The sequence below is a fragment of the Mobiluncus sp. genome (assembly GCF_034180645.1).
Classification (GTDB): Bacteria; Actinomycetota; Actinomycetes; order Actinomycetales; family Actinomycetaceae; genus Mobiluncus.
Window position 1 is genome coordinate 1 of record NZ_JAXFNY010000012.1, and the last position, 91,718, is coordinate 91,718.

The window sequence follows — 91,718 nt, forward strand, 5'->3', positions numbered from 1 at the left end:
AAATGCCTGTACCTGACGGTACGTTCCCTCGACCCCACCGGTCGCGGGCAAGTAAAATGAACCATGAAATGGAAACACGCCCTAAACGCGTTCTCCATCACCCTCGCCGACCGCATGCCAGACGCGAAGGAATACTAGAAATAAAACCGCCACTTACACACTAAATGAGATAGTCCCGACTTAAAACCGCGCTGGCGAAAAACGGCGGAAGAGGCTTGTCAGGAAACAGGTCATAACACGCCTGTTGGTGAAGGTGTGGACAGTTTAGAAACCCAGCGACTAGAGTCCAGGCGTAGCTAATATAGACAGCTAGAGTTCTTCGTCCTCTTCAAAATCGTTGCGACTAGTAGGCGTGCTCTTTATCTGGCTCACGTGTAATGGATCTCTTTCGTTTTCTGGTGGCTTTTTAACACAGGTTCGCACTCCATCGACGTGCTCTGAAAGACTGTCTGTAACGTGTGCCCACATTGGGTCGAGCAAGAAATCAATCCCTGCGCGCCGAGCATATTTGGCGGCAGGCACAAAATCGGAATCACCTGAAATCATAATAATCTGGTTAACTATCTTGCCTTGGGCCAAGGAGGGTATATCTAGCCCTATCCGCATATCAACACCCTTTTGTGTGATATCGAAGCCAAAATCAGTCGTGGTCAGATCCCCAACTGTTATACGTCCCGCGCACAACTCTTTCAGAGGTCCAGGCTTCAAGAAATACCCATGCTGTGTTTCCAACTCCTCTGATTTTTTACTTACAGCGCTAATCTGCTTCGTCAATGTCTTACCTTGTTCCGGGAACGAATGAAGCTCCCGTCATCGGCACTCTCCTGATAAGTGGAGGGTCAACGGCAGGAGCTGTTGACACCAATGATACTCCATAGATTGCGATGGTAGTTAGTTTTACGAAACGAGGTAAAACAGAGGTCTGGATGCCGCTGAAGGATACGGTGCACCTACTTTGCAAGCGAGGGTCGGGGGTTTGAGTCCACCTAGCTCCACCGGACAGGTAGGTCCACAGGTCAGGGCGATTTGAGAGTCGCGAAATCGAGTAAACCCCACCCATTTTTTTGGAAACAGCGGTGTTTTCGGGGATTTGTGTTAGAAATTCGCGATTAAATCGAGGTTGCTGGTCTATATAGCCACGAACCCCGATTTAATCACCGATTTAATACATAACCGAACCCCCGCAGCCCATTTTTTACTTTGGTGAGACGAACCCCGCGCCTAACTTGGGGCAGAATCCCGCTATGGATATGAGAGTCAGCGGTACACCTCACTTCGGTGATCCACGTCAACAACCAGAATCACTAACTCACCATCGTCTATATAGCAGATTACCCGGTAATCCCCTACGCGATAACGCCACAATCCAGCCAGATTACCCACTAACGGTTTGCCTACACTTCGAGGATCATCAAGATTGGCGATTTCACGAAGTTTGGAAGTAATCCTTTTCGCAATTTGCTGGTCCAGTTTGGCCAAAGAACGCTCTACACCCTTATCGAACCTAATCAGCCAAGCCAAGATGATCCTCTAGCTCGTCAATCGTCACAGTTTCCAGCCTTCCCCCACGATAGTCCTCAACTTTTTTCAAGATTCCATACTCGTATTCCAGTTGTGCGATGGAAACTTGCAAAGCCTGGGTGACGTAATATGTCCGGGAACGCCCCGTAGCCTTTGCCAGATTGTTGTAACGCTCAATCAACTCAGCGGGTAACCGCACCGCTGTCGGTACCGTAGAAACCTTACTAGCCATAAAACCCTCGCCCCCTGCTCTGTAAACATCGTATTACATATAATACAACGCCGCGCAAAAATCCACCAGATTACGCCACATCTTCGCCCAGACGGATTAGTCGAACACTCGGCACCTAATGCGGAATCGGATCATGAACGGGTTGAAAACGCTCAGTCAGGCTGTAGCAAATCAGATATTGACCAGAGGTCTGTAAGACATTATCATAATAATGTAAGACGTTAATCGCTGGAAGGTGTCAAATGAGTTCAGTTACAATTCGCGTTGATACTGCTACGAAAGAGGCTGCTGCCTCCATCGCAGAGGATTTCGGCTTTGATTTATCTTCTGTCACCCGCGCTTTTTACCGTCAGATGGTGCGGGAACGGCGCATTCCCCTGACCCTGTCCTACCCAGAACCCAACGAGGAATCGGAAAAATCGATTCACGAAGCCGAGGAAATCATCGCCCAAGGCGGCACGGGGCGTTTCAAAAATGCCCAAGAACTGTTTGACGACCTGGGAATTTAATTTATGGCACCACTGATTCCTGATTACACCCCCAGCTTTCAACGCGATATTAAATCTCTAATACGTAAGCATAGAGACACGACTGTGTTGCATGAAGTCATCAGGCTCATTCTCGAAAATACCCCGGCATCTCATGATGAGCTGCGTCGACGCCACAACGCACATACGTTGAAGGGTAGTTGGGCAGGGAGCAACGAATGCCATGTGGCCAATGTTGGTGATTGGCTCTTGGTGTGGCGCACGGGCAACGGCATCGCCGTGTTTCAACGCAAGGCAGCCACGACGACATCTTTCGGCGAATAATTTGTCACTGGTCGGCGGACGTTATCCAAAGTACATCCCCGCCACTGCGGGGGAGTTCCGGGCGGCGAGGTTTTTTGATAGGTTCGAGACATGAGTAAAACACCCGGAACGCCGGACCTGTTGGTGGTTGGTACCGGCTTATTTGGCCTCACTCTCGCGCGGGAAGTCGCCGAATCTGGATATAAGGTTGTCATGATTGACCGTCGGGCACACTTGGGCGGCAACGCCTGGTCCGAGCCCGAAGCCCAGACCGGCATCGAAGTTCACAAGTACGGTGCTCACCTGTTCCACACTTCCAACCAGCGCGTGTGGGACTACGTCAACCGCTTTACAAAGTTCACGCCTTATATTCATAAGGTTTACACGACCGTCCACGGCGAGGTTTTCCCCATGCCTGTGAACCTCGGCACCATCAACCAATTCTTCCACGCCGCCTACACTCCCGACCAGGCCCGCGCACTCATCGCCCGGCAAGCCGAGGAAATCCAAGGTGAGGATGCCAACGAAAACTTCCGCACGAAAGGCATCTCCCTGGTCGGAAAACCACTGTTCGAGGCCTTTTTCGAGGGCTACACCGCGAAACAGTGGCAGACCGACCCCACTGAGCTGCCGGCCTCTATCGTCTCCCGCCTCCCAGTTCGCTACAACTACGACAACCGCTATTTCAACGACACTTACGAGGGTTTACCGGTTGACGGATACGGTGCCTGGCTGACGAACATGGCCACCCACGAAAACATCACTGTCCACCTGGACGTGGACTTTTTCGACGAAAGCCCAGAAAACCCCTGGTCAAAAGCCACTACGGTCGGGCGCGTTCCCGTCGTTTACACCGGGCCGATTGACGAATACTTTGCCTACAGCGAGGGCGAGTTGGGGTGGCGCACCATCGACCTGGAACTGGAAGTGAAACCGACTGGGGACTTCCAAGGCTGCCCGGTCATGAACTACGGCGACCCCTCCGTGCCCTACACGCGCATCCACGAGTTCCGTCACTTCCACCCCGAACGCGCCTCTCGCTACCCCGCGGATCAGACCGTCGTCGCTCGGGAATATTCCCGCTTTGCCCAGCGCGGCGACGAACCGTACTACCCCATCAATAAGGACACCGACCGCCAACGCCTTGTGCAGTATCGCGAACTGGCCGCCTCCGAACCAAACGTGCTGTTCGGCGGACGCTTGGGCACCTACAAATACTTGGATATGCACATGGCTATCGGGTCTGCCCTGGCACGCGCCGAAGCGGTAGTGTTGCCGCATCTGCGCGGGGAACGGCCCTCCATTTCCTTTGTGTCCGGACAGGACGATTAACCGGAGGATTCGCTTTACCCGGTGAAAAACCGGATATTTCGCTACCATTAACTCAGGTAAACTCATGCCACCGATACTGGCACCCGCCAACCGGGTCGGGAATCCGCCATGACATCGGCGCAGCAACCCCGGCAAACCCGCCAACCGTGCAGGTCAGCCTATACCGAGAGGACAGCTTTGGAACACAACATACCCTTAGCCATCGCCCTGCAGGTGGTCGGGTCGTTTTGTTTCGCACTCGCTGCCCGGTATCAAAACAGCGCAATCCGCCACGAGGTCAAACACAACCAAAGCCGGCGGCGCTTGAAGTCCGACCAGCTCCTGGCGAGCCTGAAAAACCGCCGGTGGTGGCAAGGATTATTACTGATGGGAGTGTCTTTGGGGTGTCAGATTACCGCCCTGTTCTTTGCCCCGGTCACGGTGGTGCAGCCCGTGGGACTGCTGGCTTTCCCCTGGTCCATGATTTTGCAGGCGCGGGTCGCTCGCCAGCGAATTCGCAAGCGCGAGGGCGCTTTGGTCGCGATGACAGTGCTGGCCACCGGGGTTTTTACCTTCCTGGTGTCCTACTATTCCGCGCCGGATCAGCCCCTCACGGCCATCAAAGTCTTTATCGGCGCCATCACGATTTATATTCTGGCCGGTACTTTCGGGGCGTTGGGCGCAAAAGGGCCGCGCGTATGGCGCTCGTTTTTTTGGGGCAGCGGTGGGGCTATGTTTTACGGTCTGGAAGCCTCTCTGGTGCGTACTCTCATCATTTTTGTGCGCCAGCATAACTGGGCAGGCAACCCGATGTTTTGGATAGTGCTGGTGGTTTTGGTCATTGGTTCGCTGACCGCCGGGTGGATGGTGCAGCAGGGTTACGCCACCGGACAAGCCGAGCTGGTCGTCGCCTCGATGACCATCACTTCTCCCATCATCGCGGTGTGTTTCGGCATCGCCGTGCTGGGTGAGGGCAAGAACTTCACCGCGGGGGTCGCGTTGGGGATTATCGCCTGTGGGGCGGTCGCCATCGCTGGGATTGTCGGGCTGACCCACTTGAAAGCCCATCAGCCCATCGTTTTGGAGCACACCGCCGGAATCGCTATAGATTCGCCCTCAGCTCACGAGGAAAAGGCTGACCCTGCGAACCGTTCGGACGAGCCCGGCACGCCGGGACCGGACACGCCCATCGCAAGTTAGTTGAACCGATAGAGGTGCTGTGCCAGGCGGTAGGTCTTAACCGCGGCCCACTTCAGCGGCGATTTCTTAACGCTCGAACCCAAAACCAGCGGATGACGCTTTAGATTGCGCGCCATGCGCGGGCTTTTAGCGTAAATGTGTTTCCACATCTCATCGCGCATTCGCAACGCTTCGTGATCGCCGCGCACCAGCGAAAACGCCGAAGATGCCGTGACAATCAGAGCCAGGAAACCTTCCATATACTTTGCCAAGCGCGGGTTGGAAACGTCGTCGGGCAGGGTGTAGGCATCGACCATCGCCCGGGTGACCTGCATCTGTTGATCGAGGCGACCCAGCATGACGGTCTCGTTGACGGACTGGTCCTCACGCCCGATAAAGTAGTGATACAGGTCAACCGGTAAATAGTACAGTTTCTTAACATAAGGGAGGGGAACATAGACAAAAATGTTGTCTACATAGAACGTGTGTTTGGGCATGACCATCCCGGATTCCCGCAGCACCTGGGTTCGGTAAACCGTGGAGTGCATCAGGATGTTTTGCCCCACCCCGAAGTTTCCGACCTGATTCCAGGTGATAACCCGGTTCAGCGGCAGGGCGCGGTTGTAGCGGATGACTTTGCGCGAACCTGTCAACACGTGCTCGTACACATAATTACAGACAACCAGGTCAACCAGCTCATTATGTGCCAGGAACGTTCTCAGCTTGGACATCAGCAGGTTTAACCCGACCCGGTCCAGCCAGTCATCCGAGTCAACCACCTTAAAGTAGTGGCCGCGAGCCGCCTGCAAACCCGCCATCACCGCGCCGCCGTGACCGGCATTTTCCTGATGAATGACCCTGATTTTGTCAGGCATAGCCTGCGCCCACTTATCGGCTTTCTCTCCGGTGTGGTCCCGAGAACCGTCATTAACAATGATGATTTCGGTGTCATCACCCGCTCCAATCATCGAGGAAATACAGGCGTCCATGTAGTCCTCGGAGTTGTAGCACGGAATGACAAAAGTCAGGGTTATCTCGCAATCCGCCGGGTTCTGAGAAGGGTTTGCGGTTTGCGCGGTGTGATTCGTTTCTGCCATCGGGTTCCCTCACTAGATTTCGTTGTTATTTCGTCAGTCCCCGTCAGTCGGGGAGGGGCTCAATCGTCCGTCATTACCACGTGTAGCCCACCCACCATGCGGGCAATCAAGTTGTAAATCACGGCAGCCAGCCAGCTCAGTACAGTTAAAATAATAATCTGGAGTACGCCAAAAATCGCGACCAGAGCAATTGTCCGACTAAATGTCAACGCGTCAACCAGGTTCACCAACGCGGTAGCGGACAGCGCCTGTAAAAACCCTTGCATGGAGGAAAAAACGTGCAGCATGTCCAGTACAATCCACAACACGATAGACGCAACCAGCATGACTATGGACAGCGCGACCGCGACCAGGAATCCAATCTTCATGGCCGAGAGCGGATTGATGCGGGACAAAGTCAGCTTCACGCGGCGCACATCAGGCAAATCGGCGGCTTCTTCGCGTTCCTGCATTCGCTTCGCTGCCTCCATGCGCCGGGCCGCCCGGGCCGCTTCCCGCTCGGCTTTCTTGGCAGCCTTGGCGGCCGCGCGATCGTCGGCATAAGTTTTCGTTGGGGTGGGAGCTGGGGCTTCAGGCTCCGGAGCCTCATCCGGTTGACTGTCAGTCGAGGGTGCATCCGCTGGCGATTCCTGAGGGATTTGACCTGTCAAGCCGGCCGTGTCTGCCGGCGGAGGCGGGGGAACCGGTTTTGTAGCCTGACTATCGGCCTGCAAAGCACCTGAATAGGGGTCGGCGTGGCCCAGCTTGGCCCAGGAGACGCTGGGATCTTCGCTATCCTCAGCCGTATCGGGATTGGGGGCGGGATTATTCCCGTCAGATGTTCCGTTTATCCGCATGTTCCATCCCCTTCAGATGTTTTCTCGATTTTAGAGCCTAGCCACCGGCGGCTCAATTCATGATTCTCGGTTCTCACTGTGACGATTTAGAGGACTTTTGCAATATATCGCACAAAGTGGGAAATCCCGCATCGCTCATTCTCGCTATTCCTCCAGCTGCGAATCATTGTCCACGTTGAGAGTGATAGCAATTACCCCGTCGCCCTCATCAGCTCGGGAGAAAATCACGCCCTGAGTGTTGCGCCCGGTCCGGCTGACTTCATCGACCCGGGAACGCACGATTTTGCCTCCCGCCATGATGACCAGCACTTCCGAGTCCTCCTCGGTGACCAGCGCGCCGACCAGGTCGCCACGAGCCTCAACCAGGTTCGCGACTTTAATCCCCAGGCCGCCGCGGCCCTGCACCCGGTATTCCGACAGCGCCGTGCGTTTCGCAAATCCGCCCTCGGTCACCACGAACAGGTCTGCATCCGGGCGCACCACGTCCATGGTCAACAGCTCATCCTTGGTCCTAAACCGCATCCCCGTCACGCCGGACGTGGCCCGACCCATCGGGCGCAGCTGCTCATCGCTGGCGGTAAACCGCAAAGATTGACCGTGACGAGACACTAAAATCAGGTCGTCTGTCGCGTCCGCCAGGCACGCCGAAACCAGCTGATCCGCCTCCCCGGCATCGTCCTCGCGCAGTTTAATTGCAATCAACCCGCCGGTACGGTTCGTGTCGTAATCGGTCAGTCGAGTCTTTTTCACAAATCCGAGCCGAGTCGCCAACACCAGGTAGGCTTTGTCCTCAAACGAGGAAACCTGCAGGACCTGGGCGATACGTTCCTCGGGTTGGAAAGCCAGCAGGTTCGCCACGTGCTGACCTTTCGAGTCGCGCCCGCCTTCGGGAATCTCGTAGGCTTTCGCGCGATACACCCGCCCGAAGTTCGTAAAGAACAGCAACCAGTCGTGCGAGGAGGTCGTAAAGAAATGCTCGACCTGGTCCTCTTCGCGCAGCGTCGCGCCTTTAATGCCTTTGCCGCCGCGATGTTGGGATCGGTAAGCGTCGACCCGGGTCCGTTTCGCGTAACCGCCACGAGTGATGGTGACCACCACGTCTTCTTCGGGGATGAGGTCCTCCATCGACATTTCCCCATCAAAAGGCACGATGGTGGTCTTGCGTTCGTCGCCCCACTTTTCGGTGATTTCGCCCAGTTCCTCAGACACAATGGCGCGCTGGCGTTCGGGGCGAGCCAATATGTCTTCAAAGTCGGAGACTTTCGCCTCTAATTCGGCGTGTTCGTCCAAAATCTTTTGGCGTTCCAAAGCGGCCAACCGGCGCAGCTGCAAAGCCAGAATCGCGTCAGCTTGAACCTCGTCCACCTTGAGGAAATCCATCAACCCGACCCGGGCGTCTTCTGCGGTCGGAGAGCGGCGAATCAACGCGATAACCTCATCTAGCGCATCCAAAGCCGCCAGGTAGCCTTGCAAGATATGCAGCCGTTCCTGGGCTTTCGCCAACCGGAAAGCGGTGCGGCGTTTGATGACATCGACCTGATGGGCGGTCCAATAGTGGACAAAACCGTCAATAGACAGGGTCCGCGGCACCCCGTCAACCAGCGCCAACATATTGGCGGGGAAGGAATCTTGCAACTGGGTGCGTTTATACAGGTTATTCAGCACAACTTTCGGAACGGCGTCGCGTTTCAGCACCACCACAATCCGGGTTCCGGCGCGATCCGACGTTTCGTCACGAATATCCGCAATGCCCTGCAACTGGCCGTCTTTGACCAGCTGAGCAATCTTAACCTGCAGGTTATCGGGGTTGACCTGGTAGGGCAGCTCGGTCGCCACCAAACAGGTGCGTCCGTTGAGTTCCTCCACGTTGACCACGGCGCGCTGGGTGATGGAACCGCGACCGGTCCGGTAGGTTTCCTCAATCCCGCGCCGACCCAAAATCGTGGCGCCGGTGGGGAAATCCGGGCCTTTAATACGCTGCAGGCAGGCCTCGAGCAACTCTTCGCGGGTGGCTTCAGGGTTTTGCAGATACCATTGGGCTGCGTCAGCGACTTCCCGCAAGTTGTGGGGCGGAATCCTGGTCGCCATGCCCACCGCGATACCCTCCGACCCGTTAATCAGCAGGTTCGGGATACGGCTGGGCAGCACGGTCGGCTCTTGGGAGCGCCCGTCATAGTTGTCCATGAAATCGACGGTGTCCTCGTCGATGTCACGCACCATTTCCATGGCGAGGGCCGCCATCTTGCATTCCGTGTACCGAGGCGCGGCCGGCCCCAGGTTACCGGGGGAACCAAAGTTGCCTTGACCAGCCACCAAAGGGTAACGCAGCGACCAGGGCTGCACCAACCGGGCTAGTGCGTCATAGACCGAAGAATCCCCGTGCGGGTGGAAGTGACCCAAAACGTCGCCCACCACGCGCATACACTTGGAATACCCGCCGTTCGGGCGGTAACCGCCGTCATACATGGTGTAGATGACGCGGCGGTGTACCGGTTTCAGCCCATCGCGCACATCGGGCAGGGCGCGGCCCACGATGACGCTCATGGCGTAGTCCATGTAGGACTTTTTCATCTCTTTTTCCAAATCCACCTGCATGACGCGGGGGGATTCCGCCTCAGTAATCACGGGGGCATCAGGATGAAGGATGTCCTCGACTTCGGAATCGTTGTTGTCTTGGTTATCAGCCATTTCCCTTGTCTTTCAATAGCTTGGTGAGAGTTTCACCGTGGCTTGTGGTTGTCGTTCGCTTAGATATCCAAGAACCGTACGTCTTGGGCGTTGCGTTGGATAAAGGCGCGCCGCGAACTCACGTCCTCGCCCATGAGCAGCGAAAATACTTCGTCAGCGGAGGCGGCCTCGTCCATCGTGACCTGTTTCAACAGTCGCACGCTGGGATCCATCGTGGTTTCCCACAGTTCCTGGGCGCTCATCTCGCCCAAGCCTTTGTAGCGTTGAATCCCGCCTTCCTTGGGCATTCGCGCCCCGGAGTCCAGACCCAAGCTGACCAGCTTGTCCTTTTCCTTGTCGGAATAGACGAACTGGTGAGGTTTGTTAGACCACTTCAGACGGTAGAGCGGCGGGGTGGCCAGGAACACGTGACCGTTTTCGATGAGCGGACGCATATAGCGGAACAGCAGGGTCAGCAGCAGGGTGGTGATGTGTTGTCCGTCCACGTCGGCGTCTGCCATCAGCACAATCTTGTAGTAGCGCAGTTTCGATAGGTCGAAATCTTCGCCAATCCCGGTGCCAAAAGCGGTGATGAGGGACTGGATTTCTTTGTTGTCCAAAGCGCGGTCCAGGCGGGCCTTTTCCACGTTGAGGATTTTGCCGCGCAACGGCAGGATAGCCTGGTGAGCCGGGTCGCGCCCCGCCACCGCCGAACCGCCTGCCGAATCGCCCTCGACCAGGAAAATTTCGCATTCGGAAGCGTCCCGGCTGGAGCAATCCCGCAGCTTACCCGGCATTGAGAAGGAATCCAGAGCGGTCTTGCGCCGGGTCGCGTCCCGGGCTTTCCGCGCCGCGTTACGGGCCTGCTGGGCGGACTGGGCTTTGGAAATAATCGCCTTACATTCCGCCGGGTGGGCATCGAACCAGTCTCCCAGCTGGGAATATACGGTTTGCTGTACGAAAGTGCGGGCCTCGGTGTTGCCGAGTTTCGTTTTCGTCTGGCCCTCAAACTGGGGGTTGCGGATTTTCACGGAAATCACGGCGGTTAAGCCCTCGCGGCAATCGTCGCCGGAGAGGTTTTCGTCTTTGTCCTTAATGAAGCCTTTTTCTCGGCCCACCTTGTTCATCAGCGAAGTTAGCGCCGCGCGGAACCCTTCCTCGTGAGTGCCGCCTTCGGTGGTGTTGATGGTGTTGGCGTAGGTATAGATGGATTCGGAGTAAGCGCTGGTCCACTGCAGGGCGATTTCCAGCGCCATCGCGTTATCGGTGTCCTCCACGCTGGCCTCAAAGTCGATGATTTCCTCGTGAATGACCTCGGATTTTTTGGTGGTGTTGATGAAATGCACGTAGTCGTGCAACCCGTTTTCGTAACAGTAAGACACCGAGCGATGTCCGACCTTGGGAGAATCCGCTTCACCGTCCTGATCTCCGGTTACGAAATCGCCTTCCGCAGTCACGTTGGGGCGTTCATCAGTGAGGGTGATGCGCAGTCCTTTGTTCAGGAAAGCCATCTGTTGGAAACGGGTCCGCAGGGTTTCATAGTCAAACTCGACAGTTTCAAAAATGTCCGGGTCCGGGTAAAACACCTGAACGGTCCCGGTTTCATCGGTGGGTTCGCCGCGGCGCAACGGCTGGATGACTTTGCCCCCGTCACCAAACTCGATATGCCACTGGAAACCGTCTCGTTTCACGGTGGTCAAAATCCTCGTGGATAGGGCGTTTACCACCGAAATGCCGACCCCGTGCAAGCCGCCGGACACCGCGTAGGACGAGCCACCGAACTTGCCTCCCGCGTGCAGAATCGTCATGACGACTTCCACCGTGGGGCGGTGTTCACTGGGGTGTTCCGCGACCGGAATACCGCGGCCGTTATCAGCCACCCTCACCCCACCGTCAGCTTGTAAAGTCACCTCAATATGGTCACAGTACCCAGCCAAAGACTCATCGACCGAGTTGTCTACCACCTCATAAACCAAGTGGTGTAAGCCCCGCTCCCCGGTGGATCCGATGTACATACCGGGTCGGACTCGCACTGCTTCCAGGCCTTCGAGGACCTTAATGTCAGAAGCGTCATAGTGCTCCTCGGGCGTTTCAAAATCGCTCACGTTTGTGTCTCCTTTTTTCGGCTTTTTCGCCACTATAATCCTATCGAATTATTTGACGATTGCCCTTTAGAGACGCGTAAAGACGGATTTAACAGGTTTTATGTAAAATTATGGCAAACCAGGTTTGGGGGGTCTGCGGGCCGTAAATCCTGGCTTTATAGGTTTGGCAAGTTTTGGCACTAGGCCGGTTGGCCCGGTTTTAGCCGTAAGTGTCGCGCGGTCCGCGTCCCGGAACGCTGCGCGGGCCGTGGTTCCAGGACGGCACTTGGGGGCCGCGGATAATGATTTGGTTCACCACTCCTGCCCCAAGTCGCCGGGTCAGTTGTTTGAGCAGTTCGGGAAGCAAAAACTTCAGCTGGGTAGCCCAAGCGGTAGAGTCGGTACGGACGATGAGTTTGCCCCCATCGAAACTCTCTACTGTGGAATGAGCCGCGACCTGGGCGCCGACATATTCTTCCCAATGTTTTTTTACGTCCACGATTTCCAGCGGAGTCTGCCACCCCAGACGCCTAGCCAAATGCCCCAGGAGGAACCCGGCCTGTTGAGGATCGTTACGGGAGGGACGTGACAGGTCGGTAAAACTGGCGGTGGCCGGTCCCGGGGCGGACAGTTGCTCGATGCGCTCCGGGGTAGAACCGAGGCTTTTGGCCAGGTCAGTGTAATATTTTTTCGCGATTTCGCGGTCCAGCCATTCCCGTTCGCTCAAACTGTCCGAGTCGGGCTCGGTGGTGGAAAACCCGCGCACTTTCCCGGTGAGGGGATAAAAGCCCTGACTAAACATGAGTTCCCGGTAGCGTTTTACGGCGCGGCGCGGTAGGGGGGAATGCATGGTGGGATACAGCCCGGAATAGTCGATGCCTTTAGCCACGACTGACCCCCTCCCTGCTGACGGTGACTGCCCTGCCATTATTCTGACATTATTGCAAAAAATCCGGTGCCGCTCCCTGACCGAGGGGCTCTACGCTGCTTTCACGGGTTTGCCGGTCCAAAGTGACGCGATAAAACGCGGCGTGCAGGGCGTCGGGAATTTCGGTTCCGGTAGCGGAAGTAATAAACACCTGGTCGGCCTGGTCAATAGCCCACAGCAGGGCAGCGCGGCGCTGTTCATCGAGTTCGGCAAACACATCATCTAACAGCAACACCGGGGCATCGGCAAAATTCTCGCGCAGCAAGGAAAACTCAGCCAGACGCAGACTCAAAGCATAGGACCAGGACTCGCCGTGCGAGGCAAACCCTTTGACCGGCAAGCCGTGCAAGTGTAACTCCAGTTCGTCACGATGCGGACCGACCAAGTTGACTCCACGCCGGGCCTCATCGGCGCGACGCTGGACCAGGGCTTGGCGAAACGCGGCCGTCAATGAATCCGGGTCTGACCACAGTTGTTTTTGCTCGCTGGCGGGCAGGTCGAGAGTTTTCGTGACACTATCCGCATATGTTAGGCCCACCGGGGCGCTATGTCCGGCAATCCGGGCATACACCTGGGGCAGATACTCGCCCAACAGGCTTACCACCCGCGCCCGTTCACTCATGATTTCCACCGCCGCCGGCACCAGGGCATCATCCCAGATAGACAGCTGGATTTCATCTATCGGCGCCCGACGTTTCGCTAGGTCTTTCAGGTAAGCTCCGCGTTGACGGGCGACTTTCGTGTATTCGCTCAACGTCCCGGCCAAGGTCGGACGCAGCTGGATAGCGATACGGTCCAAGAAAGTGCGGCGCGTAGCGGGATCGCCTTGGACCAGTTGCAAATCTTCGGGGGCAAACAGCACGGTAGACAGGTGTCCCAGCAGGGCGCGTGGGCGCACATTGTGTCGGTTTATCATGGCGCGATTGGCCCGGCCAGCCAACAGTTCCATCTCTAACAGTTCCCCGTTAGCCTCCGGGTCCGCAATGTCACTACCAGGATGAATCCGGGCCCGGATTACTCCCGCGCGCAGCAACGCGGGTGAGCTGGCCGTGTCCCCGGCTTCGCGAAAAATCAAACCCGCATCCGTGCCAATCCGGTGCGAAGCCAGCACGGCCAGGTAGTTTATGGCCTCTATCAGGTTCGTTTTGCCCTGCCCATTGGCGCCGACAAACACGTTGGTTCCCGCCGGAAAGCGCACAATTACCTGACGGTAGGAACGAAACCAGTCCAGAGCCAGGTCGGAAACAAACACGCGACCCCCAGAAACCTCACTTGACCGTATCGAAAACTTCTAAATGCTGGTGCGGATGGGCATAATCAGGTAGCGGAACGTCAGATTATCCTCGCCCGTTTCTTCCTTTTGACCGGTAATGACCACGGGTTTCGCCTCATCCTTGAACGACAAGCGCGCATAGGGCTCATCGATGGCGCCCAGGCCTTCCAGCAGCATTCGCGAGTTGAAAGACACCGCGATGTCCGGGCCGTTCAGCAGGGCGGGAATCGTGTCGCTGGCGCTGTTCTCTCCGCCGTTGCCCGCCAGGAACTCTAGCTGACCGGAGGTAAAGCGCAGGGAAATCTGTTGATTAGAAAGGTTCGAGGACACGATAGCCACGCGCTTAGCCGTTTCAATGAACTGATCGACCTGAACCACGGCCGTAACATTAATCGGTTCAGGGAACAGACGGCGCACGTCAGGATAGTTTCCATCGTTAATCTGGGATGTAAACACCCGACCGTTCGCGGCCAAACCAATCAGGGAAGCGGGACTGTTGGCTGAACCCACCGCGATTTCGACATCGCCTGCGGTAGCAATGTTCTTTGCCGCATCGCTCAAGTTCTTGGCTTTCACCACCAGGTCTTGATTACCGCCCTGACCACCGGCCCACGGCATTTCCTTTAACGCCATCCGGTAACGGTCTGTCGCCAAGAGATAGAGCTTGTCCGGGCGCACCTCCAAGGAAATGCCCGTCAACAGCGGCAACGTTTCATCACGAGAGGCGGCCACCGCGACTTGTGAAATAGAATGAGCAAAAGCAGCGGCATCGACCTTCCCAACACTTTCGGGCAACTGCGGCAACGGCGGGTACTCCTCAGAATGCATCATGATGAGGTTTTGTTTGAAAGAACCGCAGGTGATGTGCAGGTAGTTATCCTCTGTAGCGAAGGTCACCAGGTCGGCGCTGGTCGGCAAGGCTCGTGCCGTTTCGCTGAGCAGTTTGCCGTCCACTACCGCCACACCGGGTTCAGTGACATCTTCGGCTCCGACCGTCACGCGGGAAGAAACTTCGTAATCATAGGAGGAAAACTCGACCCCGTCCTCTCGTGCTTCGATGCGTACCCCGGAGAGCACCGCCACCGCCGGACGAGGTGAAATGGACCGGGAACTCCATGCCACAGCTTCTGCCAAAGTATCGCGTCTCAACACGAGTTCCATGAAATTCCTCCCGAATGCTAAATGTTGTTATACAAACTCTAACCCAAAACCGCATAGTTGAGTACTCCCGTAGTTTGCCGAATTTTCAACCACGGGCGCGAGGTTCATGAGCCCCGACGATTCTTTGATGAAGGCAGAGAGGCGCATAATAATTTAAAAATAATTATCTTCATAACCGGTGTGAATTCTGTGTAAAACCCGATTTTGCTAGGTGGGAGTTCGGAATCACAAATCTGTAGTTCAGTTGATAACTTTCTGGACAAACTTGGGGAGCCTGTGGATGAAATGCTGTCCACAATTTCTTCCACAACCAATCCCCGAAAAATCTTGCTCTCTTCCCCAGCTTTGTCCACATTCGCGAGTGTGTCTTGGATTTTAGGTGCGGGAGCGGTATGACGTGGGGTTTTGCGCCGTTCGGGGTCGCGGAGGTTTTTAAAGTAGCCGATGATTGCCCGTCACCAAATATTGCGGTAACCGGAATGGGAGAGGGGGGAGGAACCCGTACGACGCTGGGGAGGGTGCTCCCTCGATGTCGCTAGGGTCCTCCCCCCGCGACCCTTGAGCGGTACACCGCGACCTCCCCCAAGCACCTCGTGAACTGGAGAATTACTGTCCGCACCGACCTTGTGAACAGAACAAGAGAGGCAGAGGCAGAAAGAAAAAGAGATGAAAAAACTGTTGGAAAGGCAGTGGAACTAGGATTCGCGGGTGGCGCGGCGCACCGCATCGGAAATGTCGGAAACAGACTTGAACGTTTGGGTGTCTTCCTTCATGGAGGCTGCGACCTTTTTATTTGCGTGCATGACGGTCGTGTGATCGCGACCCCCGAAAGCGGCTCCGACCTGGGGAAGTGACAAATCGGTCAGTTCACGGCACAGGTACATAGCGATTTGGCGCGGCCCCACCACGGTGCGTGACCGATTCGCGGAGAGCAAGTCCTCGGACTTTAACGCAAAATATTGGGCGGTGCAGTCAATAATCATCTCGGGAGTGATTTCTTTGGCGCCCTTGCCGGTCATCAAGTCGCGAATGGCCAGTTTCGCGGTTTCTATGGTGGCAGGCACATGGTTTAGCGACCAATACGCCGTAACCCGAATCAACGCGCCCTCCAAAGCGCGAATGTCGGAATCGACGTTAGAGGCGATGAACTCCGCCACATCATCGGGCATCTGTAGGTTTCCGGCCTGGGCTTTTCGACGCAAAATCGCGATGCGCGTCTCTAGGCTGGGGGGCTGAATATCCGCCATCAAACCCCACTCCAAGCGGGAACGGACCCGTTCTTCAAACCCTTTCAGCTCCTTGGGAGCCACGTCAGACGTGATGACGACCTGTTTTTGTGCGGTGTGCAGCGTATTAAAAGTGTGGAAGAACTCCTCGAGCGTTTGTTCTTTACCGGCTAGGAACTGAATATCGTCGATGAGCAGGAAGTCGACCTCCCGGTAGCGAGCCTGGAAATCGGCGAAAGTCTGGGAGGCGATGGCGTTGATGAACTCGTTGGTGAATTCCTCGGAGGAAATGTATTTCACTTTCGATTCGGGGTACAGCTCCAGGGCGTAGTTACCGATGGCGTGCAACAGGTGGGTTTTGCCCAATCCGGGACCGCCGTAGATAAACAGGGGATTGTAGGCTTTTGCAGGTGAAGCCACGACCGATTCCGCGGCCGCGGCGGTAAATGAGTTCGAAGAGCCGATGACGAAAGAGTCAAAAGTGTAGGTTGGGTTTAGTCCCGTGTTCGAGTCGATGTGCAGGACGTGGTGACTTTCCCCAGGTTCCCATACGGGAGCGGTGGGGGCGCTCGGCTGGATGGGCAGGGGTTGGACGGGTTCATAAGTTTGGGGTGCGGGCGCCACGTTGCCCAGGTTTTCGTCCACCGTCACAATCAGGTTGTTAATAGGGCGATTCAAGACCTCACCAAAAGTTGTTTTAAACAGCTCGTAGTACTTCGACTCAATCATGGTTTTGACGTCGTTGCTGGATACCGCCAAGACTGCCGCGTCACCGGATTCCCCCAAACCTTTGGATTGGCGAATGAGCGCCAAATCGAAGTCCCCAATTTTGCCTGAAGCACTGAGGTTTTGTAGTGCTTGGGCCCAAAAATCGGTTGGTCCAAGGTCAGCGTTAGTTCCGCTTTCCCAGGCCGCATTGTTCACGGTAAGTATCTCCTCGGCAGTTGCTTTTATCCAGATAAAACTGAATAAATCTTGCCACTCTTTGGCGGAATCCACAAAGTTATCCACAACCTGTGGACAAAGTTACAACAGTGTAACTCCGTAATGAAGTGCAGTTACATCTATGTTTTCCAATTTTTTCCGGGCCAATCCGCTCAGTCGGACTTTTGCGCTAATTTGCAACGAACCTGTTATCTGGGCTAAATTGTAACTTCGTCTTATGACTTAACTGCGGCTCGGGATTACCCGGGATTATTTTTCAGGAGAAAAAAGTGACTAAGCGGACTTATCAGCCCCATAATCGTCGCCGCGCCCACAAGCACGGCTTCCGTAATCGTATGGCCACCCGTGGGGGACGGGCGGTTATCAGCGCTCGTCGTCGTCGCGGCCGTAAGCGTCTGGCGGTCTAAGCCCAAGCTGATGCTGGCCAAAGCAAACCGGCTGACTCGCGCCCAGGACTTTCGCCTAGCGATGCGCGAGGGGTGCCACGCTCACGGCCCTAACCTGGTGTTCCATCAATATATCGGAACGGGAGATGAACCGGCTCGCATCGGTTTCGTTGTGGCCAAGCGGTTTGTAAAGCACGCTACCGGACGTAATCTCATTAAGCGCCGTTTGCGTCACCTGGTGCGCGATCGCCTGGTGGAGTTTCCGGCGGGTTCTCTAAATGTGTTTTATGCCAAAGCCGGCATCGCTGAGGCGGATTATTCGCAGCTGGACAAGCAAGTCGGGACGGTGTTGCAAAAGATGGCCCGCAAACGCCACCAGGTTTCACCCGGTTCGCCGCAGCCCGGTTCGTCAAGTTTCCCACGCGGTAATGGCCGGTAAAAGTTAGGATAGATGCGGTGTTAACAGGCAAGACATTGTTGCGGTGGGGTTGGAATCTGCCGGCAAACTTGGCACGCTTGCTGATTCACCTCTATCAACACACTTTGTCAAAAGCGTTCGGACCGGTGTGTAAGTACTATCCCAGTTGTTCGCACTATGCGGACCTGGCACTGCAAGTACACGGACTGTGGAAAGGCTCAGCGTTGACCCTGTGGCGGTTGCTACGGTGCAACCCCTACTCTGACGGTGGCGTGGACTACCCTCCGGTCAAAGGTTCCTGGACGAATCCGTGGACTGAACCTGGCAGCGTCAGCGCCCAAACTTATGACCTACTGCCCGGTCAAAACTCACTGTGGAGCGCCGGAGTGAGAGGGGAAACTATGGAAATGAAAGAAGGAATGGTGTCATGCTGCTGAGCCTGCTCCCGGCTGCTGGGGAAGCCAAATTGTCTCTCTATGATCAGATTTTGTACCCCTTTATGTGGGTGGTGGGCTGGATTTTGCGCGGTGTCCACGAGTTGCTGGAATTGTTAGGGGTCAAGCCTGGTGCCGGCATTGGCTGGGTACTGGCCATCATCGGGATGACTATCGTGGTGCGCCTCATCATCGTGCCACTGTTCATCAAGCAGATTAAAGCCTCGCGCGCCATGAGTCTGGCGCAACCCGAATTGACCGCCATCACCAAGAAATATAAGGGCAAGCGCGACCAGCAGTCCATGATGCGTCAGCAGGAGGAAATGAAAGCCGTGCAAAAGAAGTACGGCGCATCCATGTCGGCCTCGTGCCTGCCCCTTTTGGTGCAGATGCCGGTATTGTTCGCTCTGTACCGTTTACTGTTTTATATGGAAGCGGTCGCCAAAGGCACGATGCCTGAACACGATTCCATTGGCGGAATGGGCCAGGTTCAAGCCAAAGCGTTGTGGGATTCCACTTTCTTTGGCGAATCTCTGGGACAAACCATGTTCAGTCCAACTTCCACCATGCAGACCAAGATTGTTATCGGCATTATGGTGGCTTACCTGGTCGTGACCATGTTTGTGCAGACGGCGTTCCTGTCGATGAAGAATATGAGTGACGAACAGCTCCACTCGGATAACCCGATGGTGAAGTCCACGAAGTCCATGATGTACTTCATGCCTCTGGTGTACTTGTTCACTGGCCCGGTCGTGCAGGTGGGATTGCTCATTTACTGGGTCACCTCCAACACGTGGAGCTTGGTGCAGCAGTACTTCATGATTCGGGCCTACCCCACTCGCGGTTCGGCAGCCGCTCGGTGGCGCGCAGACGCTCATGAACACAAATTCGACAAATACCGTGCCGAGCAGGAAAAACAACTCGATGCCGAGTTGAAAAAGATTGAGTTGAACGAGGTGGGACTCAATCAGAAAGGCGTTCAGGTTGCGATGCGGGAAGCCCGGTTGGCCCATATTCGTAAGTTAGAGAAGCGTCGGATGGAGCTGGGGTTGGACGAAATGAACTTCGGTTCGGTTGATACTCAAGGTAAAGGTGGCCGGCAGCAGCGGATGCAGCCGGGTCAGAAGGGTTGGGAGGAATACCGGGCCCAGTTTGATCAAGACAAGGCAGAGGCCGAGGCCGAGTCGGAACCTGATCCGGACGAAGTCGGCAAGGATGGCCTGACTGCCAGCCAACGAGCCACCAAACAAGCTGAAAGACGTGCAGCCGAACGTAAAGCGAAGCAAAAGAAGTCAAAAAAGAAGCAAGGGAACAGATAGACACGATATTTTCGGGGCACCACGACGCACGGCGTCGCCTGGGAATCGAGGAGCATAAACATGAGTGAATCAATGGACGAGTTGGACATTATTGAGGAAGGCACCGAAGTCGTTGCCAATCGCGCCTCCAAAATGGAGCGGCTGGAAAACGAAGGTGATTTGGCAGCTGATTATTTAGAGGAACTGCTGGACATTGTCGATTTGGACGGCGACATTGAGATTGATGTCGAGAACGGACGAGCCTTGGTAGAAATCGTTACCGGGGACGTAGAACCGGATCGTCGTTTGAAGCGGCTCATTGGCCGGCACGGCGAAGTGTTAGAAGCCCTGCAGGAACTGACCCGCTTGGCAGTACAGTCTCAAACCGGGGAACGCTCCCGGCTGATGCTCGACATTGCCGGCTACCGTTCCAATCGCCGCCTCGAGTTGCGCGAACTGGTGGAGCGCTTGGGTGCGCAGGTTCAGGAAACCGGCGAGCCGGTCCAGCTCAATCCCATGAATCCGTTTGAACGCAAGGTGTGCCACGACAAGGCCGCGGAAATGGGTTTGTATTCCGAATCAGAGGGCATGGCCCCCAACCGCTATGTCGTCTTGTCGCTTGACGAAGGCGATGATGAGGACTACGAGGACGAGCCTTTTGACGAATTTGATGATAACGCGGACGACGCTGGCGACGATTTGGCAGATGACGCGCAGACCCTGGACCATGACGCTCTTGATGACGACTCGGACGTCTCGGCTGACGAAGCCTAACCGTTAGAGGCTCGCAGAGAGACTGACCGTGACAGATTCAGCTGAGGACGAGCTGGCCGAGGAAACCCCGGGTGAGATTCAGCTTGAACCGGAGCCGGCGGGCCTGGCCGATGTCTTTGATACCAGCGCCGACCAGATGCGCTACTTTGCGGATCTTCTCAGCCACGAAGGCTTGGAGCAGGGTTTGCTGGGACCACGCGAGGCCGGTCGCATCTGGAGTCGCCACCTTTTGAACTGCTGGGTACTCAGCGAGTTTTTGCCCGAGGGCGTGCAGGTCGCCGATGTCGGTTCGGGAGCTGGGCTGCCCGGTTTGGTGTTGGCTATCGGTAGGCCAGATCTGAGTATGACTTTGATTGAGTCCATGTCTCGCCGCTGTGAGTGGCTGCAGTTTTGCGTGGAGGAACTCGGTCTGGACAACGTGCGGATTCGTAACGCTCGTGCTGAGGACCTTCGGGGGAAACAGGCGTTTTCTTATCTGACGGCTCGGGCGGTCGGCAACCTTTCGACCCTGCTGGGCTGGACGGCGCCGCTAGTGAAAAAGCACGGCACGATGCTGTTCTTAAAAGGCGCTTCGGTCGAAGCGGAGATAGATAAAGCGAAAGCCAACTACGTGTTTGCCAAACAAAAGGTATCCCTGCCCGAGGTGCTCACCGTTTCCACACCCTTGACCGGAGAACCAACCCGCGTGGTGCGGCTGGCTAAGAAATAAGCAATTGTTTCACGTGAAACATTTTGCTCCGGAGTTAGCCTGCTCTGTTTTGGGGCCAATGGGAGGACGAATGTGAGGCATTTTCGTGTCATCGGTTTGTTCAATTTGCTCCGAACATAGCCGGCTGGACTGCGTTGTTGACCTGTGAAAACAATTGTCAACCGGCGCAACCACGCGGAATACCTTGTGGACAAGGTGTGGATAAGTTTTCGGCAATCTTGAATTTTTTCGTGGTCACCCATGAAGTAGACTGGAAAGAAAGAAGGGAGTTTTATGGTGGCAGAAAACGAACGGCCTAAGGTCGTAGTCCCCCATCAAATCGAGCGTCCGGATTCCATTCACCGGACCTTGCGTCCGCGGGTGCCGACCTCCGAGAACGAGACCCCCATCGCTCGTGAACTGCGCAAATCAATGGAGATGCGCCAGGCAATCGCCTTCGAGGATACTCCCCAGTTGCACCACAATCACATCGTGGCGGTTGCTAACCAAAAGGGTGGAGTCGGCAAGACGACCACCCTGGTCAATATGGCGATGAGCTTGGCGCAGCGCGGCGTGCAGGTGCTGGTCATTGACACCGACCCGCAAGGCAACGCTTCGACTGCCCTGGGCATCGACCACCACGTTGGCAACCCCTCACTCTATGACGTTTACACCGGGCACTCTACCCTGGCGGAAGTCGCTCAGCCCTGCCCGCAACAGGAATCCCTCTTGGTCGTACCCGCCACCGTGGATTTGGCCGGGGTGGAAATGGAACTGGCTGATCAGGTGGACCGCAGTTTTTATCTGCGTGAAGCCGTCAAGTCTTACTTGGCGGATAAGTCCGGTTGTTTGGTTTTCATGGACTGTCCCCCTTCGCTGGGGCTGTTGACAGTCAACGCATTTTGCGCCGCGCATTGGGTCTTAATTCCGGTGCAGGCGGAGTACTACGCCCTGGAGGGAATTTCCCTGCTGACTGATACCGTGGGCAAGATTCGCGATGCCTTAAATCCTCACTTGGAAGTGTTGGCCTTCCTCATCACCATGTTTGATAAGCGCACGAATCTGGCTGCCCAAGTCGAAGCCGATGTGCGCTCCCACTATCCCGAGCAGACTTTACCTACCAACATTCCGCGTCAAGTTGCTATCTCCGAAGCTCCCTCCTGGGGTCAGACCGTCATCACTTACGAAAAGAATTCGCCAGGTTCGCTGGCTTATCAGATGGCGGCGTTGGAACTGTTGGGGAAATTAGCAGCGAAGGAAAACTGACACATGGCGAAAAAACGGGCTTTAGGTAGTGGTCTGGGCGCTTTGATTCCCGGTGCGCAGTCGCAGCCGCGGGGTGTGGACGTGCTGGTTCCGCCCAAGCCAGGGACGAACCCGACCAAGAGCAACGACAAGGTTCATGAGTTGTTGAGTCCCGATGCGATGCAGCGCAAATCGGCAAACGCGCCGGACACCTCCCTGGTGCCGGTTCCCGGCATGACTGTGCAGGAACTTCCTATCGCGGCAATTAGCGCCAACCGAGCCCAGCCCCGCGAGGTATTCGATGAGGACGCTTTGGAGGAACTGGCGAATTCGATTCGCAACGTCGGTATCTTGCAACCCGTCACCGTGCGGCAGATTGGCACCCGCAAGAAACCCCAATACGAGCTGGTCATGGGGGAGCGGCGTCTGCGTGCGGCGAAGCTCGCGGGGCGTACCACGATTCCTGCCATCATTCGGGAGACTGCTGATGATGAGATGCGGGTCAACGCCCTGCTGGAAAATATCCAGCGCGTGAACCTCAACCCGCTGGAAGAAGCCGCCGCCTACCAACAGATGATTGAGGAACTCGGGGTCACCCAAGAAATCCTGGCGAAGCGGCTGTCGCGGTCCCGTCCCCAGATTGCCAATACGCTGCGACTGCTGAAGCTGCCCGCGGAGGTACAGGTACAGGTGGCAGCCGGGGTGCTTTCCGCAGGTCACGCCCGCGCCCTGCTGGCTCTGGATGATGCCGCCGCGATGACGCAACTGGCACAGCGCATTGTGGCCGAGGGCTTGTCGGTACGCGCCACCGAGGAAATCGTAGCGGTGGGCGATAATGACTCAGCCAAGACCACCGAGCCGAAAAAGCGCCAGACTACCCCGCTCAGCCCAGACATGATGGAAATGAAAGCTCATTTGGAAGACATCTTGCAAACGCGGGTAAACCTGCAAATCGGGAAAACTAAAGGCAAGGTCACCATTGAGTTTGCCGATGGCGATGATTTAGCGCGGATTGCCAAAATTATTGGCAGCCGCTAAGGCAGTGGATGCCACACCGAGCGGCACAGAGTTCAGGCAGGCCGTGCGCCAGCCGCAGGTTTGACACCGGCCACGGCGGCAGGGACGCAATTGTTTCACGTGAAACATTACCCTGCTGCGGGCCACGGAAACGAAAGCAGTCCCCGAGTGTCCTGGTGAAACAAAGTAGGGGAAACTAATCGAGTAACCAGGCGACCGGGCTTGTGAAAGCTAATCGAGGCGCGAGAATGACGGCTCCCTAGAGAACTCGTGAAGTACAGCTAGGCGGATTTGGCGGTAGAAACTGCAGACACGGCTTCACCGTTAGCAATCAGGGCTTTTTCCTGTTCCACGGTCAGGGCCAGACGCCGGATGCCTTCGCGGATTTGTTCCTCGGGAGGATAGCAGTAGGCGATGCGCAGGTAATCGGAGCCGCGTCCGTCCGCATAGAATGCCGTGCCGGAAACGTAGGCGACCAGGTTTTGCACGGCGCGGGGCAGCATCGCGTTCGTGTTGAGGCCCGAGGGGAAATGCACCCAGGTGTAGAAACCGCCGACCGGATGCGTCCACGTGCAGTCGGGAAGATATTTCTTAAGGGCTTCTAGGGTGGCGCGGGCCCGGCCGCGGTACATGACCCGGAACTTGTCGACTTGACCGTACCAGTCAAAGTCGTGAAGGTATTTCGAGATAGACATTTCGGCGGCCATCGAAGGAGTCAGAATCGCGGTTTCGTTAGCGACCACCAGCTGTTGCGTAATCTGGTCGGGAGCCAGTGCCCAGCCGATACGAAAACCGGGGGCGAACATCTTGGAGAAAGAACCCAGGTAGATGATGCCATCGGGGTTAAGGGGCTGCAGGGCTGGATAGAGATGACCGTCAAAACCGAGCAAGCCGTAGGGGTTGTCCTCCAAAATCAGCAGGTGGTGGCGTTGGCAAATTTCCACGATTTGCGGACGGCGCTGTTCAGTCAGGGTCATGCCGCCGGGGTTGTGGAAATTCGGCACGGTATAGAGGAACTTAGCCGGGCGTCCGGCCTTTTCCAGCTCAGTCGCGGCTTCTTCCAGAGCTTCGGGAATGAGGCCGTCCTGATCCATTAAAACGTGATGGACATCACACTGGTAGGAGTGGAACACCGACAGGGCGCCAACATAGGAAGGGGCTTCAACTAAAATCGGGTCGCCGGGATCCACAAAAAGTTGGGTGACCAGGTCTAATGCGTGTTGAGAACCCGCGGTGATAGTTACGTTGGCGGCAGAGGCGTGGATGCCTTCCAAGCTCATAATGTCAGTGATTTGCTCGCGCAACACTTCCAAACCTTGACCGCCACCGTACTGCATAGCGGTGGCCCCGTCATTTTCGAACATCTGCTGGAAAGAACGCGCAATCTCGTGCAGGGGCAGGTCTTTAAGGTTAGGCATGCCACCGGCCAGAGAGACCACCTCCGGGCGGGAAGCTACGGCGAACAAGGCTCGGGTCTCGCTGATTTTCAGGTTGCTGGCGCGCACCGAGAACCGATCCGACCAGTCGGTTTGGCTCATTACAGAAGCAGAAGTCATAAACACGTTCCTTTGAGTTATTTCCTGCAAGTTTACGCTTGGGTGAAACTGAGCCAAAATTTCGGGACGACACACCGGGACACGAAAGCGGTCCCGCGCTGGGCCCGGGAGAAAGGAGTAAAGCCGGAGATCCCAGCGAAGGACCGCGGAGTAGTGTGTGTCCCTCTATTGTAATGGCTTAAACGCAAACTCGGAGGCGAATTCAGTTACAGTGACGCAAAAACGTCACAACAGGGGCTTATCAGACGGTTCGTCTGAAAAACCTCAGGCGAGGGCGGCTTCAATCTCTGATTTGAACTGAGAGCGGGGCCGGCCCCCGATAATCTGATGAACGACCTTGCCGCCCTTGAAAATGTTGAAGGTCGGAATGGCGGAAACGCCGTACTGAGCCTGGATAGACGGGTTGTTATCAACGTCACACTTGGCGACTTTCAGACGATCGCCAAAGTCAGCGGCAACCTGGTCCACAATCGGTGCCATCTGGCGGCACGGACCGCACCAGACGGCCCAGAAATCCACCAGCACCGGCACGTCAGATTCCAAAACCTCGGCAGTAAAATTGCTTTCGTTGACTTCAATTGCTTCGGACATAGTCATTTCCTTTCTGTTGTGTTTCATTTCCCACCCGGTAGAGCAACCGGCCGGAAAATCTGTGTTGGGCTCAGAGGTTAATCTGAGCGTCTTGGTCGTTAATGTAGCGATTCGCGTCAATGGCGGCGCGGCAACCGGAAGCCGCGGAAGTCACCGCTTGGCGATAAATCGCGTCCGTGACATCACCGGCGGCAAACACGCCCGGCATGGAAGTTCGTGTGGAGGGAGAATCGACCCAAATATTGCCTTGGGCATCCAACTGTAACTGATCGCTCACCAGCTCGGTGCGCGGCAGGTGACCAACTGCAATAAAGATGCCGCCGACCGGTACAGTCTTGGTTTCCCCGGTTTGCACATTTTTGAGAGTGACAGATTCGACCTTGTCCGTGCCGTTGATGGACTCAACAACCGTGTTGAACTCGAAGGAAATCTTATCTTCCTTAAACGCCTTGGCCTGCATAGCTGCGCTGGCCCGCAACTCATCCCGACGGTGCACCACCGTGACCGAGGAGCCGTAGTGGGTCAGGAACACGGCCTCCTCCATCGCGGAGTCCCCGCCGCCAACGACCATAATGGGTTGGTCACGGAAAAAGAACCCGTCACAGGTAGCGCAGTAAGACACCCCGTGACCGGCGTGCTTTTCCTCACCCGGAACATTCAAAGTGCGGTGACCCGACCCAGTCGCGATAATGACCGTGCGGCCCTGGTGAGTACCCTCATCCGTCACGACAGTCTTAATGTCGCCGCGCAAGTCCAGCTTCAGGGCATCCTCATAGATGACTTCAACCCCGAAACGTTCGGTTTGATCCAGCATTTCCTGCATCAAGTCCGGGCCTTGAATCCCGTCTTTAAACCCGGGATAGTTTTCAACCAGGGTCGTGTTCATCAGCATCCCGCCGATATTCATCGACCCTGCCACCAGCAGCGTTTTCAAGGCGGCACGTCCCGCGTAAATCCCGGCGGTGTAACCGGCCGGACCCGAACCGATAATAATGACGTCGTACAAAAGGACTCCCTTTGGTAGAAAACTGTAGTTTAAATTTATTGTAGCTTTGAATCCTTACCAAGGGGATAGGATTCGCTGAGAGCTTAGCGAAAAATGTGCCGAAATACGGCTGACTTGGGCAAAGCCAAATGCCTAACTCTAACCAAGGACCTGTATCTCGGAAATATTCAAACGAAACTCGCCGCCGGCAGCGGTAGGCATCTCGGTACACCACAAAACCAGGCTGTTCGTTTCCACCGGCTGAGCCAGATGATAGATGACTGAGGAGGACAAGGGTTGAGACCCCAAAACGGTAGCCTCGCGGAAATTCTCTGCATTGCCCTGACGCAGCTCCAGATTGCCTCCTGTAGAGGCAGAGCTCACCACAACTTTCTTAACCTGTACCGGAGAGTCTCCGAGGTTTATCACCAGTCCGTAACCGCGTCCCCCAGCCAACACGGCCGAACGCAGCGCGGCACTGCGCCAAGACGTCTCGGGCTTCCCGTCAACAGCTAAGCCAGCCAGTTCCGGATGGTCATAGCCATCGGACAAACCCGAAACGGAAGCGACACCGGCAATGGGTAGCGGGGTCGGCTCGGCTTCAGGAAGCACCTGCAAATCAGGAACGGGAGATAAGTCCAGGGAATTATCGGTCGGTACTGACGCGGAATGCGGCCAGAACCAGACCAGCAGCGCCAAAATCGTGACCACGGCAACCGCCAGCACTGTAATTTTTAGCGTCAGAGCCGATTCAGAGGCGGGAACTTCCTCATGTTTGGGAGTGTAGTCGGTGGCAGCTTGGCGCGCGTCGCTGATGCTGGTGTTCAAAACTTCGGTGGTTTCGGCTTTCAAGCTGACCCAATCTTTGCGCAGGCGTTTGCGGTCAGCTCCCCAAGCCTTGCCGGTGGTTTCGTCAATGACATCCTCACCGGTCAAGGTGTCTTCATCAGGCACGTCAATGACATTTTCCTCGGAGTCAGCCGATTGGGACGGATTATTGAATAGTGGAGTGGGCTGAGGAGGAACACCGGTAGAGACAGAACGAAACACCGGTGTGCCGTTTGACTTGGTGTTATCCACGCCGCCCCCTTAATCTCAGCTGATTTATGTATTTTATCCCGTGTTTGAAATTCGCGGCAAAACAGCGGGGACTTTGCGTAGCTAGCGGCGCAACTTCGCGAGGAAGCCTCGCACCTCGCGTACCCGGAAAATCCACAGCATCCCGAAGTACAGAGGAGCCATGACCAGCGCCACCACCAGGCAACGCCACGCCCCGGAGACAAAAGTGGCACCATAAGCCCAGTCCGCACCGGGAGTCGGGATTACAAAAGACAGCAGCACCCAGGCCGGAATCCCCGCCACTACCGTAGCCACCAGCAATCGCAGATAGTGCCCAAAAATCTCTTGAAAAACGGATTGAGAAAAACCGCGGCGATGCAGCAACACCAGACCCAAAACAGCCGAAGCGGTGAGAGACACCGGCTCGGCCGCGGTCGTGACCGGAACCCAGAAAAATGGGCTGAGCAGGAAATACGCTATCAACCCGAGGATGGCGGTCACGAACGGAAAGAACAACATCAGGTAAAACTGGGCGCGGGTGTCTTCCAGGGAATACAGAGTCCGCGAGGTGGTGGAAAAAATGACTTGTGCCGGAATGCCCAAGCTCAAAATGGTGAGAATGACCGCCAGAGCCTGGGCTTGCTGGGGCGGCAGGGCGGTAGCGGTGACATTGGCCAGGGGCAGGGCTCCCACAATCAACATGCCTGCCAAGAGGAAGTTAAACAGGCTCGATAACCGGGCGGCACGCAAATAGTCCCCGGCCAAAGCCGGGATGTCATCCCTGGTGGCGTGCAGGGCCATGGATGTAAAGACCGCGGTGGTTACGGAAATCGTTACCAGGGATTGGGGCAGCATATACAGTGTGTTGGCGTACTGGTAGATAGCGAAACCGGGATAGAAATTACCGTCCAGCTGACCGGCACCGTTAGCCGCCGAGGCGATACGCGCCACGATTAGGTTCATGCACGTATTGGCTAACAGGCCCGCGAAAGCCCAGGCCGCGACCCGTCCGGTGTGACGAAAACCCAAACCATGCCAGTGAAAGTTGGCGCGCAATCGAAAACCGAGATGCATCAGGGGAAACACCAGAATAATTGCTTGCAGGGCGATACCCAATGTCATGGAACCGGCCAAAAGGGCAATCCGAGGCGCATCCCACCTGGAGACATCAAAGTCGTGGGACGGGGCGGTGCCGTAAAAGTTGATGAATACTCCCAATCCGGCAATCCCCACCAGGTTATTGACCACCGGAGACCACATGTAAGGACCGAAGCTGGACAGGGAGTTCAACACTTGTCCCAGCAGCGCGTAGGTTCCATAAAAGAAAATTTGCGGCAGACACCACAGGGCAAAAATGACGGTCAGGTTAAACAGCTTCGGCTGCATTCCCCCCGCGAACAGCATCACCAGCGGCCAGGCCAGGGCAACCGACAGCACAGTCAAACCCAACAGAGCGATAGAAGCCAGGGTGAGCAGGGCATTTACCCGATCAACCCCCTCTTTACCGTCGTTATTCGCCAGCGCACGTACGATGGTTGGCACCAGAATCGCGTTCAAAATCCCGCCCGCCAGCAGGTTATACAGTGTGTTGGGCAGGATATTCGCGGTGTTGAAAGAGTCGGCGATACCAAACCCGCCAATAGCCACCACCAGCAGCCATTGCCGTACAAAGCCCAGCACTCGGGACACCAAGGTTCCCGCCGCCATAATTGCGCTGGATTTCCCCGTTTTCGTGTTCGCCACCCCATCAGCTACTTTGCGCAGCTGCGTGGGGTCTTTTGGGTTCGGGTTGGAATCCGACACCGGTTCATTCATCGGGTTTTCACTCACGCCTGGTCTCCCGTTTTGAGCTTACGGTTCTTTGGGCCTTTCACAATACGCCGGACTATCCCGAAAACCAACACGGCAGCCAGCAAGCCAGCCACAATATAGGTTCCGGTGGACTCCCATTCGGCTCTGACCCGGACCCGGATAGTTTCCGGGGTGCCGATGCTTTGCCCCTCCGGGTTGGTCAGCTGCACAGTGACCTGCACATCCCCGGAACCGACCGCTTTTACGGGAATGCGGAACTGGCCGGTGGAATGGGGCGCAATCGTGAGGGTTTCGACCGGATCGAACTGCAGACGGGTATCCGTTGGGGTCAGTTTCAGGCGTACGCTCACGGCTTGGTCCCAGCCGTTGGAGACGGAAATCGGCAGTTGGGCGGTCTTATCTATGAGGTTGATGACCGAGGCGGGTTGCGAATTAATCAAGCCGAAAATGGTCGCGGAAATGTCGGGGTCAATAGTATTGGGCACCACGTCGTCGGATTGGGCTGGTTCGGAAGTTGCTGAGGACTCATGGCGCGCCGAGGATTTACCGGCCCAGATGGCGCCATCGGGAGAGCTGGTGCTGCAGGTCGCACAGGCACTGGCGACCTGGAGAGCCGAAAACATGGAGTTAAACCGGCCCGGGTCGGACACGGCAGCACTCAGGGCGCTGCCCGCACGGAGATTATCCGCCGTCGCAAACGTAGGATTGGTAAACCATGTCAATGGCTTTTGCCCGGGAAATAGCGTTTTAGAACCGGTAGAAAACGCGTGAGCATCGTTTTGGCCAGCCAGTGGCGGCGCCGGCACCGTGACAGTTCTGGGGTGATGAGCGGCGTTGTCATCAGGCTGGGGCAGTACCATGTTCCAGGCCGGGAAACTCAGCCAGCGAGCCTGACCGAGCCCTTGCATCACGGCCTTTTGCGCCGGCGTAGCACTGTAATCGCGGTCGGCACCGGCCGCAAACAGGCGCGGGGCAAAGGGTCGCTGCCGGGTCAGCACCGCCGTGGACGCTAGCGCCCACTGCCGAGCCCCCACGGTAGAAAGCCGATAGTCTGAGGGAATCTGTGCCGCATCTAATGCTGGTTTACCGTTCAACAGCCGGGACAAGTCCGAGTCCAGGGTCCAACCGGCCGCGGTGACGTCTCCGGGCTCGGAAAACTTGATGCTTTTACGGCTATCCGCGTCATATGCGGGCGGCTTTGCCGACTCCTTAAATTCTGAGTCCGGGGACAGCAGCAGCGGGCGATTCCCCCAAGTCGCCACCTCTTGCGCGACATCGCCGGCGGGTAAGTACGACACTGTAAAGTCCGGCCACAACACCAGATTTCCTTGATAATCTGGGATTCTTTGGGTGACTTTGGTACCCAGGTCAACCGCGGTGGTGCGCAGTAAATCCTGGGCGGCCGGCGCCAGCCAGCTGGTGTTCGCCGCCCCAAAATCTCCCGGCGGTAGATACGCGGGAGGCTGCTGCCCGCAGTTGCCCGTCGCGAGCAGTTCTCGTAGTGGTGCCACGGTGGGACGCGGCTCAGTGTCGGGTGAGGGTGTCGTGTCGGTCAAATTCAACAGGCGGGAGGCTGCATCCAAACCGTTCAACTCAGTCGCAATCAAAAACGGGTCATAGACGAGAGTCAGCGGGGTGGCGTCTGCCAGGGCGCACACGTCCACGAGTCGCTGGTTCGGGCGACTGCCCAAGTTTGGCAGCGCGCGGTCCGCGGCCAAAACATCGGCGCGCGTGGTGGTGAGAGGCACGAAAGCCAGCAGTTCGCTGGGTTCAAATGCCGCTCCGGAATCCCACAGCAAAAACGAATGATCCTGGGCATCCAGTGGCTCCATTTCGGCTGCGGACTGCGCTTCGTCTGTCCGAGGCGCGTCCTGGTTCGGGGTAAAAGTCAAGTTTAAAGGCCGCGGCCCCCACCCCTCCGAACCCGCCAGCGGCAGGTCGTTGACCGGCACGCGCAACGTCACCTGCTGGGGTTTACCCGCGGTGAGGCGGGTAATTGTCTGGGTCGCAACGGTTTGGAGTTTTCGCCGTAAACGTGTGTCATTATCCCGAGCATCCATCCACTCGTTCAGTTCATCGCGCGTGATGGGGGTTTGGGTCGAGACTGCGAGACTGAGCGTGCCCTGGGACGCGTGGTGATAATCCGCGTTGACCTCCAGAACGGCGCTCAGAGTTAATTCGGTCGTGTCCGGGGTCACGATGGGGGTCATCGCGGTGATTTCCAGGTGAACGCCCTGGTGGTTAAATCCCGATCCGCAAAAGGCGGGGGCGGAGTGTGAGCTGGTCGCAGTCGTACAGGGGCTGGCAGAAGGGGTGGGGGACGGTTTTTCCGTTTGGGCTTGCGCAAGGTCGGGCGTGCCTCCAGCCAGCGACACGACAGACAACGCCGCTAAACCGATAAAGACGCGGGAAATGAACGAAACCGACGGGCGCATCTTCAACTGCGCACCTCCAACATTTTTCGAGCCAAGGCTCCGATGCGCCGTTCGGCCGGAAAAGCCAGGCGTTTGTCCAGCAGGGACAGCGGCACCCACTGCGCGGTGCAAGCCTCGCGGTCAGGATCGTTCTCCACCGTAAGCTGCCCGCCGGTGGCCTCCAGCAAAAAGTGGTGCACGACCTTGTGAACCCGCCGGTCAGTACCCGAAAACCAGTAATCCATCGAAGAAAGGTAACGCACCGGACGGCATTCGATACCAGTTTCCTCCTGGACCTCACGAGCGGCGGCTTGGGGAATCGTCTCGTCCGGTTCCACGTGCCCTTTGGGCAGCAGCCATTCCATACGGCCGGCGCGACCCTGACGCAAAATCAACGCGGCGCACACCTTTCCCTCGACAAGTTTCACCGCCAGCCCCCCCGCGCTGACCTCCTCCACAATCGGTAGCAGCCGCCCTGAACGGGACCGGTAAAAGCCCTCGGGGACGGGCTGGTTCGATTCCGGTGCGGCTGACATACGTCGATTTTATATAAAATAGTGCAGAGGTTTTTCTAACCGGTTGAAAATACGGTAAAAAGTCCCGGTAATGAGCGGAACATTGTGAAGGAAACGTACCCAGAGAGGAGGGCCATGACTGAGACGACCGCGAACATCACGGCCCCGGCACAAACTCCCTCGGCAACGGCCGCGGTAGGGGAAGAGCCCGGCACGAAAGGGAGCCGGCAGGACGCGGTGCGCCAGGCGCTGAAAGCGAAAGTGGTACCCCTCGGGGAGGTTTTTGCCGCTGCCGGTTTTGAGATTGCGCTGGTCGGAGGTCCGGTCCGCGATGCCCTGCTGGGGATTACCCCCCACGACCTAGACCTGACCACTTCAGCGCGTCCCGACGAAACCGAGGCGGTGCTCCGCTCGTGGGCAGACGCGGTGTGGGACGTGGGACGCAACTACGGCACCTTGGGAGCCCGCAAAGGCGACGACGTATTCGAAATCACGACCTATCGCAGCGACGACTACCTGCGTGATTCGCGCAAACCCACCGTCAAGTTCGGCGACACCCTGGAGGGAGACCTGTTCCGCCGCGATTTCACGGTTAATTCCATCGCGCTGCGCCTGCCTACCCTGGAGCTGGTGGATCCTACCGGGGGACTCAACGATTTGGCCGCCGGAGTTTTGCGCACCCCCATCGATCCGGAAGAATCATTTTCCGACGACCCCCTGCGGATTATGCGCGCGGCCCGGTTCGCCGCCCAGCTCGAGTTTGACGTGGATTACGAAACGATGCAGGCGATGGAAACGATGCGGGAACGGCTGAGCATTGTTTCTCCCGAACGTGTCCAGGCCGAACTGTCCCGCCTGATGACCGCCAAAGCGCCGCGCCGTGGGCTGGAGCTGATGGTTTATACCCGGCTGGCCGACCAGGTTCTGCCTGAACTGATGGATTTGCTTGACATGCAGGATGAACATAAACGTCACAAGGACGTGTGGGAGCATTCCTTGACGGTGCTCGACCAGGCGATTGCCCAGGAAACCGGGCCGGACGGACCGGTTCCCGCCCCGGACTTGGTGCTGCGCTTGGCGGCGATTTTGCATGATATTGGCAAGCCCGCGACCCGGCGTTTCGAGGCCGGCGGGGTCGTGACTTTTCACCAGCACGATGTGGTCGGCGCCCGGATCACCCGCACCCGCCTGAAAGCCTTGAAATATGACAAGGCGACGATTCGTGACGTGTCCCGCCTGGTCGCTCTGCACCAGCGGTTTCACGGCTACGGGGAACAAGTGTGGACCGATTCCGCCGTGCGCCGCTACGTCACCGATGCCGGTCCCCTGCTGGAACGCCTGCACCGCCTGACTCGTGCCGACTGCACGACCCGCAACGTGAAAAAAGCCCACCGCCTAGCGGCCGCCTACGACGACCTAGAAAACCGGATTCGGGAGCTGAAAGCACAAGAAGAACTGGACGCGGTGCGCCCCGAACTCAACGGGGACGAAATCATGGAAATCCTGGGGATTCCTGCCGGCCCGGAAGTCGGCAAAGCCTATCGGTATATGCTGGCCTATCGGATGGAACACGGGCCGGTCGGACACGATAACGCCACTACCGTTCTGCGTGACTGGTGGGAAAAATGGCACAATGGTACGAACGAACAGGACAAAGCGCGGTAACACCGCTTCACCGCTAGAGGTGAGTCGGGAAAACTGTGGCGAGGACAGGTAACATGGCGAAGGCAGCACGACCACGCACCGTAACCGGGCAATCCGTGCGACAGGTGCGCCCCAAACGGCGCAAACGCCACTATGTGCGTAACTTTTTCCTGACCCTGCTGTTCCTCATTATCCTGATGGTGGTCGCGGCATTGGCAACTTTCCTAGTCGTTTACGCCACCACCGAAATACCTAAACCGGCCGAGTTTGCTCGCGCCCAAGTCACCTCCGTGTACTATTCCGATGGAGCCACCGAAATCGGCAAGTTTGCTGAGGTAAATCGAGAAATTATCGAAACGAAAGACCTGCCCAAACAGATTGGCAACGCGGTCGTGGCTTCGGAGGACCGCACCTTCTGGACCAACTCCGGGGTCGATTTGCGCGGCATCGCTCGGGCTTTCCTCAATAACGCGCGCGGCGGGGCGACACAGGGCGCCTCCACATTGAGCCAACAGTACGTGGAACGCTACTACATGGCGGAAAACACGAACCAGGGAAACATGGTGCAACGGTACTGGGCGAAGGCCAAAGAAGCCATTATGGCGCTGAAAATCAACCGCCAGCAGGAAAAAGACGAAATCCTGGGCAACTATTTGAACACGATTTATTTCGGACGCGGTTCCTATGGGATTCAGGCTGCCGCGAAGGCTTATTTCGGTAAGAACGCCAAGGACATCGATTATTCCGAGGCGGCCCTACTGTCCGGCATTATCCCGGCGCCCTCCGCCTACGATCCGGCCGTGAACCAGGAACTTGCGGAAAAACGGTGGAAACGCGTCATTAAGAATATGGCTGCCGATGGCTATATCACCCCGGAACAGCAGACAGCGGCGCAGTTCCCGGCCACGATTCCCCCCACCCAAAGCGTGCAGGATTTCGGGGGAGTGAACGGCTATTTCATGTTCCAGGCGCGTCAAGAGCTGAAAGATTTGGCTGGCTTGACCGAGGAACAAATCGACACGATGGGTCTGAAAATCATCACGACTCTGGACAAAGACAAAGTGCGGCTGATGATGGATACGGTGGCGAAGCTGCCAGCGGGACATTCGGAGAATCTGCACGTCGCGATGATTTCCACCGATCCGACAACCGGGGAAATTATCGCGGAATATCCGGGGCAGGACTATCTGAAAGTCCAGATTAACGCCGCCACACAGGAACACTTCCAGGCCGGGTCTACGTTTAAGCCTTTCGGCATGATTGCCGCCTTGGAACAGGGCGGGTCCTTGAGTGACACTTACCCGGGGAACTCCCCGCAGACCATTCAAGGCGTGCCCATCAGGAACTTCGCCGGAGCCTCATACGGAACCGTCAGCCTGGCGCAAGCTACCGCGAAATCTATCAACACGGCTTATGTCGCTTTGAACGCGAAGGTCGGACCGTCTTTGACCAAGGAAGTGGCGATTCGTTTGGGCTATCCCGAGGATACACCGGGCTTGGATAATTCCCTTACGAACGTGCTGGGTTCGGCTTCTCCGACGGCGGCAAATATCGCTGAGGCTTACGGAACTATTGCCAACCAGGGCAAACGCGAGACTGTCCACATGATTCGCCAGGTCATGGACACTTCCGGGGACATTGTCTATATGCCGTCTTTCTCAGCGAATCAGGTCATTGATCGCAATATCGCGCTGACCGCCACCCAAGCCTTGACGGGACCTTTCCAGGCGGGAGGCACCGCGACTAAAGCCCAAATCGGCAGGCCATCCGCCGGCAAGACCGGTTCGTCTACCGACAACAAGTCCGCGGTTTTCGCCGGCTTTATACCCCAGGTCGTGACCATCGTCGGTCTGTACCAGTCGGGACCCAATGGGGAGGAAGAATCTATCTCACCGTTTGGGGGTATCCGGGAAGTTACCGGCTCCACCTGGCCGGCGTGGCTGTGGAGGCAATATATGTCGGGGGCCGTGAAGGGCCTGGAAGTCGAGCAGTTCGCGAAGGCTCAGAAACTTAAGAAAGTGGAAGTTACACGGTCGGAGGAACCGAGCCCCACCGAGACTGAACCTTCCCTGCGTCCCAGTCCCGATGAGTCCTTGTTCCCCAGCCAGTCCCCGTCTCCTGCTCCAGCGATGCCGCGCAGTCCGGGGAACCTACCCTCAAATGAGCCGGGTTATCCACCGGGAGGCAGTGAAAATAGTCCGGACGGAACCGAACCCAGTCCTACCATTCCGGGTACTTCCGGATACGTTCCGAACCCCGGTAACTCACCCGTTGCCCCTTATCCGGTACCGGGTGAGGAAGGCGGCACGACCGAATCGGGCGCGCCCGTTACCTAACCGTTATTGATTTCACAAGCCCGGTGGGGCCGGTCTACTGATGCGGATAGCCCGGCGAGTCCCCGGCGTACCTCTGTAAGTTCCCGGGCTAGAGCATTACCAACCCGCGAATTGGCTAAAGTCAGCGGAAAAAGTTAGAATCGTAGGGCTGTTTTGGCGCCGCGCCAGGACGGCGACTCCTGCTCCGGAGGGACCGGGGCCGTTAAGACCAAAGGAGAGTTACATGCGGAAATACGAAATGATGGTGATTATCGACCCCGAGGTCGATGAACGCACTGTCGAACCCTCGATGAGCGCCCTGTTTGGCCAGGTAGAAGACCTGGGGGGCAAAGTTGAGAAACTTGATGTGTGGGGCAAGCGCAAGCTCGCCTACCCCATCCTGAAAAAGACGGACGGGATTTACGTGGTTGTCGACATGGAAACTACCCCGGAAATCGCCAAGGAATTGGACCGTCAGCTGGGCCTAAACGAGTCGATTTTGCGCACCAAACTGATGCGCAAGGATGCCTAATTTTTCCAATCAAACGGAGGCGGTTTTTAGTATCCAGGGTTCCTGATAGGTTGTTTACATCCGTAGGGACTGTAGACAGCCAGTGAATTTAGGCACTCCACCCCGATTGATTTGATTAAAGGAGAAACAATGGCAGGCGACACGATTATCACGGTAATAGGCAACTTGACGGCGGACCCGGAACTTCGCTGGGGTCAGTCCGGCACGGCGTTGGCTTCTTTCACGATTGCGTCAACCCCGCGTTCATTTGACCGGGCCTCCAACAGCTGGAAAGACGGCGAAGCCCTGTTCTTGCGGTGTACCGCTTGGCGGGAACTGGCGGAAAACGTTGCGGAATCCCTGCACAAGGGGTCGCGCGTCATCGCGCAAGGCCGCTTGCAGCAGCGTTCTTGGGAAGCCCAAGACGGCTCTCGGCGCACCTCAGTAGAGATGACCGTAGATGAGATTGGTCCGTCTTTGCGGTTTGCCACCGCCTCGGTGAACCGGACTCAGCGCGGTGATGGCGGCTTTGGCGCCGACGCGAATGGCGGCGGCTACAACAGCGCTCCCAGCCCAGCTCGGCCGCAGCCCACTTACGGGGCTCCCGCCGGAGGATCCGATGGAGACGCGTGGGGTTCGCCCGCGCCCGGCTTCGGCGCCCCGGGGGCTCCAGCCGATTCCACTTTCGGCGATAATCCACCGTTCTAAACCGGTTTGCCGCCTTTTTCCCGCGGCATTCCGGCACAACACAGATAAGTTTTTCAACACGTTATATATAAGGAGATCAATATGGGTAAGCAGATGCGCAATAACACCAAACCCATTAAGAAAAAGACCAACCCTCTAAAGGCTCAAAAGGTTGGCAACATTGACTACAAAGACACCGCTTTGCTGCGCAAGTTCATTTCGGACCGCGGCAAGATTCGCGCCCGGCGCGTCACCGGTGTGACCGTGCAAGAACAGCGTCAGATTGCGAAAGCGGTTAAGAACGCCCGCGAAATGGCTTTGCTGCCCTACTCCGGTTCCGGCCGCTAAATTTGAGGGAGGAAGTAAGCAATGACTCAGAATACGAAAGTTGTTTTGACCCACGAAGTCGCCAAGCTCGGTAACGCTGGCGACGTAGTTGAGGTACGCCCCGGATACGCGCGTAACTACCTGTTGCCGCGCCGTTTGGCTATGCCGTGGACCAAGGGATCCCAGGTAGAAATCGACCGGTTAAAGGCAGCCTTGGCCAAGAAACAGATTGCCTCTATGGAAATCGCTCAGGCGGTGCAAGCCAAACTGGTCGAAGGTGACCCGGTGCTGATTGATGCAAAAGCGGGCGCGAACGGGCGTCTGTTCGGAGCTATCACCACCGCTCAAATTGCTCAGGCAGTTAAGGAGCAAAAGGGCGCTGAAATCGACAAGCGCAAGATTGTCATCGACCAGCCCATTAAGTCAGTCGGTACCTACCAGCTGACGGTGCGCCTATTCGAAGAACTCACCTCGCCGTTGGAAGTCACGGTGCGGGCTGAAAAGTAAAACCTCAAAACAGCCAGAACGGTGCCGGGAACCTGCGGGTTTCCGGCACCGGGCTTTTTAGTAATCGGGAGGCGGAGGTTCCTCTTGATTACGCTGAATCCCCGAAACAAAACGTGAAAACTTGCCCTGGAACTGCAGGTTGATAATTTCGGTGCGTCCGTTACGATGCTTGGCGATATTGAGGTCAGCTTCGCCGGGACGGTCGTCCGTGTTGTAATACTCAGGTCGGTGCAACAACAACACCAGGTCAGCGTCTTGCTCCAAAGAACCCGATTCCCGCAGGTCGCTCATCATCGGCTTTTTATCGGTACGAGATTCCGGCCCACGGTTCAGCTGAGCGACCCCAATCACCGGCACCTCCAATTCCTTTGCCAATAGTTTTAATGAGCGCGAAATCTCGGAAACTTCCTGTTGACGTGACTCGATGCGTTTGTGAGAACTCATCAACTGGATGTAATCCACAACGATGAGGGACAAATCCTGGGAATGCTTCAGGCGCCGACATTTGGCACGAATATCAGGCATGGTCAGGTTCGGGGAGTCGTCAATAAAGAAAGGCGCTGATTTCATGCGGTTATAGGCTGAAGCGAGGTTATCCCAGTGGGTTTGGTTTTGCTGACCATCGTTGGGCATACCCGCGAACAGCAGAGACAGCGGTACGCTGGCCTCTGCCGACAGCATCCTCTTAATAATGTCCGCGGCTGACATCTCTAGAGAAAAAATCGCCGTAGTGCGTTTTTCTTTTAACGCTACGTGACGCAATATATCCAGGGCAAAAGTCGATTTACCCATGGCGGGGCGAGCCGCGACGATGATGAGCTGACCGGCGTGCAGGCCGTTGGTTACCCGGTCAAAATCGAGGAAGCCCGTGTGTACGGTGTGCGGGTCGTCGTCAGTCTGTTGGATTTCGTCCAAGACCGGGGTCAGCAGCTCGGATAGTGAACGATAGTCCTCAGAAGTACGTTTCTCGCTGACTCGGTCAAGTTCGGCGTGGGCGGTATTAATAAGTTCGTCCGCGTCCGTGGTGTCGATGGCGTAACCAAGTTGGGTGATACGGGTGCCCGCTTCGACCAGGCCGCGCAAAGTCGCCTGGTCGCGCACAATTTGAGCATAGTAGGCGGCGTTAGCGGCGGTGGGCACCGAGTGAACTACAGTGTGAATGTAATCCAATCCGCCGACACGGGAGAGTTGACCCCGTTTCTCTAGTTCGGCCGGCACCGTCACCGGATCGGAGGCCGCTCCCGCCGCGTAGAGGTCCAGGATAGTGTTAAAAATAATCTCGTGACGCGAGTCATAGAAATCGCTGGGCAGCAGCAGCTTATAGGTGTCGGCGATGGCGTTCTTGGACAGAATCATGGCGCCGAGCACACACTGTTCAGCCAGAATGTTGTGAGGGGGAATCCGGTCGAGTGCAGAGTTGTCTGGTTCTTCCATGCGGCCTCCTCTGGCTGACACTTCACCCCCATGAAGCAGGGGTGAAAAGTATAAACATCCGGGCTCAAACCTACGCTTTCGGCTCTAACTTAGCAAACCATTTTGGTGGAAAATAGGTGGATAACTCGGCACAAACCTGTGGATAGATGGTGGGTAAGGCGGTGAATTGGTTTTTTAAGTTTTGTACTACCTCAGCGTGCCTAGCACAGTTTTGCGTGATGTTGCGGTTTCGAAACCCACAGCTTATCCACAGTCGCTGTGGATTAATAATCCCTGTCGAGAATTTTCCAAACCTTTCACCACAAAAATAAGGTTACATCATTCAAATAGGGTATGAACTGGGTATTTAGCACATTAATGGCTTCTCTTAGCACACTTAGTATCGCTTTGGCAAGTAAACAATAGGAACAATTGCCTCACTCAGCCGCAATTTTATCCACAGGTTATCCACACCCCATAGAATCTAGGGAAAAACCGGGAAACCCGGGAGGACGAACTCGTGAACAACTATGGAATGAAAAGAGAAAATCTCACGGATTGACTAGAGGATAACCTGGACGTTTACCAAGAAAACCCCAAGAAAAGCCCTCCACCTGGTATTTGCTCCCTAATTTCTCATGTAATATGTGTAAAGTCAGCTCAAAGCTGAGCCGATTAAACATGAAAGGCACGCAAAAGTATGAGTGTGAAGGAAGTCCCTCCCGTCGACAAACATGCCGTGGAACAATCTGAGGGCGAAAAGAAAATCTCAAAAGTCCGTCTAATTGGGCTTTTCGGTGGCATCATCCTGGGTGCCATCGTTTACTTTTTGATTCCCCGTGACGCGGTGGACGTAATCACCCAGTCCGTCGGCGCGGATGTAATCGAAGAAAAAGAAATGAATGTGGGTGCCGTGTACCTGGTCGCCGGTATCGCGGTCATGATGGCTATCTGGTGGATGACTGAAGCTATCTCTCTGGCAGCCACAGCAATGGTTCCCCTGGTCTTGTTCCCATTGCTGGGAATCAATGATTATGCTGGCACCGCTGGATCCTATGCTTCGGACACGATTTACCTGTTCATGGGCGGGTTCATCCTGGCTATCGCCATGCAACGCTGGCATTTTGACCGCCGCGTAGCCCTGGGTATCGTCAGGATCGTCGGCGTGAAACCCCGTCGACTAGTCCTGGGGTTCATGATCGCTACCGGGTTCATCTCGATGTGGGTGTCCAACACGGCAACCGCTGTGATGATGTTGCCTATCGGTTTGTCCGTGGTACAGCTGTTTGAATCAGCCCGCGACAAGAACGCTTCTACCGACAAAGGGCTGGATGTGGAAGCTGCTTACGGCGGAGCTATTCACGGTGGTGTGATGTCCGGTCTGTTAAATGAAGGCGAAGATGTGGCTTCGACCACGGCTGAAAAGCAAGGCATCAAGCGGTCCAACTTTGCTGTTGGTTTGATGTTGGCTATCGCCTACTCGGCATCTATCGGTTCGCTGGCAACCCCCATCGGTACCCCGCCGAATACCCTGTTAAAAGCCTACATGAGCGATTCGCTCAACTATGACATAAACTTCGGCAAGTGGTTCCTGATGGGTCTGCCGATGGTGATTGTCTTTACGCTGTTCGCCTGGTGGATTTTGACTTTCGTCATGTTCAAGCCGGAAATGGATGAAATTCCTGGTGGCAAGGAACTCATCAACGAAGAATACCAAAAGCTGGGCAAACTCAAGGGTGGAGAACTCCTGGTTATGTTGCTGTTCCTGCTGGCGGTGTTCTGCTGGATTTTCGTGCCACTCATCCTGAAAGCTACCGGCATCGAAGGACCAAAGAAGCTCGACGCTATCGTGGCGATGAGCGTGGCGGTGCTGCTGTTTATCATCCCCGGCAAGAAGAACGGGGAACGTCTGGTGACCTGGAACGAAGCCAAGACCATTCCGTGGGACATCCTGCTGCTGTTCGGTGGCGGTTTGTCGCTGTCCAAGCAGTTTGAGCACACCGGCTTGTCCAACTACATTGGTGAGCTGGTTAAGGGTCTGGCTGGAGCGCCTATCGTCCTGATTGTTCTGGCGGTGGCAGCCCTGGTACTGGCTCTGACCGAGTTGACGTCCAACACCGCTACCGCGGCCGCGTTCCTGCCGATTATCGGCGGTGTGGCTATGGGTATCGGCCTGCAAGGCCCGAACGTGATGATTCTGACGATTCCGGCCGCTCTGGCTGCGACCTGTGCGTTCATGCTGCCCGTCGCGACCCCGCCAAACGCTATTGCTTACGGTTCTGGTTACATTAAGATTGCGGACATGATCAAGGGCGGTTTCATCATCGCCCTGGTGGGCTTGGTGCTGATTACCATTACCGTATTTGCCCTGGCTATCCCCATCTTCGGTTTGGCTTTGCCATAAACGATGGCTAGTTACAAACGTGTCGGTCGGCGGGTTTCGCCGGCCGACAGGTTTTTAATCGTGCAAGCCCGGTGCAGTGCGGGGGTGTGGGGGAGGATCACTGAGGCGCGCCAGGAAAGCCTCCAGCGGACCCTTGCCGAACCGTAACCGCCACAGGCTCGCGGCCAGTAGGAAAACCGCAATCATAATGATGAGGGAGGGGAGGAGTCCGGGATACCCGAACAAGCGGAAAGTGATGGCGTGCCAGATGACGTGGAGGGTATAGGTGGTCAGTGCCATCGAGCCCAACGCCGCCACCGGGGACAAAAACCGGTTGAAAGTCGGTCCTGCCAGCAATGTCAGGGAAGTCAGTCCCACGCACCAGGCCGTGTTTGCCACCGTCTCCGCTACGGAATCCGTATGTGGAGCGATATAGACCAGGGTTTGATACCAAAACTGGGCCGGGGTGGGGTTGGCGATAGACAGGGTGTCTTGACTGAGAATGACCCCGGAAACCCGTCCCAGACGCAGGGAGTCAACGGCGGTCCCGACCCCGAAAAACACGAAAGCCACACCGAGCCCGAGGCCCGCCCCGACCTTCTGCAGTCGACGCGACTGCGGGGTCACCCCCGCCCAACCCAAACGCCACAGAATCAGCCCGGTGAGCACATAGATGAGGAACGTGGGCATCTGATAGTCATTGAGCCCCAGGACGACCCCGATTTCGGACGGTAAAAACAGCAAATTGAGGTAGTGCCACAGCGGAATACCCACCACCAGCAACAGTCCGATGACCCACAGCAGGCCCGGAACGGGCAGGCCCGAAAGAACCAGCGCACAAACCATCCACACCCCGTAGTTATCGAGAATCAGCAGGATACGGGTGTTGATGAGACTGAGCAGGGCAGCGATGAGGATTAAGACAGCGGCACGCACCAGAATCTTTTCACTGTAATAGCGACGCGATAGTGCGGGGGAGCCAGCAAAACGCCGCGCCAGACGGTCTTGCATAATGCCCAGTGAAACCCCCGCGAGCAGCGCAAACAGAGGAGCGGAACGTCCGTGAGACAAGGCCATCACGCTGGAGACGGGACCTGGCACCGAAACCCACATATGTGCGGTGAACATCCCCAAAATGGCCAGGCCGCGAGCCATATCCAAGCCGACGACCCGACCGGTCAGGGCAGGTCGACCCAGCAACCGCTGCGCAAAATCCGTCACAGAGGCAGTCTATCTGACCGGAGACTTCAGAAAAGCCCCCAGACTAGGCTATGACCCGGATGTCTGGAAACGGAGCTTTTCTGGCGGGTCGGGGTGCATCCAGATGGGGGGAATTTCCATCATCGTGTGTGCCCCTGACCAGCCAGCTTGCCCGGCTCGGTAAGCCGCCCGAGCCGCCGCCACCATGACGTAGGCCGTGAACTCGAGGTTGTCGTCCATGTCGATTTCCAACTTAATCTGTTCGTTGATGCCTTGGGAGGTAGAGGCGCGCGACAGAACCAGCCCCGCGTGGGTCAGCCGCGAGTGAAACTCGCGCATTTCGTCGGGGCTCAAGAACGTGACCTGGGTGTCGTAGTCAGCGAACCAGCCCGGCATTTCCATGATTTCCTCACGCAGTTGCTCCTTGTCATAGGCCGGGTCAGCCACCACGTAGCACTCCATATAGTGCAGGGCTTTGCGGGAATCATCATAGATAGGTTCTCCATTCAATACTGCCGTGAGGGGCTCCTCTTTGGGCACCTGGTAAGCCACCGCGTCCAACACACCCTCGAAGGTGCGGATTGCATTGGACCACTGCATAGAAATACCGCGCCCCCAAAATGTGTAGGTTTTCGTTTTCGGGAACAGGGAGTCAGAGATAATCCGGAACATTGACATCAGTCCGGGTTCCCACCCCACCGCGCACAAAGACACGTGTTTGGTGGATTGCCCCACCTGGTCCACCGCCGCGAAATAGTCGGGGAAAGCCTGGTAGACGGGCTGAAAAACGGGCTCTTTGATGAACGCGGGTAGCATCATGCCCGAGACTTCATGAATGCCCTCATCGAGGTTTTCCTCCTCTGACGTGCCGGGAGCCGCGTTTGTGTCTGGCGTCGCCGCAGACGCATCAGCCGTTTGCTCCACGCCCGCCGCGGCGTCACGAGCCGCCTGGCGCTGGGCGATGTCTTTCGCCATCCGTTCCAGTTCCTCCAGGCGGAGCTGGCGTTTCGCTTCGACTTCCTTGGCGGTGGGCGGTGTGCCGCGCAAGGGGTGGGAATCGACCGTGTGGAAGTATTGGGCCAGTTGCGGGGTTTCTTGCTGCAGTTTCGTCCCCAGGGTGTCACAGATAATGACGACATCGATACGGTCGGCAAACTCTGCCACCTTGTCAGTGGGGTAAACCTTGGCATAGGAATTTTGGAGTTTTTGCGGGTCGCGCTTGGAAAAAATCGCCACCAGTTCCATGTCGCGGCACTTGCCGACTGCTTTGGCAGCTGCCTTGCCGTAGTTGCCGAATCCGACCACACCGACGCGAATACGAGTGTCTTCTTGCTGTGTCATTACTTGCCCCCATTGGCTCGTCCTTTTGATTACCTTAGCGTTAATTGGTGTGAAATTAGGGAGAATCGGGGGTGCTTCAAGTTTTAAGAAAGCCAGGACTGTCTTTAAATTCAAACACAGTTCAATAGTTGCCAAAAAATGTTTATTGAGAATTCTTGGAATTCACCAGTTTGTAGGACAAAACCTGGTGAACAACATAGGGTCGAAACATGGTTGAAATTCGAGTACATGGGCGCGGTGGTCAGGGTGTGGTCACCGCTTCCGATTTAATGGCTTACGCGGCTTTTGCTGACGGCCACCACGCCCAAGCCTTCCCGTCTTTCGGGTCGGAACGGACCGGCGCTCCCGTCGTGAGCTACTGCCGGATTGAAGATAAAGAAATTCGTTCCCGGGAACCCATCTTGGATCCCGATATTGTCATCGTCCAAGACCCGACCTTGTTGGCCATTATGGATCCGTTTTCGGGGCTGAAAGACAACGGGTATGCGCTGGTTAACTCCCAAAAGACTGCCGCTGAACTGGGCGTATCCGAGTTGGAGGCGAGGCTGCCGCGGGGTCACTTTATGGCGATGCCCGCCTCCGAAATCGCCCTGGAAAAGCTGGGACGTCCCCTGCCGAACGCAGTTTTGCTGGGCGGGTTGGCGGCTCTGACCGGGATTATCAAACTGGAATCGGTGGAGGACGCCATCCGCGGCAAGTTCAAAGGCAAAGTCGGCGACTCCAACGTGGAGGCCGCCGCCGCGGCCTACGAATACGTGAAAAACAATATGGCCTGAGAGACGCCAACGGTACCGGGACGGTGTGGTGCGCCCCGGACTTCACACTAAAAGGAAGAAGAAACAATGCTTAAACAAATCGAAGGCTCCCAGGCGATTGCCCGGGCTGTCGCGGCTTGCCAGCCCAACGTGGTCGCCGCCTACCCCATCAGTCCCCAAACTCACATCGTCGAGGCCCTGTCCGCCCTGGTCAAATCCGGGCAGCTGGAACATTGCGAATACGTCAACGTCGAGAGCGAATTTGCGGCCATGAGTGCCTGTATCGGCTCCTCGGCAGTGGGGGCGCGTTCCTACACCGCCACCGCTTCGCAAGGTTTGCTCTATATGGTAGAGGCCGTGTACAACGCTGCCGGCCTGGGCTTTCCCATCGTGATGACCGTGGCGAACCGGGCCATCGGCGCGCCCATCAACATTTGGAACGACCACAGCGACTCGATGAGTCAGCGCGACTCCGGGTGGCTACAACTGTTCGCCGAAAATAACCAAGAGGCCGCAGACCTGCACGTGCAAGCGTTCCGCATCGCTGAGGAACTCAGCGTACCGGTGATGGTGTGCATGGACGGCTTTATCCTCACCCACGCGGTCGAACAGGTCGACCTGCCAGAACCGGAGCAGGTCAAACAGTTCCTGCCGCCCTACGAACCACGCCAGGTACTGGACCCCGACGACCCGCTGTCTATCGGCGCGATGGTCGGCCCCGAAGCCTTCACCGAGGTGCGCTATATCGCCCACCACAAGATGCTCCAAGCTCTCGACCTCATCCCTCAGGTCCAGTCCGAGTTTAAGAGTATTTTCGGGCGAGATTCCGGCGGCCTGCTGCACACGTACCGTTGCGAGGACGCCGAAACCATCATCGTGGCGCTGGGCTCCGTGGTCGGCACGCTAAAAGACGTGGTGGATCAACGCCGCGAGAACGGCGAAAAACTCGGCATCATGTCCCTCGTGTCCTTCCGGCCCTTCCCCTTCGCCGCTATCCGCGAGGTCCTGCAGGGCGCAAAGCGCGTCGTCTGCCTCGAAAAAGCCTTCCAGCTGGGAATTGGCGGGATTGTTTCCTCCGAGCTGCGCGCGGCCATGCGCGGACTGCCGTTTACCTGTTACGAAGTCATCGCCGGACTGGGTGGACGCAACATCACCAAGAATTCACTGCACGCCATGCTGGATCAGGCCGTAGCGGACACTCTCGAGCCCCTGACCTTCATGGACCTGGATATGGAACTGGTGCGAGGGGAACTGAAGCGGGAGGCCGCGACCCGGCGCTCCGGCGCTTTTGCCACCAACGTGCAACGCGAACGAGTGCTGCGCACCAACGCAAAGATTGCCGAATCCGGGCCGAAACCCAAGGCGGACAAGGTCGGCAACCCGCGCGTGGCTTCCCCGTCCATCAAGCAAGATGCCGTGTCGGTAGATTCCGACCAGGCTGAATAAGCCGGAACAGAGGAGAAAAAATGACTGAAATCACTCAATCTGCACAGACCGAAATTCCGGCCCGCGAACAGGTCAAGTTCTATCAAGTCGGCTCGTTCGCGGTGGGCAACCGTTTGGCGGACCTGCAGTGGCGCTCCCTGCAATCCGACCCGAACCGGAAAAACTCCCTGACCTCGGGACACCGCGCCTGCCAGGGCTGCGGCGAAGCGCTGGGAGCCCGTTACGCTATCGATACCGCTACGGCCGCGGCCAAAGGCAAAATGGTGGCTATCAACGCGACCGGGTGCTTGGAGGTGTTTTCCACCCCGTACCCGGAAACGGCGTGGACGATTCCCTGGATGCACTCCCTGTTCGGTAACGCTGCCGCCGTGGCGGCCGGAGCGGCCGCGGGTTTGAAAGCTATGGGCAAGGACGATATTCGCGTCGTCGCCCAAGGCGGGGATGGCGGTACTGTTGATATTGGTATGGCCTGCCTGTCCGGGATGTTTGAGCGCAATGATGATGTCCTGTTTGTCTGTTACGACAACGAAGCCTATATGAACACCGGGGTGCAGCGTTCTGGTGCGACTCCGGCGGCGGCGCGTACTGCGACGACCCAGCCGGTCGGCGAACATCCCGGCAACGTGTTCACCCAGGGTAAAGACATGCCGCGGATTGCGATGGCTCACGAGATTCCTTACGTCGCCACCGCGACCGTAGCGGATTTGCGTGACCTGGAGTACAAGGTGCAAAAGGCCATGACCTACCGCGGGGCGCGCTACCTGCACGTTTTGGTGCCCTGCCCGTTGGGATGGGGCTCGAACTCGAACCTGACGGTCACCTTGGCTCGCTTGGCGATTCAGACCGGGCTGTTCCCGGTGTATGAAGCGGAGAACGGGGAGATTACGTCCGTCACCAAGATTCGCCGTCCCGCCCCGGTCGAGGCTTACCTGAAGCCGCAGCGTCGTTTCGCTCACGTGTTCAAAGGGCCGGATTCGAGCGAAGTGTTGGCGCGGATTCAAGCCATTGCGGACCGCAATATTAAACGTTACGGCTTGATTGAGATGGATTCACTGGACGAGGACGTGCGGGAACGTATCTTGAGCGCCCCCGACGATCCGGCTGGCCGTTTTGCCGCGGCACTGCCCGGCCGGCAGGTAATGGACGTGAGCAGCGAACCCGAGGCGGACTAACCGGCGCTTGGGCGAGCTATTGAAGAAGTTAGAGGAAAACGAAAATGACACAAGCCAAAGCTGAACTGAAGAAAGAGGAGACCATTCCTTTTGCGATCACCCTCGAAGTCGGTTCTTCCCTAGAGAACGAAACCGGCTCGTGGCGCACCGAACGGCCCGTCTACGTGAGCAACCTGCCGCCGTGTAACAAGGCCTGCCCGGCCGGGGAGAACTGCCAACGGTGGCTGTTTTACGCCGAAGAAGGCAGGTATCGCCAGGCCTGGGAACAGATGATGTCCGACAACCCGCTGCCGGCGGTGATGGGACGCGTGTGCTACCACCCTTGTCAGACCGCCTGTAACCGCGGCATGGTGGACGAAGCGGTGGGTATCAACGCGATTGAACGTTTCGTGGGGGACAAAGCCCTGCTGGAGGGGTGGACGGTCGGTCTGCTCGCCCCGGAAAGCGGCAAGAAAGTGCTGGTCGTGGGGGCGGGACCCTCCGGGCTGTCCGCCGCCTACCATCTGCGTCGGATGGGTCACACCGTCACGGTACGCGACGCCGGTCCGATGGCGGGAGGCATGATGCGGTTCGGGATTCCCTCCTACCGGCTGCCGCGCGGCATCCTGGATCAGGAAGTGAAACGTATCGCCGATATGGGGGTCACTTTTGAGTTCAACTCGAAGGTAGAGAACGTGGCCGAAGTCGCTGGCGATTTTGACGCCGTGTTCCTGGCTATCGGCGCCCAGATGGGACGTCACGCCGATATTCCCGCCGGGGATTCCGCGAAAGTCATGGACGCGGTGGATATGTTGGCCGACATGGAAAGCGACGAGAAACCGATGCTGGGACGCCGCGTCGTCATTTACGGCGGCGGGAACACGGCCGTGGACGCGGCTCGTACCGCGAAACGCCTGGGTGCCGAGGAAGCCATCATCGTGTATCGCCGGACTCGCGACCGCGCCCCCGCCCACGATTCGGAAATCATGGAGGCCGAGGAAGAAGGCGTCATGATGAAGTGGCTGTCCACCATTAAGCACGTGGACGGTGGGGCCATCAGGATTGAGAAAATGGTGTTGAACGAGGACGGCTTCCCGGTCGGCACCGGCGAATATGAGGAGTTGGGTGCCGATTCCGTCATTATGGCACTGGGCCAGGAAACCGATTTGGGTATCGTCGAGAACGCCCCCGGTATCGAGATTGAAAAAGGCGTGGTCAAGGTCGATTCCCGAATGATGACCGGGATGAAAGGCGTGTTCGCCGGGGGCGACATGGTGCCCTCCGAGCGTACTGTCACCATCGCGATTGGCCACGGCAAGAAGGCCGCCCGCTGCATCGATGCCTACCTTCATGGCGAGGAATACCGGGCGGGGGACAAAGCCCCCGACGCTTCCATCAAACGCATGAACACCTGGTACTACGCGGACGCTCCCCGCCGGATTCGCGACAAGATTGAGGGGCCGCGCCGCGCCTCGACCTTTGACGAAGTCGTGCAGGGCCTGGACGAAGAATCGGCCGTTTTCGAGGCTCGACGCTGCATGAGCTGCGGTAACTGTTTCGGATGCGACAACTGCTTCGGGGTCTGCCCGGACAACGCCATCACCAAGATTCGACCCACCGAGTACGTGTTCAAATACGACTACTGCAAGGGCTGCGGCATCTGCGCCGAAGAATGCCCGTGCGGGGCGATTTCGATGGTTCCCGAAAATATTTAGACCCGGTTAGGGTGCCGGCTCGGTCAAGGTTTTGTAAAAACTTGGCCGAGCCGGTGGGTTTTTAGGCGGTTTTTCGCGCAAAAGTCCGGGTGTTGTGGGTTTTCCACAAGCTTGGCCAGGCCGGGTTATCCACTTTTAAAACGGTCACAAGTACGGTGGGGCAACTTCTCCGGTTACGTTGGGTGTGACGGAGCCTCACGGGTGACGGGGAAAAGGGGAAACATTATGGTGCAGATGTGTTACTGGGGACTGTTCAGCCAACAGCACGCCCAGGCGTTAGCGTATTTTTGCAAGGCTGAAAACCGGACGTGGCTGGGACTGGCGGCACAAGCCTATAACGATCAGTGGCGAGACCGGCTACGGGACTTAGAAATTTTGGGCGACTATATAAACGAGTTGGAGGACGCGAAAGCCAGCTTGGAGGCACTGCTGTGAGCTGGCTCGATGATGTGTCTCTCGGGGACGACCGCAGCCCGGTGGTGGGACACCCCCAAGATTTTTTGGTGGGCGGGGGACCCGGCTTGTGCGTGGACACCGAAGAAATGGAGCGGATGGGGGCGAGCCTGCAGCACAGCGCACAAGCCCTGGACGTGTTGAGTCACTGGATACCGGCTGAGCAGTCCCGCCTGGCGCACCGATACTATGTGGTTCACGCTCGCCTGGTGAGTTTGTGTGAAACCCCGGAAGGCGCCGCCGAATACGGTCCACAGCTGGCGGCCCTGGAGTCGGCCTGGGTCCGGTTCGAGGATGCCGCGGCGGCGGCATGCCACGGCAGCTGCGGTACCGTGGCACTGAGCCAGATAATCGGGGCGTTATCCCAGCAGCTCGAACGGGCCACGGGTCTGTATAAACTGACCGAGGACGACCTCAGGAACCTATTCGCAGCCTTTGATTTCGAAACTATTATGATGCACCTAGTGGCTCAACATCTGGCTTTACGACAATACTTCCCCGCCAGTTTCACCGTTGAGGGCCGGGTGTATCACACGAAACAGATGAGCGATACGGAGCTGGCCGCAGTGTTCCTATCGTGGATGCAGGCAAAGCTCGGAGCCCAGTACTACGGGGCCTCGAACTCGCTGCAGGTCAGCGGCAACGGTTGGAACGCCATCCTGCACACCCCCGGCTTCGAAGATTCCCCGGAACTGAACGCCGCTTTTGACGGCTGGTTTGACAAAGTCACTCCGCAAGAGTTGATTCATGCCTACGAGTGGGACGACCCCCTCGTCGTGGCCGGGGTATTGCTCTTTGGACCGATACAGTTTTTTACCTACCGGGGCCTATTGGAAAAAACCGGTGCCGTCCCGCGGAAAACCGTTCCTTTCGGCAAACAGCTGTCCGCACTGTGGCTGCGAACCTACGACCAGACCCTATATGCCAAGTTTGCTGCCAGCCAGCAGGAGACTCGTGATACCCGCCGGGCGAACTTTTCCAAAACTCCTACCGGCGAGCTCATCGGGGTAAACCGGGCGCAACGCTTGGAACACAAAGTATTGGCTACCCAGGACTACGACCCTCGTAAACAGGGCGGGGGCGCGGGCCGGGGGCGGACGATGGAGGGCAGTCAGGCCGGAGCCACCCGAACTTTGCCGAAAAACCCTGGTGACGTGTTCCGTTACTCCAACACGATTGACCCATACGGGGACAATGGGGCGTTTGAGATTCAACGCTGGCGCAATGCTGCGGGTCAGAAGGGAGTGCGGGTCATCCTGCGCGGCACCGAGAGCTGGGATGCCGGTTCGGGGATGCCTCAGGATATGTTGACGAACACGGAAGCGGTAGCGGGAATGAAAACGGGTCCGGCGCGGGCGGTCGAGGCGGCGCTGGAACACATGAATGTGGACAGCGCCACACCGGTGGAACTGGTGGGACACTCCCAAGCCGGGATTGTGGCGGCGAACCTGGCGGCGGATCCGTCCTTCACCAGCCGCTATAACGTGCGTTCGGTGATTACGGCCGGTTCGCCGGTGGCGAGAGCGATGGGCCGGGTACCCGAAAACATCCACATGATTTCGTTTGAGAACAGCAACGACCTGGTGCCCAAGTTGGAGGCGGGGATGAACCCGGGCTCAGCGAACCACGTCACGGTGTGGGGCAACCGAGGCAGTCTGTTTAATATTTCTGAGGCGCACAATCGGGACTCGGTTTATGCCCAAATGGCAGACGATTTCCTGAATGCACACTATTCGCAAGGTGATTATTTCCTGAAATGTCGTAACAATTACATGAATCTTAATGAAAAAATCGTGTTTGCCGATTCTCAGAGGTTTGAAATTACCCGTAAATAATTCATAGAAGAAGTGCAGGTTAACTCGTTGAGAAAGGAAATTCTACAGGAAACAAATTGCGGTTTTTCAGGCATTTTCCATGAATAATCAGGGGAAACACCCTTCCGTTTGAGGGGGTTAAAACGTTACTATTATAGAGAAGAAATGGCGTCATGGAGATGCTGAAAACAAACAGGGACAGGTGAATAAGGATTATGAAACCGAAGACCCCGAACATGGATGTAAAGACGAACGAAGGTTCGCAAATCGGCACGGCGATGCGACCGATGGTACACGGGCGCGTTCGTTTTGGGCGCTTCCTGGTTGGCGGCACCGCGCTGGTGGCTATGGTGGCTGTGGCCATGCTGGCCGGCAGTCCGGATTTGAGCCGTTCTCCCGTCTTGGGCCAACCCCAACAGACCACAAACGCCAGTGCAGATGATTCCTCAGTTGCCGAGCCCTTGGCCCCTGGCGACCCCGCTCCCGCGCAGCCGAATCGTATCGGCGGCGGCGGCCCTACTGCGACCGCTATTGCTATTTCTCGGACTGCTTTCCCCGGTGGAGCCTCGGAAGTTTATGTGGCGCGCAACGATAATCCGGTTGACGCGCTGGCGGCCTCGGTGCTCCCGAACGGCCCGATTTTGCTGGTTCCGTCCTCGGGTAATGTCCCGGCTGATGTCTTTAATGAAATTAAGCGTTTGCACCCCTCCAAGGTTGTAGTCCTTGGCGGCGAAGGCGCGATTAGTGCCGATGTGGCCGGCCAGCTCAGCACCTACACCGGGGTCGCCAATGTGACCCGTCTGGCTGGATCGAACCGTGTGGCTACCGCGGCTGCTATCGCCAAGTATGCCTACCCCAACGGCAACGCCAAGGTTTACGTCGCTGATGCGATTGGTTCCAACGGTTTGGGTTCCCCGGATGCGGCCGCCGCGGGCGTGCTGCGTGACGGCCCGATTATCACCGTCAGCGGTAACGGTGCCGACATCGCCACCGCTGCCAGCACAGTGAAAGCTCTGGGCGCCTCCCAGGTCGTGGCTTTAGGCGGCGAAGGCGTGGTTCCCAGTTCCCGGCTCAGCCAGGTGGCAGGCGGGGCAGCGACTGCTCGCATTGCCGGAGCGGATCGTTACTTGACCGCTCAGGCTATCAACCAGACGGTGTTCCCCAGCGCCAGCCACGTTTACTTGGCTTCCGGCTCTGACTTGGTTTACCCGCTGATTTCCGGCTCGCTGAGCGATGGCCCAGTGCTGTTGGTTCCCGCTAATGCCCAGGGCAACACTCGTAACCTCGTGACGGCCTTCGGCAACCCGACGGTGACCGCTATCGGAGATGCCAGCGTGGTGTCGGACAGCGTGTTGAATGTGGCCGCTGGTTTCTCCCAGCCCACTCAGGCTAAGGCTCCCTCTTCCGCTCCGGTTGCTGGGGTATCCCAGGTCTACACCAAGTACTCGATGCAGCCCTCTCCGGCTGACCAGGCCCGTGAAGAAGCGGTGTTCAACGCCATCAACGCGACACGCAACAGTGCGGGTGTTCCGTCCTTGACGCGCGACCCGGTGATGGATGACGCGGCCCGCGCTTGGGCGCAGCAAGTCGCTCGCACCGATGTGTTTGTACACTCCAACGGCGCTTTGAAGTACGCGGACCTGTTCCCGGCGGGCTGGAAGTTCGCTGGCGAGAACATGGTGGGCTACTACAATGTTGACCCAGCTGCTTACGCCGCGGGTTCCACGAAGGCTTGGGTGGCCTCTCCCGGTCACTACCGCAACCTGATGGATCGGCGTTTCAACCGCACTGGTATTGGTACGGCTACCGGCCGTCAGTGGGTGTACACGGTCCAGAACTTCGGACAGTACTGAGTCTTTTAGGGAAACCTCCCTTTCATCTCCCTGAGTTTCGGTGTCAAGCATGCTTGACACCGAAACTTGTTTCGCCAGAGCTTGGTGGGACGCTGGGAACTGCCCGGCTGGCTCGCGAGCTCATCAGGCACAGAGGGTAGTGTATGAAATCTGCGATTAAATCGGGGTTGCTGGTCTATATGACCACGAAGGCCGATTTAATCGCAGATTTGAAACAGGTCGGGTAGCATAGGGCGATGTCTGTTATGGCCGGAAGCAACAAAAAAGCTCGCCGGACACGCGATGAGGGCGTGTACTGGTTGGACGACACCCCGGTGTACCTGACGCGAAAAAACGTGCGCAACCTGCGGCTACGCATTAATGAACGCGGCGAATTCCATCTCTCTATTCCCTGGCGAGCATCGATGTCGATGGCTCGGGACTTCCTGCATGAACAGGCTGCCTGGATTTCCCGGCAGCAGGAGCGCTTCGCGCGGCGACAAGCGGCGCAGCCCCGACTGGTGGATGGCGAAACGGTCGCGTGGTGGGGTCAAGACGTCCCCCTGAAGGTCGTGGAGGACCCCCACCCTCGCGCGCGTGCCACTGCGGAAGTGGGCGCCGGAGCGATTGTACTGCACCTGCCGGTGGGAGCCCCCCTGGAAAAACGCCAACGCGCTTTGAATAAATTGCGCAAAACATCCCTGGAAATCCGGTTGGCTCCGGTCTTGGCCAAGTGGGCGGCGGCTTTTGAGATCGAGCCCGGACCGGTGCGGATTCGACGCATGAAGTCACGTTGGGGATCATGCAACCCGCGCACGCGGGCGCTGACGTTCAACCTGGAACTGAGCGCAAAAGATCCGAAGTACCTCGACTACGTGGTGGCTCACGAGTTTACGCACTATTTTCACCCCAACCACGGTCCCGAATTTCATGCTTTGCTATCTGCCAAGCTGCCACAGGAACGCCAGCTGCACCGTGCTTTGAACCGGCGCAGAAACACCACTTGAAACCCAAACCACACCCCGGAACCGAAATCCCCGGCGACACGTACAGGGCCACAGCGAGCCGCCACCAAAACCCATCACCGCAGCCATAACCGTACCCATATCCGAGAAAGCGAAGCCCCCGACGGAATACCGCCGGGGGCTTCGCTATTTGAGAATCTCAGAGGTTACTTGGACAAAGTCCCCTTCACACTCTTGACAATCTTTAACACCTGCGAGTTGGAGTCAAAGTAGGCCACGTTAGACAGGTTGCCGTCCTTGTCAAGGAAGAACAACACCGGCACGTAGTTGGGTCCCACTACGTTGAACAGCGGGTAGCCGTTGAGGTGGAAATCGCTTTCCATGTCGGACAGGCCCAAACGGCTCAACGTGTAGCGCACGGTGGAAGAATTCCCGGACAACATAACTTCGGCAAAGTTGAACCCTGACTTGTTGATGTCGTGCAGCTGGCGCCAACTGGCCTGGCAGGCCGAGCAATCCGGACGTCCTAAAGCCACCACGGTCGGACGCTTCCCGTCCAACAAGTCGCCCACTTTGAGCGATTTGCCGTCCAGAGACTGGAGCGCGTAACCGCTCAGATTCTTGCCGTAGGCGGGGCGAATCTTGGAAGCTAAGTCGCTGCCCGACAGGTGTGCAAACTCACCGTTGGCGGCCCTCTGCGCATAGCTGAGCGTGGTGAGTTCACCGTTATCGCCGGGGTCGACCGGGTCATCGCCGGGATCATCAGGATCCACGGTCGGATCCGGAGTCGGCTTGTTGTCATCCGGGTCAATCGGGTCGGCCTTATCGCTAAACGTACGCTCCACGAAGGCCGGAAGCGTCTCCGCGGTTTGGGCCCCGCCAATGTTGACCAGGCGGCCGTTGGCGTCCAACAGCAGTGTGTTCGGCGTGGTCAGGAAGTCTGCCCGGGCGGCCCAAATGGTGTCCACCGCGTCATAGTAGATATGGGGACGCATGGCTTCCAGGCCGTTTTCGGTGATGACCTTGTCAACCATGTTCACGGTTTCTTGCATGTTATCCGCCACGGAAGTCACAACTTCGATGAAGTTGTACTGGGTATGGTCGAGTTTCACCATTTCCTTCCAGGTGTTCACACAAGCGCCGCAGCCCGGGTAGCCGAACATCAGCACGGTGGTCTTGTTCGGGTCCACCAGTGACTCTAGCGACTTCACCTGGCCGGAGGCGTCTTTCACCCGGTATTGCAAGAAGTTCTTGCCATAGTGGTGGGTCAAGGATTCGTAAGCCACGTCGGTGTGATGCAAGCCCTTGAAATCTCCGCGTTTTTCACGTTGGTCAAAGGTCAACCAAGACAACCCGGAATTGGGCTGAACCTTGCCGTCTGAGGTGACCCGGAACAGGGCCAGACCGTTGCCGTCAACAAAGTTGGCTTTCGTGGCCGTTATCGCTATGCGGTACACCCCGTTGGGGGTGTTAGCCGGCAGCTTCACGTCCATGGTAGCGTCACCGCGGTTACTCATCGTCAAATCCTGGGAGGCAATAGCCTGACCCGCAGCATTCGTGACGATGACTTTGGCATTAGCCTTGCGGATGTAGTTGCCGTCCAAGTCATTGACCAGCACATTGATCTTGGCGGTGTCCCCCGCCCGGTAAGCCGGAGCATCGGTGGAGGCCACGATATCAAGAGCCTTCACATATTCGGGGAACACGGCATCGCGGCCCTCGTTGAGCCACTTGGTCATACCGCCGTTCATCCAGTAAATGTACTTGAAGCCTTTTTCCTGCATGAGCTTGGCGGTGGCGCCGCTGCGGACCTGAGTCCGGCACAGCAACAGGTAGGTCTTGTCCTTATCGAGGGTATCCAACCACTCGGACAGGCCATCGGCATAGTAGTCGCGGTTCACCGCCCCATCGATGTGCGATTCGAGGTATTCCGCCTTGGTACGCATATCCAACAGCACGAAGTCATCCTTGCCCAGGCGCTCCCCGAGCAAAGTCGCGGCTTCATCAGTTTCAATCATCTTGTAGATCTTTTGTTTTCCATCGTTGGGGTCAACCGGATCCGGCTGGGGATATTCGGAACCAAAGACTACCGAATAGTGCCCCACGCCCCGGTAGTATCCATTCGCGGCGATGGTGACTTCGACGTTGTAGCGTCCTTCACTCATATCCGAATTCGGCTGGATAGAAACGCCAGTCTGACCGTAATAGTTCGTGCCTTTCACCAGGTTAGCCTCAAAACCATTAGGACCGGTCACATTGATGTAGGCCGTGGCGTAGGGCAGGGCGTAGCCGTAGGCGTTACGGGTCGTGATCGAAATCTGAGCCCGTTGACCAAAGTCATATTGGGTCGAAGCCGACTGGAAGTACACCATCGGGGTGTAGGGGTTGATTTGGTTGACGACATCGAAAGACATCGTCGCCACGCCCCGGTTGAAACCAGGCTGGGTGGTGGTGAAACGTGCCAGGTAGGTACCCGGAACGGCGTTGCGAGCCGTGGTGTAGCTGTAGGTCGTCGCTCCTTGGTAGTTCGCCTGACCCTGATTCGAGTGAATGACCTGACCAGAGGGGTCAACGATGTCCACCTTTACCTGTGCTCCCGCGGCGTAACGTTGCGGTTGCCAGGTACTGACATAGAAGTTGATGGTCCGTCCCCGAGCTACCACAGAACGGTCTGTGGAAACTTTCGCCTTTAAGCTGGGAGCGGTGGGATCAACCTCACCATCGTCAGGTTTCGGCTTGTTGTCGTAAACCGTGTAGGTGAACGACTGGCGAGCCGACTCGTAGCTGTCCTTCGCGACCGCCACGGTGAGGGTGTATTTTCCGGCTACCGTGTTGAGAGAGGCGGGCACCTTGAGGGTGGCCTTCCCATTGCGGTCGGTTATTCCGCTCAAGCCGCGAGAAACGCCCTTCGGGTTGATGACTGTGGCGTTCACGTTGGTGTTTTCCACCGGGATGTTCGCTTGGTCCTTAACCGCCAGGTTCACGTTCAAGCCGTTGTTCTGGGCCACCTGGGTGGCGCTCAAAGTGGCAATCAGTTTCAAGGTGCGCTGTACCGGGGCCGGTTGCGTGACGGTGACCTGTACTGAGGCGCTAATTCCGGAACCGTCAGTCGCCTGCGCGGTAATGGTGGCATTGCCCGCAGCTACGGCGCTAACCTTACCGGAATCGTCAACCGTAGCAACCGCACTATCACTAGAGGTCCACTTCAACACCTTGTTGGTGGCGTTTTCAGGGGTGATGGTGGCTTGTACCGTATCACTGGAACCGACCTGCAGCGACAGCTGGGAGGGGCTGAGCAGGATACCGTCGACACGCGTCTCATCGCCCGGCTTCGGCGTGCTACCGGCCGGAACTGTGATGGCTTTCAAGCTCACGTTTGAATTGGCGCGGAACCGGGTCAAATCTCCCCAAGAGCTACCGTCGTAGGAAATGTAGGACTGACCGGCGCGGGCCGTGGCACGCGAGGAATAGCCCCACTGCGGCTGCTCAATCGGGATGGGGTAGTTGTATCCCGGAGTAGTCAGCTTCACCATAATGGCGAAGCTGCGTCCTTTTGCGACGGTTTGCGGGTCGAGGTCTACCGTGTGGTAGCCCGCAAAGGTTAATCGGCCCGAAGCTACCTGGTGAGAGGTGTCAAAACCTTTCGCGGGGGTAAAGTTCGGGTCTACGTAGACTTCGTAACTGGCGCCGTTAGAAGGCACGAAGAAACCGGCTTCCTTGACATCCACGTTTTCCTTGGTAGGACCAAATACATTGGCAAACCAGCCGGTCGGGCCTTGCCCGATGGTGCCGGTCATGCCCAGCGGATCGTAGTACCAGATGGTGCCGTTGTCGGTCTTGGGTTTCAGGACGAAAGCAGCGTTATTGGTTTTGCCCATGATCCCGTCATAGTAGGAAACATAGAAGTAACCGTTGTCGTTGCCCCAGTTTTGTCCCCAGGAGTTCTTAACAATCCAGGCCCCGTTGCCCGGTGGACGGTAATAGAAGTTCGAGGCGGAGTAGTTGTCGTCCCAGCCCAGGATGCTCACCGCATGGTTGGGTGTACCGTAGCCGCGGTCATAATGACCCATGGTGCGGAAGTTCAGGTAGTTCGTGCCGCCATAGACCGTGGTATACAGCGCTCCGTATTCCATCACCGCACGCTTCAAAGTTTCCGTGTCTGCTCCCGATCGCATTGTCGGCAGGTAAAAGACCTCGTCAATGTCGAATTGCCGGCTCAGATTAGACGGGGAACGGAAGTTGTAAGGGTTGTAGGGGTCGTCCTGCTCGGCAACCGGACCGCTCCAGCGCGCCAGGTAAGCCGCCGCGACTTGTTCGGTACCGCCATCATTGGGACCCCAGTCAAAGCCGTGGGTGTTGCGCATATTAGCTTCCGAATAGTCCGGGTTTGAGTCGAGCCCTTTGGATAGTGCAATCGATTCTTCGGAGGAATTCGCCGCGAAGGACCAGCACGATCCGTTGGGTCCCTGGTCGCGCACCGGGGTAGAGCGGTTCAGTTCGCGCAGATCAAAACGAGCCGGCAGCTCGGCGGGGCCGCTGGAACGCAGCGGAGTGCGCGCACTGCCTAGCAAGTTGTAGTTGGTGTTGATTTTTACCGGGTCTTGGCGCTGACCATTTTCACGACTGCTGGGAGCTCTGAAGGATCTGTCAGTGCTGCGGGTGCGGCTGCGGTCGTGGGTAAAACTTGGGTTCAGCGGAGCGTCACTAACAGTCAAGTCCGCGTTGAGACTGGGATTTGGTTCAGTGTTCGGATCAGCTGCTGCCAGGGTGGGCACTGAGGCACTGAAAGATAATCCCGCGATGGTGAGTAGGGAAACGAACCCCACTTTGATCTGAGATAGTTTCTTCATGATTTTCCTAAACAATAGGTTCTTGGAATCAAGGCCGTTTGCATGACTCCCGGTTTCTATCAGAAACAAAAACCGTTACTGGTAATTTAGGGAGAAAAACTTTAAAAAACAAAAAAACGTTCAAGCACGTTTTTTTCTATTCAAAAATGGAGATAAAGCCGCAGTTCAGAGAGTTTTATTTACAGACCCGTAAAAAAGCCTAAAAAGGCACTATTTTTGTATTCAATACAGCCACTCTATGAATACAAACCAAGAATTTAATTATTCAACATACAGAATATGAACGTAAATTTGGGTGCTGTGCACAGCGTCCCTGCGCAGATGCATATTTCGCTGATTGAACAGATTGGTAACGTATGATTCCTGTCGACTACTGCGAATTTGTGTGTTCATTTGCACACCGAGACGGCTCGGGGACGTTGGTATACAACAGAAAAACCCCTGCGGACTGTGCCAAACAGTACCGCAGGGGTCGTATCTAAGGATGCTTAAATCAAGTGAGGACTATTGTCCACAACCGCAGGACGGTTCCTCAGACTGGCCGCACTGGCAGCTCGCATCATCGCGTTTGGGCTGCAAATCCACCCATTCACGAGGCTCCACGCGCACCCCGGTAAAGAACGGGGTGTCAACGCGCACGAATAGGCGGGCCTCAACCTCGCGCTGCTTGCGCAGCACTCCCATGACCCGATCCAGGCGGTCAGCCTCCAGGGTGATGGTCCATTCCCAATCTCCCAGAGCAAACGCTGCCAGGGTTGAAACTGCCACGTCATTGAAATCGTGGCCGTTCATACCGTGTTCCTTGAGGATAGCGTTGCGCCGCGCCTTGGGCAGGTAGTACCAGTCCCAAGAGCGCACGAAAGGATAAACTGCGGCGTATTTGCGCGGGGCGAAACCGCCCCAGCAGGCGGGCAGGTGCGATTCGTTGAACTCAGCGGGCAGATGGCGGCTCATCGCTGACCATACCGGCTCGAACAGAGCGGTCCGTCCGTGGCACGTCCCGATGGCTCCCACCTTGCGATACGCCTCTTGTAGAGCCTCGGTGTTATCGGCCAGCGCCCAAATCATCAGGTCAGCATCGGGGCGGAATCCCGACACGTCATACCAGCCGCGCACCACTACGCCGTTCACCGCTTCTTCCAAACGGTGGATAATGCGTTCCAGACGCTGCGGGTCGGTGGGTAGGGGCCGGGTCCGGCGGAACACCATGTGCAGGGAGTAATTCTCTCTGGCGTTGACTTCGTGATAATCGACCGCGTAATCGCGCGGGTCGCCGGTGATTTCCGGAGCTGTTTGAACGGATTCGGGATGTCCCATGGTTTCTCCTTTGATTGGGGTTGGGGTAACAGTGTGATGAGGACGAGAGTGGATAGGGCGCGGATACTGGCAGCAGTTCGGTCCACAGGTTTCCGCCAAGGGCGGGTAGGTGTCGGGCTCCACGGACTGCTGGGGGTGTTCTCCGCGCGCGAAGGCGGCCCGTTCGTAAACCAGGCCAGCCAGTTCATCCAGGAACTCAGGGTCAGATTCCGCGGTGGCAGCCCGCCGGTAATCTAGGCCAAGATCCTGGGCGGTAGCGGCAGCCTCGGTGTCGAGGTCATAGACGACTTCCATATGGTCCGAAATAAAACCGAAGGGAGCCACGATGACCCGGCGCACCCCGGCGTCCGCCAAATCGCGCAAATGGTCATTAATGTCAGGTTCCAACCACGCCTGATGCGGGGAACCAGAACGGGAACAAAACGCCAGCGACCACGGCATTTCCAGCCCTTGTGCAGCAAGTCTGCGGTTGATGGCTTGTGCAATCGCGAGGTGCTGGGCCAGGTAGGTCCACCCCTGCCCCAGAGCGTCTTGCTCACGGGTCACCGTCGGCAAAGCATTGAGGGCTTCAGGGGAGAAGTCAGTCAACCGCTTGCGTAAGGCGACGCTGGGCCGGCTGACGGGAGTATCAAAACGGTCGTCAAACAGCGCCGGTTTCCGCACTGTCGGGCAAGCCTCGGTCGCGCTGTGAGCACGGCGGCAAGACCCGGAATGTCGCGCCATCTCCAGGGGAATCGAATGCGTTACGTAAACCAGGTGAACCGGTGAGGGTGACGCCACGGAGGATTGGTCAGAAGCGGGGGTCACGTTTAGGTCCCGGGCAGCCGCCGCGATAGCGCGAGCGTTTGCGCTGACAAATCCGGGGGTGTTTGCAAAAGGGCGCACTCGGTCCAGCGTGACTTCACCGGCCACCTCGGGGCGGGCGGCGCGCAGGTCAGCGAGCGCCTGGGCCAGGTTTTCCCGGTATTGCCGGCATCCCGAATAACACGTGTAGGCGGTAGTGAACAGCGTCAAAATCCGGCGCGCCCCCCGGTCAACCAAGTCAATCAGACTTTCGCTGAAGTACGGGTGCCAGTTGCGGTTGCCTACCGTATAGATGAGGTCGTCGCCGAGGCGTTGGTGCAGGCCGGCCAAAAGCTCGTCATTGCGGGCATTAATCGGGGAAACACCGCCAAACAGGCGGTAGTGTCCGCCGACTTGTTCCAGGCGAGAATCTGGAATCCCTGCCCCGCCGGTAGCATTGCGCAAAAACGGCAACACGTCCTCCGGGCCGTTCGGACCGCCATAGCTGACCAGCAGTAACGCATCGTAGGGAGACAAACTGTGCATGTGATTTACCTGACTTCAGCGTTCAGAGCGGCTTCGAGAACATCGGGAGTTAGTCCCCATACAGTTGCTAGGGCATCAACCCACTCGGTACTCAAACCCGCCTCGGCCGCCATGTGGGCGGAAACAGTGGGAGTATGCGCCAGCTTGGCAATGACGTGATGAATCGCGGCCTCCGCGGCCTCGCGAGAAATCATGTCACCAGCGGGAAGTCGGTCAATCTCGGCCGCGGCCGCCTGCTGGAAAATGGCGCGCAACTGCACGATAGCCGGATCCATGTGGCGTGCCGCCACTGCCGCATCGTACTCGCTCAAACCGTCTTCAATTATTTCATGCGCCCGACGCACTTGGGATACCGCCAAAGCCGGAACCCGGTGACGGATATCCTCCAAATCCCACAGAGCGACCCCCGGTAGGTCTCGCACGCTTTTCTCCACGTCACGATGTAGCGCCAAATCCAAAATGGTCAAAGAACTCTCCGGACCTGACAAGCTGTCGCGCACCTGTTCGCGGCGCAGCACCGGGGCGCCGATTCCCCGCGCGGTGACGACCAAATCAGCCTGTTGTAGCGCCGGCACTAAATCAGCGGCGGGAATGACACGGGTTCCGTGATTCTTGGCAAAGGCAGTGACCCGGTCCGAAGTCGAAATATTGGCGATATCGCGCACCCCGCGGGCGCGTAGCTGGGCGACCGTACTTCCGGCATAAGCACCGGTGCCAACCAGGAGAACTTGAGCCTGTTGCCATTGGGGTAAACGACCGCTTTCTTCCGCCACGTCCAGCGCCACGGAAACCACGGAACGCCCTAGTCCGGTTAGTTCAGTCTTGCTGGCAACTTTCCGGGTGGTGGATAGCGCTCCTTCAAACATGCGCACCATCAACCCGTGAACTTCGCCCAAGTCTTGGGCTCGCGTAAAGGAACGGCGTACCTGACCCGCGACCTCGGCCTCACCCACCACCATGGAATCCAATCCCGCGGCAACCCGATACAGGTGCTCGGCGACCGCACGACCCTCAATAAAATTCCACGCCAGCGAGCCGTCCGAGGCATGAGGCGGGTGGGGAGCCTCGAGCTGTTGCGTTTCGGAGGGCAGGTCTTGGGTGGGAACCAGGCGTACTCTCGGATCGGCAGAAGCATAGATTTCCACGCGGTTACAGGTTGAAACAAGCACCAGGGAATGCACTCCCGGGGTCTCGAACCATTCCGATTCCTTTTCCGCAGCTTGAGATGCCGCCTGAGCCACTTCAGACAAGCTGTGGGTCAGGTGATTGACGGTGTAGAGTTGAAAAGGCATCAACCTTTTTATACCTTAAATAGAATTACCCCCGCAAAACAGTTACTAAGGGTATCCTAAGTTAGGATTGTATTTTGGCTGCAGTTTCAATGGGTCTTGACCCACTATTCTCCGGTTCTCGGATGCGTGCCGCGCTGAACGGAATCAGACCGGCTACCACACCCGTGTGGTTCATGCGCCAAGCCGGGCGGTCCCTGCCGGAATACCGTGCCCTGCGCGAGGGAAAATCCATGCTCGCCGCCTGCACCACCCCGGAGATCGCCGCCGAGATTACCCTCCAGCCGGTACGCCGCCACCACGTTGACGCGGCCGTGTTCTTTTCCGATATTGTGGTGCCGTTGTACCTAGCCGGCGCAAACATAGATATCGTGCCCGGCCGCGGACCGGTATTGAAACAGCCTCTGACCAGCGCCGCCGAGGTAGAAAAACTGACCGAATTGGAAGTTGCGGACTGGTCGGTCATCGAGCAAGCCGCCGCCCATGTCCGCCGCGAACTGCCTTACGAAAAAGTCCTGCTGGGATTCGCCGGAGCACCCTTTACCCTAGCCTCCTACCTGTTGGAAGCCGGCGGGCCACGGCGGCGCGAATGCTTGGAAACCCGCGCTTTTATCGAGGCGGAACCTGCCGCCTGGACCAAATTGGCGACCTGGTGCGCGAAACTGTCCGGTCAGTTCATGAAAGCCCAAATTAACGGCGGCGCCGAAGCGGTGCAACTGTTCGATTCCTGGGCGGGAGCCCTGACGGCCGAGGAATACCGCCGCTTCGCCCTACCCTACTCGACACTCGCCTTTCAAGGCGCGCCGGGAGCCACGCACGTTCACTTCGGGGTCGGCACCGCTCACCTCATCGAAGCGATGGGTGAAATTGCGGAGGTCGTTTCCGTCGGTTCCGACTTGGGCTTGGACGCCGCCGCTCGGCGCCTGCCCGGGAAAGTCCTGCAGGGCAACCTCGACCCGGACCTGCTGGTTCCTGCGGAGCAACCGGCGCAAACCGACGCTACCCCAACCGACGCGAAACCAACTGACCACATGGAGCAGATTTGGCGCGAAGCCGAACAGGTCCTGCAGGCTGGGTTGGCCGCTCCCGCCCACATTTTCAACCTGGGACACGGGGTGCGACCCGACACCGATCCGGGGGTGCTGACCGAACTGACCGCTCGAATCCACACTTGGCGAGTCCCGGCCAAGTCCCCCACCGAAAACTCTCAAAAACCCACTAAACCCACCAAGTAACGCTTCTGAAGGGAAACAATATGGCTGACGAAGGCTTTGACATGATTATCCTCGGCGGCGGGCTCGGCGCTCTAACCGCCGGATACGCGGCGACAAAACGCGGACTGCGCCCCCTCATTCTGGAGGAGCGCGGACGCCCCGGCGGCCTGGTCTGTTCGGGAGTTTTCGGGGGAGCCACCGTGGATATCGGGGCCGAATCCTACGCCACCCGCACCCCCGAAGTCACCGATTTGTGCCGGGAACTGGGCTTGAACCCGGTCGCCCCCCACAGCGACTCCTGGGTGTGGGACCACGGCCGTAACGATGCCGTGCGCATTCCCTTTGGAACCCTGGGGATTCCTGCCGACCTTGACGACCCGGTGTTCGTGGAGGGACTGACCCACATCGCAGGGCCACAAGCCCTGGAGCGCGCCCGACAGGATTTGACGCTGCCCGCGGAAGTCGGCGCGGACGCGAAAAGTCTTGGGGAACTGGTCGAAGCCCGGCTCGGGAAAGCCGTGTTGGACGCCTTCGTCACCCCGTTCGCGGGAGGCATTCACTCCACGCACCCCTACGGTCTGGATCCCGACCGGGTCGCACCGGGATTGCGCGCTGCCCTGGCACGCACCGGGTCGCTGACCAAGGCGGTGGCCGCCACCCGCAAACCCAACTCGATCGTGGTGATGATGCCCGAAGGCGGCATGTTCAAGCTGGTAGACGAGCTGGTGAAACGCATTACCGACGCGGGGGGACGCATCGACAACCACGTGCGAGTCATGCATGTCGAAGCCGGCATCGGAACGGAAAACCCGCGCTGGGTCGTGTGGTGCAAACACACGATTTCCAACACCAAGTACCAGGGTGGACCCCCGGAAGAAACCGGTAATGCTTTCGGGCTGGCGACCGACCGGATTGTGGTGGCGCTACCGGGCAACAGTGCGCTAAAGGTGCTGAACTCGGCCGCGGCCTCGATGCTGCGTCAGAAGTTCCATGCTGAACGCGACCACCGGGACGCTACCCTACGGTTTGACGCGGCGGCCCTGGAAGAAATCGGCGATTTGACCACCGGATTCCAGTTGCATAAAGGCACTCACGTGATGAACGTGACCCTGGCGGTCAACGCGCCCCAGCTGGACAATCCGCCGCGCGGGTCGGGCATGTTGGTCGGGCCCCCGCCCTGCGGACCTGATGAGGACCCGAACGTTTTGCAGGCCAAAGCCATCACGAACTATTCCGCGAAATGGCCCGGCACGATGGCGGGAGCCGCTCCTCACACGCATATCCTGCGGATTTCCTACGGTCGGGAGGGTGACCCGGAAGGCTTCGTGTATCAGGTGAGCGTGGAGCGGGCTTTGGCTGACGCGTCGCGTATGCTGGGAGTGGAACTGACGATGGATCAGGTCTTGGATTCGCGCCGCATCTTTTGGGGCGATGCCATGACCCACCCCAATGCCGAGGAACGCGCGGTGCTCAACCATATTGCCGCCGCCGCCCAGCGCGTGGAGGGCCTGGACCTGGAAGGCGCCCTGTTTGCCGGGACCGGGATTACCGCCGTGGTTGCTCGCGGATTGCAGTTTCAATAGGCAGGTTCACAAGGGCGGGGCGGGGCGCACGGTTGCCGGGCGCTCACGCCGCGATGACGTCAGTAGCGCTGAAGTCCGCGCCTTTGAACAGTAGCGGTTCGTTCAGGGCGCGGGAGGCAGCGTAGGAGAAACAGTCTCCGAAGTTTAGCTTGGCCGGGGAGCCCGAGCCGCGGGCGAAATTTTGGATAGCGTAGCGAGCCCAATAGAGGTGGTTTTGATCCACGGGAGTGATTTCAATGCCTAAGGCGTGGAGAACCTTTGGTGGATCACCGTACTTGCGCGCCACGAGTTCAAACTCAACTGCGGTTCCCGCACTGATTTTCGTGTTGTCGCTACGGAGGATTTTTTCGAGATATTCTCGGTAGCCGGGTTCCTTAGCCATAATGGCGATTAAAACTGGGGTGTCTACAATCACTTCGGTAATCCGTCCTCATCGTAGAGGTCGTCATCAGTTAAGAAGGTAATCCCTTCCTCCTCCACTTGGGCTTGAATTTCCCTGATGGCCTGCAGTTTTTCCTCATAAGTCGGTCGGCGCGTGGTCTCGAGTTCCCGTTGGGCCAGTTCGCGCACCACAGCGGTCATGGTCATGCCTTTACGATTCGCGAGCTCGCGAACGTTTTCATACACTTGGGGATCTTTGATAGTCAGCATCGGCATAAAGAAATTCTACCATGAATACTAGAAAAATGGGAGGTTGGTTTGCCCCTTCAGTTACTACTTAACCCTGCTTTGGCCTAAGCTAGAACTTATGCAAACGATTGGCAGCGCTGAGCGTCCGCTCGTGATCGGCACCCGGGCCTCTGCCCTGGCTTTGACCCAAACCCGCACGGTGGCATCCGACCTACAACAGCGCGGGCTGCACGTGAACGTCCAGACATTTACCACGGAGGGCGACGTCAACCGGGCTTCCCTGGCCAGCCTCGGCGGAGTCGGTGTATTCGCGGCGGCTCTGCGGGTGGCGCTGCTGGAGGGCCACTGCGACCTGGTGGTGCACTCGTTGAAAGACCTGCCCACCGTGCCGGTAGACGGTCTGGTGGTGGCGGCCACCCCAACTCGTGAAGACCCGGGGGACGTGCTGGTGGCACGCGACAATCTCGGTTTGGCGGATTTGCCTGCTGGCTCTCGTCTGGGAACCGGCTCGCCGCGACGAGCCCGCCAGATAGCTGCCGCACGCCCGGATATTACCTTGGTAGACATTCGCGGCAACGTTCCCACGCGAGTCGGACGGGTGAAAGGTTTGACTGCCGTAGCCGAACGGGCCGGCCTGCAGCCGGGCAAAGCCGCCGCGGATTTGGACGGGGTGGTGCTGGCACGAGCCGGGTTGCGCCGCTTGGGAATGGACGAGGCCATCACGGATAGCCTGGAAGGCACGGTAATACCTGCCGGCGGACAGGGCGCGCTAGCCCTGGAAACCCGCCCCGAACTGCTGGACAGCGAAGAGGGACGAAACTTCGCCCAAATCCTCAAGTTTGTGGATGACGAACCTACCCATTTAGAGGTCAGTGCGGAACGTGCCCTGCTACGCTACCTGGAAGCGGGCTGCGCCGCGCCCTTGGGTGTGCGCGGAGTGGTGACCTGGGACAAACGAGTCGAAGCACCCTCGGGACGCCTAGAACTGACTGCCCGAGTGATTGGAAATCAGGGCGAAGTCTTGGAAGTCAACGGAGAAACCACCGTACTGCTGGGGGCCGAAGCCGCGCAGCGTGATTTCGCGCTGGCCGCTGCCCAACAGTTGGGGGTGGATTTGGCTGGGGAACTTTTGGCGGCCGGAGCCGCAACAATAGCCGACCTCAAAGCCACCAAATCTGAGCCAACCCAGAGTGGTGCGAATCAGACTGTAGACAATGAAAAGGAATTGTGGGGGGAATAACATTTGATGAAACCTAAACTGTTGGTGCCCAGAGTCCCTGGCGATGTGTTGGCACAGGGACTGCAAAAGGCGGGGCTGCCGGTGGTGTGCGCGCCCGTGACCGAAAAAGTGCCCACCCCCAGCGAGGACTGGTTTGAGCCGATGCAGCGGCTGCAGGACGGGGAATACGACTGGGTTGTACTCTCCAGCGTGGCAACAGCCACGTTCCTGGACGCTCACTACGACTTGGAAGATTTGTTTGCCCAAGTGCAGGTCGCAGCCGTAGGTGCCGCCACCGCCGAAGCCATCCGTCAGCTTGACGGTCATGTTGACCTGGTAGGACCCGATCCAGCCTGTGCCGAGTCGCTGGTCAAGGCGTTTCCGCCGGGGACTGGAACGGTGCTGCTGCCCGGTGCGGTCGGGGCGGCCCCGACCCTGGGACAAGGGCTGAACCGTAAGGGATACAACGTGGAAAAGCTCCGGCTCTATGAATCCGTGTGCCTACCCGATTTACCGCTGGAATGGGAGACCGCCCTGGCTCCCGGAACACTGACCTACGTGCTGGTTACGGCTGGTTCGGTAGCACGCGCCGCCCACGAACTGTTGACGAAAGCCGGCGTGAAACAATGGCCCGAACCCATCGCTTTCGGGAAATCTTCCGCCACCGTGCTGCGAGAACTGGGCTGGTCAGCCGCCGAGGTTTGTGAAACCACGAACACCGAAGGGGTCGTTCGGGCTTATGAAAACGTTGTTCGAGAACTAGAACAGAAAGCCGCACGAGATTAGGGGAAAACTATGACAGGATTACCGCACGCCGCAAATTTGGGGGTAGGACCGACCACCCCGAGCGCTACCGGGGGACGGCACACCGGGACTTCTGAAACCGGAACTAAGGCCGGGTCGAACGACAAGGTCGTGCCCGCGCGGAAACTGCCCCACGGCCTGACCCCTTTTGTGCGTCCCCGTCGGTTGCGCACCTCCGTAGCGATGCGTCGCCTGGTGGCGGAGACCCGCTGGAGCCCCGAACAGCTAATCCTGCCCGTATTCGTGCGCGACGGGATTAGCGAACCGGTAGAAATTCCCTCCATGCCCGGCCAATACCAACACACGCCCCAGTCTTTGGCGCAGTTGGGTCGGGAAGCGGCGGACGCTGGCATCGGGGGCATGATTGTGTTCGGGGTTCCCACCGACGCTGACAAAGACGAAACCGGCTCGGCAGCTTGGGATCCTAACGGGATTCAAAATCGAGGCATCGCCGCCCTCGCTGACGCGGTCGGGGATCAGCTGGTGGTCATGGCCGACACCTGCCTGGACGAGACGACCTCGCACGGGCATTGCGGGCCGCTGCGCCCTGACGGTGTGGTAGACAACGATTGGGCGGTGTCCTGTTACGCGGCTACGGCGGTGTCACAAGCGCGGGCCGGGGCGGCCGCGGTCGGCCCCAGCGGCATGATGGACGGCCAGGTCGCCGCGATCCGTGAGGCTTTGGACGAGGCCGGGTACAGTGACGTGGCGATTATGGCCTATTCCGCCAAGTATGCGTCCGGTCTGTTCGGGCCGTTTCGGGACGCGGTTGGTTGCGCCCTGAAAGGCGACCGGCGCACCTATCAGCAAGACCCCGCCAACCGCCGCGAGGGACTGCGCGAAACCCTGCTGGACATTGAGGAAGGCGCCGACATGGTCATGGTCAAGCCCGCCTCGCTGTACCTGGACGTGCTGGCTGACGTGGCCGCGGCTTCACCGGTGCCGGTGGCCGCCTACCAGGTGTCTGGCGAGTATGCGATGATTGAGGCGGCAGCCGCTAACGGCTGGATTGACCGTTCCCGGGTCATCGACGAGTCCCTGACCTCGATTGTTCGGGCCGGAGCGGACATCGTGTTGACCTACTATGCGATTGAGGCGGCGCAAGGCTTGGCCTAACCGAGCCCGCGCCACGGTGAGCTAGCCGAACACGTAACCCGAAAGAACTTGTGACACAGTACTTTCATCACCCAAAGGAGGGCGAAATGACAACGAATGCTGATTTGTTTGCCGCGGCGCAAGCCGTCATCCCCGGCGGGGTCGATTCCCCCGTACGCGCCTACGGTTCGGTCGGGGGCGTGCCGGCTTTCGTGACTCGCGCCAAAGGTCCGCGCGTGTGGGACGCGGAAGGTCACGAGTTCGTTGACCTGGTTTGTTCCTGGGGGCCGATGCTGCTGGGTCACGCCGATGAACGGGTGGTGGAGGCCGTGACGCGCGCGGCCGAGGCAGGTCTCAGTTTCGGGGCGCCCACCGAGTCGGAAACCCTGCTGGCCGAGGCTATCCGCCAACGGGTGCCGCTGGCGGAAAAGGTCCGTTTCGTCTCGACCGGAACCGAAGCGACCATGACCGCTATTCGCTTGGCGCGCGGGGCGACCGGGCGGGATTTGATTATCAAGTTCGCCGGCAACTATCACGGACACTCTGACGGTTTGCTCAGCGAAGCCGGTTCCGGGGTCGCCACCGGCGGTTTGCCCGCCTCCGCGGGAGTACCGGCGGGGATTTCGGCTCTGACCCTGGTGGTGCCCTACAACAATGTGAAAGCGGTGCAGGAGGTGTTTGCCCGGCGCGGTTCCGAGATTGCCGCGGTCATCGTGGAGGGTGCCGCCGCGAATATGGGGGTCGTGGCACCCCGGGCCGGCTTCCTGCCCGAAATTTCCCGGCTGTGCCGCGAGCATGGGGCGTTGATGATTCAAGACGAGGTGCTGACTGGGTTTCGGGTGTCGCCCTCGGGCTGGTGGGGGTTGTCCACCGGGCGGGAATATCTGGAAAGTCCGGAGGGAACCACGTCCGGGCCGGCGGGACTGTTCCCGGTAGGGGTTGCTGCCCAAAACGAGGGTGTGACTTTCGGCGAGTTTTGGACCCCGGACTTGTTGACTTTCGGCAAGGTCATCGGGGGAGGAATGCCCCTGGCAGCTATCGGGGGCCGCGCCGAACTGATGGATCAGCTCGCGCCTCTCGGCCCGGTCTATCAGGCCGGAACCCTGAGCGGCAACCCCCTGTCCTGCGCGGCCGGACTGGCCACTTTACAAGGTGCCGACAACAATGTGTATGGCAAGGTCGATGCGGTGGCCGACACGATCGCGGGCGCTCTGGACGCGGCATTGAACCGGGAGGGCGTGCCCCACTTCATCGGGCGAGCTGGTTCGCTGTTCTCCGTGTTCTTTTCCGAGACTCCCGTCATCGATTATGCCGGCGCAAAATCCCAAGAAACCTGGCGATTCGCCCCGATGTTCTGGGAGTTTTACCGGCAAGGCGTCATGTTGCCGCCCTCCGTGTTCGAAGCCTGGTTTGTGTCCGCGGCCCACTTCGGTGACGACGGAGCCATGAACCAGATTTTGGACGCAATTCCGGCCGCGGCGAAGGCTGCCGCCACCGCCCAGGCGCCCCAGGTTTGAACACCGCATAAACCACCCCTCACAACTAGTGAAAGCAGAACAAATGGTTACTGAATTTCCCACCGAACACGTTGATTTGGGGGCGCTGAGCCCGGCGATTGCCCTCGGCTCGCTGGACGGACGATACCGCGGGGTCGTGTCCCCGCTGGTCGACTGGTTTTCCGAAGCGGCGGTCAATCGGGCACGCCTGTTCGTTGAGATAGAGTGGCTCATTTGGCTCACGGACCAGGAAGTGCTGGACGGTGCGCCGGTGTTGAGCGCGGCGGAAAAGTCATATCTGCGCAGTCTGGTCGGAACTTTCGGGGCGGACGAAATCGCTACGCTGAGCCAAACCGAAGCGAAAACCAAGCATGACGTGAAAGCGGTGGAATACCTGTTGAAGTCCGCCCTTGAGGCCGCCCCGGAGGCGTTAGGCGGGACAGAAGGCCAGGCACTGCCGAGTCTTAAAGAAATGGTGCATATTTTCTGCACTTCTGAGGATATCAACAACCTGACCTACGCGATTTTGATTAAACACGGGGTGGGACGCGTGTGGCTGCCCGCCGCCCGCGCCCTGCAAACCCAAATCACCGACCTGGCCCGGGAAAACGCTCAGGTGCCGATGCTCGCCCACACCCACGGACAGCCCGCCACCCCCACCACCTTGGGACACGAACTTGCCGTGTTTGCCTGGCGTATGAACCGCCAGCTGAAACGCGTCGAAACCCAGGAATACTTGGGCAAAATTAACGGCGCGACCGGCGATTTCGCGGCGCACACGGTGGCGGTGCCCGGAGCGGATTGGGCGGCGCTGTCCCGCGGATTCGTCGAGGATCGGCTCGGACTGACCTGGAATCCTTTGACCACCCAGATTGAGTCCCACGACTATCAAGCGGAACTTTATGCGACGGTCACGCACTTCAACCGCATCGCCCACAATCTCGCTACCGACATTTGGACCTATATTTCCCTGCGGTATTTTGCCCAGGACTTGGCGGCGCAAGGCTCGACCGGGTCCTCGACCATGCCGCATAAAATCAACCCGATTCGGTTTGAAAACGCCGAAGCTAACCTCGAGATTTCCTCCGGCCTGTTCGAGGTGCTGGAACAGACCCTGGTCACGACCCGAATGCAACGCGACCTCACCGATTCCACCACCCAGCGCAATATCGGCACCGCGTTTGGACACTCCCTGCTGGCAATCGATAATCTGCGGCGCGGACTGACCGGGCTGAAAGTTGATGCGGCCGTGATGGCAGCCGATTTGGACGACAACTGGGAAGTGCTGGGAGAAGCAGTCCAACAAACCATGCGCGTGGCGGGGATTGCCGGGGTCCCCGGCATGGATAACCCTTACGAGCGCTTAAAAGAGCTCACCCGTGGGCACAAGGTGGACGGGGTCAGGATGCGCCAGTTCATCGCCGACCTGGGGCTTCCCCCAGAGCAAACCGCACGTTTACAGGCCCTGACCCCCGCGACCTACACCGGGCTGGCCGCCCAGCTGGTCGACTATCTCGAATAAGCGTGCTCAGCCCGCCAAACAGGGCTGATTCCGGTTGTGCCGGGTGGGAATAATCCGGCCCAACCGATGGTTGAAATAGACAGTGACCCTGCGAGCGGCCATTGCGAAACAGCAACGAAAGGAACCCCTAATGGCAACCCTCACCATGAACCTCGATGGACTGACTTGTGACATGTGCGTCAAGCACATCACCGCTGACCTCAGCGACCTAGCGGGCGTTGAGCGCGTCGAAGTGGTGCGTGACGAGGGCCGCGGGGTCGCTACCGTGACCGGCGAAAGCCTGCCCTGTGACCAGGTCCTCACCGAAACTGTGCAGGACGCCGGCAACTACCGCGTTGTGTCCATCAACCGGTAGTTATTTCCTGAGCCGTCTCCAGTGGTGGTGTGAGGACGGCACGAGGTCGGCTCGGTGGTCTGATGACACACAACGAAACGACAGCTAGCCCCTTCGCTGTCCCGGCGGTGGATCCAGCGCTGGATCCGGCTGGGTTGCGCCGGCAAGACCTGGGGCGTCGCCTGGTGGTGGCCATGATTTTTGGTCTGCCGGTGATGGCGATTTCTATGCTGGAAGTCCTGCAGTTTCCGGCTTGGCAGTGGGTTGTAGGTGTTTGCAGCCTGCCGGTGGTGGGGTGGGCCGCCGCGCCGTTTCATCGCGGGGCTCTGCGGGCGGCACGAGGGGGGTCCACCACGATGGACACCCTCGTCGCGTTGGGTGTGAGCGTGGCGACGCTGTACTCCTGGGGGGCGCTGATTTTTACTCCCGCCGGCCGCATCGGAATGACCATGAACATGAGCCTAAACCCCTTGGCCGCAGCGCACGAAACAGGCTCCGGGGGCGAAATCTTTTTTGAAACCGCCGTGATGATTACCGTATTCTTGCTGACCGGACGGTATTTGGAGGCCCGGGCGAAGTCCTCGGCGACCTCGGCGCTACGCGCTTTGCTGTCTCTGGGGGCAAAACAGGCCGTGCGCGTCACCCGCCCCGGCGACCCTCGTGACCCGGCAACCCCTTGGGAAACTGAAACCATCGACGTCGCCGCGCTGCAGCCGGGGGATTACTTTTTAGTACCGGCCGGAGAAAAAATCGCCACCGACGGCATCGTGTTCGAAGGACACTCCACCGTTGACGAATCCATGCTGACCGGCGAGCCTATCCCGGTGGAAAAGTCCGTGGGCGATAGTGTGACCGGTGCCACCATCAACGTCCAAGGCCTGCTGGTCGTCCGGGCCACCAAGGTCGGTGCGGAAACGAAACTGGCCCAAATCACCCGGCTGGTGACCCGCGCTCAAGCCGAGAAAGCCCCGGTTTCTCGCCTAGCGGACCGGGTGTCGGCAGTGTTCGTCCCGGTGGTAATCGTCCTGGCTGTCCTGACTTGCGCGCTGTGGCTGGGACGCGGACACCCGTTCCCTGCCGCTTTCACCGCCGGGGTATCCGTGCTGGTCATCGCCTGTCCGTGCGCGTTGGGGTTGGCGACCCCGATGGCTTTGCTGGTCGGGTCAACCCGGGCATCCCGGGCGGGCATCCTGCTGAAAGGCCCCCAGATTCTGGAGGAAACCCGGCGCATCAACACCCTGGTCATGGACAAAACCGGCACGCTGACTACTGGGGAAATGCGCCTGGAGGACGTGACGGTGTCGGCTCCGAGACCGGAGGGTATGGCGTCGCTGGGGGACACCGAGGCTCTCGCGTTGGCGGCCAGCCTGGAGGCTGGTTCCCCCCACCCGATTGGAAAAGCCCTGGTCGCGGCGGCAAAAGCAAGAGACTGCGGGAGCGGACCCGGTGCCTTGACCGGGTTCGCCACGTTCATCGGGCGCGGCGCCGGAGGTTTCGTGGACGGCGTGGCCTATGCGATTGGGAAACCGGAGTGGCTCACGGCGATGGGCGCGGACATTCCCCCCGATTTGAGGGCGGCGATTGGGGCCGCCCAGTCACAAGGGCGGACCGTGGCGGTGTTGGCTACGGGTGCGGACTGGTCGTCACAAGTTTCCGTGGACGCCTGTCCGGTGTTGTCAGGCGAGCCGGCCGGTAACGGGCAGCTGTCGGCGGAGCGGGCCAGCATGGAAATGACCCTGAAAATCACGGGGATGACCTGTGCGTCTTGCGTGGCCCGAGTGGAAAAGCGGCTCAATAAACTCGACGGGGTTTCGGCTTCCGTGAACCTCCCCTTAGAAATCGCCACCGTGACCCTCAGCGCGGACGTCCCGGCTGAAACCCTGATTGCGCAGGTAGAAAAGGCCGGGTACGGGGCCAGTCTGCTGGACAGTGCGGGAACCGCGGCCAAACCGAGCCGGCCCAGCGAAAACAATACCGCGGCGGTGGCGGGAGACCTGGTGCAGGCCCGAGCCCTCGCCGTGTTTACGTTCAGCGACCCGGTAAAACCCGAAGCCGCACACACGGTATCCAGCTTGAAAGCGGCCGGTATCGAAACCGTCCTGCTGACCGGGGATCAGAGCGAACCAGCACGCCGGGCAGCCGACCAGGCCGGAATCAAAACGGTCATGGCGGGCGTCAGCCCGGAAGGCAAGGTCGGTGCAATCCGGGAACTGCAAGACACCGGGAAAATCGTGGCAATGGTCGGAGACGGTGTCAACGATGCAGCCGCCCTGGCCGCCGCCGACCTGGGGATTGCCCTGGCCACCGGCACCGATGCGGCTATCGGTGCCGCAGACATCACCCTGGTGAACCCCAGTTTGGAGGCCATAACCCAGGCCATCAACGTGTCTCGAGCCACCCTGAGAAACATCAAACAGAACCTCGCCTGGGCTTTTGGTTACAACATTGTGGCCATCCCCCTGGCGGCCGCGGGGATGTTGAATCCGGGACTGGCGGGGGCTTTCATGGCGACCAGCTCGGTGCTGGTGGTGCTAAACTCCCTGCGCCTAAACCGTGTTCACCTGTGATTTCGCTGGGTTTATCAGGCGTGCGGTACCGCGGCACAAACCTAGGCGGCCCAAACCTTTCGGGCGGATTAGTGCTGGACGTAAAGACGCTAGACTAAGGGAGGCCAGCGAAGGGACGGTAGAAGTGGCTTCTGAGTATGATGCTGACGCTTTGACGCCGGCGCGACGCAAACGAGTGCTGTTGGTGTGCTCGATGACCGTCGTATGTACCCAGCTGTACCTGAACGCAATGAACGTGACTCTACCGGCGATTCGGACCGATTTGCACGCCAGCACCGGGGAACTGCAGTGGTCTTTGAACATTTATGCCCTGGCTTTAGCGGCTATGCTGATGGTGACCGGAGCCTCGGGTGACCGTTTCGGACGCCGCCGCACCATGATTGTGGGCATGGCGACTTTCACGGCCGGTACCGTGCTGGCTGCCGCCGCGTGGGTGCCGCTGGTGCTGATAGTCGGCCGTGGCTTGCAAGGGTTGGGAGCCTGTATGCTGCCGGTTATCAGCCTCGCGGTCATCAACGAGGTGTTTCGCGACCCGGTGGAACGCGCGAAAGCTATCGGGTTTTGGAATGCGCTGCTCGGAGTCGGTTTAGCCGCCGGGCCGGTGTTGGCTGGAGCCTTGGTGACCTGGGTCGATTGGCGCGCCGTGTTCTGGGCGCCGCTCCCGCTGCTGGCGTTGACCTTGGCCGGCATCATTCGGGAAGTCCCCGAATCGCGTGATGAAACCGGGCGCCGCCTGGATATTCCCGGCCAAATTTTGACCGCGGTACTCATGGGTGCCCTGACTTATGACATCATCAGCTTCGGGGAAGGCATTTTTGGTCTCCGCGAGTGGATTCTGGCGGGGATATTCGTGTTGGCCTCCCTCGGTTTCGTGTGGCGAGAAACCCACACGCCCTGGCCGATGTTGGATTTTCGTTACTTCCGTTCCGTTCCTTTCGTCGGGTCACTGTCCATCATGGAGTTCGTCTTTATTACCCACGGTGGCTTCATGTTCGTGTTTGCCCTCTACCTGCAGCTTGATCTGGGTTTCACCCCGTTACAGGCCGGGTTGATGATGTTGCCCCTGGCACTTGCCAACACGGTTGCGGCCGTCGCGGCGGGACGCATTGTCGCCGCTGGAAACTACCGCGCGGCGTTCCTGGTAGCTGGCATCGGCACCCTGCTGTTGGGTGTCTGCCTGCTACCCCTGAACAGCACCGGCCCGGTCGTGTTGCTGTTCGTGGCCACAACCCTGGCCGGGGTAGTGCTGGCATTTACGAATATGCCGGTGACGAATCGGGTGCTGGCGGCCATGCCGGAAAGCCAAGCTGGGGTCGCTTCCGCCACGACTTCCACCGCCCGCCAAATCGGCATGTCCTTGGGGATTGCGGGCTTCGGCGCGTTCATGAACCTGGGGGTGGCGCGCGGCCTGCCCATTCACGAGGCCGCCCATCCGGCATGGTACATCACCATCGCCCTAGGAGCGGCGGTTGCCGTCGTCGCGGTGGTGGCCACGACCGGCTGGGCGCGCGGCACCGCCGCCCGAGTGCGCCAAAGCCTGAGCTGAGCGCGCGTCCGGCGAGGATTTCCCGAGCTGCCAGGATCACACCCTTTGGCATGGCCGGCAGAACCGGAAATCTGCAAGTTCCGCAAGTTTCGTTGGCCTTGCCAGGAGTGCCGATCCCGCCGGAACACGCGTTCAACCCAGACTTCTAGCCCAGGAATTCCGGACCTGCCCGGGACGTCGACTGTGCCTCCGCTACCAGCCCGATTTTCAACGGCTTTGCCACCCGAACGGTCACCATCCACCCGGAAACCGTACAAGTCTCCAGGTGAGAACCATTCTTGGTGGCGTATTCACCGGCGGTCGCGCAACCGTCCCCACCGGTCAACACCGCGGTAGCCCCGGCGATGGCAGCCAAATCGCTGGCCTGGTGAGCGGCGGTGGCGCCCGCTGCAGCCACCCCGACTTGCGCCAAACCCAAGGTCAAAGCCAACCCCAACAGAATCAGACCCAACGCCATGACCGTTCCTGAGCCGCGCTCCTCACGCAGCTTCCCTCGGAGTAACCCCTGACCGACTGTTTCACCACGAATCTTCACGAGGAATCACCGCCTGGGCTTTTGCGTTCATACCGAGCATTCCGAGCATCGCAGGCATTTTCTTGGTAGCGCTGCACTGCACGTCCTTGCCAGTGGTGGTCACGCTCACAGAACCAGCCGAGCCTCCGGCACCCCCCAGCAGCCGATTGCCGGCCGCCACCGCTGCCGCGCTGTCCTCACCAATCGCCACCGACCGGCAAGCCGCCCGCGCCGCCGCGTTGACCTGAACACCCGCCATTCCGGCTGCCCCGGTCAACGCCAACGCCACCACAATCATGATGACTGCGGGGAAGGTCAGCGCAAGCTCGGTCGTAACCATCCCGTTTTCCGAACTGAGGCGTCGCCCGTGAGCCAGCCAGCGGCGCACCAGGCGTCGGCTGAACTGCTGACGCCAACCTTTCCCGACATTCATCATCATGTTCAGACCTGCAAAGCCTGTTCGATGATGGACTGCAGAGCGTCTTTCAACTCGCCGCCTTTCATAATCATCAGTAGCAATCCCGCAAAAGCGGCCGCCGCCAGGGTACCGATGGCATATTCCGCGGTCGCCATGCCGTCCTCCTCGCCCTTCAGACGAGCCCAAAAGGACACTGCTTTCGCTTGCAATGCGCTAATCTTGTTCATTTTCTTTCTCCTTTATTGAAATTTGTCTCGCGGACCTTCCGCGCGACCACCAGCCGCCACCGTGACGAACTGGCACCCCCTTGTGTGTTGACAAAGGGCAGTCTGTTTTCGGCCCTCATGAAATGAGGTCCTCAATCGTGGACACCACAACGGGCACAATCCCCAGCGCAAAAAACGCTGGCAACAGGCACACACCCAGCGGAATCATCAGCCGCACCCCCAGACGTTCCGCCGCGTCTAAAGCTCGGTGAATCTCGGCGGCTCGAGTTCGCGAAGCCCCCCGCACCAGTAGCGGCACCGGGGACGCGCCCTCTTCCCAAGCCGGCTGCAACACGCTGGCCAAATCAACCCACTTGGCATCTGCCTGCGCCCACGCCTCATCCCAGTCCGCCCCCAACAGCAGCATTCGCGCCACCACCGCTAAATCCGGTTCCTCACTGGCCACAGACACAGCCTGCAGAGTGGACGTCAAAGACACCCCGTTTTGCTGACAAGCCGCAATAATGTCCATCGCCAAAGTCGGATCGAGGCCTGGTGTCGTGATGCCCGTCGCCTTGCGAATCATGGCCGTTGACCACAGGTTTCCCGCCACCATCAAGGCCAGACCGACAACGAAAACCCAGGTATTTATACCGCCTCGAAAGGCCATATCGATGACATCCACCCCGATAAACTGAGCCATTCCCAGCGCCGCCAAAGGCAACACCCCCAGCAGGCGAGCGGTGGCTTTGGGACCGACCTGCGCGGTGTGACGTTTCGCAGCGGTCTCTAACGTGGCGGCAATCCCGTCCGCAACTCGGTTCAAAATCTCCGCCAAAGGCGCTCCGACCTGGGTCGCTACCTGGGTAGCAATCAACATACCCCGCAAAGCTTGAGCGGCCGCTTCCGGGTGGCGCACTCGAGCCAGCGGGTTTGCTTGCACCGTCTGCCCCGCCCGCAAGTAAACGAAGCGTTCCCGCAGTCCCGGCCGCGGATGAGCCACAAAGGCTTCGATCGCGGAAAAATCCAGGCGCGCATCCAGACGGTGCAAGGTGGTGGACCAGGCGTTTTCGATACTGGCGCCCGCCTCCAAACGGGTGGCGATTTCCGCACACAACAACCCCACGTCCAAATCCCTAAGCCCCTGCCGTGCCAGGCGCCCGCCTCGCCGGGAGAACCTTGCGCGCCAGGTTGGTGCCCCACCCAAATCTTTCGTGCCGCGAACATCTCCTGTCCCGGTGAGGGAGGGCAGGTTGCGCGGTTGCGTGTCACGCCCGCTGCGCGCCCCTACCCCCGCGAGCAGTCCCGCACCCGCGAGCAGCACCACGGCCACCACCACGGTAACCAGCTGTGTCGAATCCATCAGCGCACCCCCTTGATGTCCTCAAAATCGTTTGCTAACTGGGCAGACGCCTGATTGCGCTCGCCGACGGGGTTCCATTCCAGGTGGGGAACTTGCCATTTCGGCGGCAGACTCGGGGCGGCAACCCGGTTGGTTCCCGGCGGTTCCGGGTCTGGGTGCACAAGTGTCGCGTCTGAAAGCACAAGGTCGGAATCCGGATCCGTGTGTTCCGGTTTCGGGCTCACAAGGTCGGAGCCGAGCCTAGGTGCGTCCGTTCCGGTAGCGGGCGAGCTGGCCGCAAGGGAAACAGTCGGTACCGGTTCCCGCGGCGGCTCGGGCAGCTCAAACCGGGCGGCAAAGTCCCGCCAGCCCTCCAACCGCTGCACCGCCCCGGTCTGAGGATCGAAATCCAGCACCGCTTTTGCCGCCAAAGCTCCGTCAGAACCACGGGCCAGACGCGCCAACTGCACTACCGCGCGACGCACCCTCCCGTCCTGATTGCGAAACCGGCGCAGGTGCACGATGACATCGAAAGCCGGCAAGGATTGGGCACACAAAGCCTCGCGGCTCATGCCCGCCAAAGCTCCCAGAGCCTCCAAACGCGCCGGCACTTCCAGAGCCGAATTGGCGTGAACAGTCGCCCAACCGCCGCGGTGACCCGTATTCAACGCCGAGAGCATCTCCCGGACTTCGGCACCTCGGGCCTCACCCAAAATCAAACGATCCGGGCGCATCCGCATCGCGGCCTTCACCAAATCGGACAAAGACACGCCGCCAGCTCCCTGCACATTAGCCCCCCGCGCCTGCAAATGGACGACGTGCGGATGAGCCGGACGCAGCTCCGAAACCTCCTCGATGCAAATGAGACGCTCATCCGGGGCCGCCAAACCCAGCAAACACGCCAGCAAAGTCGTTTTCCCGGTGCCGGTAGCCCCGGTTATCAACCCGGAGGCCTGCACCTGCACCAATCGGCGCAGCGCTTCAGCTAGCCATGGGGAAACCATGCCGGAAGCCACCACCGCCTCCAAAGGCAGAGCCACCGGACTGGGTACACGCAACGAAATCACGGTCGAATCCCCTGACAGCGGTGGTAGCACGGCGTGCAGACGCACTCCTGAAGGCAGGGTCGCATCGACAATTGGGGTCGCGTCGTCGAGTCGCTGTCCGGCCGCGGCCGCCATCCGCACCGCTGCCCGGCGCAGAGACAGCGCCGACCCCATGGAGAAATCCGGCACTTTTTCCAAACCCGCACCGGCATCTATCCAAGCCTCATCAGGGCTGTTGACCAGCAAATCCGTGACTCCGGGCCGGGTCAGCAGGGATCCGAGCGGCTCATCGACACCCTCTAAGGATTGACGCAGCCCACGGGCGCCTTGTGCCAACTCGCCGGTCGTAGTGGCGGCAGGAGCCGTCTGTAAAACTGCCTGCGCTGGGTCTAAACCGCCAGCGACCAGGCGTCTCATCTCGGTAATGTTCATCGTCGTGCCCTTTGTTCCAAATGCAGCAAGCCTGCCGCGAAGTATTCCGTGAGGTGCGCCACTTTTCGGGGTAGCGGGGTGGTGAGCCCGTCACTGCCGAAACTGTCCCAGATTCGCGTGGAGTGTGACCAGTCCGAAACTGCGATTTCCGGGTGCATTTCGCGCAGCGCTCGGCGGGCTTGCCGCGGGGGCAGACCTCCGCCCGGAACCACGATGAGGTGTGCGGTTGATGGCAAATCAGGGGGTAGCGTTTCCCAAGCCAGCAGTGCCGCGCGGGAGTAGTCCGCGACCCACACCACGGCATCCGCCCCTGCTGTTCCGCGCGGCGAACCCGTCCCGAATAGCGTCTGCGCCCCGGCTCCGGAACCTAAATCCAGCACTAGGCAGGGGAAAATTCCAGCCAAATCGCGCAGTACGCTCGGAACAGTTCCGGCGCGGACTATAAATCCCGAACCGCCCAACAACGCCACGTTTTCCCAAGTGGGCAGGCCCGCCGCGGCGCGAAATCCCGGAATTTGCCCCGTGGTCTGCCAAGCACTCCAATCCAATTCCGCTCCGCTGACCGGTGCTACCCAAGCGTCTAAAGGCAGGTAGGAGCCGCTGCAGTCTACCCAGCAAACCGGGGCAGTATCACTGCTCCCTTCGCCATCGCGCAGGGAGTCGCGATAGGTCGCGTATCTGCCCCCGCGCCCTCTGTTGTGGGTACGCCCTCCTGCTCGCGGGTGTTCACGAGTGCGTTCGCCACCGGTTTCGCCCTCTGCCGCCACCGCGAGAGCATGCGCCAGCAACCCCGCAATGACCGTCGTATTGACTCCGGGCACCAGGCCGCGAACCGCAACGGTGAAAGCGCTACCGGACTGCTGGAGCATGAGGCCCAGCACTTCACGCTCATCGGCGGGCAAAACCAGAGCAGGCCGCGCCTGCGCGCCTCCGCCGGTCTCGCCTTGCAGACGCACCAGGTAGGTTCCGCCCGCGAGTCGACCTGGACAGGCGGCGGCCGCTTGGGTAGAGCAAAAGACCGGGCCGGGACTCGTCCCTGACCAGTCTCGCGGCACCGTGACCCGCAAATCGGCGCCCGCCAGCGTGGCGAGCATTTCGAGCTGCTCCCGCCACGCTTTCTCGTGCGGTTCGCACAGCAGCGTCACCGTTTTTGAGGTATTGACCATGCCCCCAAGTTTTCGCCGCCGTCCAACAGACCAGAAACAGAAAAAGTTTTACCTGTGGAAAACCCCGAATTCACCGCCCTGTGGATAACATGATGAAATGGGTGACTGACTGGGAAAACCGCGAAAACTTGACCAAATTTTGGGTGAAGTTAAGTATAGCTGCAGTCCCGCGTTATACAATGGCTCGGTGTCCGAAAACCTTCCGCAGCCTCCCAGGAATTCAATTCCCGGTCAGACAGGCGGCTCGCAGCAACGCCGCCAGGAGCAGCCGCTGCCTCCTCATGCCCGCCCGCAGGTCCCGGCTGTTTCTCTGCCGCCCGTTCAAACAGCGGGCAATCCTGCGGTTCCTTTCCCAAACCCGCAACAAAAAACAGTTCAGCCTCGCGTGTTGCCGTCCCGTTCCGCAGTGCGGCGCGGATTGGTGACTCCTCCAGGGCAACCCTCCCCGACCCCCCGACCGAATGTTCAACCCGGCCAACCTGTTCAACCCGGCCAACCAAGTCCCGCAGTCGGGATACCCCCGGTCATCCCCCCCGCTCAGCCAACTCAATTCACCCAGCCCATTCAACCCGCCCCGCCCCGCCCCATCCCACTGACCCCGACCGCCGCTGGCGTCCCGACCGCCTTGCCGGAAGAAGAAATCGATGAGGCCGAAACCGCAGCTTGGAGGACTGAGCTCGCCGCCGCCGCAGCTCAAAACGAAGTCGAACAGGTTCCAGATGACTTGAGTCCCGAACCCGCCCCCTCCGAGGCACCTGCCAACCGGCCCGGCACGTGGAAACGGTTTGCCTACCTGCGCGATCAGTCCCGGACACTCGCGGAAACCGGGACACCGAATCCTCCGCCCAGTACCCTGCGGGCTAACCTCATCGGTATCCTTACCGGGCTGCTGGTGGCGCCCATCTCGATGGTTTTCTTGATTTGGGGTACGAAAACCGTGATGGATGCCAGTTACGGCGCCGGAGCTGTCGCTATATTTTTGGGGTTTTTTGAAATCTTGGCGGGAACCGCGCTGCTGTCGATAACCGGTGTGGTTACCGGCTACTACTCGTCACTATCCTGGGCGATTTCTGCGCTCTGGCCCGTGATGCTGACCGTCCTGGCCAGCCCGATTCGCGGCTTGGTCGCCGCCCACAACGATACTTTGACGGGAGCTTCGCAATACTCGCTGTGGTGGGAATTCCTCGATGGAGTTTCCACGTTGACGGCTTCCGGATTGTTCCCCACCATGGCAATAGTCATGGTCGGGGCATCTTTGGCATCTCAAATCGCCTATCTGGAGGGGCGGGACTTCGCCTTGCTGGAGCACGAGCTCGGCGAAACTAACGACCGCCAGCCCGGCGCCCCCATTGCCCCGCCTTCACGCTTGAAGTATCACTTCTTGGCGATTGTGGTGGCTGTCATCTGCACGATTGCGGGCATGTTGGCGCTGATTCCGCTCCATGATCGTTTGGCGGTTATAACCGGAGCCAGCGGACATTTGTCCGAGCTGCCGGCGGTCGCCACTTACGGGCTGCCGATTCTGGGCATCCTCTTGCTGTTCATAGCGGTTTATTCGGGTTCCCGATCCGCCGCGGGCCTGCTGTTTGCTGGCGTGACCTGCGGGATTATTCCGGGGATAATTCTAGCTTTCGGGGAGGCTTCGACTTCCGGTTGGGCCGAACGTCTGGTCAGGTTCCTTTCCGATCACCTCACCGCTTCTATGCACGTATCCGGCGGACCGCTGACTACCTTCGGTTTTGTGCTCATTGCCTGCGCTCTAACGCTGTGGTGGTGCCGTCAAGCGGGTCAACGCGATCAAAAGGCGGATCTCGCAGAGGCTTAGCCGGTTTTTTAACGTGTTCACAAGCGGTTTGCCCGGGTTTTTCGTTGCTTTCTTCAGTTTTTCCCAGCGCGCCTAGTGAGAATGGCCTGGTTCGTGCGCTAACGTGTTTCCCGAGGTGACTGACGAAGGGAGACTCCCGTGACCGAAGAAAATCAGCCGGCAGAATTGCCTGACTACCTGCGTGACGCGTCCGAGGACGCCGACAAGTCTTTGGACGGCGAAATCGATGCTGCAGAGGCATGGGCGCAGGCTTTTGCGAAAGACAGCGCAGACTCCGACACCGACTCTGGCGCTGAGACTAAAACAGAGTCCACCCCCGAAGAATCAGTCACCACTCCGGTCGAGGTTAACGAACCTGATATACAGTCAACCGTAGTTACTGACAATAGCGCAGAAACCGTGGTTACCCCGCAAGCTGAGGAAATAGACCGCGACGCCCCTGCGCCAGAACCTGCACCCGCACCCGAGCCGGAACCGGACCCGGTGAGTGACACCTCGACTCAAGCCTGGTCATCGTTCCTGAACGAAGAAACCATCGCGAAAACTGAGGATTCTACCACTGACGTGGTTGACTCAAAGAACGAGGAAATAACTCCCGCGCCGCCAGCCGAGGAACTGGAAACCACAGTAGTACGCCGCAAGTCCCTCTTGGGAGCGGAACCCAGTCCGACCCCTCCAGCTGGCGCGGCTGCTGGCAACACCACAACCACGGAAGAAACTGATCCGAAATGGCAACCACGTCAAGCACAACTTCTCGGTAACGAAGACGAAAAACTCAATGAATCTACGATGCTTGCCGGAGCCTCCATCAAACCGGCAAAAATCAGTCGAGCTGGCGCGCATGCCTGGTCGCTGCTGATTAGCCTCATCGGAGTACCCCTGGCGTGGGCATTCTTACGCCACGCCGGAGGACTGCTCTACGGTTCAAACCACTCCGCTTGGGAGACGGGCAAATACTCCTTGGAAGGGCTCATCTTCCTGGTTCTGGGTTTGGCAGCAGTCGTCATCGTAGGTATGGTGGTGCGGTTATCCTCGCTGGGGATGTTTGTGTCTGGAATTGCACTCTGCGTTCTGGGCGGCGCTTTCGTGGCGGTCCCCGGAGTGGTGAAAGGCGCGATGGGCAGTACTTTGCAGGGAATGCAAGACAGCCCGGTGATGGCGTTGAAGGTGCTGGGCTACCTCATTGAATCCGCCGGAGCATCGGGACAATTCTTTGTTATCGGCGTGCTGTTAATCATGATTGGCGTGGTGGGACATACCGCCCGCCGCAAAGGCCGGGTTGACCAAATCGCCGACAAGGCTTTGGCTCGTGCCGAAAACGCTTAGCCCCGGCAACAACCCAAACATTTAGATAAGGAAAGTCTTAGGTGGCGAGAAACAGCGGTGTAACAAGCCTAGGTGCTATCTGGGCCGAAGTGCTGGCCGGGCTGGGCGACAAAGTGCATGAGTCAGCTTTGGATGCGCGATTCCGCTTGGCTACCGAGGACAGCGTGCAAGACCGCATCTTCCATTTGCATTCGGGAAAAGTTAAGCTGACCCGCGCCACTTCGATGGGCCGCGACCACCTGCTAGAAGTCCTGGGACCGACAGACACCATTGGCCTCAATGCCCTGACCGATTCTCCCGCAAAATACGGATCGGGCGGCGCCAACTTTCTCCAGCGTTCTCCCGTTGCACCGGATCGGTCCGGCAAACCGGAAACCGGGGATTCCTACAGCACCAACGGTTCAGCCCCGCGAACCGCCTCCCGGACGTGGTTTGCCTCCGCTTTCACCCTGGAACCTGTACAACTGGACTGGGTATTAGTCACGGATGCAGGGGAATATCTGGCAAAGCATCAGGCCCTATACCTAGAGTTGCTGCGGGCCTTGAACCGGCAAACTGAGCTGCTCTACCAGCGCACCATGGCGCTGCGGGATGTAGATGTGCCGGGACGCATCGCAGCTGCTTTGCTGGAGTTGATGGAAAAGTTTGGGCAACCGCTGGAAAGCGACTCAGACGAGCAATTGTCAGGACAAATGCCGGGGGCGGCGACGGAAACAGGCAGCGAAACCCCGCGAGGAGCCGATTTTCCCGCCGCCGGGGTGCGACTGCCGCACGGGCTGTCACAGTTGGAGTTAGGTCAAATGGCCGGAGCTAGCCGAGAGACAGCCAACAAGGTGTTGGCAGATTTCATCTCCCGCGGCTGGATCATTCAAAAGCGCAGGTCAATCATAATCATGAATGAGGAGCGGCTGCGCTACCGGGCCTCGTAAACGCGGACACGACCCGCTGAAAACCGCAAAAAATCTAGGCCAAAGGGCGTTTAAAGTAAGCAACCAGGGAATCCCCGCCGCCCGGTCCGGGCACTATCGCCACCAGTTCCCAGCCGTCCGCACCGAACTGATCCAAAATCGCTTTCGTATTATGCACCATCACCGGCGCCGTCAAGTATTCCCACTTCGTCATAAACTCAGCCTAAACCGTGGCGGGTCAAGCCAAAAAACGACAACCCACCCTTGGACAATAAACGCTGGTGGAACGTTACTTGGAGAGCGTTACGGCGCGGCGGGACGCGCGAACGTGAGCCAACACGTGAGGAGCGTGCTTCGTCCGCAGCTCCGCAGCGAGCTCATCATCGGCTTCGCGCAACCAAGTTTCCCAAGAACGCACCTCGGGATAACGGCGCAACATCGCGCGGCGTTCCCGCTCGGTCAAACCGCCCCAAACTCCGAAAGAAGCACGAGAATCCAGCGCATCGGCTAGGCATTCCAGGCGGACAGGGCACCCGTAACACATAGAACGGACTTCGCGTTGGGCTGCACCTTGGACAAAAAGTTGATCCGGCGGGCAATCCGCGCACAATGCTTTGGCTGCCCAAGTTTGGTCTTCATTGACTGACATATGAATCTTTCTTTCTCGAAAGCCAGCTTGCCTTAAATAGCTTAGCCGCCGGTCAAGGGAATTTCAAGGGCGAAAAATTACGAATAATTCGAGACAATTTTGCATACAGCATACTTAAGATTTTCACTTATCAAACTAAATTGAAATAGATTCTTTACACAACACCGTGAAGGGACGTTATCCGGTGCCATAGCCTGATTTAATTTAGAAAGAATCGCACCCGACCTTTAGGATTGACCTATGGGGAAAAATGACGCAGCCAGTTCCACTTCCGCATTGCCCAAGACCCGTAAGTCGCGAGTACTTGCCCTTTTGGTAGCTTTCGTGGCGGCAAGCGCGGTAGCGGGCGTGTTCACCGCCGGTTTGGCTCTGCCTGTGGTCGGTGCCGCCGCTATCGTCAGCGCCAAAGGTGCCGAAACCCTCGACGACTTGCCCGCCGACTTCACCACTTCGCAACCATCCATGAAATCGATCATCACCGCTGCTGACGGCACCCCCATTGCCGAGTTCTATGCGGAAAACCGCATCGTGGTCCCCCTGGCGCAAGTCGCCAAAACCCTGCAACAAGGCGTTATTGCGATTGAGGACCGGCGCTTCTTGGAACATCAGGGCGTTGACATCGAGGGCATGAGCCGGGCCATCCTGTCCAACCTGGCCGGCAACGACCTGCAGGGCGCTTCGACCCTGACCCAGCAATACGTGAAAAACCTGCTCATCGAACAAGGCCGGGTTGCCGGGAACCCGGACATGATTGAAGCCGCCAGCGAAACGACCTTGGAACGCAAAGCCCGGGAAGCCAAACTGGCGATGAGCTTGGAACAAAAGATGACCAAGTCCGAAATCCTGGAGGGCTACCTGAACATCGCCCAGTTCGGGCCCTCGGTCTACGGGGTAGAAGCAGCCGCCCAACACTATTTCTCTAAGTCCGCCAAAGACCTCAGTCTCGCCGAATCCGCCCTGCTAGCGGGAATCCCCCAGTCCCCCAACGGACACGACCCCATCGCGCACCCCGAATCCGCCACCAAACGCCAGGGACTTGTGCTGGACGCGATGGCCCGTGACGGATACATCACCCCGGAACAAGCCAAAAAGGCCAAGTCAATACCAGTTTCGGAACTGCTGCACGTCTCCACCCAGCAGCAGGGATGTGGGTTGGCCGGAAACGCCTCATACTTTTGCTCCTGGGTGGTGGGGGAAATCCTGTCCTCCCCAGAGTTTGGCGCCACCTACGCGGAACGCCAACGCCTGCTACTGCGCGGTGGACTCAACATCAAGACCACCCTCGACCCGAAAACCCAAGACGCCGCCTACAGCACAGTCACCGGACGTATCCCGGTGGGCGACCCTTCTGACGTCAAGATTGCCCTGTCCAGCGTCGAGCCGGGCACCGGCAAAATCAAGGCCATGGTCCAAAACACCAACTACGGAGTCGATCCGGGCAACAACGCGGTGACTGAAAACTCTTACAATGGCGACTACGCTCACGGCGGCTCCGCCGGCTTCATGACCGGATCGACCTTCAAGGTGTTTACCCTGACCCAGTGGTATATCGACGGATACGGTGGTTATGACCAAGCCGGGGGACGCTACAGCATTCCCGCCAAGGAGTGGAAGATTTCCTGCGCCCCGGAACTGGCCGACAACTGGAACTTTTCCGAAACCGGCGGTGCCAAGAAAGGCGCGATGACGATTGCCGCGGGTACCGCGAACTCCATCAACGGTGTGTTCGCAAACATGGCGACCAAACTGGACTTGTGCGACATCGCGAAAACTGCCGCCAAGATGGGGGTGACCGAACCTGACGGTTCACCCTTCACACCAAACCCCTCTTTCGTTATCGGCGCCGGCTCCGCCACCCCGCTACAGATGGCCAGCGCCTACGCAACCTATGCCGCCCACGGGGTCTTCTGCGACCCCATCGGCATTACTTCCGTTACGGATTCCTCCGGGAAATCTTATGACGTGCCCGACGCGAACTGTCACCAGGTCTTGACCCCCGACGTGGCCGACAAAGTGGCCGTGACCTTGGCGGGAGTTCTGCACGCGGGCGGGCGGTCCGCTGCTATTCCCCGACCGGCCGCGGGCAAGACCGGCACGACGGACCACAACGAAAACACCTGGTTTGTCGGCTTTGTTCCCCAACTGGCGGCCGCGGTGTGGGTTGGTCACGCCAACGCGAATATCCCGGTGGGTCACCAAACCATCGGGGGACGCTACTACGGTTCCCTCTACGGTTCCTCTATTGCGGCGCCGACCTGGGGAACCTTTATGACCGCCGCTTTGCAAGATGTTCCGGTTCAGCCCCTGCCAAAGGTTAACTTAGGCTCTACGGGAACGTTTGTGGGTGGGGGATACAAGCCCAAGACTGAGGAGCGTCCCACTCCCACACCTTCGGATTCGGCCAACCCGGCTGCACCCGGTAGCGGCGCAGGTAGTCCGGGGACGACCCCCGGTGAGGGCGGGGCGAACCCCGGAGCGAATCCTGACGCTAACAATCCGGCACCTCCCGCTCCGCAGCCGCCAGCTCCGGCTCAACCCCCAGCTCCTGCGCAACCCGCCCCTCCGGCACAATAACTAGCGAAATAAACGTCGCACTAGGAAAGGGAAGGCAGACCCTATGGACTCCTATTTGTGGACCCGCACCTGGACTGCAATGAAAGTTGGAGCGCTGACGGCAGGAGCCGTGGCCTGGAGTGCCGCGCGCGCCTCCCGCGCCTACCAGCTGCGTCATTTGACGGTTCCCGTGCCCGGACGGGCTTTGCGTTCCATTGCTGCGCCCCGGATCGATGCACAAGTGCCGCGTTTCGGAGTGGCGGGTACGCCACAGTTTCCTGGGTTGCGGGTGTTGCACCTGTCGGACACGCATTTTTATCGCGGCCGCGAGGATCTAGTCGGCTGGTTGCGGGGACTGGCGAAACGGGCGGGAATAGACTTTGACCTGGTAGTTTTGACCGGCGATATGTTGTCATCGAGTTACGGGGATGAATTTTTGGCCGCCCCGGCGCTGCAGCCGTTTATCGATTCTGGGGTGCCGGGAGCCTACGTGTTCGGAGATCATGATTTCTACGCCAGCCGCGCGGGTAATCCTTTGAAGTATTTGTGGAGTACCAGCGAGTCCTCCGGGGCGGGCTCTGCGGGCGCTAAACGGATTGGCGAGCCTGGTCAGAGCAATCGGCTCCGTAGGCTGTTGGCCGATTCCGGTTGGCTGGACCTGAATAATGCGAACGGCAGCTTGGATGTGCGCGGGGTGCGCCTGGAGTTCAGTGGGGTTAACGACCCGCACGGGCATCGAGACCAGTATGTTGGTTTTGACAGCGACGGGGTTGGTGAACTGCGCCAAGCCGGGGCCGGCGCTGGTGAAACGCGAGAAGCCGAGGTAACGGGTACTGGTGGGCCGGGTAAGACTGAGGTCACAAGCGGTGGTGGAACGCACCAGGGCGGGGCGAGCGCTAGTGGGTCGGGTAGAGCCGGGGTCACCAGCGCTGGTGAGGTCGGCTTTTCCAATGAATACTTGCGGGCCACCGGTCGCAGCGTCCGCCTGGGACTGTCCCACGCACCTTATGCGCGAGTGCTCAATGAGTTCCTCTCAGACGGTACTGACCTAGTGTTTTGCGGGCACACGCACGGGGGTCAGGTCTGTTTGCCGGGAGGTCACGCCCTAGTGACGAACTGTGATTTGGATCCCCAGTTCGCCTCCGGCCTGTTCGAGTGGCAAGCCGATACATGCCACGGAATCGAGAGCGAAACCGGGGAACCGGACCGGGCGAGCATGAGCGTCTGCGTCAGCCCCGGCCTGGGGACCTCGCCATTCACGCCCTGGCGCGTGTTTTGCCCGCCGGCGGCCTACATCGTTGAGCTCGTCGCCGCCTAGGCTGCACCCACAGAGCATTAGCCCCCTGAGCTGCCGCGCCACGTTCCGCTTGACCACTGGGTCGTTAGGCCGCGCCAGCAATGCCGACCCGAGCAATCGGGGTTTTCCTGCAGGGGGTTCAAAATGGTTCTGCGGCGCATTTTCGCTCACTGAAGCGTTGATAATCAACCCGGGGACTGTCTTGAAAAGTGTGTAACTGGCTTTTGAGTCCGTCGGTTTTGGCGGGGATGGTTGGTTATGAAGATGAGTGTTGGAACACTGGTGCCTATGGCTCGTAAACAGGACAGGAAACCGTGTAAGTCGGATTCCCGGGATACG

At 58.5% G+C, this 91,718-nt stretch carries 76 protein-coding genes and 1 pseudogene; 43 read left to right on the forward strand and 34 right to left on the reverse strand.

The genetic code is table 11. The features are described from left to right. Positions 1-138: pseudogene (locus SPI05_RS05195) on the forward strand (IS256 family transposase); the annotation flags it as partial. A 171-nt stretch (positions 139-309) separates the two neighbouring features. Here the strand turns inward: SPI05_RS05195 and SPI05_RS05200 are convergent. From SPI05_RS05200 to SPI05_RS05210, 3 genes are all read right to left on the reverse strand, one after another. Beyond that, positions 310-774 carry an NYN domain-containing protein gene (locus SPI05_RS05200; protein WP_321076759.1) on the reverse strand — a complete coding sequence of 155 codons (465 nt, stop codon included), beginning with the start codon at positions 772-774 and terminating at the stop codon, positions 310-312. A 483-nt stretch (positions 775-1,257) separates the two neighbouring features. Next, complete coding sequence (locus tag SPI05_RS05205; protein WP_321076761.1) at positions 1,258-1,521, reverse strand: type II toxin-antitoxin system RelE/ParE family toxin; 264 nt, start codon at positions 1,519-1,521, stop codon at positions 1,258-1,260. Then, a complete protein-coding gene (locus tag SPI05_RS05210; protein WP_321076763.1) occupies positions 1,505-1,753 on the reverse strand; it encodes a ribbon-helix-helix domain-containing protein in 249 nt (82 codons plus the stop codon). The genes SPI05_RS05205 and SPI05_RS05210 overlap by 17 nt, the downstream gene beginning before the upstream one ends. A gap of 242 nt (positions 1,754-1,995) precedes the next feature. Between SPI05_RS05210 and SPI05_RS05215 the strand changes: the two genes are divergently transcribed. The 4 genes from SPI05_RS05215 (at position 1,996) to SPI05_RS05230 (ending at position 5,055) form a co-directional block, all read left to right on the forward strand. Further along, a complete protein-coding gene (locus SPI05_RS05215) occupies positions 1,996-2,262 on the forward strand; it encodes a type II toxin-antitoxin system RelB/DinJ family antitoxin (protein ID WP_321076765.1) in 267 nt (88 codons plus the stop codon). Between the two features lie 3 nt (positions 2,263-2,265). Then, the gene (locus tag SPI05_RS05220) at positions 2,266-2,565 is read left to right on the forward strand and encodes a type II toxin-antitoxin system YafQ family toxin (RefSeq protein ID WP_321076767.1); all 300 of its coding nucleotides are present in this window, start codon (positions 2,266-2,268) and stop codon (positions 2,563-2,565) included. A 90-nt stretch (positions 2,566-2,655) separates the two neighbouring features. Continuing rightward, positions 2,656-3,876: a UDP-galactopyranose mutase gene (glf, locus tag SPI05_RS05225; RefSeq protein WP_321076769.1), complete on the forward strand. Its 1,221-nt coding sequence runs from the start codon at positions 2,656-2,658 to the stop codon at positions 3,874-3,876. 177 nt (positions 3,877-4,053) lie between these two features. Beyond that, positions 4,054-5,055: a DMT family transporter gene (locus SPI05_RS05230; protein WP_321076770.1), complete on the forward strand. Its 1,002-nt coding sequence runs from the start codon at positions 4,054-4,056 to the stop codon at positions 5,053-5,055. Here the strand turns inward: SPI05_RS05230 and SPI05_RS05235 are convergent. The 8 genes from SPI05_RS05235 to dnaA form a co-directional block, all read right to left on the reverse strand. Then, on the reverse strand, positions 5,052-6,131 hold the full coding sequence (locus tag SPI05_RS05235) for a glycosyltransferase family A protein (RefSeq protein WP_321076772.1): 1,080 nt from the start codon (positions 6,129-6,131) through the stop codon (positions 5,052-5,054). The genes SPI05_RS05230 and SPI05_RS05235 overlap by 4 nt on opposite strands. Before the next feature lie 59 nt (positions 6,132-6,190). Continuing rightward, entirely contained in the window at positions 6,191-6,967 is a 777-nt protein-coding gene (locus tag SPI05_RS05240; RefSeq protein WP_321076774.1) for a DUF3566 domain-containing protein, read from the reverse strand. A 144-nt stretch (positions 6,968-7,111) separates the two neighbouring features. Beyond that, entirely contained in the window at positions 7,112-9,655 is a 2,544-nt protein-coding gene (gene gyrA / locus SPI05_RS05245; RefSeq protein WP_321076776.1) for a DNA gyrase subunit A, read from the reverse strand. Positions 9,656-9,714: 59 nt separating this feature from the next. Next, complete coding sequence (gyrB, locus tag SPI05_RS05250; RefSeq protein ID WP_282922445.1) at positions 9,715-11,739, reverse strand: DNA topoisomerase (ATP-hydrolyzing) subunit B; 2,025 nt, start codon at positions 11,737-11,739, stop codon at positions 9,715-9,717. 199 nt (positions 11,740-11,938) lie between these two features. Further along, the gene (locus tag SPI05_RS05255; RefSeq protein ID WP_321076777.1) at positions 11,939-12,607 is read right to left on the reverse strand and encodes a DUF721 domain-containing protein; all 669 of its coding nucleotides are present in this window, start codon (positions 12,605-12,607) and stop codon (positions 11,939-11,941) included. A 49-nt stretch (positions 12,608-12,656) separates the two neighbouring features. Then, positions 12,657-13,898, reverse strand: a complete 1,242-nt coding sequence (gene recF, locus SPI05_RS05260) for a DNA replication/repair protein RecF (protein ID WP_321076779.1) — start codon at positions 13,896-13,898, stop codon at positions 12,657-12,659. A gap of 39 nt (positions 13,899-13,937) precedes the next feature. Further along, complete coding sequence (dnaN, locus tag SPI05_RS05265; RefSeq protein WP_321076781.1) at positions 13,938-15,080, reverse strand: DNA polymerase III subunit beta; 1,143 nt, start codon at positions 15,078-15,080, stop codon at positions 13,938-13,940. A gap of 695 nt (positions 15,081-15,775) precedes the next feature. Further along, on the reverse strand, positions 15,776-17,230 hold the full coding sequence (gene dnaA / locus SPI05_RS05270; RefSeq protein ID WP_414601966.1) for a chromosomal replication initiator protein DnaA: 1,455 nt from the start codon (positions 17,228-17,230) through the stop codon (positions 15,776-15,778). Positions 17,231-17,520: 290 nt separating this feature from the next. Here dnaA and rpmH point away from each other — a divergent pair, with 290 nt between their 5' ends. The 8 genes from rpmH to SPI05_RS05310 all read left to right on the forward strand — a co-directional run bounded on the left by rpmH (position 17,521) and on the right by SPI05_RS05310 (position 23,532). Next, the gene (gene rpmH, locus SPI05_RS05275; RefSeq protein ID WP_004007802.1) at positions 17,521-17,658 is read left to right on the forward strand and encodes a 50S ribosomal protein L34; all 138 of its coding nucleotides are present in this window, start codon (positions 17,521-17,523) and stop codon (positions 17,656-17,658) included. 10 nt (positions 17,659-17,668) lie between these two features. Continuing rightward, positions 17,669-18,076, forward strand: a complete 408-nt coding sequence (gene rnpA / locus SPI05_RS05280; RefSeq protein WP_321076790.1) for a ribonuclease P protein component — start codon at positions 17,669-17,671, stop codon at positions 18,074-18,076. Positions 18,077-18,093: 17 nt separating this feature from the next. Further along, positions 18,094-18,492: a membrane protein insertion efficiency factor YidD gene (gene yidD / locus SPI05_RS05285; RefSeq protein ID WP_321076792.1), complete on the forward strand. Its 399-nt coding sequence runs from the start codon at positions 18,094-18,096 to the stop codon at positions 18,490-18,492. Further along, positions 18,483-19,808, forward strand: coding sequence for a membrane protein insertase YidC (gene yidC / locus SPI05_RS05290; protein WP_321076794.1), 1,326 nt, complete (start codon positions 18,483-18,485; stop codon positions 19,806-19,808). Before yidD ends, yidC begins: the two co-directional genes overlap by 10 nt. Before the next feature lie 72 nt (positions 19,809-19,880). Then, a complete protein-coding gene (locus SPI05_RS05295; RefSeq protein WP_414601967.1) occupies positions 19,881-20,561 on the forward strand; it encodes a protein jag in 681 nt (226 codons plus the stop codon). A 28-nt stretch (positions 20,562-20,589) separates the two neighbouring features. After that, the gene (rsmG, locus tag SPI05_RS05300; protein ID WP_321076798.1) at positions 20,590-21,270 is read left to right on the forward strand and encodes a 16S rRNA (guanine(527)-N(7))-methyltransferase RsmG; all 681 of its coding nucleotides are present in this window, start codon (positions 20,590-20,592) and stop codon (positions 21,268-21,270) included. Positions 21,271-21,543: 273 nt separating this feature from the next. Continuing rightward, the gene (locus tag SPI05_RS05305; protein WP_321076800.1) at positions 21,544-22,515 is read left to right on the forward strand and encodes a ParA family protein; all 972 of its coding nucleotides are present in this window, start codon (positions 21,544-21,546) and stop codon (positions 22,513-22,515) included. Positions 22,516-22,518: 3 nt separating this feature from the next. Then, positions 22,519-23,532: a ParB/RepB/Spo0J family partition protein gene (locus SPI05_RS05310; protein WP_321076802.1), complete on the forward strand. Its 1,014-nt coding sequence runs from the start codon at positions 22,519-22,521 to the stop codon at positions 23,530-23,532. 260 nt (positions 23,533-23,792) lie between these two features. On the opposite strand, the gene SPI05_RS05315 is transcribed toward SPI05_RS05310, so the two are convergent. From SPI05_RS05315 to SPI05_RS05345, 7 genes are all read right to left on the reverse strand, one after another. Further along, a complete protein-coding gene (locus tag SPI05_RS05315) occupies positions 23,793-25,067 on the reverse strand; it encodes a PLP-dependent aminotransferase family protein (RefSeq protein ID WP_321076804.1) in 1,275 nt (424 codons plus the stop codon). Positions 25,068-25,331: 264 nt separating this feature from the next. Further along, a complete protein-coding gene (gene trxA, locus SPI05_RS05320) occupies positions 25,332-25,658 on the reverse strand; it encodes a thioredoxin (protein WP_297346002.1) in 327 nt (108 codons plus the stop codon). A 70-nt stretch (positions 25,659-25,728) separates the two neighbouring features. Next, entirely contained in the window at positions 25,729-26,664 is a 936-nt protein-coding gene (gene trxB / locus SPI05_RS05325; protein WP_321076807.1) for a thioredoxin-disulfide reductase, read from the reverse strand. A gap of 138 nt (positions 26,665-26,802) precedes the next feature. After that, the gene (locus tag SPI05_RS05330) at positions 26,803-27,723 is read right to left on the reverse strand and encodes a hypothetical protein (RefSeq protein WP_321076809.1); all 921 of its coding nucleotides are present in this window, start codon (positions 27,721-27,723) and stop codon (positions 26,803-26,805) included. 81 nt (positions 27,724-27,804) lie between these two features. Next, positions 27,805-29,532, reverse strand: a complete 1,728-nt coding sequence (gene murJ / locus SPI05_RS05335) for a murein biosynthesis integral membrane protein MurJ (RefSeq protein WP_321076811.1) — start codon at positions 29,530-29,532, stop codon at positions 27,805-27,807. Next, positions 29,529-31,949 carry a DUF6049 family protein gene (locus SPI05_RS05340; protein WP_321076887.1) on the reverse strand — a complete coding sequence of 807 codons (2,421 nt, stop codon included), beginning with the start codon at positions 31,947-31,949 and terminating at the stop codon, positions 29,529-29,531. Before SPI05_RS05340 ends, murJ begins: the two co-directional genes overlap by 4 nt. A 2-nt stretch (positions 31,950-31,951) precedes the next feature. Continuing rightward, on the reverse strand, positions 31,952-32,464 hold the full coding sequence (locus SPI05_RS05345; RefSeq protein ID WP_297346159.1) for an NUDIX hydrolase: 513 nt from the start codon (positions 32,462-32,464) through the stop codon (positions 31,952-31,954). Between the two features lie 114 nt (positions 32,465-32,578). Here SPI05_RS05345 and SPI05_RS05350 point away from each other — a divergent pair, with 114 nt between their 5' ends. From SPI05_RS05350 to rplI, 6 genes are all read left to right on the forward strand, one after another. Then, positions 32,579-34,108, forward strand: a complete 1,530-nt coding sequence (locus SPI05_RS05350) for a CCA tRNA nucleotidyltransferase (protein WP_321076813.1) — start codon at positions 32,579-32,581, stop codon at positions 34,106-34,108. Positions 34,109-34,161: 53 nt separating this feature from the next. After that, entirely contained in the window at positions 34,162-36,423 is a 2,262-nt protein-coding gene (locus SPI05_RS05355; protein ID WP_321076815.1) for a transglycosylase domain-containing protein, read from the forward strand. A 223-nt stretch (positions 36,424-36,646) separates the two neighbouring features. Beyond that, positions 36,647-36,934 carry a 30S ribosomal protein S6 gene (gene rpsF / locus SPI05_RS05360; protein ID WP_282922465.1) on the forward strand — a complete coding sequence of 96 codons (288 nt, stop codon included), beginning with the start codon at positions 36,647-36,649 and terminating at the stop codon, positions 36,932-36,934. Between the two features lie 129 nt (positions 36,935-37,063). Continuing rightward, positions 37,064-37,621: a single-stranded DNA-binding protein gene (locus SPI05_RS05365; RefSeq protein ID WP_321076817.1), complete on the forward strand. Its 558-nt coding sequence runs from the start codon at positions 37,064-37,066 to the stop codon at positions 37,619-37,621. 81 nt (positions 37,622-37,702) lie between these two features. Then, entirely contained in the window at positions 37,703-37,948 is a 246-nt protein-coding gene (rpsR, locus tag SPI05_RS05370; protein WP_282922467.1) for a 30S ribosomal protein S18, read from the forward strand. Between the two features lie 21 nt (positions 37,949-37,969). Continuing rightward, on the forward strand, positions 37,970-38,434 hold the full coding sequence (gene rplI, locus SPI05_RS05375) for a 50S ribosomal protein L9 (protein WP_321076819.1): 465 nt from the start codon (positions 37,970-37,972) through the stop codon (positions 38,432-38,434). 57 nt (positions 38,435-38,491) lie between these two features. Here rplI and dnaB read toward each other — a convergent pair whose 3' ends face one another. Then, positions 38,492-39,868 carry a replicative DNA helicase gene (gene dnaB, locus SPI05_RS05380; protein WP_321076821.1) on the reverse strand — a complete coding sequence of 459 codons (1,377 nt, stop codon included), beginning with the start codon at positions 39,866-39,868 and terminating at the stop codon, positions 38,492-38,494. Between the two features lie 679 nt (positions 39,869-40,547). Here dnaB and SPI05_RS05385 point away from each other — a divergent pair. After that, complete coding sequence (locus SPI05_RS05385) at positions 40,548-42,251, forward strand: DASS family sodium-coupled anion symporter (protein WP_321076823.1); 1,704 nt, start codon at positions 40,548-40,550, stop codon at positions 42,249-42,251. A 54-nt stretch (positions 42,252-42,305) separates the two neighbouring features. Here the strand turns inward: SPI05_RS05385 and SPI05_RS05390 are convergent, their stop codons facing one another. After that, positions 42,306-43,451 (reverse strand): DUF418 domain-containing protein, encoded by a 1,146-nt coding sequence (locus SPI05_RS05390; protein WP_321076825.1) that lies wholly within the window; start codon positions 43,449-43,451, stop codon positions 42,306-42,308. Positions 43,452-43,499: 48 nt separating this feature from the next. Beyond that, positions 43,500-44,771: a Gfo/Idh/MocA family oxidoreductase gene (locus SPI05_RS05395; protein WP_321076826.1), complete on the reverse strand. Its 1,272-nt coding sequence runs from the start codon at positions 44,769-44,771 to the stop codon at positions 43,500-43,502. A 209-nt stretch (positions 44,772-44,980) separates the two neighbouring features. Between SPI05_RS05395 and SPI05_RS05400 the strand changes: the two genes are divergently transcribed. From SPI05_RS05400 to SPI05_RS05435, 8 genes are all read left to right on the forward strand, one after another. Further along, positions 44,981-45,547, forward strand: a complete 567-nt coding sequence (locus SPI05_RS05400; protein ID WP_295027302.1) for a 2-oxoacid:acceptor oxidoreductase family protein — start codon at positions 44,981-44,983, stop codon at positions 45,545-45,547. A 66-nt stretch (positions 45,548-45,613) separates the two neighbouring features. Beyond that, positions 45,614-46,972: a transketolase C-terminal domain-containing protein gene (locus SPI05_RS05405; RefSeq protein WP_321076829.1), complete on the forward strand. Its 1,359-nt coding sequence runs from the start codon at positions 45,614-45,616 to the stop codon at positions 46,970-46,972. 20 nt (positions 46,973-46,992) lie between these two features. After that, complete coding sequence (locus SPI05_RS05410; RefSeq protein ID WP_321076831.1) at positions 46,993-48,144, forward strand: thiamine pyrophosphate-dependent enzyme; 1,152 nt, start codon at positions 46,993-46,995, stop codon at positions 48,142-48,144. 44 nt (positions 48,145-48,188) lie between these two features. Next, positions 48,189-49,838 (forward strand): NAD(P)-binding protein, encoded by a 1,650-nt coding sequence (locus SPI05_RS05415; protein WP_321076832.1) that lies wholly within the window; start codon positions 48,189-48,191, stop codon positions 49,836-49,838. A gap of 225 nt (positions 49,839-50,063) precedes the next feature. Continuing rightward, positions 50,064-50,273, forward strand: coding sequence for a hypothetical protein (locus tag SPI05_RS05420; protein ID WP_321076834.1), 210 nt, complete (start codon positions 50,064-50,066; stop codon positions 50,271-50,273). Next, positions 50,270-52,126 carry a hypothetical protein gene (locus tag SPI05_RS05425; RefSeq protein ID WP_321076836.1) on the forward strand — a complete coding sequence of 619 codons (1,857 nt, stop codon included), beginning with the start codon at positions 50,270-50,272 and terminating at the stop codon, positions 52,124-52,126. Before SPI05_RS05420 ends, SPI05_RS05425 begins: the two co-directional genes overlap by 4 nt. 194 nt (positions 52,127-52,320) lie before the next feature. Continuing rightward, positions 52,321-53,958 (forward strand): cell wall-binding repeat-containing protein, encoded by a 1,638-nt coding sequence (locus SPI05_RS05430; RefSeq protein WP_321076838.1) that lies wholly within the window; start codon positions 52,321-52,323, stop codon positions 53,956-53,958. Between the two features lie 236 nt (positions 53,959-54,194). Then, a complete protein-coding gene (locus SPI05_RS05435) occupies positions 54,195-54,944 on the forward strand; it encodes a SprT family zinc-dependent metalloprotease (protein ID WP_321076840.1) in 750 nt (249 codons plus the stop codon). Positions 54,945-55,108: 164 nt separating this feature from the next. On the opposite strand, the gene SPI05_RS05440 is transcribed toward SPI05_RS05435, so the two are convergent. From SPI05_RS05440 to SPI05_RS05450, 3 genes are all read right to left on the reverse strand, one after another. Continuing rightward, complete coding sequence (locus tag SPI05_RS05440; protein WP_321076841.1) at positions 55,109-59,752, reverse strand: lectin like domain-containing protein; 4,644 nt, start codon at positions 59,750-59,752, stop codon at positions 55,109-55,111. A 504-nt stretch (positions 59,753-60,256) separates the two neighbouring features. Beyond that, positions 60,257-62,398 carry a hydrogen peroxide-dependent heme synthase gene (hemQ, locus tag SPI05_RS05445; protein ID WP_321076843.1) on the reverse strand — a complete coding sequence of 714 codons (2,142 nt, stop codon included), beginning with the start codon at positions 62,396-62,398 and terminating at the stop codon, positions 60,257-60,259. A gap of 5 nt (positions 62,399-62,403) precedes the next feature. Next, the gene (locus SPI05_RS05450) at positions 62,404-63,690 is read right to left on the reverse strand and encodes a glutamyl-tRNA reductase (protein ID WP_321076845.1); all 1,287 of its coding nucleotides are present in this window, start codon (positions 63,688-63,690) and stop codon (positions 62,404-62,406) included. Positions 63,691-63,764: 74 nt separating this feature from the next. Here SPI05_RS05450 and SPI05_RS05455 point away from each other — a divergent pair, with 74 nt between their 5' ends. Beyond that, positions 63,765-64,922: a uroporphyrinogen decarboxylase family protein gene (locus SPI05_RS05455; protein ID WP_321076847.1), complete on the forward strand. Its 1,158-nt coding sequence runs from the start codon at positions 63,765-63,767 to the stop codon at positions 64,920-64,922. Positions 64,923-64,942: 20 nt separating this feature from the next. Beyond that, a complete protein-coding gene (locus tag SPI05_RS05460) occupies positions 64,943-66,484 on the forward strand; it encodes a protoporphyrinogen/coproporphyrinogen oxidase (protein WP_321076849.1) in 1,542 nt (513 codons plus the stop codon). A gap of 43 nt (positions 66,485-66,527) precedes the next feature. Here SPI05_RS05460 and SPI05_RS05465 read toward each other — a convergent pair whose 3' ends face one another. Together SPI05_RS05465 and SPI05_RS05470 are read right to left on the reverse strand one after the other, a co-directional pair. Next, positions 66,528-66,899: a type II toxin-antitoxin system VapC family toxin gene (locus tag SPI05_RS05465; protein WP_321076850.1), complete on the reverse strand. Its 372-nt coding sequence runs from the start codon at positions 66,897-66,899 to the stop codon at positions 66,528-66,530. Beyond that, on the reverse strand, positions 66,896-67,141 hold the full coding sequence (locus SPI05_RS05470; RefSeq protein WP_297589792.1) for a type II toxin-antitoxin system VapB family antitoxin: 246 nt from the start codon (positions 67,139-67,141) through the stop codon (positions 66,896-66,898). Before SPI05_RS05470 ends, SPI05_RS05465 begins: the two co-directional genes overlap by 4 nt. Before the next feature lie 91 nt (positions 67,142-67,232). Between SPI05_RS05470 and hemC the strand changes: the two genes are divergently transcribed. From hemC to SPI05_RS05510, 8 genes are all read left to right on the forward strand, one after another. Continuing rightward, a complete protein-coding gene (gene hemC, locus SPI05_RS05475; protein WP_321076852.1) occupies positions 67,233-68,354 on the forward strand; it encodes a hydroxymethylbilane synthase in 1,122 nt (373 codons plus the stop codon). A gap of 6 nt (positions 68,355-68,360) precedes the next feature. Then, positions 68,361-69,119 (forward strand): uroporphyrinogen-III synthase, encoded by a 759-nt coding sequence (locus SPI05_RS05480; RefSeq protein ID WP_321076889.1) that lies wholly within the window; start codon positions 68,361-68,363, stop codon positions 69,117-69,119. Between the two features lie 9 nt (positions 69,120-69,128). After that, entirely contained in the window at positions 69,129-70,253 is a 1,125-nt protein-coding gene (gene hemB / locus SPI05_RS05485; RefSeq protein WP_321076854.1) for a porphobilinogen synthase, read from the forward strand. 86 nt (positions 70,254-70,339) lie between these two features. Beyond that, positions 70,340-71,749, forward strand: a complete 1,410-nt coding sequence (gene hemL, locus SPI05_RS05490; RefSeq protein WP_321076856.1) for a glutamate-1-semialdehyde 2,1-aminomutase — start codon at positions 70,340-70,342, stop codon at positions 71,747-71,749. 43 nt (positions 71,750-71,792) lie between these two features. Continuing rightward, positions 71,793-73,250, forward strand: a complete 1,458-nt coding sequence (purB, locus tag SPI05_RS05495; RefSeq protein WP_321076858.1) for an adenylosuccinate lyase — start codon at positions 71,793-71,795, stop codon at positions 73,248-73,250. A gap of 130 nt (positions 73,251-73,380) precedes the next feature. Further along, positions 73,381-73,605 (forward strand): heavy-metal-associated domain-containing protein, encoded by a 225-nt coding sequence (locus SPI05_RS05500; RefSeq protein WP_321076860.1) that lies wholly within the window; start codon positions 73,381-73,383, stop codon positions 73,603-73,605. Positions 73,606-73,667: 62 nt separating this feature from the next. Continuing rightward, complete coding sequence (locus SPI05_RS05505; RefSeq protein WP_321076862.1) at positions 73,668-76,151, forward strand: heavy metal translocating P-type ATPase; 2,484 nt, start codon at positions 73,668-73,670, stop codon at positions 76,149-76,151. A 124-nt stretch (positions 76,152-76,275) separates the two neighbouring features. Then, positions 76,276-77,697 (forward strand): MFS transporter, encoded by a 1,422-nt coding sequence (locus SPI05_RS05510; RefSeq protein ID WP_321076864.1) that lies wholly within the window; start codon positions 76,276-76,278, stop codon positions 77,695-77,697. Between the two features lie 145 nt (positions 77,698-77,842). Here SPI05_RS05510 and SPI05_RS05515 read toward each other — a convergent pair whose 3' ends face one another. From SPI05_RS05515 to SPI05_RS05540, 6 genes are all read right to left on the reverse strand, one after another. Beyond that, positions 77,843-78,232 (reverse strand): Rv3654c family TadE-like protein, encoded by a 390-nt coding sequence (locus SPI05_RS05515; protein WP_321076866.1) that lies wholly within the window; start codon positions 78,230-78,232, stop codon positions 77,843-77,845. Further along, positions 78,216-78,650, reverse strand: coding sequence for a TadE family protein (locus tag SPI05_RS05520; protein ID WP_321076868.1), 435 nt, complete (start codon positions 78,648-78,650; stop codon positions 78,216-78,218). Before SPI05_RS05520 ends, SPI05_RS05515 begins: the two co-directional genes overlap by 17 nt. Positions 78,651-78,652: 2 nt before the next feature. Further along, entirely contained in the window at positions 78,653-78,856 is a 204-nt protein-coding gene (locus SPI05_RS05525; RefSeq protein WP_282922502.1) for a DUF4244 domain-containing protein, read from the reverse strand. A gap of 115 nt (positions 78,857-78,971) precedes the next feature. Beyond that, on the reverse strand, positions 78,972-80,198 hold the full coding sequence (locus tag SPI05_RS05530; RefSeq protein WP_321076871.1) for a type II secretion system protein: 1,227 nt from the start codon (positions 80,196-80,198) through the stop codon (positions 78,972-78,974). Continuing rightward, on the reverse strand, positions 80,198-81,655 hold the full coding sequence (locus SPI05_RS05535) for a TadA family conjugal transfer-associated ATPase (protein WP_321076873.1): 1,458 nt from the start codon (positions 81,653-81,655) through the stop codon (positions 80,198-80,200). Before SPI05_RS05535 ends, SPI05_RS05530 begins: the two co-directional genes overlap by 1 nt. Further along, complete coding sequence (locus SPI05_RS05540; RefSeq protein ID WP_321076875.1) at positions 81,652-82,821, reverse strand: hypothetical protein; 1,170 nt, start codon at positions 82,819-82,821, stop codon at positions 81,652-81,654. The genes SPI05_RS05535 and SPI05_RS05540 overlap by 4 nt, the downstream gene beginning before the upstream one ends. Before the next feature lie 187 nt (positions 82,822-83,008). Between SPI05_RS05540 and SPI05_RS05545 the strand changes: the two genes are divergently transcribed. From SPI05_RS05545 to SPI05_RS05555, 3 genes are all read left to right on the forward strand, one after another. Continuing rightward, a complete protein-coding gene (locus tag SPI05_RS05545; RefSeq protein ID WP_321076877.1) occupies positions 83,009-84,646 on the forward strand; it encodes a hypothetical protein in 1,638 nt (545 codons plus the stop codon). 138 nt (positions 84,647-84,784) lie between these two features. Beyond that, the gene (locus SPI05_RS05550; RefSeq protein WP_321076879.1) at positions 84,785-85,972 is read left to right on the forward strand and encodes a hypothetical protein; all 1,188 of its coding nucleotides are present in this window, start codon (positions 84,785-84,787) and stop codon (positions 85,970-85,972) included. A 41-nt stretch (positions 85,973-86,013) separates the two neighbouring features. Further along, on the forward strand, positions 86,014-86,901 hold the full coding sequence (locus SPI05_RS05555) for a Crp/Fnr family transcriptional regulator (RefSeq protein ID WP_321076881.1): 888 nt from the start codon (positions 86,014-86,016) through the stop codon (positions 86,899-86,901). A 34-nt stretch (positions 86,902-86,935) separates the two neighbouring features. Here the strand turns inward: SPI05_RS05555 and SPI05_RS05560 are convergent, their stop codons facing one another. Both SPI05_RS05560 and SPI05_RS05565 read right to left on the reverse strand, forming a co-directional pair. Further along, the gene (locus SPI05_RS05560) at positions 86,936-87,094 is read right to left on the reverse strand and encodes a DUF4177 domain-containing protein (protein WP_282922509.1); all 159 of its coding nucleotides are present in this window, start codon (positions 87,092-87,094) and stop codon (positions 86,936-86,938) included. 75 nt (positions 87,095-87,169) lie between these two features. Further along, complete coding sequence (locus tag SPI05_RS05565) at positions 87,170-87,529, reverse strand: WhiB family transcriptional regulator (protein WP_321076883.1); 360 nt, start codon at positions 87,527-87,529, stop codon at positions 87,170-87,172. Positions 87,530-87,769: 240 nt separating this feature from the next. Between SPI05_RS05565 and SPI05_RS05570 the strand changes: the two genes are divergently transcribed. Then, the gene (locus SPI05_RS05570; protein ID WP_321076885.1) at positions 87,770-90,103 is read left to right on the forward strand and encodes a transglycosylase domain-containing protein; all 2,334 of its coding nucleotides are present in this window, start codon (positions 87,770-87,772) and stop codon (positions 90,101-90,103) included. Positions 90,104-90,146: 43 nt separating this feature from the next. After that, positions 90,147-91,400: a metallophosphoesterase gene (locus SPI05_RS05575; protein WP_321076886.1), complete on the forward strand. Its 1,254-nt coding sequence runs from the start codon at positions 90,147-90,149 to the stop codon at positions 91,398-91,400. The last annotated feature ends 318 nt before the right edge of the window (positions 91,401-91,718 follow it).

Bases quoted from the DNA above. Each gene is read 5' to 3' on its own strand.
- hemQ (WP_321076843.1), bottom strand. From the start codon at position 62,398: ATGCACAGTTTGTCTCCCTACGATGCGTTACTGCTGGTCAGCTATGGC.
- glf (WP_321076769.1), top strand. From the start codon at position 2,656: ATGAGTAAAACACCCGGAACGCCGGACCTGTTGGTGGTTGGTACCGGC.
- SPI05_RS05235 (WP_321076772.1), bottom strand. From the start codon at position 6,131: ATGGCAGAAACGAATCACACCGCGCAAACCGCAAACCCTTCTCAGAAC.
- purB (WP_321076858.1), top strand. From the start codon at position 71,793: ATGGTTACTGAATTTCCCACCGAACACGTTGATTTGGGGGCGCTGAGC.
- rplI (WP_321076819.1), top strand. From the start codon at position 37,970: ATGACTCAGAATACGAAAGTTGTTTTGACCCACGAAGTCGCCAAGCTC.
- SPI05_RS05460 (WP_321076849.1), top strand. From the start codon at position 64,943: ATGGCTGACGAAGGCTTTGACATGATTATCCTCGGCGGCGGGCTCGGC.
- SPI05_RS05480 (WP_321076889.1), top strand. From the start codon at position 68,361: ATGAAACCTAAACTGTTGGTGCCCAGAGTCCCTGGCGATGTGTTGGCA.
- SPI05_RS05450 (WP_321076845.1), bottom strand. From the start codon at position 63,690: ATGCCTTTTCAACTCTACACCGTCAATCACCTGACCCACAGCTTGTCT.
- SPI05_RS05565 (WP_321076883.1), bottom strand. From the start codon at position 87,529: ATGTCAGTCAATGAAGACCAAACTTGGGCAGCCAAAGCATTGTGCGCG.
- SPI05_RS05315 (WP_321076804.1), bottom strand. From the start codon at position 25,067: ATGACTTCTGCTTCTGTAATGAGCCAAACCGACTGGTCGGATCGGTTC.
- SPI05_RS05295 (WP_414601967.1), top strand. From the start codon at position 19,881: ATGGACGAGTTGGACATTATTGAGGAAGGCACCGAAGTCGTTGCCAAT.
- dnaB (WP_321076821.1), bottom strand. From the start codon at position 39,868: ATGGAAGAACCAGACAACTCTGCACTCGACCGGATTCCCCCTCACAAC.
- SPI05_RS05350 (WP_321076813.1), top strand. From the start codon at position 32,579: ATGACTGAGACGACCGCGAACATCACGGCCCCGGCACAAACTCCCTCG.
- yidC (WP_321076794.1), top strand. From the start codon at position 18,483: ATGCTGCTGAGCCTGCTCCCGGCTGCTGGGGAAGCCAAATTGTCTCTC.
- SPI05_RS05570 (WP_321076885.1), top strand. From the start codon at position 87,770: ATGGGGAAAAATGACGCAGCCAGTTCCACTTCCGCATTGCCCAAGACC.
- SPI05_RS05355 (WP_321076815.1), top strand. From the start codon at position 34,162: ATGGCGAAGGCAGCACGACCACGCACCGTAACCGGGCAATCCGTGCGA.
- SPI05_RS05405 (WP_321076829.1), top strand. From the start codon at position 45,614: ATGCTTAAACAAATCGAAGGCTCCCAGGCGATTGCCCGGGCTGTCGCG.
- SPI05_RS05535 (WP_321076873.1), bottom strand. From the start codon at position 81,655: ATGAACATTACCGAGATGAGACGCCTGGTCGCTGGCGGTTTAGACCCA.
- SPI05_RS05520 (WP_321076868.1), bottom strand. From the start codon at position 78,650: ATGATGATGAATGTCGGGAAAGGTTGGCGTCAGCAGTTCAGCCGACGC.
- SPI05_RS05345 (WP_297346159.1), bottom strand. From the start codon at position 32,464: ATGTCAGCCGCACCGGAATCGAACCAGCCCGTCCCCGAGGGCTTTTAC.
- SPI05_RS05240 (WP_321076774.1), bottom strand. From the start codon at position 6,967: ATGCGGATAAACGGAACATCTGACGGGAATAATCCCGCCCCCAATCCC.
- SPI05_RS05220 (WP_321076767.1), top strand. From the start codon at position 2,266: ATGGCACCACTGATTCCTGATTACACCCCCAGCTTTCAACGCGATATT.
- SPI05_RS05540 (WP_321076875.1), bottom strand. From the start codon at position 82,821: ATGGTCAATACCTCAAAAACGGTGACGCTGCTGTGCGAACCGCACGAG.
- SPI05_RS05440 (WP_321076841.1), bottom strand. From the start codon at position 59,752: ATGAAGAAACTATCTCAGATCAAAGTGGGGTTCGTTTCCCTACTCACC.
- dnaN (WP_321076781.1), bottom strand. From the start codon at position 15,080: ATGGAACTCGTGTTGAGACGCGATACTTTGGCAGAAGCTGTGGCATGG.
- SPI05_RS05365 (WP_321076817.1), top strand. From the start codon at position 37,064: ATGGCAGGCGACACGATTATCACGGTAATAGGCAACTTGACGGCGGAC.
- gyrA (WP_321076776.1), bottom strand. From the start codon at position 9,655: ATGGCTGATAACCAAGACAACAACGATTCCGAAGTCGAGGACATCCTT.
- SPI05_RS05435 (WP_321076840.1), top strand. From the start codon at position 54,195: ATGTCTGTTATGGCCGGAAGCAACAAAAAAGCTCGCCGGACACGCGAT.
- SPI05_RS05575 (WP_321076886.1), top strand. From the start codon at position 90,147: ATGGACTCCTATTTGTGGACCCGCACCTGGACTGCAATGAAAGTTGGA.
- SPI05_RS05560 (WP_282922509.1), bottom strand. From the start codon at position 87,094: ATGACGAAGTGGGAATACTTGACGGCGCCGGTGATGGTGCATAATACG.
- SPI05_RS05525 (WP_282922502.1), bottom strand. From the start codon at position 78,856: ATGAACAAGATTAGCGCATTGCAAGCGAAAGCAGTGTCCTTTTGGGCT.
- rnpA (WP_321076790.1), top strand. From the start codon at position 17,669: ATGCTGGCCAAAGCAAACCGGCTGACTCGCGCCCAGGACTTTCGCCTA.
- SPI05_RS05400 (WP_295027302.1), top strand. From the start codon at position 44,981: ATGGTTGAAATTCGAGTACATGGGCGCGGTGGTCAGGGTGTGGTCACC.
- hemB (WP_321076854.1), top strand. From the start codon at position 69,129: ATGACAGGATTACCGCACGCCGCAAATTTGGGGGTAGGACCGACCACC.
- SPI05_RS05215 (WP_321076765.1), top strand. From the start codon at position 1,996: ATGAGTTCAGTTACAATTCGCGTTGATACTGCTACGAAAGAGGCTGCT.
- hemL (WP_321076856.1), top strand. From the start codon at position 70,340: ATGACAACGAATGCTGATTTGTTTGCCGCGGCGCAAGCCGTCATCCCC.
- SPI05_RS05530 (WP_321076871.1), bottom strand. From the start codon at position 80,198: ATGGATTCGACACAGCTGGTTACCGTGGTGGTGGCCGTGGTGCTGCTC.
- trxA (WP_297346002.1), bottom strand. From the start codon at position 25,658: ATGTCCGAAGCAATTGAAGTCAACGAAAGCAATTTTACTGCCGAGGTT.
- SPI05_RS05410 (WP_321076831.1), top strand. From the start codon at position 46,993: ATGACTGAAATCACTCAATCTGCACAGACCGAAATTCCGGCCCGCGAA.
- SPI05_RS05210 (WP_321076763.1), bottom strand. From the start codon at position 1,753: ATGGCTAGTAAGGTTTCTACGGTACCGACAGCGGTGCGGTTACCCGCT.
- rpsF (WP_282922465.1), top strand. From the start codon at position 36,647: ATGCGGAAATACGAAATGATGGTGATTATCGACCCCGAGGTCGATGAA.
- SPI05_RS05310 (WP_321076802.1), top strand. From the start codon at position 22,519: ATGGCGAAAAAACGGGCTTTAGGTAGTGGTCTGGGCGCTTTGATTCCC.
- SPI05_RS05305 (WP_321076800.1), top strand. From the start codon at position 21,544: ATGGTGGCAGAAAACGAACGGCCTAAGGTCGTAGTCCCCCATCAAATC.
- SPI05_RS05415 (WP_321076832.1), top strand. From the start codon at position 48,189: ATGACACAAGCCAAAGCTGAACTGAAGAAAGAGGAGACCATTCCTTTT.
- SPI05_RS05470 (WP_297589792.1), bottom strand. From the start codon at position 67,141: ATGCCGATGCTGACTATCAAAGATCCCCAAGTGTATGAAAACGTTCGC.
- rpsR (WP_282922467.1), top strand. From the start codon at position 37,703: ATGGGTAAGCAGATGCGCAATAACACCAAACCCATTAAGAAAAAGACC.
- SPI05_RS05385 (WP_321076823.1), top strand. From the start codon at position 40,548: ATGAGTGTGAAGGAAGTCCCTCCCGTCGACAAACATGCCGTGGAACAA.
- SPI05_RS05340 (WP_321076887.1), bottom strand. From the start codon at position 31,949: ATGCGCCCGTCGGTTTCGTTCATTTCCCGCGTCTTTATCGGTTTAGCG.
- SPI05_RS05505 (WP_321076862.1), top strand. From the start codon at position 73,668: ATGACACACAACGAAACGACAGCTAGCCCCTTCGCTGTCCCGGCGGTG.
- SPI05_RS05420 (WP_321076834.1), top strand. From the start codon at position 50,064: ATGGTGCAGATGTGTTACTGGGGACTGTTCAGCCAACAGCACGCCCAG.
- hemC (WP_321076852.1), top strand. From the start codon at position 67,233: ATGCAAACGATTGGCAGCGCTGAGCGTCCGCTCGTGATCGGCACCCGG.
- SPI05_RS05395 (WP_321076826.1), bottom strand. From the start codon at position 44,771: ATGACACAGCAAGAAGACACTCGTATTCGCGTCGGTGTGGTCGGATTC.
- SPI05_RS05430 (WP_321076838.1), top strand. From the start codon at position 52,321: ATGAAACCGAAGACCCCGAACATGGATGTAAAGACGAACGAAGGTTCG.
- SPI05_RS05500 (WP_321076860.1), top strand. From the start codon at position 73,381: ATGGCAACCCTCACCATGAACCTCGATGGACTGACTTGTGACATGTGC.